110 protein-coding genes, 1 tRNA gene and 1 riboswitch (2 of these 112 cut by a window edge) are annotated in these 115,343 nt (G+C 37.3%); of the genes, 21 read left to right on the top strand and 90 right to left on the bottom strand.

Annotated features, from left to right (window positions below; translation table 11 throughout):
• Positions 1-208, bottom strand: the 5' end (the start) of a protein-coding gene (locus tag IGI87_RS06220; protein ID WP_002360463.1) for an ABC transporter ATP-binding protein. Its footprint begins 494 nt before the window's first position; 208 of the gene's 702 nt are visible here — the first part of the coding sequence; its start codon is at positions 206-208; its stop codon lies off the left edge, out of view.
• A 160-nt stretch (positions 209-368) separates the two neighbouring features.
• Between IGI87_RS06220 and IGI87_RS06215 the strand changes: the two genes are divergently transcribed.
• Together IGI87_RS06215 and IGI87_RS06210 are read left to right on the top strand one after the other, a co-directional pair.
• Positions 369-1,028, top strand: a complete 660-nt coding sequence (locus IGI87_RS06215; RefSeq protein ID WP_438736466.1) for a DNA/RNA non-specific endonuclease — start codon at positions 369-371, stop codon at positions 1,026-1,028.
• Positions 1,029-1,041: 13 nt separating this feature from the next.
• Entirely contained in the window at positions 1,042-1,428 is a 387-nt protein-coding gene (locus tag IGI87_RS06210; protein WP_002357813.1) for a hypothetical protein, read from the top strand.
• A gap of 41 nt (positions 1,429-1,469) precedes the next feature.
• Here IGI87_RS06210 and nagA read toward each other — a convergent pair whose 3' ends face one another.
• Together nagA and IGI87_RS06200 are read right to left on the bottom strand one after the other, a co-directional pair.
• Positions 1,470-2,618 (bottom strand): N-acetylglucosamine-6-phosphate deacetylase, encoded by a 1,149-nt coding sequence (gene nagA, locus IGI87_RS06205; RefSeq protein WP_002357814.1) that lies wholly within the window; start codon positions 2,616-2,618, stop codon positions 1,470-1,472.
• A gap of 100 nt (positions 2,619-2,718) precedes the next feature.
• Positions 2,719-3,546 (bottom strand): helix-turn-helix domain-containing protein, encoded by an 828-nt coding sequence (locus tag IGI87_RS06200; RefSeq protein WP_104854601.1) that lies wholly within the window; start codon positions 3,544-3,546, stop codon positions 2,719-2,721.
• 177 nt (positions 3,547-3,723) lie between these two features.
• On the opposite strand from IGI87_RS06200, the gene IGI87_RS06195 reads away from it, so the two are divergent.
• Complete coding sequence (locus IGI87_RS06195; RefSeq protein ID WP_002357816.1) at positions 3,724-3,900, top strand: hypothetical protein; 177 nt, start codon at positions 3,724-3,726, stop codon at positions 3,898-3,900.
• A 65-nt stretch (positions 3,901-3,965) separates the two neighbouring features.
• On the opposite strand, the gene IGI87_RS06190 is transcribed toward IGI87_RS06195, so the two are convergent.
• From IGI87_RS06190 to mgtA, 12 genes are all read right to left on the bottom strand, one after another.
• Positions 3,966-5,183, bottom strand: coding sequence for a pyridoxal phosphate-dependent aminotransferase (locus tag IGI87_RS06190; RefSeq protein WP_002357817.1), 1,218 nt, complete (start codon positions 5,181-5,183; stop codon positions 3,966-3,968).
• 162 nt (positions 5,184-5,345) lie between these two features.
• Positions 5,346-5,429: transfer RNA gene (locus IGI87_RS06185), tRNA-Leu, on the bottom strand.
• A 68-nt stretch (positions 5,430-5,497) separates the two neighbouring features.
• Positions 5,498-5,959 (bottom strand): SprT family protein, encoded by a 462-nt coding sequence (locus IGI87_RS06180; RefSeq protein WP_002365561.1) that lies wholly within the window; start codon positions 5,957-5,959, stop codon positions 5,498-5,500.
• A gap of 26 nt (positions 5,960-5,985) precedes the next feature.
• Positions 5,986-8,178: a Tex family protein gene (locus tag IGI87_RS06175; protein ID WP_438736465.1), complete on the bottom strand. Its 2,193-nt coding sequence runs from the start codon at positions 8,176-8,178 to the stop codon at positions 5,986-5,988.
• 97 nt (positions 8,179-8,275) lie between these two features.
• Positions 8,276-9,010 (bottom strand): metallophosphoesterase family protein, encoded by a 735-nt coding sequence (locus tag IGI87_RS06170; protein ID WP_438736464.1) that lies wholly within the window; start codon positions 9,008-9,010, stop codon positions 8,276-8,278.
• A gap of 260 nt (positions 9,011-9,270) precedes the next feature.
• Positions 9,271-10,440 (bottom strand): molecular chaperone DnaJ, encoded by a 1,170-nt coding sequence (gene dnaJ, locus IGI87_RS06165; RefSeq protein WP_002357822.1) that lies wholly within the window; start codon positions 10,438-10,440, stop codon positions 9,271-9,273.
• Between the two features lie 54 nt (positions 10,441-10,494).
• A complete protein-coding gene (locus IGI87_RS06160) occupies positions 10,495-10,617 on the bottom strand; it encodes a hypothetical protein (protein ID WP_104854604.1) in 123 nt (40 codons plus the stop codon).
• 114 nt (positions 10,618-10,731) lie between these two features.
• Positions 10,732-12,561 (bottom strand): molecular chaperone DnaK, encoded by a 1,830-nt coding sequence (dnaK, locus tag IGI87_RS06155; protein ID WP_104854605.1) that lies wholly within the window; start codon positions 12,559-12,561, stop codon positions 10,732-10,734.
• A 59-nt stretch (positions 12,562-12,620) separates the two neighbouring features.
• Entirely contained in the window at positions 12,621-13,160 is a 540-nt protein-coding gene (gene grpE, locus IGI87_RS06150; protein ID WP_113793896.1) for a nucleotide exchange factor GrpE, read from the bottom strand.
• Positions 13,161-13,214: 54 nt separating this feature from the next.
• Positions 13,215-14,258, bottom strand: a complete 1,044-nt coding sequence (gene hrcA / locus IGI87_RS06145; protein WP_002357828.1) for a heat-inducible transcriptional repressor HrcA — start codon at positions 14,256-14,258, stop codon at positions 13,215-13,217.
• Positions 14,259-14,481: 223 nt separating this feature from the next.
• Positions 14,482-15,630 carry a radical SAM family heme chaperone HemW gene (hemW, locus tag IGI87_RS06140; protein ID WP_162782578.1) on the bottom strand — a complete coding sequence of 383 codons (1,149 nt, stop codon included), beginning with the start codon at positions 15,628-15,630 and terminating at the stop codon, positions 14,482-14,484.
• Positions 15,631-15,872: 242 nt separating this feature from the next.
• A complete protein-coding gene (gene mgtA, locus IGI87_RS06135; protein ID WP_438736463.1) occupies positions 15,873-18,533 on the bottom strand; it encodes a magnesium-translocating P-type ATPase in 2,661 nt (886 codons plus the stop codon).
• A gap of 112 nt (positions 18,534-18,645) precedes the next feature.
• Positions 18,646-18,816: riboswitch (M-box (ykoK) riboswitch) on the bottom strand.
• A gap of 252 nt (positions 18,817-19,068) precedes the next feature.
• On the opposite strand from mgtA, the gene IGI87_RS06130 reads away from it, so the two are divergent.
• Both IGI87_RS06130 and IGI87_RS06125 read left to right on the top strand, forming a co-directional pair.
• Positions 19,069-19,944 carry a LysR family transcriptional regulator gene (locus tag IGI87_RS06130; RefSeq protein ID WP_002382245.1) on the top strand — a complete coding sequence of 292 codons (876 nt, stop codon included), beginning with the start codon at positions 19,069-19,071 and terminating at the stop codon, positions 19,942-19,944.
• A 23-nt stretch (positions 19,945-19,967) separates the two neighbouring features.
• Positions 19,968-20,855, top strand: coding sequence for a LysR family transcriptional regulator (locus IGI87_RS06125; protein WP_002357832.1), 888 nt, complete (start codon positions 19,968-19,970; stop codon positions 20,853-20,855).
• 61 nt (positions 20,856-20,916) lie between these two features.
• Here IGI87_RS06125 and IGI87_RS06120 read toward each other — a convergent pair whose 3' ends face one another.
• From IGI87_RS06120 to IGI87_RS06010, 23 genes are all read right to left on the bottom strand, one after another.
• Positions 20,917-22,065 (bottom strand): FtsW/RodA/SpoVE family cell cycle protein, encoded by a 1,149-nt coding sequence (locus tag IGI87_RS06120; RefSeq protein ID WP_104854610.1) that lies wholly within the window; start codon positions 22,063-22,065, stop codon positions 20,917-20,919.
• Positions 22,031-23,206, bottom strand: a complete 1,176-nt coding sequence (locus IGI87_RS06115; protein ID WP_438736462.1) for an FtsW/RodA/SpoVE family cell cycle protein — start codon at positions 23,204-23,206, stop codon at positions 22,031-22,033. The genes IGI87_RS06120 and IGI87_RS06115 overlap by 35 nt, the downstream gene beginning before the upstream one ends.
• A gap of 159 nt (positions 23,207-23,365) precedes the next feature.
• Positions 23,366-23,626 (bottom strand): DUF2087 domain-containing protein, encoded by a 261-nt coding sequence (locus IGI87_RS06110; protein WP_002360471.1) that lies wholly within the window; start codon positions 23,624-23,626, stop codon positions 23,366-23,368.
• A 24-nt stretch (positions 23,627-23,650) separates the two neighbouring features.
• Positions 23,651-23,992 (bottom strand): DUF1048 domain-containing protein, encoded by a 342-nt coding sequence (locus tag IGI87_RS06105; protein WP_280210314.1) that lies wholly within the window; start codon positions 23,990-23,992, stop codon positions 23,651-23,653.
• A 3-nt stretch (positions 23,993-23,995) separates the two neighbouring features.
• A complete protein-coding gene (locus tag IGI87_RS06100) occupies positions 23,996-24,319 on the bottom strand; it encodes a PadR family transcriptional regulator (RefSeq protein WP_280210313.1) in 324 nt (107 codons plus the stop codon).
• A gap of 149 nt (positions 24,320-24,468) precedes the next feature.
• Entirely contained in the window at positions 24,469-25,065 is a 597-nt protein-coding gene (locus IGI87_RS06095; RefSeq protein ID WP_438736461.1) for a GNAT family N-acetyltransferase, read from the bottom strand.
• Entirely contained in the window at positions 25,065-26,015 is a 951-nt protein-coding gene (gene ribF / locus IGI87_RS06090) for a riboflavin biosynthesis protein RibF (protein ID WP_438736460.1), read from the bottom strand. The genes IGI87_RS06095 and ribF overlap by 1 nt, the downstream gene beginning before the upstream one ends.
• A 25-nt stretch (positions 26,016-26,040) precedes the next feature.
• On the bottom strand, positions 26,041-26,961 hold the full coding sequence (gene truB / locus IGI87_RS06085) for a tRNA pseudouridine(55) synthase TruB (RefSeq protein WP_002357840.1): 921 nt from the start codon (positions 26,959-26,961) through the stop codon (positions 26,041-26,043).
• Positions 26,962-27,114: 153 nt separating this feature from the next.
• Positions 27,115-28,239, bottom strand: a complete 1,125-nt coding sequence (locus IGI87_RS06080; protein WP_438736459.1) for an SH3 domain-containing protein — start codon at positions 28,237-28,239, stop codon at positions 27,115-27,117.
• A gap of 118 nt (positions 28,240-28,357) precedes the next feature.
• A complete protein-coding gene (locus tag IGI87_RS06075; protein ID WP_280210307.1) occupies positions 28,358-28,753 on the bottom strand; it encodes a phage holin family protein in 396 nt (131 codons plus the stop codon).
• A gap of 23 nt (positions 28,754-28,776) precedes the next feature.
• Positions 28,777-30,546, bottom strand: coding sequence for a hypothetical protein (locus IGI87_RS06070; protein WP_438736458.1), 1,770 nt, complete (start codon positions 30,544-30,546; stop codon positions 28,777-28,779).
• 32 nt (positions 30,547-30,578) lie between these two features.
• Entirely contained in the window at positions 30,579-32,036 is a 1,458-nt protein-coding gene (locus tag IGI87_RS06065; RefSeq protein WP_438736457.1) for a phage tail protein, read from the bottom strand.
• A gap of 12 nt (positions 32,037-32,048) precedes the next feature.
• A complete protein-coding gene (locus IGI87_RS06060) occupies positions 32,049-32,975 on the bottom strand; it encodes a distal tail protein Dit (RefSeq protein ID WP_438736456.1) in 927 nt (308 codons plus the stop codon).
• Between the two features lies 1 nt (position 32,976).
• Positions 32,977-35,910 (bottom strand): phage tail protein, encoded by a 2,934-nt coding sequence (locus IGI87_RS06055; protein ID WP_438736455.1) that lies wholly within the window; start codon positions 35,908-35,910, stop codon positions 32,977-32,979.
• Complete coding sequence (locus IGI87_RS06050) at positions 35,900-36,268, bottom strand: hypothetical protein (protein WP_104854620.1); 369 nt, start codon at positions 36,266-36,268, stop codon at positions 35,900-35,902. Before IGI87_RS06050 ends, IGI87_RS06055 begins: the two co-directional genes overlap by 11 nt.
• 17 nt (positions 36,269-36,285) lie before the next feature.
• Entirely contained in the window at positions 36,286-36,645 is a 360-nt protein-coding gene (locus tag IGI87_RS06045) for a tail assembly chaperone (RefSeq protein ID WP_002357848.1), read from the bottom strand.
• Positions 36,646-36,677: 32 nt separating this feature from the next.
• Positions 36,678-37,190 (bottom strand): phage major tail protein, TP901-1 family, encoded by a 513-nt coding sequence (locus IGI87_RS06040; RefSeq protein WP_002381948.1) that lies wholly within the window; start codon positions 37,188-37,190, stop codon positions 36,678-36,680.
• 12 nt (positions 37,191-37,202) lie between these two features.
• Positions 37,203-37,619: a hypothetical protein gene (locus IGI87_RS06035; RefSeq protein ID WP_164982873.1), complete on the bottom strand. Its 417-nt coding sequence runs from the start codon at positions 37,617-37,619 to the stop codon at positions 37,203-37,205.
• A gap of 224 nt (positions 37,620-37,843) precedes the next feature.
• Positions 37,844-38,251 (bottom strand): RinA family phage transcriptional activator, encoded by a 408-nt coding sequence (locus IGI87_RS06030; protein ID WP_113793888.1) that lies wholly within the window; start codon positions 38,249-38,251, stop codon positions 37,844-37,846.
• 19 nt (positions 38,252-38,270) lie between these two features.
• On the bottom strand, positions 38,271-38,663 hold the full coding sequence (locus IGI87_RS06025; RefSeq protein WP_438737405.1) for a hypothetical protein: 393 nt from the start codon (positions 38,661-38,663) through the stop codon (positions 38,271-38,273).
• Between the two features lie 66 nt (positions 38,664-38,729).
• Complete coding sequence (locus IGI87_RS06020; RefSeq protein WP_113793887.1) at positions 38,730-39,572, bottom strand: ATP-binding protein; 843 nt, start codon at positions 39,570-39,572, stop codon at positions 38,730-38,732.
• 18 nt (positions 39,573-39,590) lie between these two features.
• Positions 39,591-40,346, bottom strand: a complete 756-nt coding sequence (locus IGI87_RS06015; protein WP_438737403.1) for a DnaD domain protein — start codon at positions 40,344-40,346, stop codon at positions 39,591-39,593.
• Positions 40,347-40,391: 45 nt separating this feature from the next.
• The gene (locus tag IGI87_RS06010; protein WP_438736454.1) at positions 40,392-40,574 is read right to left on the bottom strand and encodes a hypothetical protein; all 183 of its coding nucleotides are present in this window, start codon (positions 40,572-40,574) and stop codon (positions 40,392-40,394) included.
• Between the two features lie 169 nt (positions 40,575-40,743).
• On the opposite strand from IGI87_RS06010, the gene IGI87_RS06005 reads away from it, so the two are divergent.
• Together IGI87_RS06005 and IGI87_RS06000 are read left to right on the top strand one after the other, a co-directional pair.
• Positions 40,744-41,226, top strand: a complete 483-nt coding sequence (locus IGI87_RS06005; RefSeq protein WP_002357856.1) for a helix-turn-helix domain-containing protein — start codon at positions 40,744-40,746, stop codon at positions 41,224-41,226.
• A 35-nt stretch (positions 41,227-41,261) separates the two neighbouring features.
• The gene (locus tag IGI87_RS06000) at positions 41,262-41,747 is read left to right on the top strand and encodes a toxin (RefSeq protein WP_162782438.1); all 486 of its coding nucleotides are present in this window, start codon (positions 41,262-41,264) and stop codon (positions 41,745-41,747) included.
• 60 nt (positions 41,748-41,807) lie between these two features.
• Here IGI87_RS06000 and IGI87_RS05995 read toward each other — a convergent pair whose 3' ends face one another.
• From IGI87_RS05995 to IGI87_RS05955, 9 genes are all read right to left on the bottom strand, one after another.
• Complete coding sequence (locus IGI87_RS05995; protein WP_438736453.1) at positions 41,808-42,038, bottom strand: hypothetical protein; 231 nt, start codon at positions 42,036-42,038, stop codon at positions 41,808-41,810.
• An 82-nt stretch (positions 42,039-42,120) separates the two neighbouring features.
• On the bottom strand, positions 42,121-42,471 hold the full coding sequence (rbfA, locus tag IGI87_RS05990) for a 30S ribosome-binding factor RbfA (RefSeq protein ID WP_002360497.1): 351 nt from the start codon (positions 42,469-42,471) through the stop codon (positions 42,121-42,123).
• 24 nt (positions 42,472-42,495) lie between these two features.
• Positions 42,496-44,892, bottom strand: a complete 2,397-nt coding sequence (gene infB, locus IGI87_RS05985; RefSeq protein WP_016617896.1) for a translation initiation factor IF-2 — start codon at positions 44,890-44,892, stop codon at positions 42,496-42,498.
• A 12-nt stretch (positions 44,893-44,904) separates the two neighbouring features.
• Positions 44,905-45,210: a YlxQ-related RNA-binding protein gene (locus tag IGI87_RS05980; protein WP_002357860.1), complete on the bottom strand. Its 306-nt coding sequence runs from the start codon at positions 45,208-45,210 to the stop codon at positions 44,905-44,907.
• Positions 45,200-45,499, bottom strand: coding sequence for an RNase P modulator RnpM (gene rnpM / locus IGI87_RS05975; protein ID WP_002363794.1), 300 nt, complete (start codon positions 45,497-45,499; stop codon positions 45,200-45,202). Before rnpM ends, IGI87_RS05980 begins: the two co-directional genes overlap by 11 nt.
• A 20-nt stretch (positions 45,500-45,519) precedes the next feature.
• On the bottom strand, positions 45,520-46,719 hold the full coding sequence (gene nusA, locus IGI87_RS05970; protein ID WP_002357862.1) for a transcription termination factor NusA: 1,200 nt from the start codon (positions 46,717-46,719) through the stop codon (positions 45,520-45,522).
• A 143-nt stretch (positions 46,720-46,862) separates the two neighbouring features.
• A complete protein-coding gene (rimP, locus tag IGI87_RS05965) occupies positions 46,863-47,336 on the bottom strand; it encodes a ribosome maturation factor RimP (protein WP_002357863.1) in 474 nt (157 codons plus the stop codon).
• A 205-nt stretch (positions 47,337-47,541) separates the two neighbouring features.
• Complete coding sequence (locus tag IGI87_RS05960; RefSeq protein WP_438736452.1) at positions 47,542-49,434, bottom strand: Ig-like domain-containing protein; 1,893 nt, start codon at positions 49,432-49,434, stop codon at positions 47,542-47,544.
• Positions 49,435-49,575: 141 nt separating this feature from the next.
• A complete protein-coding gene (locus IGI87_RS05955; protein WP_421503597.1) occupies positions 49,576-51,996 on the bottom strand; it encodes a cation-translocating P-type ATPase in 2,421 nt (806 codons plus the stop codon).
• A 218-nt stretch (positions 51,997-52,214) separates the two neighbouring features.
• Between IGI87_RS05955 and rnhC the strand changes: the two genes are divergently transcribed.
• Positions 52,215-53,132, top strand: coding sequence for a ribonuclease HIII (gene rnhC, locus IGI87_RS05950; protein WP_438736451.1), 918 nt, complete (start codon positions 52,215-52,217; stop codon positions 53,130-53,132).
• A gap of 65 nt (positions 53,133-53,197) precedes the next feature.
• Here rnhC and IGI87_RS05945 read toward each other — a convergent pair whose 3' ends face one another.
• On the bottom strand, positions 53,198-54,370 hold the full coding sequence (locus IGI87_RS05945) for a class I SAM-dependent rRNA methyltransferase (protein ID WP_317095526.1): 1,173 nt from the start codon (positions 54,368-54,370) through the stop codon (positions 53,198-53,200).
• A gap of 257 nt (positions 54,371-54,627) precedes the next feature.
• Here IGI87_RS05945 and IGI87_RS05940 point away from each other — a divergent pair, with 257 nt between their 5' ends.
• From IGI87_RS05940 to IGI87_RS05930, 3 genes are all read left to right on the top strand, one after another.
• Positions 54,628-56,736: an LTA synthase family protein gene (locus IGI87_RS05940; protein WP_002357869.1), complete on the top strand. Its 2,109-nt coding sequence runs from the start codon at positions 54,628-54,630 to the stop codon at positions 56,734-56,736.
• 105 nt (positions 56,737-56,841) lie between these two features.
• Positions 56,842-57,543, top strand: a complete 702-nt coding sequence (locus IGI87_RS05935) for a hypothetical protein (protein ID WP_113793878.1) — start codon at positions 56,842-56,844, stop codon at positions 57,541-57,543.
• A gap of 14 nt (positions 57,544-57,557) precedes the next feature.
• Positions 57,558-58,109: a hypothetical protein gene (locus IGI87_RS05930; protein WP_010828727.1), complete on the top strand. Its 552-nt coding sequence runs from the start codon at positions 57,558-57,560 to the stop codon at positions 58,107-58,109.
• A 38-nt stretch (positions 58,110-58,147) separates the two neighbouring features.
• Here the strand turns inward: IGI87_RS05930 and IGI87_RS05925 are convergent, their stop codons facing one another.
• Together IGI87_RS05925 and IGI87_RS05920 are read right to left on the bottom strand one after the other, a co-directional pair.
• Positions 58,148-59,617: a sensor histidine kinase gene (locus tag IGI87_RS05925; protein ID WP_113793877.1), complete on the bottom strand. Its 1,470-nt coding sequence runs from the start codon at positions 59,615-59,617 to the stop codon at positions 58,148-58,150.
• Complete coding sequence (locus tag IGI87_RS05920; RefSeq protein WP_002381953.1) at positions 59,617-60,336, bottom strand: response regulator transcription factor; 720 nt, start codon at positions 60,334-60,336, stop codon at positions 59,617-59,619. Before IGI87_RS05920 ends, IGI87_RS05925 begins: the two co-directional genes overlap by 1 nt.
• 213 nt (positions 60,337-60,549) lie before the next feature.
• Between IGI87_RS05920 and IGI87_RS05915 the strand changes: the two genes are divergently transcribed.
• Positions 60,550-61,329, top strand: a complete 780-nt coding sequence (locus IGI87_RS05915; protein WP_438736450.1) for a Cof-type HAD-IIB family hydrolase — start codon at positions 60,550-60,552, stop codon at positions 61,327-61,329.
• A 17-nt stretch (positions 61,330-61,346) separates the two neighbouring features.
• Here IGI87_RS05915 and IGI87_RS05910 read toward each other — a convergent pair whose 3' ends face one another.
• Positions 61,347-61,553, bottom strand: coding sequence for a hypothetical protein (locus IGI87_RS05910; protein WP_113793875.1), 207 nt, complete (start codon positions 61,551-61,553; stop codon positions 61,347-61,349).
• 230 nt (positions 61,554-61,783) lie between these two features.
• Between IGI87_RS05910 and IGI87_RS05905 the strand changes: the two genes are divergently transcribed.
• Entirely contained in the window at positions 61,784-62,560 is a 777-nt protein-coding gene (locus tag IGI87_RS05905) for a threonine/serine exporter family protein (protein ID WP_104854974.1), read from the top strand.
• A gap of 11 nt (positions 62,561-62,571) precedes the next feature.
• Complete coding sequence (locus tag IGI87_RS05900) at positions 62,572-63,033, top strand: threonine/serine exporter family protein (protein WP_280210282.1); 462 nt, start codon at positions 62,572-62,574, stop codon at positions 63,031-63,033.
• Between the two features lie 32 nt (positions 63,034-63,065).
• Here the strand turns inward: IGI87_RS05900 and IGI87_RS05895 are convergent, their stop codons facing one another.
• The 4 genes from IGI87_RS05895 to IGI87_RS05880 all read right to left on the bottom strand — a co-directional run bounded on the left by IGI87_RS05895 (position 63,066) and on the right by IGI87_RS05880 (position 67,398).
• Positions 63,066-63,833 carry an ABC transporter ATP-binding protein gene (locus IGI87_RS05895; protein WP_438736449.1) on the bottom strand — a complete coding sequence of 256 codons (768 nt, stop codon included), beginning with the start codon at positions 63,831-63,833 and terminating at the stop codon, positions 63,066-63,068.
• The gene (locus IGI87_RS05890; RefSeq protein WP_104854972.1) at positions 63,830-64,717 is read right to left on the bottom strand and encodes an ABC transporter permease; all 888 of its coding nucleotides are present in this window, start codon (positions 64,715-64,717) and stop codon (positions 63,830-63,832) included. Before IGI87_RS05890 ends, IGI87_RS05895 begins: the two co-directional genes overlap by 4 nt.
• Positions 64,718-64,741: 24 nt before the next feature.
• Positions 64,742-65,731: a tryptophan ABC transporter substrate-binding protein gene (gene trpX, locus IGI87_RS05885; protein ID WP_104854971.1), complete on the bottom strand. Its 990-nt coding sequence runs from the start codon at positions 65,729-65,731 to the stop codon at positions 64,742-64,744.
• 1,007 nt (positions 65,732-66,738) lie between these two features.
• Positions 66,739-67,398, bottom strand: coding sequence for a hypothetical protein (locus IGI87_RS05880; protein WP_162782576.1), 660 nt, complete (start codon positions 67,396-67,398; stop codon positions 66,739-66,741).
• Positions 67,399-67,617: 219 nt separating this feature from the next.
• Between IGI87_RS05880 and efbA the strand changes: the two genes are divergently transcribed.
• From efbA to IGI87_RS05865, 3 genes are all read left to right on the top strand, one after another.
• Complete coding sequence (gene efbA, locus IGI87_RS05875; RefSeq protein ID WP_104854969.1) at positions 67,618-69,330, top strand: fibronectin-binding protein EfbA; 1,713 nt, start codon at positions 67,618-67,620, stop codon at positions 69,328-69,330.
• A gap of 154 nt (positions 69,331-69,484) precedes the next feature.
• Positions 69,485-69,748: a hypothetical protein gene (locus IGI87_RS05870; protein ID WP_104854968.1), complete on the top strand. Its 264-nt coding sequence runs from the start codon at positions 69,485-69,487 to the stop codon at positions 69,746-69,748.
• A 73-nt stretch (positions 69,749-69,821) separates the two neighbouring features.
• Positions 69,822-70,163 carry an iron-sulfur cluster biosynthesis family protein gene (locus IGI87_RS05865; RefSeq protein WP_002391631.1) on the top strand — a complete coding sequence of 114 codons (342 nt, stop codon included), beginning with the start codon at positions 69,822-69,824 and terminating at the stop codon, positions 70,161-70,163.
• A 38-nt stretch (positions 70,164-70,201) separates the two neighbouring features.
• On the opposite strand, the gene IGI87_RS05860 is transcribed toward IGI87_RS05865, so the two are convergent.
• The 3 genes from IGI87_RS05860 to IGI87_RS05850 form a co-directional block, all read right to left on the bottom strand.
• The gene (locus IGI87_RS05860; RefSeq protein WP_002357887.1) at positions 70,202-70,660 is read right to left on the bottom strand and encodes a DUF441 domain-containing protein; all 459 of its coding nucleotides are present in this window, start codon (positions 70,658-70,660) and stop codon (positions 70,202-70,204) included.
• A gap of 473 nt (positions 70,661-71,133) precedes the next feature.
• A complete protein-coding gene (locus IGI87_RS05855; RefSeq protein WP_317095523.1) occupies positions 71,134-72,183 on the bottom strand; it encodes an oxidoreductase in 1,050 nt (349 codons plus the stop codon).
• A 24-nt stretch (positions 72,184-72,207) separates the two neighbouring features.
• Entirely contained in the window at positions 72,208-73,641 is a 1,434-nt protein-coding gene (locus IGI87_RS05850; protein WP_317095522.1) for a glycoside hydrolase family 1 protein, read from the bottom strand.
• Positions 73,642-73,883: 242 nt separating this feature from the next.
• Between IGI87_RS05850 and IGI87_RS05845 the strand changes: the two genes are divergently transcribed.
• Positions 73,884-74,597, top strand: coding sequence for a GntR family transcriptional regulator (locus tag IGI87_RS05845; protein WP_002366529.1), 714 nt, complete (start codon positions 73,884-73,886; stop codon positions 74,595-74,597).
• 270 nt (positions 74,598-74,867) lie between these two features.
• Positions 74,868-75,398, top strand: a complete 531-nt coding sequence (locus tag IGI87_RS05840; RefSeq protein WP_317095572.1) for a DUF5067 domain-containing protein — start codon at positions 74,868-74,870, stop codon at positions 75,396-75,398.
• A 32-nt stretch (positions 75,399-75,430) separates the two neighbouring features.
• Here the strand turns inward: IGI87_RS05840 and IGI87_RS05835 are convergent, their stop codons facing one another.
• The 23 genes from IGI87_RS05835 to IGI87_RS05725 all read right to left on the bottom strand — a co-directional run bounded on the left by IGI87_RS05835 (position 75,431) and on the right by IGI87_RS05725 (position 103,158).
• A complete protein-coding gene (locus tag IGI87_RS05835) occupies positions 75,431-76,396 on the bottom strand; it encodes a LacI family DNA-binding transcriptional regulator (protein ID WP_317095521.1) in 966 nt (321 codons plus the stop codon).
• Between the two features lie 13 nt (positions 76,397-76,409).
• On the bottom strand, positions 76,410-79,685 hold the full coding sequence (locus tag IGI87_RS05830; RefSeq protein WP_438736448.1) for a GH36-type glycosyl hydrolase domain-containing protein: 3,276 nt from the start codon (positions 79,683-79,685) through the stop codon (positions 76,410-76,412).
• A 17-nt stretch (positions 79,686-79,702) separates the two neighbouring features.
• On the bottom strand, positions 79,703-81,853 hold the full coding sequence (locus IGI87_RS05825; protein ID WP_438736447.1) for a glycoside hydrolase family 3 N-terminal domain-containing protein: 2,151 nt from the start codon (positions 81,851-81,853) through the stop codon (positions 79,703-79,705).
• Between the two features lie 4 nt (positions 81,854-81,857).
• Complete coding sequence (locus IGI87_RS05820; RefSeq protein ID WP_438736446.1) at positions 81,858-82,622, bottom strand: endonuclease/exonuclease/phosphatase family protein; 765 nt, start codon at positions 82,620-82,622, stop codon at positions 81,858-81,860.
• On the bottom strand, positions 82,603-83,520 hold the full coding sequence (locus IGI87_RS05815; RefSeq protein ID WP_438736445.1) for an acetylxylan esterase: 918 nt from the start codon (positions 83,518-83,520) through the stop codon (positions 82,603-82,605). The genes IGI87_RS05820 and IGI87_RS05815 overlap by 20 nt, the downstream gene beginning before the upstream one ends.
• The gene (locus IGI87_RS05810) at positions 83,513-84,106 is read right to left on the bottom strand and encodes a DUF624 domain-containing protein (RefSeq protein ID WP_438736444.1); all 594 of its coding nucleotides are present in this window, start codon (positions 84,104-84,106) and stop codon (positions 83,513-83,515) included. The genes IGI87_RS05815 and IGI87_RS05810 overlap by 8 nt, the downstream gene beginning before the upstream one ends.
• Before the next feature lie 56 nt (positions 84,107-84,162).
• Complete coding sequence (locus IGI87_RS05805; protein WP_280210269.1) at positions 84,163-85,761, bottom strand: sugar ABC transporter substrate-binding protein; 1,599 nt, start codon at positions 85,759-85,761, stop codon at positions 84,163-84,165.
• Positions 85,762-85,778: 17 nt separating this feature from the next.
• A complete protein-coding gene (locus tag IGI87_RS05800) occupies positions 85,779-86,660 on the bottom strand; it encodes a carbohydrate ABC transporter permease (protein WP_002357901.1) in 882 nt (293 codons plus the stop codon).
• A gap of 14 nt (positions 86,661-86,674) precedes the next feature.
• Positions 86,675-87,586: an ABC transporter permease gene (locus tag IGI87_RS05795; protein WP_002382199.1), complete on the bottom strand. Its 912-nt coding sequence runs from the start codon at positions 87,584-87,586 to the stop codon at positions 86,675-86,677.
• 291 nt (positions 87,587-87,877) lie between these two features.
• The gene (locus tag IGI87_RS05790) at positions 87,878-88,768 is read right to left on the bottom strand and encodes a metallophosphoesterase (protein WP_280210267.1); all 891 of its coding nucleotides are present in this window, start codon (positions 88,766-88,768) and stop codon (positions 87,878-87,880) included.
• A gap of 284 nt (positions 88,769-89,052) precedes the next feature.
• On the bottom strand, positions 89,053-89,727 hold the full coding sequence (locus IGI87_RS05785) for a hypothetical protein (protein ID WP_438737401.1): 675 nt from the start codon (positions 89,725-89,727) through the stop codon (positions 89,053-89,055).
• On the bottom strand, positions 89,678-91,168 hold the full coding sequence (locus IGI87_RS05780) for a helix-turn-helix domain-containing protein (protein ID WP_438736443.1): 1,491 nt from the start codon (positions 91,166-91,168) through the stop codon (positions 89,678-89,680). The genes IGI87_RS05785 and IGI87_RS05780 overlap by 50 nt, the downstream gene beginning before the upstream one ends.
• A 411-nt stretch (positions 91,169-91,579) precedes the next feature.
• Positions 91,580-92,836 carry an NADPH-dependent oxidoreductase gene (locus IGI87_RS05775; protein ID WP_104853798.1) on the bottom strand — a complete coding sequence of 419 codons (1,257 nt, stop codon included), beginning with the start codon at positions 92,834-92,836 and terminating at the stop codon, positions 91,580-91,582.
• An 18-nt stretch (positions 92,837-92,854) separates the two neighbouring features.
• Positions 92,855-93,463: an NADPH-dependent FMN reductase gene (locus tag IGI87_RS05770; protein ID WP_104853797.1), complete on the bottom strand. Its 609-nt coding sequence runs from the start codon at positions 93,461-93,463 to the stop codon at positions 92,855-92,857.
• Positions 93,464-93,489: 26 nt separating this feature from the next.
• Entirely contained in the window at positions 93,490-94,425 is a 936-nt protein-coding gene (locus IGI87_RS05765; protein WP_438736442.1) for an FAD:protein FMN transferase, read from the bottom strand.
• Between the two features lie 219 nt (positions 94,426-94,644).
• The gene (locus tag IGI87_RS05760; RefSeq protein WP_002382193.1) at positions 94,645-95,535 is read right to left on the bottom strand and encodes a helix-turn-helix domain-containing protein; all 891 of its coding nucleotides are present in this window, start codon (positions 95,533-95,535) and stop codon (positions 94,645-94,647) included.
• A 184-nt stretch (positions 95,536-95,719) separates the two neighbouring features.
• A complete protein-coding gene (locus tag IGI87_RS05755; RefSeq protein ID WP_113793860.1) occupies positions 95,720-97,048 on the bottom strand; it encodes an amidohydrolase in 1,329 nt (442 codons plus the stop codon).
• The gene (locus tag IGI87_RS05750; RefSeq protein WP_438736441.1) at positions 97,032-98,816 is read right to left on the bottom strand and encodes an adenine deaminase; all 1,785 of its coding nucleotides are present in this window, start codon (positions 98,814-98,816) and stop codon (positions 97,032-97,034) included. Before IGI87_RS05750 ends, IGI87_RS05755 begins: the two co-directional genes overlap by 17 nt.
• Positions 98,792-99,856 (bottom strand): ABC transporter substrate-binding protein, encoded by a 1,065-nt coding sequence (locus IGI87_RS05745; protein WP_438736440.1) that lies wholly within the window; start codon positions 99,854-99,856, stop codon positions 98,792-98,794. The genes IGI87_RS05750 and IGI87_RS05745 overlap by 25 nt, the downstream gene beginning before the upstream one ends.
• A 26-nt stretch (positions 99,857-99,882) precedes the next feature.
• The gene (locus tag IGI87_RS05740) at positions 99,883-100,923 is read right to left on the bottom strand and encodes an ABC transporter ATP-binding protein (protein WP_010820769.1); all 1,041 of its coding nucleotides are present in this window, start codon (positions 100,921-100,923) and stop codon (positions 99,883-99,885) included.
• A gap of 38 nt (positions 100,924-100,961) precedes the next feature.
• On the bottom strand, positions 100,962-101,741 hold the full coding sequence (locus IGI87_RS05735; RefSeq protein ID WP_002357916.1) for an ABC transporter permease: 780 nt from the start codon (positions 101,739-101,741) through the stop codon (positions 100,962-100,964).
• Complete coding sequence (locus tag IGI87_RS05730; RefSeq protein ID WP_113793857.1) at positions 101,734-102,570, bottom strand: ABC transporter permease; 837 nt, start codon at positions 102,568-102,570, stop codon at positions 101,734-101,736. Before IGI87_RS05730 ends, IGI87_RS05735 begins: the two co-directional genes overlap by 8 nt.
• Before the next feature lie 207 nt (positions 102,571-102,777).
• Complete coding sequence (locus IGI87_RS05725) at positions 102,778-103,158, bottom strand: hypothetical protein (protein ID WP_280211085.1); 381 nt, start codon at positions 103,156-103,158, stop codon at positions 102,778-102,780.
• A 230-nt stretch (positions 103,159-103,388) separates the two neighbouring features.
• Between IGI87_RS05725 and IGI87_RS05720 the strand changes: the two genes are divergently transcribed.
• The gene (locus IGI87_RS05720) at positions 103,389-104,150 is read left to right on the top strand and encodes a WxL domain-containing protein (protein ID WP_317095518.1); all 762 of its coding nucleotides are present in this window, start codon (positions 103,389-103,391) and stop codon (positions 104,148-104,150) included.
• A 112-nt stretch (positions 104,151-104,262) separates the two neighbouring features.
• Here the strand turns inward: IGI87_RS05720 and IGI87_RS05715 are convergent, their stop codons facing one another.
• From IGI87_RS05715 to alsS, 3 genes are all read right to left on the bottom strand, one after another.
• A complete protein-coding gene (locus tag IGI87_RS05715; RefSeq protein WP_438736439.1) occupies positions 104,263-105,345 on the bottom strand; it encodes a PA2928 family protein in 1,083 nt (360 codons plus the stop codon).
• 157 nt (positions 105,346-105,502) lie between these two features.
• On the bottom strand, positions 105,503-106,207 hold the full coding sequence (budA, locus tag IGI87_RS05710; protein ID WP_104853787.1) for an acetolactate decarboxylase: 705 nt from the start codon (positions 106,205-106,207) through the stop codon (positions 105,503-105,505).
• 11 nt (positions 106,208-106,218) lie between these two features.
• A complete protein-coding gene (alsS, locus tag IGI87_RS05705; protein ID WP_002357923.1) occupies positions 106,219-107,871 on the bottom strand; it encodes an acetolactate synthase AlsS in 1,653 nt (550 codons plus the stop codon).
• Between the two features lie 276 nt (positions 107,872-108,147).
• Between alsS and IGI87_RS05700 the strand changes: the two genes are divergently transcribed.
• Positions 108,148-109,056, top strand: coding sequence for an LCP family glycopolymer transferase (locus tag IGI87_RS05700; RefSeq protein WP_104853786.1), 909 nt, complete (start codon positions 108,148-108,150; stop codon positions 109,054-109,056).
• A gap of 72 nt (positions 109,057-109,128) precedes the next feature.
• Here IGI87_RS05700 and IGI87_RS05695 read toward each other — a convergent pair whose 3' ends face one another.
• From IGI87_RS05695 to IGI87_RS05670, 6 genes are all read right to left on the bottom strand, one after another.
• Positions 109,129-109,830: a hypothetical protein gene (locus IGI87_RS05695; RefSeq protein ID WP_104853785.1), complete on the bottom strand. Its 702-nt coding sequence runs from the start codon at positions 109,828-109,830 to the stop codon at positions 109,129-109,131.
• A gap of 3 nt (positions 109,831-109,833) precedes the next feature.
• Positions 109,834-110,667 (bottom strand): ABC transporter ATP-binding protein, encoded by an 834-nt coding sequence (locus IGI87_RS05690; RefSeq protein WP_104853784.1) that lies wholly within the window; start codon positions 110,665-110,667, stop codon positions 109,834-109,836.
• A 351-nt stretch (positions 110,668-111,018) separates the two neighbouring features.
• Complete coding sequence (locus IGI87_RS05685) at positions 111,019-112,482, bottom strand: helix-turn-helix domain-containing protein (RefSeq protein ID WP_438736438.1); 1,464 nt, start codon at positions 112,480-112,482, stop codon at positions 111,019-111,021.
• A 185-nt stretch (positions 112,483-112,667) separates the two neighbouring features.
• On the bottom strand, positions 112,668-114,779 hold the full coding sequence (locus IGI87_RS05680; protein WP_438736437.1) for a MucBP domain-containing protein: 2,112 nt from the start codon (positions 114,777-114,779) through the stop codon (positions 112,668-112,670).
• A complete protein-coding gene (locus IGI87_RS05675; RefSeq protein ID WP_104853781.1) occupies positions 114,772-115,116 on the bottom strand; it encodes an LPXTG cell wall anchor domain-containing protein in 345 nt (114 codons plus the stop codon). The genes IGI87_RS05680 and IGI87_RS05675 overlap by 8 nt, the downstream gene beginning before the upstream one ends.
• A 16-nt stretch (positions 115,117-115,132) precedes the next feature.
• Positions 115,133-115,343: the 3' end of a DUF916 and DUF3324 domain-containing protein gene (locus IGI87_RS05670; protein ID WP_438736436.1), read on the bottom strand. Its footprint extends 818 nt past the window's final position; only the last 211 of its 1,029 coding nucleotides appear in the window; its start codon lies beyond the right edge, outside the window; its stop codon occupies positions 115,133-115,135.

Genomic DNA, 115,343 nt, shown 5'->3' with positions numbered 1-115,343 from the left:
CTGTGCCATCAATAATAATTTCCCCTTCATCACAACTGTCCATTCCACCAAGAATATTTAAAACAGTTGATTTTCCTGCACCACTGGGGCCTAAAATAACCGCTACTTCTCCTTTTTCCACTTCAAAAGAAATGCCATCATTCGCAGTAATAGTTGTCTCTCCCATTTGGTAACGCTTGTATTCATTTTTGACTTCAATATAGGCCATCCACTATCCCTTCCCTTCTACATTAAAATAGTAACATATCTGAGAAAACAAGTCTTTCAAAGAAAAGCCTTTTTTGATTTTTTAGCAAATTTACGTATAATAGAAAAGATGGTCCCCTTAAATTTGGACTATTGCAAGTATAAAATTAGAGGAGCACGTTATGGCAAATAGAAAGAAGAAACCACCATTTAATTCAACCATCATGCTGATGGGCGCATTAATCATTTTAATTTTAGGCGCAGTTGGCGTTAAAGTTCCTGATGCTTTACAAGATTTATTTAATGTTCAACCACAAACAACCACCCCCTCAAGCACACCAGCACCTAAAGGAGATAATCCTGGACCCCTTGAAAATGGTAAAGCCACATTTTCAGCAGAGGAATTAAAGGATAACTCAAACGGCTGGATTACTTATCATTCTCTAGATCGTCTAAAACGAGCGACAGGCGCTGATGCGCTATTAAAACCCGCAATGGTCAATACAGGAACTTCCGCTAATAAAGATATTCGACCAGCTGGTTTCATTTCAGGAAAAGCTAATCATTCGCGTGGCCACCTAATCGGCCGTCAAATGGGAGGCAGTGGTGATGATCCACGTAACTTAACCACCTTGTATCAGAATCCTGTCAACACTCCTTATATGACGAAATATGAAAATCAGATTCGGGCAGCTCTTGATCGCGGCGAAACCGTTCGCTATCGCGTGACACCTGTATATAACGGAAACGATTTGTTGGCTGAAAAAATCATCTTAGAAGCCAAAAGCCTTAAAACAAATTCACCCATTGATTTTTCAGTAACTATTTTAAACAAACAATAAGGAGGAACTTTCAGTGGATTTTGAACAGCTAAAAGAAACATTACCCGATGCAAAACCACAAACATTTTTGCAAGCAATCCTCTCTCAACCTCAAGAAGAGGATGCTGAATTAACTTTCAGTGAAGAAATTGATGAACAATTTGTCGAAAATTGTAAATTTTTAGCCTCTCCAGAAACCATTTCTGAAACAGATGTGGAACATTGGCGCGAACAAGAATTTTTAGTTGTCGCCCAAAGTTTAGATGGCGATTATCTAGCAGGTACCCTAGAGCAAACCTTTGTGATTCCTAGCTCCCTTTACAAAGAGGATATTGAGCAATTTGACAAGCAATTAATCGATTTTTTTATTGCCTACGAGAACAAAGAAATTACTTCTGCGATTTTACCAAAAGAATTATAAAAAAGCTTGCGGATAAATTTCCGCAAGCTTTTTCTTGTATCTTATGCTCGATAACGTTCAACGCCATCTAAATAAGTGGCTGCTAATTCCATGGTTGGTTCTAATACGATAAAGTCAGCATCGCGACCATTTGCAATCATGCCGCATTGATCATCGATTTTACAGCTAATCGCAGGAACTAATGAAGCCATCATAATTGCTTGTGCAGGTGTGGCAATACCCCAATCAACTACATTTTTAATTGCTTCTTTTAGTTTTAAAATACTTCCTGCTAAGTTTCCAGTATCCAAACGAGCCGTTCCTTCTGCTACCACAACAGGAAATTCACCTAAATTGTAGTTGCCATCTGGCATACCGCCAGCCATCATGCAGTCTGTAATCAACGCTACGTGATCATGGCCCGCTTTTTCCATCAATACTTCAGCTGCTTGCGGATGTACATGGTGTCCATCACAAATTAATTCAGAGAAAACGTGTTGTAACGTTAACAATGCACCAACCATCCCTGGTTCACGGTGATTTAAGCCGCGCATCCCATTATATGCATGAACAAAAACGCTAGCGCCTGCTTCAACTGCCACATCAGCTTCTTCTAAGGTCGCATTACTATGGCCTAAAGCAACAACGACACCTTCATCTGTAACGGTTTCAACAAATTCTTTCACACCATTACGTTCTGGTGCCAACGCAATTTTCTTAATAATTCCGCCTGAAGCTTCTTGCCATTCGTGGAATGTATCAAGGTCTGGATCTCCAAAATAACTTGGATTTTGTGCGCCTTTATGTTCTTCAGTAAAGAAAGGTCCTTCAAAGTAAATCCCTTGAATTTTTGCACCAGGTACTTCTTGGTAGACTTGACCAATCGTACGTGCAACGTCTGTTAAACGTTCTTTACTTGAAGTTAACGTTGTTGGTAAAAATGAAGTTACACCACAAGATAATAAGCCTTCAGACATCACTTTAATGCCTTCTGCATCGTTATCCATTACGTCATGATTCATGTAACCATGAATATGAGTATCGACTAAACCTGGGGCAATCCATTTGCCTTCCTCACGAATAATTTTTACGTCCCCTTGCGGTTCATCTTTTGTATAATTACCAAAGATACCATCCGTGATTTCTAAATAACCAGGTCCTTTAACATCGCTTTTTAAAAAGAACTTGTCTGCAAAGATAAATGTTTTCATCTTCATCCTTCTTTCTTTATTTTACTTACTTCAAAAGTACTCTTAATCAGTACAAAAGTCAAGAAATGGTGTAGACCTTTTAAGCAATTCTGAGGATTTTTTAAAGATTGCCACTTTCCACATTTTTCATTTGTTGTGCTAAGTTCAGATAACGTTCTGCTTCTTCGTGTTTATTCTTTCTCATTAAAACTAAATATTTTAGATTTAATAATTCACTTAAATAATAATAACTATTTTTTTTGCGGGCCCAAGTAATTCCTTGATCCACATAAATTTCGGCATCTTTTTCTGTATAATTTTTAAATAAGAAATCAGCATAATTAAAAAATATTTTCGTTAACTCTGCATTACTGCGTTCATTGGGCAATTGATTAAAGTAATGAATACTCAAACTTAAAAATCGTTCTGCCTCTACTTTATTGCCCATGTAACCATAAGTGGCACCTAAACAACTAATCAATTGAATCTCTAAATCAGAAACATTTAATTTATCCGCTTTATAGGTGAAAGATAACCCTTTGCGCAAACTAGCGATGGCTTTTTCGTAATCATTGAGAACAAACAATTCGCAACTACCTAAATAATAATAATATTTTTGCCAGTCCGTATCTAAATACAATTGTTCTTCAAGACGATTTTCCTTTAAATAATTTAATAATAATTGATATTTTTTATGACGAAAATATTCAGCCATTTTTTCAAATGAATACGTAACGACGTGCACATCACCAGATTTATAACGCATAATCTGATCGACAGTCACACCTAAACGATCACAGAGCTGTTGCATGACGAGGACGTTTGGCAACTCTTCATTGTTTTCAATGCGACTTAAAACACTTTGTGAACAGATGTCTTCTGATAACATTTTCTGTGTCAATTTTCTATTTTTTCTAATTTCTTTAATAACTGCACCTAAAGAATTCATCACAATAGCTCCTATTTATATCGGCCATTTTCCTTGCAAAATGGGGATTTTGTCAAAATATGCGAATTCGCATTATGCTTTTATTGTACTTTATTGCATAATATACTGCAAGAACATTATCTAAGGTTTTCTTAGAAAATAAATAGGTTCATTTTTATTAAAAAGGAGTGTTATTGTATGGCCGAAGAGAAAAAGGTTCACTTCATTTGGGAAAAAACAAATTATTCAGGCTTTGTGGAGAAGGAGTATGAAAATTCTTATCTCATCGTAGTAGCAAATCCTAGTCCTGATATGGAAGAAAAATATACCAACCGAATGATTATTAGTAAAAAAGCATGTGAAACCGCAGAATAGTATTGTTAATAAAACAAGAACTACCAAAAAATAGCTTCGTTAGAAGCTATTTTTTGGTAGTTCTTTTATTTTTGTTTGTAGGTACTTAAAAATTCACGCATTTTATCCGCCGTGGTTTTTAAGTCTTCCATCTTCGGTAAATAAACAATGCGGAAGTGATCTGGTTGTTGCCAGTTGAACCCACCGCCATGGACTAATAAAATATGATGTTTGTGTAAGAAATCTAAAACAAATTTTTCATCATCATAAATGTCAAATTTGGCCGTATCAATTTTCGGGAAAATATAGAAGGCTGCTTTAGGCTTCACGGCTGATAAACCAGGAATATCATTTATCGCATTATAAATAAATTCTCGTTGTTCATAAATTCTGCCACCTGGTAAAAGCAAGTCATCAACACTTTGATAGCCGCCTAATGCGGTTTGAATGATTTGTTGTGACAATACATTCGAGCATAACCGCATGGAAGCCAGCATATTTAGCCCTTCGATATACCCTTTTACTCGTGATTTATCGCCACTCAACACCATCCAACCGCATCGGAAGCCTGCCACTCGATGTGATTTTGACAAACCATTCAATGTTACGACAAATAAATCAGGTGCTAATGTAGCAATCGGTACATGAACCAAACCGTCCATGACCAAACGATCATAAATTTCATCGGAGTAAATAATTAAATCATTTTGACGTGCCACTTCAACAATTTCTAGCAATAACTCTTTCGGATATAAAGCACCAGTCGGATTATTCGGATTTATAATAACGATTGCTTTTGTATTCGAAGTTATTTTTGATTTTATATCATCAATGTCTGGATACCATTCTGCTTGCTCATCACAAATATAATGGACGGGTGTACCGCCCGCCAAAGAAACAGAAGCAGTCCATAAAGGATAGTCTGGCATTGGCACAAGTACTTCATCGCCGTTATTTAACAAGCCTTGCATACACATGGTAATTAGCTCACTCACGCCATTACCAGTGTAAATATCATTAATCGTTACATTAGGAAATTTTTTTAATTGGCAATATTGTTCAATTGCTTTTCTTGCAGAAAAAATACCTTTTGAATCGGAATAACCTTCTGAATCGCGAACATTCACAATCATGTCGCGTACAATTTCATTTGGGGCATCAAAACCAAATGGCGCTGGATTCCCTGTATTTAATTTCAAAATACGTATGCCCTCTTCTTGCATGCGTTCTGCTTCTTCTAAAACAGGACCACGGACATCGTAACTTACGTTATTTAATTTATCGGATTTTTTAAAATTTCTCACACGGACTCCCTCGCTTCACAAATTTATACTCTAAAGTTACGCCAACTATAATGAAAAAGCAATAATAAATATCAGAATTTAATAAAAAATTGATGGTTTTTCCGTAATAAACAAGCAAGGCAACCGTCTGCAGATAGTTGCCTTGCTTGTTATACTAGTTGATGCAGATGATGGGACTCGAACCCACACGGACATCTGTCCACATGACCCTCAATCATGCTTGTCTGCCAATTCCAACACATCTGCATTTTAAGAGCACTTATTTATCCTAAAATAATTACTGGTCTTTGTCAAGATAACAAAGACCAGAATCGTTAGATTTGTTCTTTTTTCGCTTGCCAGGACAAACGCCCATGACATTTTCCGCAGACATATCGGGTCGTATCAATACGCCGTTTTCTGAGGATGACTTCTCCACAAGACTGACATTGGTACTGATGAAAAACCGCTTTTTTCCGTTCTACCAGGGGCGGTGCATAACGGGCACCGCCAGTCTTAGCCAATAACTCTTTAAAGTCCTTATCTTTATGCTGATAGCCTTTGCCGGCCAAATGTAAATGATAGTGACATAATTCATGCTTAATGACTTTTTCCAATTCTTCTTGTCCATACTTTAAAAAGACAGTTGGATTAAAATCCAAGTGATGCGAAGCTAAATGATAGCGACCACCCGTAGTTTTTAACCGCCGATTAAATGTAGCTTGATGCAGAAAAGGTTTCTGAAAAAATACGATTGAAATTTTTTCCACTAGCGTTTGCAGCGCTTGATCTGTCATCAAGACTGGTTGAGGTTCCTTCATTGCTAGTCTTTTCTATCCGCACGAGGCAACATAGTTAAACTAATACGCCCCTTTTTCAAATCAACATCTTCTACCCAAACTGTGACTACATCACCGACCGCAACAACATCCGTTGGGTGCTTAACAAATTTAGTACTTAACTTAGAAATATGGACTAAGCCATCTTGCTTCACACCAATATCAACAAACGCACCAAAGTCAATTACGTTTCGAACAGTTCCTTGAATTTCCATTCCTGGTTTCAAATCTTCCATCGTCAACACGTCTTTACGTAAAAGTGGCGCTGACATCTCATCGCGCATATCACGTCCTGGTTGGATTAAACTAGCAATAATATCCGTGAGTGTTTCTGAACCTACTTCTAACTCAGTAGCTAATTGATTCACGGGTAACTGTTTCAATTTTTCGATAGCTTCTGATGTCCCTAATTCTTTAGAAGCAATCCCTGCTTTTTCTAAAATTGCTTGTGCTACTGGATAACTTTCTGGGTGAATTCCAGTATTATCTAACACATTTTTGCCATTAGGAATTCGTAAAAAGCCAATTGCTTGTTCAAATGCTTTTGGTCCTAAACGAGGTACTTTTTTGACTTGGTTTCGTGCTGTGAAGACACCATTTTCATCACGGTAAGTGACTAAATTTTGCGCCGTTGTTTTATTTAAGCCAGAAATATGTTGTAAAAGTTGAGCACTCGCTGTATTCACATCGACACCAACTTGGTTTACTGCAGTTTCCACAACAAAATCCAATTGTTCGGCAAGACGTTTTTGCGATACGTCATGCTGATATTGACCGACCCCGACTGCTTTGGGATCAATTTTTACTAATTCTGCCAACGGATCTTGTAAACGACGGGCAATGCTGACTGCACTTCGTTCTTCGACTTGCAAATCTGGAAATTCTTTACGAGCCACTTCACTCGCAGAGTAAACGGAAGCCCCTGCTTCATTAACAATCACGTAAAAGACGTCACGCTTCACCGCTTTTAATTGCTCCGCCACAAACAATTCAGATTCACGACTTGCCGTTCCGTTTCCAATAGCTACCATGTCCACTTGATAGTCTTCAATGATCTTTTTAAAGGCTGGACCAGCTGCTTCACGTTTTGCAGCAGTCGCTGGTTTATGTGGATAAATCACTTGAATTGCTAAAACTTTACCAGTTTCATCGACAACTGCTAATTTACAGCCTGTCCGATAGGCCGGGTCAAATCCTAGAACAACTTTTCCTTTAAGTGGTGACTGTAATAATAAATTACGTAAGTTTTCACCGAAAATCGCAATCGCTTGTTCATCTGCTTTTTCTGTTAATTCATTGCGAATCTCCCGTTCAATCGCTGGTCCAATGAATCGTTTATAGCTATCTAAATAAGCAGCCTCAATGTATGGAGCAGCTAAACTTGTTGCTTGTTTGCCGATTAGTTGACGTTGGAAATAATCATTAATTTTTGTTTCATCAGCGATAAGGGAAACCTTTAGAATATCTTCTTTTTCACCACGATTCGTTGCTAAGACGCGGTGTGGCACCATTTTGCTAACTGGTTCTGCAAAATCGTAATACATTTCATAGGTTCGCTTTTCATCTTTTTCTTCGTCCTTAACTATGCTCACGTATTGCGCATGCTTAACCATATAATCACGTAACCATGTTCGGTATTTTGGTTCATCGCTAATGCGTTCTGCTAAAATTTCATGAGCACCTTGCAAGGCTATCTCGGCGGTTGCAACTTCTTTTTCTTCATTAATAAAAGTAGCCGCTTTGGCTAAGATATCCGCATTTTCAGGTAAAGAGAGTAACCAATCTGCTAATGGTTCTAACCCTCTTTCTTTCGCGATAGTCGCTTTAGTCCGACGTTTTTGTTTATATGGTCGATACAAATCTTCCACTTGTTGCATTTTCACTGCTTTTTGAATATCTGTTTTGAGTTCTTTTGTTAGTTTTCCTTGATCTTCAATTAAACGGAGAACTTCTTCTTTCCGTTTTTTCAAGTTTTGTAAATAATGATAACGTTCTTCTATTTCACGGATTTGGACTTCATCTAAACTTCCGGTCATTTCTTTCCGGTAGCGGGCAATAAAAGGAACTGTATTTCCTTCATTTAATAAAGTTAAAACCGTTGTTATTTGTTTTGAACGATACGTTGTCAATTCTTTTTGAAGTAGCGCTACTACTTCTTCGTTATAAGCTTCTGCCATTAACTAGATACCTCTTTTCTTATGCATACTTATCTATTTTAGCATATTTTTGCTTCTAAATATAGAAGTGAGGTAACTGATTCGCACGATTAAGGCATCAAAATTCTGGTTGCCACGCGGGAGTGCGTTTTTGATATTCGATATCTTGGACAATCCCTTTTTCATTAAAAATCACACCATGAACCGAGCCACCAAAAATAGCACCACCATCTATCCCAATTTTTCCATCACTTTGCCAAAGGTCCGTAGTCTGCATATCACCATGCAACATTGGGGTAATGGTATGACCAAAAACAATGGTCTTGCCTGTATTATTTTTCCCTTGATGAAAGGGTTCGCGAATCCATAAAAAATCCTTAGGTGCTGTTTGCCGCCAATCTTTCATCGTTAAATCGACACCGGCATGAACAAATAGGTAATGCTGCCATTCAAAATAAAGCGGTCGTTTTGTTAAAAAATCAATTAACTCTGGATAGCGACTACGAATCATTAAAGCCATTTCTGTTGGTGAGTATTCTGCAGTAGCTCCTGGATGCAAGAGACTTTCAATTGTTTCCTTGCCACCATTGCGAACATATCCTGCAAACCAGTCCTCTGGATCTTGAAGAAACTGCAAAAAATATTCTTCATGATTGCCTCGTAAATAAACAGCGCCGTATTGCTCGACAAGTTCTTTTCCTTTGAGAAAACAGGCTTTAGAATGCGGACCACGGTCGTTTAAATCACCAATTAAAACTAGCTGATGCTCAACTGGGTCATAGTCTGTGAGTAAGGCATCAAACAAATCTGCTTGTCCATGAATATCACTGATTACATAAACATATGGTTTCATAAATAAGCCCTCCTAACTTGCTTATATTAAGTATACGCTAAATTTTAAAATATTCTCGTAAAATGTTTGGAAATAAAAAACGAAAATAGGACATAAGTCAAAACGACTTATGTCCTACTCTTTAAATCTTAAAATAATCAGCTGAACAAAAGCAACGCCTGCAATTACTCGTTACAATTTGGCCTTCAAGAGTGATAAACACTTTGAGCTAACAGCTTTTGTCTCTGATTCATTTAACCAAGCGCTAGCGCTCGTTTGGTCTATTTTTTCTTCTTACCGCCAAACGCATCTTTCATTTTATCAAAGAAGCCTTCTTCTTGTTGTTCAGTTACATTTTGTCCGCCAGCTTTTGCAAAAGCTCGTAGGGCATCCTTTTGTTCTTCATTAAGATTTTTTGGTGTTATTAATTTCACTTTCACGTGTTGATCACCATTGCCCCCACCACGTAAACGTGGCGCACCTTTGCCTCTTAAGCGGAAGTTTGTGCCAGTTTGTGTTCCAGCCGGAATTTTTAATTTCACGTCACCATGAACAGTTGGTACAGTTACTTCGTCACCTAGAGCCGCTTGAACAAAACTTACTGGTAAATCATAGTAGATTTCTGCGCCATCTCGATCGAAAATGTCACTATCTTCAACACGAAAGACTACATATAAATCACCATATGGTCCACCATTGGTACCCGCTTCTCCTTGGTTAGCTAAGCGCATTTGTTGGCCGTCTTCTACTCCAGCAGGCACATTTACTTTGACAGTATGTGCTTTTTTCTCATGACCTGTGCCATGACAAGTTGGACATGGTTCTTTAATTTCTTTTCCTGTTCCATGACACACATCACAAGTTTGACGACTCATCATACGACCTAATGGCGTTTGACGTTCAACATTGATTGTTCCAGAGCCATGACATTTATGACAAGTTTCTGGGTGTGTCCCTGGTTTGGCACCATTACCGCCACAGGTTGCACAAGTATCTTCTCGATTGTACTTAATTTCTTTTTCGACACCGAAAATAGCTTCTTCAAATTTCAATTGAATTGTATATTGTAAATCGGCGCCTTGTCTTGGTGCATTCGGATCAACAGAACGGCCACCACCGCCGCCAAAGAATGAATCGAAAATATCTTCGAATCCACCAAAACCACTACTGCTAAATCCGCCGCCACCGAAACCGCCAAAGCCACCAGCGCCGCCACCGTAATTAGGATCAGTTCCTGCATGGCCATATTGGTCATAGGCCGCTTTTTTCTGTGGATCACTTAATACTTCATACGCTTCAGAAACTTCTTTAAATTTTTCTTCCGCATCGGCTTCTTTGTTAATATCTGGATGGTACTTTTTGGAAAGTTTGCGGTATGCTTTTTTAATTTCATCATCTGAAGCACCTTTTGCTAATCCTAGCACTTCATAATAATCTCGTTTCGTCGCCATTGACTTCCCTCCAACTTTCTTCAAACTTTACAATGTGTTTAGAACCAGCCAAATTCATCGATTGATTTCGGTCTCTCTGGTTGGATTATCTATCACACCTTGAATCAGTGTTACTAGCTGCAAATAGGTATTTTCAGCTTGTTTAACATCGTTGTAATCATACCACAGTTCTTTCAAAACCTAAATAGTTTCTTGCTAACTTGATTGCGGTTGATTTTCTCACAAAAGACAAGGGACTGGGACATTAGTCATTGTACTAATGATCCAGTCCCTAAAATCAATTGTTATTGATTATTTGTCATCACCTTTTACTTCTTCAAAATCAGCATCAACAACATCATCAGCGCCACCTTTGGCAGCTTCAGGATTTTCTTGTGCTTGTTGTTGCGCAGCTTGTTCGTAAAGTTTTACTGTTAAGTTTTGGACGATTTCATTTAATGAATCACGTTTTGCTTTCATTTGTTCGATATCGTTTGCTTCGATGGCTGCTTTTAATTCATCACGCGCATCTTCTGCTTTTTTCACTTCTTCAGCATCAACTTTGCCTTCTAATTCTTTCAATGTTTTATCAACAGTGAACAATAGAGCATCTGCATCGTTACGTAAATCAACTTCTTCTTTACGTTGTTTATCTGCTTCAGCGTTTGCTTCAGCATCTTTCACCATACGTTCGATTTCATCATCAGATAAACCTGAAGAAGATTTAATCGTGATTGTTTGTTCTTTTTGAGTGCCTAAGTCTTTCGCACGAACATTTACAATCCCGTTTTTATCAATGTCAAAGCTTACTTCAATTTGTGGCACACCACGAGGAGCCGCAGGAATATCTGTTAATTGGAAACGACCTAATGTTTTATTATCAGCGGCCATTGGACGTTCACCTTGTAATACGTGAATATCAACAGCTGGTTGATTGTCAGCAGCAGTTGAGAAGACTTGTGATTTACTTGTTGGAATCGTAGTGTTACGATCAATTAATTTTGTAAATACGCCACCCATTGTTTCAATACCTAATGACAACGGTGTTACGTCTAATAAGACAACGTCTTTAACATCACCAGTGATTACGCCACCTTGGATTGCCGCACCCATTGCTACTACTTCGTCAGGGTTAACTGATTTGTTTGGTTCTTTGTTTGTTTCTTTGCGAACAGCTTCAACTACAGCTGGAATACGTGTTGAACCACCAACTAGGATAACTTCGTCGATTTCAGAAGGATTTAAACCAGCATCTTTCAAGGCTTGACGTACTGGTACTTTTGTACGTTCAACTAAATCACTTGTTAATTCATCAAATTTTGCACGAGTTAAGTTCATTTCTAAGTGCAATGGTCCTGCTTCGCCAGCAGTAATAAATGGCAAGCTGATTTGTGTGCTTGTTACACCTGATAAGTCTTTTTTCGCTTTTTCAGCAGCATCTTTCAAACGTTGTAATGCCATTTTATCGTTAGCTAAGTCAATGCCATTTTCTTTTTTGAATTCTGCAACCATGTAGTCAATGATCTTATTATCAAAGTCATCCCCACCTAGGTTGTTATCACCGGCTGTTGATAATACATCGAAAACGCCATCGCCTAATTCAAGGATTGACACGTCGAATGTACCACCACCAAGGTCAAAGACAAGAATTTTTTCATCTTTGTCTGTTTTATCTAAACCATAAGCTAAAGCTGCTGCTGTTGGTTCGTTAACGATCCGTTCTACTTCTAAGCCAGCAATTTTACCAGCATCTTTTGTTGCTTGACGTTGCGCATCGTTGAAATATGCAGGAACTGTAATAACTGCTTTTTCAACTTTTTCACCTAAATAGTCTTCAGCAAAACCTTTTAAATATTGTAAGATCATTGCAGAAACTTCTTGTGGTGTGTATGATTTTCCTTCAACATCAACTTTATAGCCAGCTTCACCCATGTGACGTTTAATAGATGAAATCGTGTTAGGATTTGTAACAGCTTGACGTTTTGCTACTTCGCCGACTTGAATTTCACCGTTTTTGAATGAAACGACTGAAGGAGTTGTGCGGTTACCTTCTGGGTTTGCAATAATTTTCGCTTCGCCGCCTTCTAGTACTGCGACAGCTGAGTTTGTTGTTCCTAAGTCAATACCAATAATTTTACTCATAGTGAATATCTCCAATCTGTATTAGTTTTCTATAATAATATATTTTTAATTAACGTTTGTTATTGTGCAACAATGACCATTGATGGTCGTAACACACGGTCTTGTAATTTGTACCCTTTTTGTAGAACTTCAACAATGGTATCTGCAGGGCTTTCTTCAGAAGCAGGGACTGTTTGAACGGCTTGATGTAAATTTGGGTCAAAGGTTTCACCCATTGCTGGGATTTCTTCGATGCCTTCTTCTTTTAAAGCCACAGTAATACTTTCTAGCACCATCGAAATACCTTTTTTCAAGCTTTCACCTTGTTCATCTGATACTTCAATAGCCATTGCTCGTTCTAAATTATCAATAGCTGGTAAAATCTTTTTACCTAAATCTTGTGAGCGGTAACGAACTAATAATTCTCGTTCGTTTTTATTTCGATTGCTCATATTAGCAATTTCGGCTCTTGCCCGCAAGAACTTGTCTTCCATTTCGGAAAGCTCTGCTTTAAGATTTTCGATTTCTGTTGCTTCAACTTCTACTTCAGAAACGCCAGCAGCATCAACAGCTTCCATTTCTTCTTGTAATTCTTCTTGCTTTTCTTCTTTTTTACTCACTTCAGCAACTTCCTTTCTCTTTATGCATCTACTTCTTATCCTAACAAGGTTTGCTTAATTACCTAAAAAACGGTAATAGTCACCTAGTTGTGAAGCTAGCTCATGTCGAAACGTGTCTACCAAACCGAATATTTTTGAATACGGCATACTGGTTGGTCCTAGCAGGGCAATTGTTCCTTTGCCATGTCCTGATACTTCATACGTAGCAGTAATCATGCTCATATCTTCTAAGAGATTGTTACCAATTTCTGAGCCGATACGAAAAACAATTGGATTTTCTGTTGTTGCAGAACCATTTAATAAATGCGTCAGCTCATCAGAATTTTGCATAAAGGAATAGACAGATTTCAATTGTTCAATATCTTGTTTGATGCCAAAATCTAACAAATTCATGCGACCACCGACAAAGACTTTTTCTTCAAAGGCATGTCCTAACATCTCATCGAATAAGTTCATCATTCCTTCTGGCGTTTGGAAATAGCGATGTAAAATCATCGGAATCTCCGTCCGCAAACGATGATAAACGGTCAACAAAGGTTGTCCAACCAACTTATCATTGATGATTTGTGTCATTTTTTCAAGATCTTGGCTAGAAACAGCGGCAGGAATGGCAAATACTTGGTTTTCAACATTGCCTTTATCTGTCACTATAATAGCAAGGACTTGCCGATCATTCAAAGGAACCATTCGAAAGCCGGTTAATTTCCGTTCTTTCACTTCAGGTCCTAATGAAAAAGCAGTATAACTTGTCAATTCTGATAGAATTTCAGCTGATTGTCGAATAATATCATTAATCTCGTGAAATTCTTTTCCAAAAGATTGACGGATTCTTCTAAGTTCGTTCTCTTCTACTTGTGTTGGTTGTAAAAGATGATCCACGTAGTAACGATAACCAGCCATTGAGGGGATTCGCCCCGAAGAAGAATGGGTCTTAGCTAATAAGCCGTATTCTTCTAATGCTTTCATATCATTACGAATTGTGGCAGAACTAGAGGCAATGCCATCCTCCATCAATTTCTTAGAACCGACAGGTAAGCCCGTGTTCGTGTAATTTTGGATGATAAGTCTCAAGATATTTTGTTGTCTTTCTGTAATCATCGTTATTACCACCCTTCATTAGCACTCTTAACACCTAAGTGCTAACTACATATACTAATATAACAAGTCCTTACCTTTTTGTCAAGGGAAATACGCAACTTTTTAGCACTCTTCAAACAAGAGTGCTAATTACTGCAAATCACCTTCAAAAACCATTAATACCAACTTTTTTAATAAAAAATCAGCGAAATGCTTTGTCACACTTCGCTGATTTTTTTATTTTTCACTCTTTTTCACTTAACAAAAATGCTTCAAAAACATTATTCCCCACAAATAGTCCTTTTTTCGTTAAACGTAAGATATCTGCTTCTTCAATTAATAATTCTTCTTCGATTAAGCGTTGAATGACCTCTCCATAAATTGCTTCAATTGGTTCCTGAAATTTTTGTTGGAATTTTTGTTTAGAAATGCCTACTTTTTTACGTAAGCCTAAAAACAACTCCTCTTCTATTTGATTTAAACGAGTTAATTCTTCGGTCTCTACAATTGGCAATTGATTTTCTCGCAAGGGTTTCAAATAATGCTGGATTGGGCCGTGATTTTTATAACGAGTTTGCCCAAGATAGCCGCTGGCACCTGCGCCAAATCCATAGTAGTGGTCATTATTCCAATAAGCCAGATTATGTTGACTTTCTTTTCCTGTTAAAGCAAAATTACTGACTTCATATTGATGACGTCCTTTTTTCTCCATTGCTTCAATCGTTTCGTCAAACATTTGTGCTTCGATTTCTTCTTCAGGCAGCTGTAACCGTCCTTGACGAACCCAGTTCATAAACATTGTTTTATTTTCAAGAATTAATGAATAAAGCGAATAGTGCGGCAAGTCCAATGCTAAGGCTCTTGTCAAAGTATCGCGAAAACTTTCCAATGTTTGTCCAGGTAAAGCATAAATTAAGTCAATACTGACATTGGTAAAATTTTCTTTCTCTAAAAATTTCATTGTTTCATAAACATCTGCGGCGGTGTGCTTGCGACCGATTTTTTTGAGCAAGCGATCATCAAATGTCTGAACGCCCATCGAAAGACGATTGACGCCATAGTTTTTCATGACTTGTAATTTTTCTTGGGTTAAATCACCAGGGTTTGCTTCCACCGTAAATTCATTTCGGTCATCAAACGTTAACTGTTCGCGAACCCCTTTTAGTAGCACATCTAACTGTTTCGCTGATAATGAAGTTGGTGTGCCTCCGCCAATATAGATGGTTTTCATTTCTTGTTCTGGATACAATGCTTGCGTAAGTTGAATTTCTTTTAATAAACTCTGAATATATTCATCAACTGGTTGTCCTTCTAAAAAGACCTTGTTAAAATCGCAATAATAACAAATATGCTCACAAAATGGAATATGAATATAGGCCGACCGATCGAACATCGGCGTTGAAGTTGAAATTTGGTTTGTTTTGGTCATTAGCTCGTTTTATCTCCTTAATACCAAAAAGCTCGTTCTTTTTGGAAAGTCTCTACTAGCCATACTAACTGTAAATGACAAATAAATCCATAAAAAAATTCTCACAGTCTCTTTAAACAATAACGAGGAGCTGTCATAAAAACCGACAACTCCTCAATCTTGGAAGAAAAGTAAAAATTTTTTCTATATATAATAGTACAAATCAGTTACAGTAATTGACCGTAACGTTTGACGTATAGAACTTTAATGAACGCAACCAGTGCCAAATAAGCAACAATTGTCGGGATTAAATACAAGAAATAGCTTGGTGATAAACCGACAAATCCTAGTTCTGCACCGAAAGCGGTAAAAGGTAAAACAGTGCCAAAAACAATCCCTGCTGTAGTGACTAACGTCATAATTCCAGAAGCACTACTTTGAAGGAAAGGTATTTTTTCTGTTCGTAGGAAATGCAAGACGAGCATTTGGGACCACAAGGACTCGATGAACCAGCCTGCATGGAAAATACCAATAAAGAGCAATTGATCTGCTCCACTTAATTCAAAAAATGAGCCACCTAGAATAGCAGGACACACAATGAAATACATAAATAAATAGGTAACAATATCAAAAATAGAACTCGTCGGACCAAACCAACGCATAAAATTACCAATTGATTTTGGTTCCCATTTTTTTGGTTTTTCTACGTATTCTTCATCTACTTTGTCCCAAGGAACTGACATACACGAAGTATCGTAAATTAGGTTTAATAATAGCGATTGAATCGGAGCGATCGGTAAAAATGGTAAAAAGATACTTGCTGGGATCACGGAAAAAACATTGCCAAAATTAGAACTTGCTGTTAATTTGACGTACTTCATCGTGTTCGTAAACACGCGCCGTCCAGATAAAATTCCTTTTTCCAAAACCATTAAATCTTTTCTCAATAAAATTACATCCGCCGATTCTTTCGCCACATCGACAGCAGTATCAACAGAGATTCCTACGTCAGCAGCGCGCATTGCTCCAGCATCATTTATTCCATCACCTAAAAAGCCAACAGTTTGACCATTTTCAGTTAATGCATTTACAATGCGAACTTTTTGGTCCGGCGTAATTTTGGCGAAAATATTATACGCTTGAACGGTTTCTCTTAATTCTTCTTGGTTTAATTGTTGAAGTTCATTACCTGTAATAATTTTTTCACCAGCCAGACCAACTTCTTTACAAACAGAATGCGTCACATACTGATTATCACCCGTTAATACTTTCACAGCTACATTATGTTGGTGCAAGGCTTGAATAGCTGCCGCCGCTGTTTCTTTCGGCGGATCTAAGAAAGCAAGATAGCCTTGTAAAATCAACTCTGATTCATCTTTAGTTGTATACTCCCATTCAGCCGCTTCGACTTTTTTATCGGCAATTGCTAGAACGCGCAAACCATCCCGATTCAAAGCTTCAACGTCTTTGGTAATTTTTTGACGCAGCGTCTCTGTTAAGGGCACAATTTCGCCATCTAAAAGTACCTGTGTGCAGACCAAGAGCATTTCTTCAACCGCACCTTTGGTAATTAGGCGTGTTTCTCGCGTTTTAAATTCTTTGATAATCACACTCATTCGACGTCGATTGAAATCGAAAGGAATTTCATCTACTTTATAAAAATCATCTGACTGTATATCACTTTCTTGTGTCGCCGCTTGAATAACGGCGTTATCCATTAAATTACGTAAGCCCGTTTGAAAATAACTGTTTAGAAATGCTAAATCCAAGACTTTTTGATCTTCTTGGCAACCAATATTATAATGGTATTCTAAAATTACTTTATCTTGTGTCAAGGTGCCTGTTTTATCCGTACAAAGTACATCCATCCCGCCAAAATTTTGAATGGCATTGACATTTTTCATAATCGTGCCTTCTTTAGCCATTTCTCGAGAACCTTTGACTAAATTGGTTGTTACAATCATGGGTAACATTTCTGGTGTCAAGCCGACAGCTGTGGCAATCGCAAACATTAACGCTTCCACCCAATCGCCTTTTGTTAACCCATTAATTAGAAAAACAGTTGGCGTAATGACCAGCATAAAGCGAATCAGCACCCACGTTGTTTTATTAATTCCTGTTTCAAAACTCGTCTGCTGCTGCTCTTCTCCGTTATCAGAAGCCATCCGTCCGAATAATGTTTGATTACCAACTTTAATGACAATGCCTAAACCAGTGCCACTAATGACATTTGTTCCTAAAAACAAAAGATTGTCGTATTCTGTATCAATTTGATCACTATCTTTTTGATGAGTCGCGTGTTTTTCAATGGGAAAACTCTCTCCAGTCAAGGATGATTGGGACACAAATAAGTCCTTAGATTGGATTAATCGTAAATCGGCTGGAATCATATCGCCAGCGGATAGTTGGACTAAGTCGCCACACACAACATCCTCAATAGGAATTTCCATTTGCTTCTTGTCACGAATGACTGTCGCTGTAACTTTAATCATATTTTGTAATTTTTCAACTGCATTGCTTGATTTGACTGATTGGACAAAACTCATCGTGCCGCTTAATATGACCATCGCTAACATAATTAACACACCAGTAACATCTTTTTCCTCTGGCGCAGCATAGACATATTCTGTAAAAAATGAAATCGTTGCTAGTGCTAATAACACCAAAGTAAACGGCGTGATATACGATTTTATAAAAAGTCGCAGCCGTGAAGCTTTTTTTTCATTCATAATTTTATTACGGCCATAACGTTCTTGTAATTCTTCAATATCTTGGTGCTTAATTCCATCCCAAGTTGAACCAAAACGTTGTAAAACTTTTTCTACTTCTGCGTGGGCAAACTTTTTGTAACTGTAGTCATGGCCCAAGTGACGCATTTTCTTTTCCATTTTCTTTCACCTCATTTATCTGCTGTTGACTTGAATTGACGTTCGGTTCATCTTCCATTTCCCTCACCCTTTCCACAAAAAAGACACGCTGAAAACTCAACGTGTCAAAGAATAATCGTTCTTATCGTTGAGCTTTAGCACTATACAACGTAAAAAGCGATTGCTTTTAGCTACCTTAAGAAAAGCCTTCATTCGACAGTTCCTGTTCTACCCATTGGCGTCTCTCGACATTTTTGGGCAGTAGCCTATGTTTGTATAGGAGCCTCACCTAACAAATCTTATTTAATTACAACAGCAAGTATAATTCTTCCCTAAAAAAATAACGATATAGAAAAAGTTTTTAGCAGATAACTTTTTGTCCATTCTGTAACAAAAAGAAAAACAATCCGCTTGTTTACTATGGTTTTCTGGTATGATTCGTATTTATTCATAGAATCATAACTGGTTAAATTAATCTAAAGACCGTCAGATAGCCTTGTCGAGAAGCTTTTCTTCTGCTATTTTTTGTATAGTTAAAGAAACGGCGGTGAGGAAAATGAAATTACAACAACTAGAATATTTTATGGCAGTTTCAAAGTATGCGAGCTTTACTTTAGCTTCTCAAAAGCTCCATACGAGTCAACCTTATTTAAGTACCCAGCTCAAGGAGTTGGAACGTGAATTAGGTGCTTCATTAATTTTAAGAGACAAGAAACATTGTCGGCTTTCTCCAGCAGGCGAAGTCGTCGCCAAACGAACAGAAATGATTTTTGCACTCATTAAGGAAGCGCAAGAAGAGATTAATGAATTAGTTACCCAAGGATCGACAACGACCATTCGGATTGGAACAAACTTAATTGATATAGATAAAGCATTTGGAGAAGTCTTGTTGTTATTTAATCAATCCTATCCGTATGTAAGTATTGATTTTAAGTATTATTACGATCTTGAAACAGCCCTGGAAACAGATTTAATTGACATCGGGATTGGGATATTTTTGGATACCTCGATTCCATTAGAGAAAGAATTAATTTATACAGAAAGCTATCTCCTTTGTGTCAATAAAAATCATCCTTTAGCCCATGCCGATAGCGTGACGATTGACGAAATTCGTTCTTTACCTTTTGCTGCATATTCCGATCAAGTATATGAAAAAAAAGTGTTTAAACGTTGGGAACGTAAAATCAATTGGGAAAATCGGCAAATCGTCATCGAACTCCCTTCTCTTCATTTAGTCTTAGACATGGTCCAACGAGAAAAAGCCTGTAGCATCCTTCCTTATTCACTCACTGATGAACTAAACAGACGTAACTTAGTTGGTATTCCTCTGGAAGATAGTCCAGAACGAGCCATCTATTTAGTTCAGAATAATCATCACGGACATTGTGAAGCACACCGTTATTTATTCGAACAATTACGTTATTTATTCTAGGAATAGAAAAAGGAGGAATTCCCATGGAACTATTTCGTTTACATTATTTTTTAGAGTTATGCAAAGTGAAACAATTTACTAAAGCAGCCGAAAATTTAGCAATTTCTCAAGCTGCATTAAGTAAGCAAATAAAAATTCTTGAAGCAACGTTAGGCGCGGAACTTTTTAATCGCCAAGGCCAAACTACTACCTTAACACCAGCTGGATTAATTTTAGAAAAATATTGTTGGCGCATCACCAATGAGTTGGTCTCAATTGAAGAAGAGCTAAAAGAAATTAATCATTCTTCCAACCATATTTATGTAGCCACTTATCTCTGTGATTTAGAATATAAATTGAATGACTTACTGATGACAACATTAACGGATCGTTCATCCAACTTACAAGTCCACACTATTATTACAGAAAATATTCTTCAATCCTTGGAAACAATGGACGCAGATTTTGGTATTTCCTTTGCTGACTTACCATTGCCTGAGCATATTGGTAAAATTGATTTATTTACAGCAAACTATCAATTCATTTTAAGAAACGATCATCCAGCTTTGGCAAAAGCTACGACGGAAGAAATTTTAAAGGAACTAACAATGTACCCCTTCGTCCGTTTAAATACCGAATTTTCCGAGCAAAACAAATTAACCAATTGGCTAGATACTACATTTTCTAATTTTTCTCCAGAGAAAGTCATTCAAGTGGATACTCTTTCACTTATTACTCACTTGGTGTCTCATTCCGATAGTTTCGCTATTGTCCCCGAATACACAAATATTCAACTTTTAGACAATTCGATCCATACACTGACTTACCAAGAACTACCTAAACGAAACATGGCGGTGTATTATTTAAAGGAACGTTACATGAGTCGACAACTTCAACAACTTTTGGCTGAATGCCAAAAACAATTTCAATAGTAAAAACCAAGACTAGAGCTTGTCGGCAAGCGAGTTCCAGTCTTGGTTTTTATTTGTGTTTTCAGATAGCGGCTTCTCTTCCTTTGACAAAGCCTAAAGAAGTGATAGCCATCACTAACGAAGTGCCTCCTTGACTTAAAAACGGAAGCGGAATCCCTTTTAACGGTAACAGTCCAATTACCGCACCGATATTCTCAACCGTTTGAAAAACCAGCGAAAAGATGAGGGCGACACAGATGTACATACAAAAACGCGAATTGCTTCGCAAACCAGCTACTAAAACTTGATAGAACAAGTAAAAGTAGAGAAAAACAACGGTGGCACTGCCCACAAAGCCCCAGGCTTCCCCGATAAAAGTAAAAACCATATCAGACTCACGAACAGGAACATACACTTCAATCCCATGCACACCCTTGCCAAATAAACCACCCGAACCGATTGCTAATAAGCCCTGTACTTGTTGGTAGGAGATTTTATCGACATAATCATAGGGATGAATCCATGCTAAAATTCGATCCAATTGATATTGTTTAAAATGTAAAAAGAAAAGTACTTTGTGCCCCCACTCTGTAAAGACTAACAGAATCAAGACCACGCCTAACGTTGCTAAAGCACTGAAAATAATAATTAAAATTTTGCGATCAATTCCTGAAATAACTAAAAGAGATAAAATAATCGTTACGAAAACAAGGGATGTCCCAAAATCTTTTTGTACCGCCATCAAGAAAAAAACAGGCACACTAACCGCAACGATTTTTTTTAGAAGTTGCTTGTCTGAACGCCATTTATCGGTCCAGTCTTGTTGCTCATGTTGGACAATAATTTTTGCCAACATTAAAATAAACGCAATTTTCGCAATTTCTGATGGCTGAAATTTAATAAACCCTAAATCTAACCAGCGCTTTGTGCCCGTCAATAAATACATTCCTTGATCATAGGAAAAATACAAAGCGCTCATCAAGATTAATGAAAATCCATAGAAAAAAGGAGCTACTTTCCAAATAAATTTCTGTGACAGCCGACTAGCTAAAAACATGCCTGCATAGCCAACAAAAATAAAGAAGAGTTGTTTTAATGCTGGCACAGTTCCGTCTTTTCCTTCATTAACGGCAATCCAATATTGCACACCAGAAGATAAAAGTGTAAGTAAAAAAATGGGCAATAATAAATCATAATTAAGATGTAAGTTGAATTTTTTTGTATTGACCATTTAACTGCCGCCTTTCGTTTGCAATAATTTTAATGACGATTCCTAATGCCACTGAAAAGATTAAATAACTTGTCCCGCCGTAACTAACAAACGGTAAGGGAATGCCCGTCATTGGAATCAAACCCAAAACGCCACCAATATTGATTGCCGTTTGAGCTAAAATCAAGGTCCCGACCCCTAACAAAAACAAGCCGTAACAATGATTTTTTATTGCACAACTACTCCGCAAAATCGAGGCCGCTAAAAATAACAAAAGAAATAACAATAGTAAGCCGCCAATCAAACCGAGTTCTTCCACAATTACCGCAAAGATAAAATCTGTTTGACCTTCTGGTAAGCCACCTTTTTTTACCATACCATTGGCTAGTCCGGTACCCCAAAACCCACCGTTATACATCGCTAAATAGGCCATTGAAGGCTGAAATCCGCGATCATGAAAGGATAAAAAAGGATTTTTCAAAACAACTAAGCGGTCATACACATGCGCAAAAAAATGCGGTAAGTAGCGGTGATCGCCTAGAAAAATAATTATTTTAGAAAGAAGCGCCGCGCTAGCAACGACAATCCCTGCAGCAATTACACTAAATTTTGCATGAATACTTGCTGAGAAAATTAAGACACTGCCAATAACTAAAATAAGAATGGCCCCGCCAACTTTGGGTTGAATTAAAACTAAAAATGCAACGACCAAAACAAACAGCCATTGTTTCCTTAACTGCTTCGTTGTTAAGCCATTTTCTTTTTCACCTAAATAACAGCTCAAGTAATAAATAATCGCAAAATTACAAAGTTCTGATGGCTGAAATTGAATCCCAAAGAGAGAAATCCAACGCTGTGCGCCGTTCGCTGCTACACCAAAAAAGGGTAGTCGAACCATTAGCAGTAATAGTACCGAAACTAAAAGCAGTCCAATCGCAATTTTTTTGTTAAATAACACTTCTAATCGAACTTTGTAGATCACGAACATTAGCACCCAGCTCAGACACATAATAATGCCTTGTTTAATAAACACAGCAGTGGGCTTCACGCCTTGCATCAGCAAGTCATAGCTACTGGCGCTATAAATCATTAACGCGCCAATAATACTCAATATAATAAAGGTCAAAAGAACTTTTGTTAGACCTAAAGTACGTAGATTCATTCTCTCACCTCTATCTTTTTTCTAATTAAATCAATCTTACCAGTCTGAGTTAGAAAACAAATAGAGAGTTTTTTATAGAACTATTACTAAGATTACATAACAAAAAGTAGCTAGACTTGGTTCATTTCACCTAGTTTCGCTACTTATAAAAAAAATCATTTATATAATTTTTGTGTGTTGCTCACATTTCTGATAAATTTTTCCAAACTTATCTCTTTCTAAATACTGATAATCTACTAAATACCGTCTCAAAAGTGCATAATCTTCATAGATTTCTCTAAGTCGCTGATTGACTTCTTTTTCCGTATATTCTTTCCCAAATTCAAATTGGTTGGCCACACGTTGAAACACTTGGACTTTTTTCGCATTTTTCTTGGGAATAACCAGCAACTTTCCTTCTTTAAAAAAATTTTCAACCATGTTTATTCTCCTTTTTTGTTTTGACTATTGTTTAGAAAATTGATGATTCAGTTTTTCTTTCTGTTTATCGGTCCATTTGCCAGCGACTTCATTGACAATTGTTTCAGCAAAATCGCCTACTTTTTCTCCTGTAATATTTTTGATAGGTGTTCCATTAGCAGCTCCTTCTTCAAACAAATCAAGTAAATTAGTCAATGCATTGAACATATTGGTTCCGCTATGATCTGAAAAATGCCACGCATATTTTTCAATTTCTTGGAATACTTGTTGATACTCTTCTGGTAATGCTGCAATCCGTCGTTTATATTCTTTGTACTCTTTTTTGTCCCCAACAACTTTTTTGATTAACGCTTTAAAATTTGACATGCTTTATCCCTCCATTTTTTTCATCTTGTTTACTTGTTTTGAAAGCAACGTCCACCGCTGCCAAAAATCAGCGAGTTCTGCTTCTCCTAATGAGGTTAAGCGATAGAACTTGCGCATTGGCCCTTTTTCTGAAGGCTTTTTTTCAGCTATAACCCATTGATTTTTTTCTAAACGGAGTAAAATCGTATAAACGGTTCCTTCAACAATTTCAGTAAAACCTTGGTCATTTAAAATTTTTGTAATTTCATAACCATATGTTTCTTTCCTTTGGATGATGGCTAAAACTAAACCTTCTAAAATGCCTTTTAGCAACTCTGTCTGCTTCACTGCTTTTCCTCCCTACACTACTTTTTAGTACTATGTACCACTACATAATAATACTGAGTACCGGTTCTGTCAACTACTTTGTAATAAAAAGTAGTAAAGACACGACAACCACCGGTACTTAACTAGTAGTTGTCGCGTCTTATTATTCTTTATTCATTTATTCCGAGGCCTGCTTCAAAGGTTTCTAATTCTGCAGGGTGTGTTTCTGGATAAGCAAAGCATGTTGAAAAGTGCCACTCCCCACCACTTATGCCAAAATAACCTGGCAGTAATTCCAAAGCCAATAGTGCTTCTGACGTTTCTTTTTCTGGTAACGTAATCTGAAAAGTAGTCGCTGGAACAAAACCGAACTTCATATAATAAGTTGGATGACCCAGAATAATCAATCCGCCGATGCCTAATTCTTTGGCCTTCTGAACAGAACGCTTAATTAACGCTGAGCCCACGCCCATGTTCTGCGCTTCTGGATGGACACTTACCGGCCCAACGGTCAAAACGGTCTTTTCTGTATAATCAGGTAATCGTAGTTTAGCTTTTGAAGATATAATATGGCCCGTTAATTTCCCTTGATCAGTTTCTGAAACTAAGGACAGCTCCGGAATAAAGTCAGCACTTTCTCTTAATAAATGCACGATAAAATGCTCTGTGGGACGCCAGTTTTCGGTCAAGTTTAATTCCTTAAACGCTTGATACGTTAAACGTTCTACAGCTTGATACTCTGTAGGTTTTTCTTGACGAATCTTCATTATTTGTCCTCAAATTGTTGAAAATAGGCAGCCGTGTCTCGTTCATCTTGTTTTAATTGGTCGATTAAGGCTTCAGCCCCATTGAATTTCACTTGATCACGTAAATAATGATTCCAACGAACCACCACTTGCTCACCATAGATATCTTGATGGAAGTCCAAAATATAGACTTCCACGGTTAAATCGCGCCCTTCTCCAAAGGTGTCATTATGACCGATTGAGCCCATGCCAACATACCATTTGCCACCAACTTCGATTTGCACAGCATAGACGCCAATTCTTGGTAAGCGCACGGTGCTTTTCACTTTGACATTAGCGGTTGGGAAACCCAATAACCGACCACGAGCATCGCCATGGACAACTGTTCCTTCTGTTTCATAAATATATCCTAACAATTCCGTAACCTCTTCCATCTCGCCGGCTTCCATTTTTTCGCGAATTCTTGTTGAGCTAATTTTGGCACCAGTCATTTCTTCTTTCGGTACTGTCACCACTTCAAAACGGCCTTGCGCATAAGTTGGTAACTGTTTGACTCCAGCGATTTCTTTAGGACCATACGTATAATCAAACCCAGAAACGGCCACTGCACTATTTAAATTAACGATATACTGATCGACAAAATCTTGCGGTTTTAATTGAGCAAACGCTGAAGTAAATTCGACGATATATAAAATATCAACGCCCAAGTTGGCCATTAGGCGTTCTTTTTGTTCCAAGCTAGTTAAATATTTCATATTTTCTGGTAAAACTTTTTGAAAAACGATTGATGGGTGTTGGTTAAAGGTCATCACAGCTAACTTCAAGCCTTTTTCCTCAGCAATCTTTTTGCCTGTTTCAATTACTTTTTGGTGGCCTTTGTGAACACCGTCAAAAAAGCCTAGGACCATCACGACTTCGTCATTAGGAATTTGATTGGGTTCATAGGGATGATGTAGTTGAATTACTTGCATGTGCAAAAACTTCCTTCTTTTTTATTTAATTGTTCCGTAGAACTTTACTTGGTTTCAATAATTTATCATGCGTTGGGTGTGGCATGTATAAACTAACCACTTGATTTTGGTAAAATAAAGCAACTAGGGATTCTGGCATTGCCTTTATTCCTAATTCTTTTTTGTGCAAACGCATGCCATTTTTTACTTTTTGATATAATTCATCTGATAGATCAATTCGTGGAAATTGTTCTACTGCTGTCTCAATGGGCAACAGGCATTGATCGATTGTTTCAGCAGCCATTTGTTTAGCTACTTCTTCTAACGTTAAGCATTGCGCAGCTTGCAAACCGCCACTTGCCGTTCTAGTTAAATCCGACATATGGGCAGGATAGCCTAATTTTTTGCCAGTATCCACGGATAGTGTCCGCACATAGGTTCCTTTGCCGCAAACCACTTTAAACCGCCAACTTTGTGTTTGAGCGGATTCGTTAAAAATTGGTTCACTAGTGCGTTCAAATGAATAAATCATTGCTTTTCGTTGCGGCCGTTCAACTTCTTCCCCGTTCCGGGCATATTCATATAAACGTTTACCATTGACTTTCACCGCAGAAAACATCGGTGGAATTTGTGTGATTTCACCCGTCATTTCGGCCATTGCTTGATCAATTTGTTCAGTTGACAGAGGTGTTGTAACTGGTTTTTTTTCAACAATTTCGCCACTAACGTCTTCGGTTGTCGTAGCAAATCCAAGTGTAATTTCACCTTCATAGGTTTTGCCAGAATCTACCATGTATTCGATCACTTTCGTTCCTTTGCCAACGCAAATGGGTAAGACCCCTTCGACATCTGGATCTAACGTCCCACCATGACCAATTTTTTTGGTATGTAAAATTTTTCTCAATTTAAATACGCAGTCATGACTTGTCATGCCACGTTCCTTCCATAACGGTAAAATGCCGTCCATTATAGTTCCTCCAGTTCCGATAATACTAACTTTGTCATTATAGCATAAAAGTGCCCAGCTACGCAGTCTCCGTTGCTCATTCCCTTTAGCAAAATCTCTCCTAAATGCAAAAAAAGCCACAAACTCTGCTTTTATCAGAGTTTGTGGCTTTTTTTAGCTAGTAAATGCTCCCCATGTATTCTGTGCGTTGCCATCGTTTGGTCCGATTGGCAAATAAATTCTCGTGCCTGTCGTATCTGTTCCACCAATAAAAACATACCCATCTGCAATATAGAACGCATCGTAATAAAAGCGAGTATTTTTGGGCCAAATACCATAAATGGGTGCTGACAGACTAGGTTGTCCCGCTCTTAAAACAATGCCTTCGTCCACACCAATTAGAAATGATTTCTTCGTTTGCGGGCGCCAAAGTTCAGCAATGTCACCGTCGTTCACATAGCCTAACAAATGTCCGCTATTTTCAATACGGTAAAGGTTTTGTCGGTCGGGTAATTTCGCTGTAATTGTTCCTACTTGTGTCCAAAGTGCCTCTGCTGATCGATGTTCATTGATTAAAGCATCTGGTGTTGGATAGATTGAAGTGAAACGAATTGCTTGTCCTACTTGATATTTTGGCGCATTAGGTTTACCAGGCTGAATAATGACAGTCTCGCCTGTTTCAGAAACGCCCGTTTGTAAATCTTGTGCCAACTGCGCTTTACTAATCCCCCAACGCGCTAAATAACCATAAGGATCTGTATGATCTCCCCACCAATTTTTTGTAATCCAATCATGAGTGACTATTCCATAACCTGTTCCATCGTCCAGCGAAAAATCAGCATCAATGTTCTGAGCCAAATCACGAGCCAAATTAACATAGGCAGCATAATCTTTTTTAAACGTCGCCGCATTATTCGTTCGAGCCAATTCGATTTGCGCATAGGCTTTTTGGTTAGCTAAAGCACCTGCGCCATATTGAATTTGACCAGCAGGAGCTAATTGTTTCACTCGTCCACCAGATCCGACAAAATATGAGACATAAGCATTTGACCAATTTCGTTTCATATAGGCCACTTCATTGTCTAAACTGTGTGGTCCTAGGTTCCGCTCGTTTCCTGATTCATGTAAAACAATTAATTCATTGCTTGCAGAGCCGGGAAAATAAGCAAAGTTGATTGGATCCGCTTCGATAGTGTAAGCGCAAGTCGTCATCGGAATCGTTAAACTTAAGACAATCACTAAAGCAAGTTGAATCATTAATTTTTTAAACATAGCATACTCCTTTCTAAAAAAAGCCATGGAAGGAAAATCAAAATGACTTCCCTTCCACGGCTTAAACCTGCAGATAAATAGCGAGACATAAGTAATTTCTTCGGCAATCAGCCGAAAGTTCTACGTTTGTCCCGACCACTTCTACTTAATCATCTTTATTTTTTAACTGAATAAATAACTCTTTTAACTTTTTCGGCATAGGAATAAAGGTCGCAATGTTTTCAAAAAAAGAAAGTCCTTCGTTCGCAATGTAAAAAATCAGAACCATTTCTCGAATTGGCAAATTGTTCCCCACAACTTTTTCAACACGAACCGCTACGGCAACCACAAATAACATCGTCACTTTTTTCGCAATTCCGAGCATACCAATCCGACTGGACAATTCTTTTGTGGCGATTGCCTTAATCCAACCTGTGATGAAATCGACAATCATTAAAAAGAGGAAGACATCCAACAATTGATCTAATCCACCTAATAAACGTATGACAATCCCACCGAAAATGCTTAAAAGCATTGTTATTGTGTTGAGATAACGTTCCATAAAAAGTCTCCTAAACTAGCTTGTTATTTTGTCGGAAACGGATCGTCCGTGTACCAACTTCCTTGTAGGTAAATATTTCCACCACGGTTAGCACAAAATATAATTCCCTTATTATCCATCTCATACAAGGCTGTACAAATTGGTTGAGGAAAATTATATTGAACTGCTGTTAAAGGAATATTCCAAGTATTTCTTTTGATAACAGAGTTTATACTATAACCTGTGGGAACATTAAAAACTTTGACTACCTGGTTATTCAATTTCGTCGGATCACTCAAATTACATCTTACAAATGCATCAACACGATTTCCTACCCTAATTAATACAAATTTCATATTATCCTTATTAAAGGCCGCCTGATATTTTGTCTCGACTTCACCAACTCCACTAGCTTCATAAATAGCCATTTTAGAGGATTCCAAAGGTGCGCCATTGACGGTTGGCATAGTTACGAAATTCTTCACCCCAGCAATCTCTTGATCACCTGTTTGTGTCACAGCTTGACCTTTAATCGCTTCCGCAACGTTTTTCGGGTGCATATATTTACTCGTTAAAGTTCCCGCGACTGCTTCGCTGTCTGATGCGAAGCCATAATTTTCTACATTGCCCAGCCCCACTTGTTCAGCGGTTACTTGGTGCGGATTATCCTGATTTTCCACATGGGTATTGAGTTGCGCTGCTTGAACAAAACCACTCTTCGCTAAAACCGCTTGGGCATCAACAGACAGACCAATATGAAGTCCTACGTAATCAACTTCTAAGCTGGCTGGTGTCACACCATTCGATGAATCAGTATAGCTCATTAAATAAATGAAACCTTCATCTGTGATAAAATTCTGATCATTGATTTGAATTGAAAAATCGCTGAACTCTTTTGCTGATTCTTGGATTTGAGTGACCCAATTATCCGTAGTTGGTAAATACGCAGCGATTTTAATCGTTTGATTATTGGACGCAGCGGCTTTCACACGTTGATTAATCGTAAAAAATTGCACGTTCTGGCGAATAAATGTCACCGCCTCGTCAGTTGTGAATGTTTCAAACATTTGTGGAATTAATTTTTTTGCGGCTTCAACGAGATTGAAGGCTGCTAATTGTTGTGGAATCACACCGCTTTGGGTAGAACCTGTTTTCACACCCTCATCATCACGGCTGGCCATTTTATTGTAGTCCACTTGGGAAACTTCCTCCCAAACATCTGTTGGCTTCTTAAGAATTTTAGCCGTAAAATCAGTGGAATAACTGTTTGCATTGGTGGCTATATTGCCGGCCGTTTTACCGTTAAAGTCTAACTTCATTTTGACAGTAGTTGGCTTAGCCAATAAAGAAATGCCATCTGCTTTTGTCATGCGGTCATTCAAATCAATTTGAAGACGATTCGCTAAGGTAGCTTGTTTGATGCCTTGTGTATCTGTGCGTGCTTGGACAATTTCTGGATTACTATCACCTGCTTCTGCAACTAATTGATCGAAATCATTTCGTAAAGTATCAAATTCTTGTTTATTATTATTTGCCGTTGAAACTGCGTTTCCTGCAATCGTGATGGCTGTTTTGGCATTGTTCATCGCTTGGTTCGCTGTATCATTTGCTTGATTGCCTGCATCGGTAGCAATTTGTACAGCTTCTTTGCCAGCTTCATCGGCGATGTTTTTCGCTTCAGAAATTCCATTCGTTAACTGGACTTGGTAAGCATCAACTTTCTCAGCCGACGCATTTGACTGATCCAAGATTGCATTGATTTTAAGGCGACCTTGATTCAGGGTATCTAATTCTTCAATATGTTCTACTGACATTTCGTCACACTCCTCTAATTTTCATTATTTTATTAAAACTGGCCACCCAATTGGGATTGAATATACACACGACAGATGACCGAAGCATCCAACCATAGTGGCTGGTGAGAGAAAAATTGAAGCGTGTGATTGCCGCGTTCTATTTTTCCATCTGTTGTTTTTCGTAAATAACTCAAAATGTTGAGCCGTTGTTGTTGCAATGATAGTTGGGGTAATTTTTTGCCATCCACTACCACATCAATGTTCGTTACAGAATGCGAAGGTCCTTTAGTAGTTGCCTTGAACGTTAATTCTGCGGTGTTTACGTAAAGAATGTCCTCGTCAAAGTATAAATTCAGCTCCACTGGCTGTGTCTTGCTAAGTTCTCCTTGTACTGAACGATTTAAAAGCGTCGTCGCCCCTTGTGCGTAAGTTTCGCTAATCTCTTGTTTCCGACTGAAAGCTGTCATGGTACTATGAATTGTTTCTTGCAGATTTCCCAACTCTAGCTGAATGTCTTGGGGGGCACCAAAGACATCTTTTTTACTTTCTTTTTTGATACGAAGGTTGACACTCCCAAACTCATTCGTATTAATCATGACAACCGTACCCAACCGCAAACGATCAATTGCCAAAGGTTGATCTGTTAATTTAATCAAATCAGCTGCAGTCACTAGCCAAGAAATTTGCGGTTTAGTCCATTCTGCTAACATTCGCAGAGCATTTTCCTTTAATGCCTTGGGATCAGAAAAACGCTGTTCCACCCAAATTGCCTCCAATAAACCATAGCGGTCAATTGCGGCCTTATTCTCTAAATACGGAACCCCTTGATTGACCGAGCGAATATTGACTTTGTTAACACCTTCGCCTGAACCTAATGGATAAATCCGATTGATTAGCATCTTGGGGTTACGTTCTATTTCAAATCCTTGCATATTGTAACCTTCTTGAATTCGCGCAACTGGTTCTGTTGGTGGTTTGACTAATGAAAGTTCAAAAGGATAGACCTCTGTATTCCATTGCCAAAGATATTCCTCTTCGAAATCGGCTGGGATGCTAAATAAAGGCTCGACTAGCCCATTTTCATTCTCCCATTTATAGGTTAATTTCCTTGAAAAATCACATTTTTTTAGGACCCAATGCTTTGTTTTTTGTTTATTTAATAGAAATTGAATGGCCTCTTTCGTTGTTTTGTTTTTAATTTCGTGACAACCAAAAAGGACAGTATCACCTAAGGTACATAATGCTTCTGTGGCAGAGTAGTGAATTTGATTATTGTTCGCATCTTTCTTAATTGTGGTTGGCATCACGCGATATAAACCAATATATTCATTCTCATTGTCGGTCAGTTCCACCCATTGCATTTCTGCAATAAATTCATTCTTCGGATCATCTAACGGCATGGTAAAATCTAAACTGCCAATTTTGTTCTCTATTTTTTCATAACTGACTTGATAGGCATTATCCAAGATTGCCGTATATGTTCTTTTCAAATCCAGCGCCATTAACATTTAATCACCCTCCTACACAAATCGGTTAGGATAGCGAATCGTCAAGCGGAAGTCGCTATCTTTGGCTTGAATATACAGCGGTTCATTGGGATATAGATAAAAATCGTTCATTGGTCGAATCATCGGTGCACCATTTTTTGTCAGATAAAAATTTTCAGTATCAATGATAATTTCCGAACGATCAAAGTCTCTTAAGTTAATTGTATCGTTCCGTGTTTTAATCCAAACACCACGTCCGGTTCCTGTTAAAATAATGGTCGGTTTGACTTTTAATCCTTCGACCGTAGGATAAATTTCAATTGGCCGAACTTCTTTGCCTAAATCCCCCATCGTGTAAGCCCGATTTTGAAACGTAATCATGGTTGATCCCCAATAGGCCCCGCCTTCAATTAAAATTGGAAAATCAACTGCACCTGAGCCTGTATTCCCCATTAAGTAATTCGCTTGAAATGTAATGGTTGGCGAACCCCACATCACACTAGTCGCATCACTCCGTGTGTATTTATACGGATCAGAAAGCAATAAAGTAAAGGTGCCTGTTACTTGGTTAACGCCTTCGGGTACATCACTCACTGAAGACTTACTGCCAAACCACAGCATTTCCGGTTCATCGTTAAACCAAATAGAAACGTCTTTTTCCGTAAATAAAGCAACGTTTAAATGATTAAATGCATCTCGAAATGCTTCATTATTCACAGCTGAAAGGCGATATTTAACTGTTAATTCTCGTTCTGGAATCCGCGCATAAACGTGACGTTTGCCATCACGAATCCCTAATTGATAGCTTTCAATTTCGCTTGGAACTAATTCTCGTCCTGAAACTGATAATGTTTGATAGCCAGGGATGACTTTTTCTAAAAATTGGCCATTAAAGTTCAACGCTTCTGAAGGAAGAGGCGTTGAACGAGTTGTTTGATTGGTATCAACAAATTTATACATGTTATCCTCTCCTTCCTAAGCGGTTATTTTGTTTCACTTGTTGTCGTTGTAACTCTGTTGCTAAATAAGGTGCCGTAGTTGCTGCGACAACTTTTCCATCTAACGTTGACTCTACTGTCACAAATAATGGTCGATTGTATGCATCATTTTCTAAACGATGGTCAATCGTTGCCGTGAAGTTTCCTCGACCAGCTAAGTCCAAGGCAAAATCATTTAACAGCGGTAAATCTAAAATAGCAGCCATTGCTCTACTAACGGCTGTTTCTCCTGCATAAATCCCCGTGGCAATCGTGCCGCCGAAATTCAATTTATGCAAATCAGATAAGGGACCTTCTTTTGCTGGTGAAAATGGTAAAAAGTTACGAATTTTACTGACGACCCCATCGATTGCTTCTTTGGCTTTTCCAATTGCGCCTGTAATTCCATCAGCAATCATGCCGACAATATTCGCACCGGCATCAGTGAATTTTGAAAACCAACCTTGGATTGCTTGCCAAGCACCTTCAATTACAGAACCAATGGCATTTTTTACCTGATCGGCTGCATTGATAACGCCATTTTTGATATTTTCAACTAACTGTCCTCCTGAAGCTAACAGTTGACCAAAATAAGAACCAATCTTCGTGATCATTTGTGAGATTAATGTTCCTGCTGCGGACAACAAGGCACCCAATAGACTGAGTACACCATTAATTAAGGCTTGAATCAGTTGAATCCCAGCACTTAACAACTGTGGCAACGCATTGATTAACGCACCCATTAAAGCGGTAATTAGCGTAATTGCTGCAGTAACCAGTTGCGGTAAAATTGAAATAATCCCTTGGATCAAAGCCATTAGCAATTTGACACCTGCGCTGATGATTTGTGGTAAGGCACCAATTAAGGCATTTACCAATGTCAAAATTAAGGTAATAGCTGCCGCAACTAAGGTTGGTAAAATCGAAATAATTCCTTGAATTAACGCCATTAACAATTTGACACCGGCGCTGATAATCTGTGGTAAGGCACCTATCAACGCTGTCACTAACGCTAGAATAATTGTCAACGCTGATTGAATTAACTGAGGTAAAATTGTCATAATCCCAGTGATTAATGCCATCAAAATTTGTAAACCAGCAGTCAAAATCAACGGTAACATCGTAACAAATGCATTGACTAAGGCCGTGATAATTGAAACACCTGCTGTAACTAGCATCGGTAACGCTGTGACAAAAGCTGCTACTAATGTAGTGATGATATTAATCGCTGCAGTTGTAATTGTTGGCAAGGCGGTGACAATCGCATTAACTAAAGTCATTAATAAGCTCAAACCAACTTCTATCAACATTGGTAAGACTGTTGTAATCCCCTGAATCAACGTAGTAATAATTTGTGTTGCCGCTTCAACTAAAAGTGGCAAATTGGCAACGATCGCACCAACAATTAACGTAATTAAACTAGATAACGCTGTGACGATACTTGGAATAGCTTCTGTTATTTTCCCGAGAATACTGGTTAAGACGGTTGTAAAAAGTTGGATAACTTTCGGTAGATTGGCCGCAAGCATTGTTGTAACCGATGTAATCGTGTTACCTAAATTATCAAAGACTTGGGTAATACCACCCGCACTCAAATCACCGGTTTTCATCCAGGCCGTCACGAATGAAACAATCAAGGAAATAATTAGACCAAACGGCCCAGAAATTCCTAATGCAGCCAGTGCAACTTTTGTCAGAACTTTTACCAAAAGACCAACCGCTAAACCAGCTTTGTCAAAGGTGCCACCAAATTGCCCTAATAAGTTACTACCTAATTGCAAACCGCTGGCAAAAACGCCTGCTAGCACACGACCAATTGTTGAAAAAATAGTCGCCATTTTCTCTAAGCCTACTGCAAAAAATTGTTTAAAAACTGCCATTACTTGTTGAAAGGCCGGCTGGATCTGTTGTAGCAGTCCTACCAATTTGCCAAACGCCGCTGAAACAGCTCCTTGAATAGCACTAGCTAAGCGATTGATACTATTTCTAAATGTTTCATTGGTTTTATAGAAATAAATAAACGCTGCTACAGCTGCTAAAACGGCTGCGACAATTAAAATTAATGGTCCTCCACTTAAGGCACTAAAACTAGCACTTAGTTTTGATAAGCCGCCACCTAACTTCCCAATGTTTCCTTGTACAAGAGCCAAACCAGCACTAAATTGTTGAAATTTTTGCTGAGCCATCGTTACCATAATCAGCATGGGCCCAATGGCGGCCAAAATGCCCATAATGGCAACAATTAAAACTTGGACGGGTTTTGGTAATTTGATAAATAAATTCACCAAAGCTGTAATGCCTTTGACGACTGTGATAACCACTTGAACCAAAATTTCCATTCCTGGAGCCAGCACGCTTTGAATCACTTGTGCCGCCGCTTCAAATGATTGATTCATCTGATTCAATGCCCCTTGCAACTCGCCTTGCAATGAATCAGAAATTCCTCCTGCACTGGCCATAATCAGTCCTTGCATTCCCTGAAATTCGCCACTGACCCCAGCACCGACGCCCATAGCTGTTTTTAAAACGTTCAGCATAGGTAAGGAAACGGCACTAGTCATGGCCGTCCCAAAGCTCAGCATATTATTTTGTGCATTAGTAAAGCCATCAGAGGTTTCTTTCCCCGCTTTTTTAGCTGCTTCACCGGCTTGTTCAGCAGAATCTGTTAACGCTGTGTTCATTTGATCTGCTGCCTTTGCTGTTTCGTCTCCTGTTTTTTTCACTGTTTCTCCAGATTGTTGCATGACGGTTTTAAATGTGTTCATGACCGTGGCTGACTGATTGACACCCGCACTAATTTTCCCTAAATATCCACTTAATAAGGCATACTCACCGCTCATACTTTTTAATGCTTGTTGGACGCCTGCAAGGCTTTTCTTTGCCTCCGATAACGGCGTTTTTTCTTTGTCATTCTCCATCTACTCTCCTCCCTTCTCGATAGCGGCGTAGACGCTCTGCCACAGTGGCAAGTTGCGTTTTTTTCCGCTCATTTAATTTTGTTCGTTGTGGCTGGTTAACTGCCAGAACTTCAGCAACTCGTTTTTCATAATCATAAAAACTTTTAAAGCTTTCAAAAACGGGTTTTCCTTTTTTGTTTGTCGCTTGCGCTTTAACATTTAAGTAGGCAAGCTCGTGCCTTTTCCGCTCTTCATCTACTTCTGCTAAATTAAAAGCAATCATTCGTAATTCAAATTCAGACATGGTCATCTGATCCACTTCTTCAAATGAACGACAGCCTAAGTAGCGAAAAGCAGAAAGAGCGATGTCGTGATACACGTCATCGCTCGTTTTAATTAGTTGGTTGCTTGCGCTTCTGCTTTCTTCGCTTCTTTGCTGAACTGATCGATCATTGGTTTTGTAAGAGGTTGCTTTCCCATTTCTTTAAGCAAATCATCTGAAAGTTTTTTGACATCTTGGGTCATTAACCATGCTTCAATTTCCGACTTACCTATTTTTAATTGCCCACTTTGTAAGGCTTCCATGATGTCAACTAAGATTACTGGATTGTATTGGCGTAAATAAATCATTGCTGAACTGATGCCCATGCCGAATTTGGCAGCGCCATTCTCAATTTGGTAACGTTTATCTAATTCGCGAATCGCGCCAATCGTAAATTTCACTTCAATTGTTTTTCCGTTAATCTCTAAATTCATTTTTTATCCTCCTAAAATTCAACACTTTTTGATTATGCGCCAGGTTGTGGTGCTTTATCTGGCACGGTATCTTGGAACGCATATTGTGCTTCCGCAATAATATCTGCTTCTACTGTTGCAAAGCCATCTTGTGGTTTGCCATTAATAGAGGCTTCTGTTTCGATTTCTACTAATTCTTCTACATTGGCTGGTAAACTCCATGAATTTACATAACCTTGGGCATAAATTGCTGGATATTTACCTTCCGCATTTTTTTCACCTTTTAAATCAACATCCCAAAATTCCATTAAGATGCCATCTTCAACTGCGTCTTTCATGTATAAATTTTCATCATCTCGAGAGGCTAAACCGCTTAACGATAACGTAACTTCTAAACCAGAAACAGCATTCGCAACGCCATCTTTTGTTTGCGTACCGCTCGATTCACGTGAGAATTCCCATTCATGTTCAATTTGAAATAAGGGTTTCATTGCTTTCTTTGTCGCTGCTTCATCCAAGCGACGGACTAATAAAATACGGTCTTTTCCTTGCATAACTTCTCCCATTGATAATTCCTCCTAATAAAATTGCATGTGTAATGGTAGTACAGCATGCCAAATTGTTTTTTTCATTTGTTTGGTATCTTTTACCATTTGTGCTTTGACTTCTTGATGTTTGATACCCCAATTAAAATGAGCCGTTCGTTTTAAGTTACTGGTTGCCTGCCGTAAAATCGTTCCTTTAATTGTAGAAATTTGTTGACGTTCAGATAACGCACCATAAACATGAATCATTAATTCAATTTCTCCCAAAATAGCTGATTTAGTTGATTTAGGTAATTCTTTACTATCGCCTAAGCAAACAAATGGCTGATCTGGTAAATCTGTCGGCAGTTCCTCTAGCAACAAAAATCCTGACGTCTGGCAGATTGCAACAAGTGCTTCATATAACTCTTGTTCCGCTTCATTCATTTTTAGCGCCACCTTTCCATTCAAAAGATTCAGGATTGGTTAACAAATTGGCTCTCTTCTAGTCAAAATGAAGGATCTTGAAAGTAGCCGGCATTTTCTGCTCCTTCATAACTGACACAAGAAAGCAGTCAAAATCATAGAATTTCGTGTCTTCATTTCTTTTTGAGTTGCCTCACGTTTATCTATCTCTTTCGACACTATTAATTTACCATGTTGACACCTGAAAAAATTCCACGCTTTTTCCATGTTTACATCCCTAGTTCATCTGCCACTGCTTCAAAGAAATGATTTCTTAATTTATAGGCTTGGCTTTTACTAATAAATAATTGCTGGGCAAGTCCAATTAATGTTAAAGAGGGCCGTTTTTTCATATATAGTTCTTCAATAATCACGCGCGTTTGTTCATCCGCTTCAGCTAAACAACTTTTGATAATGTCTCGATTTCTCTCTAAATTCCACAGACGACGATCCATAGCTATCGTAATCGCCATTCGTTCGGTCACTACAGAGTGAAGTCCTTGTCCTTTAATACCAGCATTTAAATCCGCTTCTTGATAAGGGTGCCGTAATTCTTCTTCCCGTTGACGGATATACTCATCTGTTTTATAAAAGTCTGCTAAAATATCTTTGATATAGTTAAATGTTGACGTACGCATTGGTTAGTCTCCTTTACTTTTATTCATTTAAAAGTGTTAATCGATAAATAAAATAACACTCTTTCGACATGTCTAAGCCGTGACGAATCGCTTCATCTGAATAACCGAGCCAAATTAAATAGAGATACTCGCTTTTTGTAAACGATGCGGCCTTGATGGATTGGATGGGTCTTGATTGATCCATCGACCAATCACCGATTGCTTGTCCTAATTCTTGAATTTTCTGCATAATAGGTTTATTTTTCTGACTTGTCCAATCGGGATATTGATTCATTAGTTGTAAGAGTCGTTTTCTTTTTTGTGCTTTTTCGCTTTGTTGCTTTGAAATATCTTTAAATACAACGCTTTTCATTTCAAATAAATCTTTTTTACGTTTTATTAAATTACTCATGTTTACGGCCTTCTCTTTCACCAATTAGATAACCTAACATCAGTGTCATTGTCCAAAAGATAAACCCAATAATAATTGTTAACATATTTATTTCACACTCCTCATTCGTTTGTCTGTTGTGTCTTTATATTGGAAAACATAGCCACTGGCGTGCTTCATTAGACGAGAAATAATACGTGTTCCATAGGCCGCCACTAGTTGTTTTCCAGAAAAATTAGTAGTAAAAATAGTTGCTTTATTCTGTCTAGCTTCTAAAATTCGATTTAAGATATCATTATTAAAATCCGTACTAACTTTATTTTTAATTCCTAATTCAGCACCTAAATCATCTAAGACCAAAACATCTGCTTTCTTCATTCTAGTAATATACGCTTGAGCCTTTGCTTGGCTTTTGGCCGACTCATTCATGGACATTTTTAGTTTTTCTAATAACTCAGAGTAGCTGACAAATAAACAATACTTTTGATATGCAGAGCGTTCTAAGACTTCATGTAAAATACTGATAGCCAAATGACTTTTACCGACACCCGGTTTCCCTGAAAAAATAACGTGGATTGGCTTTCCTTCAACAATCGCTGAAACTGCTGCTAAGGCCCGTTCTTTTGCTTGTCTTGTTTCTAATTCAGTGGTTTGGTAATTGGTTAAGCGACATTGCCGTAGCGCATCATCAGCAATTAAGGACCCTTGATGAAAAAATTTTTGTGTACGCGCTATAAAACTCTCTTGAGAACGTTGTTGAGTGGCTTCTTGTTCATGTTTTTTTAGCATTTTATACCCACACGACCAACAAGTTGGGGCACAACGTTCTGTGCCATCTTTATTTTTCTGTTGCCAAACATATTGTTCACTGCCACATTCAGGACAACGGTCTTCAACTTTTTCTAACAATTGACTCAATAGTACTTGAAAAGTTTGATCTGTCGCATGCATATTGATTTCCTCCTTTCTTTAAAAACCTAACTCTTGATATTCTTCTGTCATTTGTGGCGCATGCTCCAACACTTGTTTTTTATCATTTACTAGAACTGCATGTACGGATAAATAATTTTGTTGTTCCCAACTTTTCAAAATAGCATTTACATAGCCATAATTCCGTTTATTTCGATCAACGGCAATCCCTAAAGCATGCAAGATTAATTGGCATGCTTCCTCTTGGCTAGCCCCTTTTTGAATAAAATCTTGCAACCAATACTTAAAATCTTGGCTTGTTTTTGAAGCTAGAGTGCCAAAGCCGTTCTCCTCGTAAAAGTGATAAATCATCTTTAAACAGTCGTTTTCTGAACTACTACCTTGACTCTGACCTAATTTAGACTGGACTAAGCTTTCCTGTGGTAACCGTTGGTAGTCAGCTGGTTGACCACTAATAGACGATTCTGTTTGAAACGTATAAGCTTTGCTATTTTTTTCAACAATCTGATTTTTTTCTTCTTGATACAAGGTTGGTTTGTAACGATCACTGCGAATATAATTATGAATTTTCCAATGTTTGATAACGATCACGCCACTTTCAAATACTAGAATAAATTTTTTAACCATTAGCAATTTTAGATCGTCTTCCCCACAACCAACCATTCGCTGCAATTTTTTGGGATTATTGATAAATCCATCATCATCGGCACGCATCGATAAATGAAAATACAGGGCCTGACTTGATAAGGGCATATCTAAAAACGCATCACTATCAATAATCGTTTTTGCAAACATGCGTCGTTCTGCCAATCCGCTTCTCTCCTTTTGACTAAATTATTGTTATTCTGTTAGTAATTCCATGAAGCCAATCATACCAATCACGATGGCCCCAATTTTTATTGAGACACTGCTTATTAATAAAATAATTGCTAAAAGTAACATATCCGACAACGTTTTTTTATAGTTCCGACTCATTTCTTCACCCTTTCCACCAAAATACGGTTTTCCGAACAAGATGCTCAAAAAAATTTGTTCAGTTAACCGAACATCTGAATGGCTCTATCTTAGCACCAAATATTTTCACTGTCAACTCATAAGTTCGGTTTTATGAACAGGTGATTTTAATTGAGATTGTTACTTGCCTTCTCTAAACAGATATAGTATACTTTGAGGCAATAGGAGGTTCGGAAATATGAACATTTTTGCTATCCGTTTAAAAGAGGCTTTAACAGCCAAGAACATCAAACCTAGTGAATTAGCGAAAAAAACTGGCATCGGTAAATCTTCGATCAGCGATTGGCTAGCTGGTCGTTACGAAGCGAAACAAGACAAAGTTTATCGCATTGCAGATGCATTAGACATTAATGAGGCCTGGTTGATGGGACAAGAGGTTCCCATGGAAAAAAATGCCTCAACTATTGACCGCATTTATAAAAAATTAGAGCCCCAACGACAAGCCATCGTTTATCAATTTGCCGAACAACAATTACACGAACAACAAACGCAAGCAGAAATTCTCTCATTCCCTCGCCGTGACGAAATGACACTGGCTGCCCACGCTGGGGATCCAGAAAAGATATTTTCAAAAGAAGAAATCGAGAAAATTCACGATTACTTGGATGAAATTGATGCCAAATATCAACAATCGATTTCTTCTGACAAAAAAGAGGATTAACTTCCCATCTACTCTTTTTTATTAAGTAATGGCAGGTGAATGGTAAAGTGAATGATTATGAAAAACTCGTCAGTTCCATTCAAAAGGATGTGACAGTTTTGGAGATTGATTTATACAATCAAACAGGTTGTTATGGGTTGTATCGAAATGGTAAAATTTATATTGAAAAAACATTAAGTACTCGTCAAAAGAAGCATATTTTAGCCGAAGAATACGGACATTATCAAACATCCGTTGGCACTATTTTAAATCAAAATTGTACAGAAAATCGGAAGCAAGAGTTGAAAGCCCGCAATGTGGCCTTAGAGCAATTAGTTACGTTAGACGATTTAATTCGTTGCTCTGAAGCTGGCTTAAGTAACCATTATTCTTGTGCTGAATTTTTGGAAATCGATGTTGAAACATTAAAAAATGTGATTACGTACTATCGACAAAAGTATGGCGCCACTTATCTTTATAAAGGACGAATTTTTGAATTTAAGGATTATTCTGTGATGGTGTTAAATACTGGGTTAACTTAAAAAGCATGGAACAAAATCCTTATTGATTTTGTTCCATGCTTTTTAAGTATTCTCGAAATTTCAAGAGCGGTTTTTGTACCAATGGTTAATATGTCCAACGCCAAGCATAAGATTGGGAACAAGTATAAGGACGAATATAAATGACGGACAAAATCCGATGAACTGAATAATGCGTTCCCGCATACTATGTAGTACAAAGAAGAAAAGAAAAAAGTACAGGAAACTATTGCCTGAACCCATTTCTTTTAAATAACGATCTCCATTTTTATAGAAAGCAATAATCCTTTTCATCTTTGCACCTCCATGACTATTTTATCAAGAAATCATGAAAAGAAAAAGCACACCATTCGTCTGGTGTGCTTTTTCTTTTTAATTATTCACCTTGATTCAACTTACGAATCAACTCATCAATGTGATTTCCGTATTGGACAGATTCGTCTCTTTCAAAAATCAACTCTGGTGTTTTATACAAGGTTAACCGTTGTCCTAATTCTTTACGAATCAGTCCTTTGGCTTTGTCTAAGCCTTGTTGAGCTTTTTGTTGTTCGGAAGCTAAATCAGATAACAAGCTGTAATAAATCGTTGCTTGTTGTAAATCACCGGTCACACGAACATCTGTAATAGTGATGCCTTGGACGCGTGGATCTCTGATGCGTTTGTTCAAGATATCATTCACTTCACGCATGATTTCTTGGCCTACACGACGGTCACGATAATTTGCCATAGTGTCTTCCTCCAATTACTAAAATTATTGTTTGATTTCTTCCATAATGAAGCCTTCAATCGCATCATCTACACGTAAATCATTGAAGTTTTCAATCATAGCACCACATTCAAAACCAAGTTTGACTTCTTTCACGTCATCTTTAAAGCGTTTCAAGCTTGCTAATTTACCTTCATAAATAACAATACCATCACGAATGACACGCACGCCACTATCGCGGCGAATAAAGCCTTCTGTAACATAACAGCCAGCGATTGTGCCAACTTTAGATACTTTGTATAATTCACGAACCGTCATTTGACCCGTAATTTTTTCTTCAAATTCTGGATCTAATAACCCTTTCATCGCTGTTTCGATTTCTTCTAGGGCTTTATAGATAATGCGGTGTAAACGAATATCAACTTCTTCTTGTTCTGCTTGTTGTTTCGCTTGTGGTGTTGGTCGAACGTTAAAGCCGATAATAATCGCATTACTTGCTGCGGCTAAAGTTACGTCGCTTTCATTGATGGCCCCAACTGCCGCGTGAACAATTTTCACACGAACGCCTTCTACATCAATTTTTTGTAAACTTGCTGAAACGGCTTCGGCAGATCCTTGTACGTCTGCTTTGACAATGATATTAACTTCTTTTAATTCGCCTTCTTTTAGGCTTTCAAATAAGTTATCCAATGTCACACGGCTACTTGCTGAACGTTGTTCAAGTAACGCACGTTTAGCCCGTTCTTCCCCTGCTTGACGTGCTGTTTTTTCATCTTCAAAGACCACAAAACGATCACCCGCTTGAGGGACATCATTTAATCCGGTAATTTCCACAGGAGTTGCGGGTCCTGCTTCTTTGTCACGGCGGCCCATGTCATTGGTCATCACACGAACACGTCCGTAAGTATTACCAACCACGATTGGATCACCAACATGTAAAGTTCCTTGTTGAACGAGTAATGTCGCAACCGGACCTTTCCCTTTATCCAAGCGCGCTTCAATCACTGTTCCAATTGCTTTTTGCGTTGGATCAGCTTTTAAGTCTTCTACTTCAGCAATCAATAAAATATTTTCCAATAGCTCATCAATGTTTTGATTGAATTTCGCTGAAATATTGACGAAAATCGTATCTCCGCCCCATTCTTCAGGAATTAATTCATGTTCGCTTAATTCTTGTTTCACATGATCAGGATTCGCACCAGGCTTATCAATTTTGTTAACTGCTACAATAATTGGCACTTTTGCCGCTTTGGCATGGTTAATCGCTTCAATTGTTTGTGGCATTACTCCATCGTCCGCTGCCACAACTAAGATGGTAATATCAGTGATGCTGGCACCGCGCGCACGCATACTAGTAAAGGCCGCATGTCCTGGTGTATCTAAGAATGTAATTGGTTTGCCATCAATATCTAACTGATAAGCACCAATATGCTGCGTGATTCCGCCCGCTTCACCTGAAGTCACACGAGAATGACGCAATGTATCTAATAATGTTGTTTTCCCGTGGTCTACGTGTCCCATGATTGTGACAACAGGGGGACGTGTAGTTAAGTTTTCTTCAACAACTGCTTCTGGTTCGAAGAATTTATCAATGTCCGCAATATCAACTTGAACTTTTTCTTGCGGTTCCATGCCATAGTCCACAGCTAATAATTCAATTGTATCTTTATCTAAGGCTTGGTTTTGGTTAACCATGACACCCATCATAAATAATTTTTTGATGATTTCCGCTGGTTCGCGGTGGATTTTTTTCGCAATATCCGCCACGTTCATACCTTCTGTATATTCTAAAACATCTGGTAATTCACGGAATTTACGTGCTGGTACTGCTGGCTTCGCTGATTCTTGTTGATGTTTGCCTTTTTTCCCTTTTTTATTGAAACGATTGCGGTTTTGGTTATTAAAGTTATTCCGGTTATTACGATTTTGACCGCCACCAAAATTGTTGTTACGGTTTTGGCCGCCACGGTTTTGGTTGTTCCCGCCATTGTTATTTTGGCTGGTCCGATTTTGATTAGTTGTAGAACCGTTATTGTTTTGGGTATTGCGGTTTTGATTGTTTGTATTTGTTTGATTGCTACGGTTTTGTGTGTTGCTTTGGCCGTGACGATTTTGGTTGTTGTTGTTTCTTTGTTGTCCATTCGTTGATTGATTGTTTGGACGATTTTGGTTATTTCTTTGTTCACCAGGTTTATTGTTCATTGGTTTCTTATTGGCTGGTTTATTTTGTGTTGTTTGTGGCTTTTGGTTGTTTGTTGCTTTTGATTGAGTATTTACGGTACTTCCTCCTCCGAATGCTTGACGAAGCTTTGTTTCTTGCTCGGAACTAATTGCGCCCATATGGTTTTTAACATCCATACCTAATTGATGCGCTTTATCGACAACGTCTTTGCTTGCTTTATTCATTTCTTTTGCTAGTTCATAAATTCTTTTTTTTCCCATGCAATCACCTTCCTAACCTTTTAGTAATTCCTTGATTTTGGTGGCAAATCCTGCATCAGTTACTCCGATAACCATTCGTGGTCGCCCAATCGCTTGGCTGAGCTCGAATTGACTGAACAGTTCGCTAACAGGAACATTATAATAAGAACTTTTGTCCTTGATTTTCTTTCTAGTATTCTCACTGGCATCTTGCGCAACAAACACAAATTTCGCTTTGTTGGCACGAATATCTTTAAGGGTTAATTCCTCGCCTGTGACTAATTTACCGGCGCGCATTGCTAAACCTAAAAGGTTCAAAATTTTAGTTTTATTTTCCATCGCCAAACAACTCTTTGCGGGCTTTTTGATGCGTTACATAATCCAATAGTTCTTGATAAAATTCATCACTTAATTTTGTTTCTAAGACACGATCAAGAATTTTTTTATCCCAAGCTTTTTGGACTTCCGCAGGATCCAAATCAACGTAAGCGCCACGTCCAGGTAATTTACCAGTTGGATCTAAGGCCACTTCTCCTTCTTTGGAGCGAGTAATTCTGACTAATTCTTTTTTCGGTTTCATTTCGCCTGAAACAACCGATTTACGCATTGGAATTTTTCTCTTTTTCATTTTTTCACCCTCCAAAAACGTTATTCTTGTTCAGGTAATTCTTCTGTAATTTCTGCTTCAACAACTGCTTCTTCCGCAGCCAAGTTTTCGTAATCATCTGCCGTCATATCTGAATGGATAATTGCTTCATCCATTTCTTCTGCCACTTCGGCAACTTCTTGGTTGGCTTGTTGTTCATAAAATTCAGCCATATCAGATTCTGATTTGATATCGATTTTATGGCCCGTTAATTTAGCAGCTAAGCGCGCATTTTGACCACGTTTACCAATTGCTAATGACAATTGATAATCAGGTACAACGACTGTACATGCTTTGCTATTTTCTGGATCAAAAATAACATCTAATACTTGAGCTGGATTCAAGGCATTACTAATATAAATAGCTGGATCTTCGTTCCATTCCACAATATCCATATTTTCGCCTTTTAATTCATTCACAATCGCTTGGACACGTTGGCCTTTTGGACCGACACAGGTACCCACTGGGTCAATATTAGGATCTGTTGAACGAACAGCTACTTTTGAACGATCGCCAGCTTCACGAGCGACGCTTACGATTTCAACAATTCCATCATAAACTTCTGGAATTTCTTGTTCAAAAAGACGTTTTAATAAATCTGGATGACTACGGCTTACAAAAACTTGTGGGCCTTTTGATGTGTTTTCAACACGTGATACGTAAACTTTAATCCGATCATGCGGTTGGTAAAATTCATTTGGCATTTGATCTTGTTTTGATAAGACTGCTTCGATTTTACCTAAGTTTACATAAATATAACGACGATCTTGACGTTCAACAATTCCTTGCATGATGTCATTTTCGTATTCGCTAAATTCATTATAAATAATTGTTCTTTCTGCTTCACGGACACGTTGTAAAATTACTTGCTTTGCTGTTTGGGCAGCAATGCGGCCAAAGTCTTTTGGCGTAACTTCAAAACGAATTTTGTCGCCGATTTCATATGCACCATTTAATGCAACGGCATCTTTTAATGAAACTTCCAATTGTGAATCAAATACTTCTTCTGTTACTTCTTTGACAGCATACACGTGAATATTGCCTTTTTTTGGTTCAAATTCAACTTCGACGTTGCTTGCTTGTCCATAATGTCTTTTATATGCAGAAACTAAAGCTGCTTGTAACGCTTCAATCACCGTATCTTTAGGAATCCCTTTTTCAGCTTCTAATACGTCTAATGCATTTAACATTTCTTTGCTCATTGTTTTTCTTTTCCTCCTATGGATTCGTTAAAGCTGAACGAGTGGTTCTTCTTCCAAGGGAAAAACTTCTCGTTAAAACTTGTCACAGGCCCGGCTAAAAGTAAAACTTTTAGTGGACCCTTTTTTACATTCGAGTCTGTTGATTAAAATTGAATGGCTAAACGAGCTTTTGCGATATTTTTACGTTCAAAAGTCATTTCCTTCACTCTGGTTTTAATTTTTACACTTAATGTTAATTGTTCTGAATCAAGATGAACTAAGGTACCTTCAATCTGTTTTTCTCCATCAACTGCTTGATAAAGAGAAATATGAATGTACTTACCTACCGCTTGTTCATAATCGCTTTCTTTCTTTAACGGACGTTCTGCTCCCGGAGAAGAAACTTCCAGAAAGTACGCTTGCGGAATTGGATCTGGATCCATTGCATCTAGTTTTTCACTTAATTTTTCGCTGACAAAGGCACATTCCTCAATATCAATGCCACCTTCTTTATCGATAAATACTCGTAAAAACCAATTTTTTCCTTCCTTAACAAACTCTACTTCCACAAGTTCAAAATTTTGTTCTTCTAAGATTGGTGTGACTAACTTTGTTACAGTTTCCACAGCACTACTCAAAATTTTCGCCTCCTTCGAGATTGATGTAACGAACCGTGTTCTGATGACTTTTCCATCAAAAAGAGTGAGCAGAAATCCGCTCACTCCCAACTAGTATCATTACGCTAAAGATAGTATAGCACAGAACCACTCCAAACTCAAATGAACAAGCTAAATCTCTCGAAATTTGCACATTTTGTCTCGATTACTGAAACTATCTAAGCGATTATTTTTTCGTTTTAAAATAGATAAATACTCCTTGAATCAAAAGAAGGCTACCTAAGAAAAGAAATGCGTTTTCTTTTGTTTCTCCTGTTTTTGGCAATTCTTTATTACGAATCGCCTGTTTTTCATGGTTTTTTGAAGTAATGACTGTTTCTGTGGTTGAATTTGTGGTAGTATCTGTTGTCCCACTCGTTGGTGGTGTGGTACTTTCTATAGGTTTTTCTGGCGTATAGTGATTAGTAAATACTTGACCTCCATCATACTGAATAGTTGCCACGAGATTTCCTAAAAGTGCCTCGACGGTTACTTGAACTTGAAGATTATGCGTATCGTAGGAAACACCTGCCTGTTGCGTGTTTACTTCCCGAATGGTGTATTGATAGTTTCCAGGAGTTTCAAAGGTTAATGGTGAAAATTGAATTTTCCCTAAAGTATCGTTACTAACCGTTTCTAGTACTGTACCTTTCTCATCTAACAATTCAAATTGAAATTCAGCATCCTTCAGTGGTTTTCCTAAAAGAACTTTTCCAGCTAAAAATGAAGCAGCGACTGGTTGATATGAAATCTTATGATTCACAACAGTTTTCAGTGCAACTAAGTTTTTACCAAAGTCTTCAGGTGTTATTGAAATCTTGTTTTGCGAAAGTTGGTAACCGATAGGTGCTTTGGTTTCTACTAAAGTATAGTTATCTTTTAACAAGCCTTTAACAATCGCTGTTCCGTTTTGATCTGTTGTGATTTTGGCCACTGTTTGATTGGTTGAGTTACGAATGAGTTCAAACTCTGCACCTGCTAAACGCTGGCCTGCTTCATCTTCTTTATGAATTTCAACAACATATTGTTCACCATTGGCTTCTCCACCACCCGTTTGTGAGACACGACTCACTTCGACTTCTTCCACCACCGTTTGATTTTCTGTTAATTTTGCATAATTTGTGAAGGTTTCACCTTTTTCGGGAAGATGATCGATTTTGGTTTTATAGGTGATACGATATTCATTAGTCCCAATATTGCCAAAATGCACCGAAAAATTGCGGTCACCAGGACCATACTGTACAGCCAACTGACCAGTTATATCTTCCTCTGGCGTGAACTGCCAAATAGCATTTCCATCCAGTGCCCATTGTCCTCGTTCAATTTTCATAGTGTCTTTCATATAACTTAAACTTGCTGTTTTTAGCACATCTTCCACTTCTAAATCAGTATACGTTTGCCCTGTTGGATTAATCCGTAGTACATTGTAAATTTCGGTTGGATCGTCTTCGATAAACCACGAATACTTGCTAAATTTTTCGTTAACATCATCGCCTTCACCTTGGTAATCAAGATCGCCAGCAAATATTTTTTCCCCTTCAACCGTGACGTAAATAGGAATCTTGGATTCATTTTCCACATTTTCGAAATCAATCAAACTTGTAAAATATAAAGACCCACTAATATTGGCATGGTTTTCTACGTAATCTGTATACGTTAACGTGACCGTTTTATTCGCTACATCGGTCTGTGCGATTGCAACCACAGCACCTGTATCATCTACTACATTAAAGGTCATATTTTTATCGAGACGTAGCTCTTCGGGCAAAGTAATCACACTCGTATCCCCACTATTAACGGTATTATCCGGTAAGTTGAAATTAATCCGGAGGTAGATGTCTGTATATTGATTAATGGTCCCAAGTGGGTTTCCTTCTTTGTCCGTTAGCTGAATCGCTGTCACAATGTTGCCCACTTGTTTACGCGGCACTACGTTTGGCGTAGCAGAAATTTGATTGGTTTCACTGGTACTAGTTGGTTCCGTTTGCGCATATCCTGTTTCAAGTTTCAGAAAAGGCGTTATCAGTGCCGACAAAAGAATGAAAAACATTCCCCAATAGACAAAACTTCTTTTTTTCATTTTTATTCAATCCTTCCTATCTAAAATAATTGGTTAGGTTTATACTATCAAGGATTAACTAGGTGCAAGTGTTTTTATTTTTCCCAACAATAAAAAACAAAAAACACCGAACCAAAATAATTTTGGCTTGGTGTTTTGCTCCTAATGTCTTTTCTTATAAAACCATAATTGAACTTTTTCAGAAATGGTTGATAAATGTTGGAAAGTTGAGTCTGCTGCAAAGAAAAGAATGGCTAAAAGTAACAAGGCTGTTGGCGATACCGAAGTTAACGAGAACAAGTTTTTCATGGAAATACTTGTAATAACCATTCCGATTAAACAGCCAATCATTACGCGCTTGCGGTAACGATTCATTGGTGAACTAATTTTATAAAGAACCATAAAACCGACTGAAACTAGTAACAATGTTGCAGTTGTTGAAATGTCCGTTTTTTGAAGTGCAAGAATATCACCACAAATTAGTAAGGCACCGACTACTAACATATCCGTTAACCCACCAGGAATTGCTTTTGATAACACATTGAAAAGAAATTTCCCTTCAATGCGGCGATGATTTGGTTCCAAAGCTAGAAATGTCGAAGGAATACCAATTGTAAATAAACTAATCAATGTGACTTGTGTCGGTTGTAAAGGATATGTCACGGCAAAAATCATAGCAAAGACAGACATCAGCAAGGAGAAAATATTTTTTACAAGGAATAAACTTGAAGAGCGTTCAATGTTATTAACTACTTGGCGGCCTTCAAAGACAACCTCCGGCATCGTTGAAAAATCAGAATCTAACAACACAACTTGCGAGGCTTGTGCTGTAGCTTGATTTCCTGAAGCCATGGCAATACTACAATCTGCTTCTTTCATGGCTAAAATATCATTGACTCCATCCCCTGTCATCGCCACTGTATGATCTAATTTTTTCAACAATAGCACAAATTGTTTCTTTTGTTCTGGCGTGACACGACCAAAAACGGTGTATTTTTCTAAAGCTTCTGTCTGGGCTTCCATTGTAGTTAATGTTCGCGCGTCCACATAATTTTCAGCACCAATAATGCCTGCCGCTTGTGCTACATTGGATACTGTTAAAGGATTATCACCAGAAATGACCTTAATGGCCACATTTTGTTCAGCAAAATATTCAAAAGTTGCTTTGGCTTCTTTACGAATCGGATTCCAAAGAAGAATGTAGCCTAGAGGTTGAACCTCTGCTGCCAACGTTTCCTGAAATTCTCCTAAATACTTTCCGAACACCAATAAGCGATAGCCTTGACTTGTATAATGTTCCACTTCAGATTGATACATTTCATAATTGTCTCTCAAAATCATCTCTGGCGCCCCAAGAATATACGTCGCTTCTGGGAAAGTCACGCTACTAAATTTTTCGACAGACGAAAACGAGGTATAGCTAACGGCTTCCCTCTGATTATTAGTAACAAAAAATTCTTTCATCGCTTTCATCGTATCATTGTCAGCTGACATTGTTCGGCAAAAATCGCCAATTAATTTTTCGATATTGGTTAAGTCTGTACCCTCATTTTCGATACTCACCACAGGAACCAACTCTTGGACTTCCATCGTGTTTTCAGTAATTGTTCCTGTTTTATCTACACATAACACATCAACACGTGCTAAGGATTCGATACTTTTCATGTTGTGCAATAAAACGCCGCGCTTTGCTAAGCGCATTGTGCTGGCAGCTAATGCAACGGTTGTTAAAAGGTACAACCCTTCCGGAATCATCCCAATCAAGGCAGCTTCCATGGAGACAATGCTATCATGAAGCCCTTGATGATTGATGAAATAACTTTGGAAAAATAGAACACAGCCAATTGGGATAATAATAATCCCTACCCATTTCACCAAACGGTTAATGGAACCGACCATCTCTGATTGTTCCCCTTTTTTAATTGACTTCGCTTCAAGCGTTAATTGATGAACATAGGCCTCAGCGCCAATTTTATCAATTCTTGCATAACAAGAACCTGACACAATAAAGCTACCTGACAAAAGTTGGCTATCTGCTACTTTGGTAATCTCATCAGATTCCCCAGTTAACAAGGATTCATTCACACGGACTTCACCAGATAAGACAATCGCATCTCCAGAAATCTGTTCACCCGATTTAAAGAGCACCACATCGTCCAAAACCAGTTCATCTGGCGAAATTTCTTGCTCTTGGCCATCCCTCACAACGGTTACTTTTGTAGCGTTTAGAATATTTAAGCTATCTAATACTTTCTTCGACTTAATTTCTTGGTAAATTCCAATGACCGTATTAATGATTACTACTGGCAAAAAGGTCATATTTTTATAAGATTGTACCAGCATTAATAACACGCCTAGTACCACAAAAATTAAGTTGAAATACGTAAATACGTTATTAATAACAATCTGTTTCGTCGTGATAAACTCAGTATCGACGGCGGCGTTGACCAAGCCTTTTCGCTGTCTTTCTTCCACTTGTGCGGCAGTCAAGCCTTGTTTATCTTCTGGATAATAGCGTTCCGCATTAGCAGTCGCTACTATTGTTTCATTTTCTTGCATTTCTTTTTTCCTTCTCAAACACATCACCTCTTGTTCTAGTCGACTCTTTCATCGTCTCCTTCTATCTCACAGTATAGCACTGAATAAAAATTTAGATAACAACTAGCGTCCAACTATAGAAAAAAATTATACATTTCCTAAACATTGTCATTTTCCGGAACAAGCTAACGCAAAACCTTTTCATTTACTTGTTTTTCCTTTACTATAGTAGAGAAGAAATATCAAGAAATGAGGAACAATTGATGGCACAGAATCACGTAATTAAAGTTAGTAAAAAAACATTAGCAGAGATGACCACTGTTTATCAACCCAATCGTTTAAATAAAACGGTCCCTTATACAGTCTTTGTGGCCAAGGTTGGCACCACTACCATCACCGCCTATCAATCAGGTAAAGTCATGTTTCAGGGACCTCAAGCTGAAAAAGAGGCCGCTCGTTGGGAAGGAACGAGTACCATACCAGAGAAAAAAGTTTCCTCCCAGACTACAGTGCTGCCTGCTGATTTTAGCAACTGGTCAGTGATAGGTTCCGATGAAGTCGGTAACGGTAGCTATTTTGGTCCAGTAACTGTCTGTGCTGCATATGTTGACAAAAGCATGATTAGCAAACTAAAAGCATTAGGTGTTCGTGATTCCAAAGAATTAACCGACCCACAAATCATTCAATTGTCACATGTCATTAAAGAACTGATTCCTTACAAGTTATTAATCGTTGAACCAAAAAAATACAATGAGATCCAACCAAACTACAATGCTGTACACATGAAAGTCGCTTTGCATAACCAAGCGATTTATCTGTTGCTACAAGAATTGGCTCCCACAAAGCCAGAAGGGATTTTGATTGACCAATTCACGCCTGAAAATAATTATCAGAAATATGTTCGTAATGAAAAAAATCAAGTCACTGAAAAATTGTTCTTCGTCACTAAAGGAGAGCAATATCATGTTGCCGTTGCTGCCGCCTCTATTATTAGCCGCGCTGCTTTTTTAGAAGAGTTAGACAAAGAATCTGCAGAATTGGGTTTCTCTGTGCCCTCTGGTGCTGGCAGCAAATCAGATCAAGTAGCCGCCCGTATTCTGAAAAAAGGTGGCCTAGACTTATTAGCGAACTATGCGAAACTGCATTTTGCAAACACCCAAAAAGCCCAAAAGCTACTATAAATAAACAACAAGCAAAAGTCCCAGCGCTGATTAGTGACGCTGGGACTTTTGCTTGTTGTAAAAAATTATTTTTCAATTTCGATAAATAGGACTTTTAAGTAATTCCCTTCTGGAAAATTAGGATTCACTTGAAAGTCTACCGGTAATTGATACGTGTCCGTAATCTTGTAACGGACATTTTTCTCTTGTAAGGCCGTGATCACCATTTTTTGGTATTTGGCTAAGGACAAATTTGCCGCATTGGTTGAGGCAATAAGCGTTCCCTTATCCGTTAAAATATCAATAGAATCTTTCACTAGGTCCCCATAATTTTTAGCAACGGAAAAAACTTTCTTTTTGTTGCGAGCAAAACTTGGCGGATCCAAAATGATCATGTCATAACGCAAGTCTTTACGGGAAGCATATTTAAAGTAGTCAAAAACATCCATGACAATAATCTTTTGTGCGGCAAGATTTAAATGATTAACTTCAAATTGCTCAGTCGTTTTCGGTAAGCTTCGTTTAGCTAAATCCACACTAGTGGTGGCTACGGCGCCACCCATAGCGGCAGCTACTGAAAAAGCACCTGTATAACTAAACATATTTAAGACTGTTTTACCTACTGCAAAGCCATCAACTAGTCGACCACGAACTTCTTTTTGATCTAAAAAGATGCCTGTCATTAATCCTTCGTTTAAATAGGTAGCAAATTGAACGCCATTTTCAGTAACAAGTAATGGCTCGGGTGCTTGTTCGCCATATAAAAACTGTGATTCTGGTAAATCTTTTGTGGAAAAGCGAATCTTTTCGTAGGCACCAATAATGTCAGGGTAAACTGTGCGAAACGCCGTCAAAAGTTCTGCTTTTTTCTGATAAAGGGTTTCATTATACCATGAAAAAACGGCGTAATCTGCATAGCGATCGATGATTAGACCCCCAATGCCATCCCCTTCTCCATTAAATAATCGATAAGCGGTTGTCAGCGAATCCTTTTCAAAAGACGTCCGCTTCTCACGACTTATTTCAAAGAGTTGTTGAAAAAAAGATTGATTAATTGGTCCATGCCATGACAGCAACCAACCAATTCCTTTATTTTGTTCGCCTAAATATCCTTCGGCTAAACGCTGGCCTTTACTATCAATCAAAGTAAGCCAATCTGTTGGCAACGGCGCCGGCACTTGTTGCAAATCTTCTTTCTGAATTAAAGGATATCCTTTTTTAAATTTATGTTCTGCTTTTTTAGTTACTTGAAGTTTCATTCTGTACACCTACTTTTCAAAGTCCTATCTAGTATAGCAAAAAAAAGGCCGTCTGTCTTTAAAGGAATCAAGCTTCACGTTATTTAACGAACTAAAAAGATTAAGGAAATAGTAAGTTTTCTTTAACATCGCTTTCCCTCACTTCGGTAAGAATTGACATAAAATTTGTGAAAGAGTAAAATTAAAGCGATATTGTAAAATACGAAATTTACCTAATTTTACTTTTATAGAATCATCGTTTAGAAAGGACGTTTAATTTGAAAAAATTATTTAAAACAAATATTTTGAACACGCGACTGGGGTTATTCTCGCTAATCGCCATCTTACTGTGGCTAAAAAACCTCTTTGCGTACGCCGTTGATTTCCATTTACGTTTGGAAAATATTAACGAGTACTTCATACTCTTAATTAATCCAATTGCCACAACGGTCTTTTTATTAGCCATCGCTTTGTATGTTCGCCGTAAAAAAGCTTCTTATATTACAATGATGATTATTTACTTCTTGATGAGTTTACTACTCTTCTCAAATGTTGTGTATTATCGAGAATTTACTGACTTCATCACAGTTAATACGATGCTTGGTGCTGGCAAAGTAGCTAGCGGTCTTGGCGAAAGTGCCTTACGTCTCTTTAGACCTTATGACGTCATTTATTTCTTAGACTTCATTATTATTGGCGTATTATTATTAACGAAAAAAATTAAAACAGATGCGCGTCCAGTCCGTGCACGTGTAGCAGTCTCTGTCACACTCCTTTCTGTTGTCTTTTTCTTATTCAATCTATTCATGGCTGAAACAGAACGTCCTCAATTATTAGGGCGCCAATTCTCTCGTGACTATATCGTGAAATTCCTAGGCTTAAATGCCTTTACCGTATACGACGGCATTACAACTTACCAAACAAACCAAGTTCGTGCCGAAGCTAGTGCTAACGATATGAAACAAGTTGAAGATTACGTGAAACAACAATATGCGGCACCCGATGATAGTAAGTTTGGTATTGCAAAAGGCAAAAATGTAATTTATATCCATTTAGAAAGTTTCCAACAATTTTTAGTTAATTACAAATTAAAAGATGAAAATGGCGTAGAACACGAAGTCACACCATTTATCAATAGTCTTTACAATAGTAAAAGTACCTTTAGCTTTGATAACTTCTTCCACCAAGTCGGTCAAGGAAAAACAAGTGATGCCGAAACGTTACTTGAAAATTCACTATTTGGTTTAGATCAAGGTTCACTCTTTACACAAGTTGGTGGGAAAAATACGTTTGAAGCAGCACCCGATATTTTAAAACAAACGCAAGGTTACACTAGCGCTGCTTTCCACGGAAATGCCGGTAACTTCTGGAATCGGAATGAAACTTATAAACGTTTAGGCTATGACTATTTCTTTGATGCTAGTTATTATGATGTTAATTCAGATAACTCATTCCAATATGGGTTACACGATAAACCATTCTTTAATCAATCCGTTCAATATTTAGAGCATTTACAACAACCGTTCTATTCTAAATTTATTGCTGTATCCAATCATTATCCTTATTCTCAATTTACAAACGATGAAGCAGGATTCCCAATTGCGAAAACCTCTGACGAAACAATTAATGGCTATTTCGCAACAGCGAATTATTTAGATAAAGCGGTCGAAGAATTCTTTAACTACTTGAAATCTTCAGGTCTCTATGAAAACTCAGTCATTGTTCTTTATGGCGATCACTATGGGGTTTCTAATTCAAGAAACCAAAACTTAGCAGAATTAGTAGGTAAAACCAAAGCAGATTGGAACGATTTTGACAATGCCAATATGCAACGTGTTCCTTATATGATTCACGTTCCTGGTCAAGAAAATGGCGGTGTGAACCATACGTATGGCGGCCAAGTTGATGCCTTACCAACCCTTCTACACTTGCTTGGTGTCGATACGAAAAACTACATTCAGCTAGGCCAAGATTTATTCTCTAAGCAACATAATCAAATCGTTGCTTTCCGCAACGGCAATGTTGTAACACCTAAATATACTATTTTAGGTTCTAGCATTTACGATACTAAAACAGGCACTTTAATTACAGAGCCAACCGAAGAAGTTAAGAAAGAAGTCGCTGATTTAAAAGCCAAAGCGACGAAACAATTAGAAACGTCTGACCAAATTACTAACGGTGACTTGCTTCGTTTCTATACTAATAGCGGCTTAAAACCAGTTAACCCAGAAGACTATGATTACAAGAACCAATTGCAACAACTGGAAGCAATTGAAAAAGAAAAAGGTGAAAAATCAACAAGTGTTTACAGTAAAAACAATAATAAATCAACCGTTGATGAATATCACACTGACAGTTATCAAGGCTATCAAAAAACGGGTAAATAAATCTTCAAAAAGCTTGAGCAATTTGCTCAAGCTTTTTTGCTACTTTTTCATAATTAATTCATATTATTTCACTATACTAAAGATAGTTTAGAGAGGTGAAAGTTGATGAGAAGTGTTCGTTACGCTACAGCCAGTAGTTTTTATCATAAAAAAATCACATTAATCACTGCACTCTTCTTCTTCCTGTTCTCTTTCTTATTGACCGGGCTGTTTAACTTAATTGATTTTGAAAAAGAGTTTTTACGAACGATGCCAGACTTTGTCGATATTGAAAAACAAACTAGTTACCATTACCAACTGATTCAATACTATTGGCACCTCTATCTAGGTAGTGTCATTTTCTTTGGTGTCACTTTTCTTCTGTTGATGTATGTGACATTACGCATAAAAAAGGAAGAAATACATACATGGTATCACATGCACTTTTCAAATATGTATGTCACCAAACAGCTCTTACTAGAGTTGTGTTTACCGGCTCTATTAGGAATTTTCAGTTTTTTACTTTTCACTTTAATGTTTCAAGAAACGTACAATACCGTTCTTTGGGCCGTTCGTGACGCCATTTTACAGTGGTCACATTTGGAAACTCCAGCATTTTTAGCTAAAAGTACCGACCAAGATGTCACAATTACAAATATCCAGCATTTAGGGATTCAAACGATCCAAGCGTTTTCTTTTGATTTCAAAAGTATGCAGTCGCTTTATACGATCCGTAACTGCTTTGTCAATTGCTTAGTCTTGCTTGGCATTCCTCTTGTTTGCGGGACTCCTTTCACGTTGATTTATTTACGCACACATAAGAAATAAGGGAGGGATTTTCTATGAATGTCACACCATCATTCAAAAAAACAACCGAAAAAAAATCCTCATTCGACGCGTTAGCTTTGCGAGAAGTTTATGGAATCATTTATTCTGCTCCAGAACAAGAACTCGCATTGGCCGATTTTTTCCAAACAAACCAACTAACCATTACTAGGCTTTCTTCTAGTGAAACCTTTCTGCCCTACTTGCCATTAGAAGAAAATTTATTTATCGCTAGTACGATCAAAGAACGGGATCGAAAAATAGTTCTAGCCGAAGCTTTCCAGGTGTTCCAATTAGAACCTGCCTTACTTGGTCGTTCTTTTACTTCTTTTACGACTTTTGAAAAAATTAAAATGCGCATAATACAACTTTTATTTTCAAAAACAAGTACGTTAGTGATCGATGATATCTTTTCTTCATTAACGATTGGACAACGTCAAGAAATTTTACCTCAATTAAAAATAGCAGTTCAAAAAAGAAACAAGCGCTTGCTATTTCTGACAAAGGATCCACAAATTATTGATAGTCCCTATGTGCACCCCCTGTCTCTACATGCGTTATTAAACTAAAAAAAACGTCTGGCACTGATTGTGACCAGACGTTTTCTTTAGTTTTCAGTGATTTCAACATCAGGAAATGAAATAATAAAGGTGGTGCCTTTACCAGGTTCACTCTCAACATTGATTTTCCCTTTATGCAAGCGGACCAATTGTTGAACGATTGGTAAGCCTAATCCTGATTCTCCATATTTCGTATTTTTACGGGATGGATCTACTTTGTAATAACGATCCCAGATATTCAGAATTTGTTCTTCCGTCATGCCGATTCCTGTATCAGAAATGCGGACAATGGTTTCTAAATAGCCTTTTTCTAAAGCAATATGAATTTCACCATTTTCAGTAAATTGGATGGCATTTTGAACAATATTGACAACTACTTGAACAAAACGATCATAATCGGCATACACATCAATTGGTTCGGTGGTATCTAAATACAATCGATTACCGGCGGCTTCAGCTTTTGCCGTTAGTTGCGTCACAATATTTTCTAAAGCTTCTGTTCCGTTGAACTTCTTCACAACAATTTGAATCTGGTTGGTCCGAATTTTTTCATAATCAAGATTTTCATTGACTAAGCGAATCAAGCGAGCGGTCTCATTTTGCATCAGTTTAATCGCATTCTCTTTTTGATTTTCAGGAATAGCATTATACTGCAATCCCTCTAACAAGCCATTAATAGTTGTTAAAGGCGTCCGCATTTCATGAGAGGCATCCGCCATAAATTGACGACGACGCTCTTCTTGCCGATTGATTTCTTCTTGTGATTCTTTTAAAGATGCGGCCATTTTATTAAAATCTTCTGCTAGGTCATCAAATTCATCTTTGTCATGAACCGGTAATTGAATATCAAAATTTCCACTAGTAATTTCTTTGGTGGCTTTACGCATCCGATTAATTCGTTTCACTTGGAAAGTCGCAAATAGATAACTTAGTAACAAGGCAATCACACTAGAAAAAATAAAGCCTTTAATCAAGTTTTGTGTCACGGACTGAACGCTTCGGTCAACGTTTTTGGCAGGTTGTGTAATAACTAGCGAGCCAATAATCACTTTTTTATCAGAAGATTGATTTGATGCATACACAGGTAACATTACATAGGACGAAGTATTTCGGGCACCGTAAATATCAATGTTTTCCGTTGCATAAACACGATTGCCTTTCATGATTTGATCCCAATTTTTATCGATTAACGAAAAGTCTAATTTTTTCGTGCTATCAACTGGTGGATACTGCACTTCACGGTCCTTGTTAATAAACACAAATTGCACATCTTGCTTCTGGAGTACGCGCTCAGTCAACTGAAATGAATAGGATAAAACATCTCGATCCGAAACGCCTGCAACATTAATAAAAAAGTCACGTGTTTCTAAAGCCGATTCTGCATAACCATACAACTGTTCATAGTTATTTTCTTGCATTGTGCGCTTGGTCAGCTGCGTGAAAGACGTTCCGACAATGAGAATAATCAGAGCAATCACACCTATAAAAGCAAGTAATTGTTGATATAAATATTTCATTAAGCAACACCTGAATCGTCGAATTTATACCCTACGCCCCAAACCGTTTGGATGACTTGAGGACCCACTTTTTCAATTTTTTGTCGTAATTTTTTGATATGGGCATCAACTGTCCGCTCATCGCCAAAGTATTGATAGTCCCAAACCAATTCTAGTAGTTGTTCGCGTGAAAAGACTTGGCGTGGTTTTTTTGCTAAGGTGTATAGCAAATCAAATTCTTTTGGTGTTAAGCCTTCAATTAATTGATTATCTAAATATGTTTCTCGTGTTTTCGTATTCATTTTAAAATGATCCGTAATCACATCAAAAGTTTCATCTGTATTCTCAGACGTATCATGCGCAGCCTCTGCCACCTCGGCACGACGATGTAAAGCTTTCATTCGTGCAATCAAAGTTAGTGGACTAAATGGTTTTGTCACATAATCATCCGCACCCATTTCAAGGCCAATTACTTGGTCACTTTCAGAATCACGAGCGGTCAACATAATAATGGGAACATTGGCTGAAACTTTGCGAATTTCACGACAAACAGCCATCCCATCCATACTAGGTAAGTTTAAATCTAATGTAATCATGTCCCATTTTTCTGGCGAAGCAAGAAAAGTCGCCAATCCTTCTTTGCCATCATCTTTAAAGGTAGCTTCCCACCCTTCATTTAAGAAAAACATTTGCATCATTTCTGAGACAGATTCATTGTCTTCAATCATTAATATATTCATTTCATTCACTCCTTATTCACTTTTCATAAGACTGCTCTATTGTAGTATACTCTAAAATTGAATTTGTACCAACCGATTCTATATTTCTTCAAAAATCCTTTACAGAACCATCAAAAATCACTTTTTTCCTGCTCTTTTAAAGAAAACGAAGTGAACCCATTGTCTTTTCAGAAAAGTTTGTTAAAATAACAAGCGTAGAGAGGATGTTAAGGTATGGATAAAATGAAAGCTATTACTTTTTTTGATTTAGATGGAACTTTGTTAGATGGAACCTCACAAATTACTCCTGAGATTACTGCAGCGGTGGCGGCCTTGAAAGACAATCAAATTTTACCTTTAATTGCGACTGGTCGGACCTTGTGTGAGATTCAGCCAATTATGAAAGCCAGTGGCATTGACTCAGCGATTGTAATGAACGGACAATTTATTCATTATGAAGGAAAAACGATTTATTCAGATGAATTTACAACAGAGGAATGTGTTTCACTGCATGAGCACGTCAGACAGCGTGGTCATGAATTAGCTTTTTATAATGAGCGCCGTATTTTTTGTACAGGGCATACTGGCACAGTGAAACAAGCCTATGATTATATTCATTCAGCTGTTCCAGAAATTGATCCCACAGGTTATGAGAATGATGCCGTCAACATGATGTTGGTCTTAAGTCAACATGGCGATGATGATGAATATTACTATGAGCGGTTTCCTGAATTGACCTTTTATCGCAATGGTCCTTTTTCAATTGATATTGTTCGTAAAGGGGTCTCTAAAGGCTCTGGTGTCAAAAATCTTTTTAACACCTTGGGATTAAACGGCATTCCCACTTATGCCTTTGGTGATGGCATCAATGATTTGGCGCTGTTTGAGGCCTGTGATTATGGAATTGCCATGGGTAATGCGCGAGAAGAACTAAAAGAAAAAGCCACCTTTATTTCAACTAAAAATACTGAGAATGGCATTGTTAATGGCTTGAAAAAATTTGATTTACTATAAAAGAAAACTACCTTCTTCTATTGATGTACTTTAGAAGAAGGTAGTTCTTTTGTATGTTCATTTTTCTTTTTCTGTTGTGCACAGAGAGCTACTCCCACTACTTGAATCAGCAAAATCGCTCCCAACAAACAACTTAATGCGATGTTCCCTGATAGGATGGTTCTTCTGATTAAAATAATTAATACGACACTGCTAATTCCGTAGAGTAACCATTGGTTGTCCATTTTTAATGACCCCTTTGTTTTTCTATGTTTAGGATAGGATGTTTCCTACAAAAATGCAAGGAAAGATCCTAGATTCTTACAACTAACCCATAATTTTTACTAATTCCTTATTTGTTTTCATTTATTCTTAAGATTCGTTTCATTTTTGTTAAAAATCAGATTTTTTTCTATCTCTGTTTTAAATTGCGTACAGTTCTTAAAAAAAATGATACACTAAACGTGAACTCAAAATGAAAGGAGCCATTCCTTTGGTTAATAGCGAAAAAAGAAAACAATTAATTATTGATACGTGCATTTTAGCTGGAAAAATTATGCTGGAAAGCGGATCTGAAGTATATAGAACCGAAGATACGATTACTCGGATTGCAGCAAACGCTGGCGAATCAGAGAGTGTTTGTTATACGACGGCTACAGGGATTTTCGTAGGCTTTCGTTCCAGTAATTATACGCAATTAGAAAACATCCCCCAACGCTCGATTAATTTGGAAAAAGTTAGTCTTGTCAATCAATTATCAAGAGAATTTGCACAAAAAGAGATTACTTTACCAGAGCTTTATCAGCGCTTAACTCTATTAGAAACAGATACCCCCACTTTTTCAATTTCGTTACGCTTGTTAGCAGCCGGCATTGTTAGTTGTACGTTAATGTACATTTTTGGTGGCACTTGGCAAGATTTTATTGCAACTTTTTTTGTTGGCGTGATTGGGTATGCCAGTTATCTTTTTACCCAAAAGTTATTCCAAGTTCCTTACCTCGATTCCTTCGCAGCCGCTTTTGTCATTGGCTTGTTCGCCTATTTGGCTGTGCATTTTCACTTAGCGATCAATATCGATAATATTATTATTGGTGCGGTGATGCCGTTAGTTCCAGGTGTGGCGATTACGAACTCTTTTCGCGACATTTTAGCGGGCCACCTCATCAGTGGGACGGCGCGAGGGACAGAAGCTATTTTTATTGCTGGGTCTGTTGGCCTGGGAATTGCCTTGATTTTTAAATTATTTATGTAAGGAGTGTTCAAATGGAACTAATTTTTCATCTTCTCTTTAGTTTTTTAGCGACTGTGACATTTGGCATTATTACGAACATTCCTCGTAAAGCACTGGTGGCTTGTGGCATTACTGGTATGACAGGCTGGATGATTTATTATCTCTTAACGCAAACTTTTGATGCTAGTCAAACCTTTGCAAACTTTTTAGGAACGGTCGGATTAGGAATCGCTAGTATCTTTTTTTCTCGTTACAAAAAAATGCCGATGATTATTTTTTATATTCCGAGTTTGGTTCCTTTAGTGCCAGGAGGCCCTGCTTATCAAGCGGTTCGGAGCATTTTGTTAGGAAATATTGATGACGGTTTGCAGTTGATTTTAAAAGTTGTCTTTACTGCTGCAGCCATCGCAGCGGGCTTTATGGTGACATCGCTATTGGAACGAATTGTCAAACGTTTTTTCCCCAAGCAACTCTTCCGATTGGTCAAAAAATAAAAAACAAGCTCAGAAAACGAGCTTGTTTTTTTTTATTCTGCTTCTTCAAAGAACAGCAACAAATCTTGTAGCGTTAATTGTGCTTTTTCAGCAGCGTTTAAATCTTGAACAATTTTACCTTTTTGTAAAACAATTAAACGATTGCCATATCGTAAGGCATCTTCCATTCGATGAGTAATCATCAAACAAGTTAAGTTCCCTTCTTCAATCCGTTGTTCTGTTAAGCGCATCAACTGCTTGGACGTTTTGGGATCTAAGGCAGCGGTATGTTCATCTAAAAGTAATAGTTCTGGTTTTGTGATAGTGGCCATTAATAAACTTAAGGCTTGGCGTTGACCGCCAGAAAGGTTACCTGTCGGTGTATCCAGATGATTTTCCAAGCCATTGCCAACTTCTTGACAGATTTTTGTAAACAAGGCGCGTTGTTCATTTATCTTCCGTAATTTTAAGGGACGTTTTTGTCCGCGTTTCATGGCAAGCAATAAATTTTCTGCCACAGTCATTCTTGGTGCTGTCCCCATTTTAGGATCTTGAAAAACACGCGCTAGAGATTTGGCTCGTTTGACTTCAGAAAGATTGGTGCGATTGACTCCTTCAATTAAAAATTGCCCTTCTGTTAGTGACAAAGTTCCTGCTAAACTATTGAACAGCGTACTCTTGCCTGCGCCATTTCCACCTAAAACAGTAATGAAGTCCCCGGGATAAATTGCTAAGTTCACATGATCCAAAATCACTTTTTTTTCGTTCATCCCATTATCAATGATTTTTGTCGCATTTTTTAATTCAACAACTGGTTTCATTTCGTTCCCCCCTTATCAGAAAAGCCGTGTAGTCGTAATGCTTTTTTCAATTGCGGGATCATTAAACAGATTGCTAAAATCACTGCTGAGAAGATTTTCAAATACGTCGTATCAAAGCCTAATTTAATCACTAACAAAATTAATAATTGATAAATAATACTCCCTACAACAATCGCCAACAGCCGTTCACCAAACGTTAATTCTCCAAACAGTACTTCACCAATAATGAGTGAAGCCAAGCCAATCACAATGACACCTGTTCCTTTACTTACATCCGCATATCCATCATTTTGGGCAATCAAAGCGCCAGATAAGCCAATCAAGCCATTCGATAAAACCAATCCTAAAATTTTCATGCGATCCGTTTGAATGCCAATCGAGCGAGCCATTTCCTCATTGTCGCCTGTCGCAATATAGGCTTGTCCTAAACTAGTATTAAAGAAAAATAACAGTAAAATCATTACCACAGCCAAAACACTAATCCCTAAAAAAATGGTATCATAATAATCTGGTAAGGCCATTTTTTGAAAAACATCTTGAATCTTCGGTTGGTTTAATAAAGACTTATTTGGCGATTTCATCACAAATAAAATCACGGAATTTAAACCAGACATCACTAAAATTCCTGCTAAAATAATTGGAATTTTTCCTTTTGTAAATAGTAAACCAGTCACTAAACCAGCAAGCATTCCTGCCCCAACCCCTAAAAGAGTCGCTACAAATGGTGAAACCCCTGTTGTAATGGCAGTTACACAAACCGCCCCACCTAACGGAAATGAACCCTCCGTGGTCATATCTGGAAAATTTAAAATACGATAAGTCATAAAAATACCTAGTCCTAACAAGGCCCATAACATTCCTTGTCCAATTGCTGAAACAATCATCGCTTCTCCTACTTTCTTTGATAATTAGTTAATCAATTTCGATTTTTTTGCTAACTCTGCGGGAATCGTAATTCCTAACTTTTGAGCTTGTTTTTCATTGATAATTGTGTCGCCTGTATTAAAGGTATAAATGGGTGTAGTTGCTGGTTGACTTTTTCCAGACAGAACCTCTGCTGCCATTTTACCGGCTTGTACGCCCAACGCATGTTGATTAATCCCAACAGTTGCTAAACCGCCTTGTTCTACCATTGTATCCACTGAAGGAATAATTGGCGTCTTGGTTCGATTTGCTTCTCCGACTACCGTTTGCATAGCATTAGCAATCGTATTATCAGTTGGTATATAAATCACATCTGTTTCCTTAGTCATCACTTGAACCGTTTGTGCAATTTCATTACTTGATGGCACAGCATACGTTTTCACTGTCAATCCTTTAGCTTCAGCTGCTTTCTGCGCTTCAGCCACTTGGTATCGAGAGTTTTCTTCTGAGGAAGCATAGAGAATACCCATTTTTTTGGCAGCTGGTATCAATTCTTTTAGTAAATCCATCTGGGCTGACAAAGGTGATTGATCACTAACACCAGTGATATTACCGCCTGGCTTTTGATTGTCTTTTACCAATCCAGCACTAACAGGGTCTGTAATGGCGCCTAAAATGATCGGAATTTCTTGGGTAGTGTTTGCTAAGGCTTGCGCAGCGGGCGTGGCGATGCCAATTAAAACGTCCGCCTTTTTTTGTACTAATTGTTGGCTCATGATTGCTAACTTACTCTGGTCAGCTTGACCATTTTGAAAAATAATTTCTAAATTTTTGCCTTTGTTATAGCCATTTTCCTTTAAACCTTCCTCAACACCTTTATAAATTTCATCCAATGCGGGGTGACTGACAAACTGCAAAACCCCTACAGTAACAGTTTCTTTCTTTGAATTCGTCACTTTTTGATTCACAAAAAAAGCACCGATTAAATAAATAGCTAATAAAGACACGACAAACGTTAAACGTTTATTTTTCATTTTGCATTCTCCTAACTGCCCGTTTGTTTGGCAACTTTTTCTTTTTAACAATGAAACCATTATCTATAGGGCATTTCTTCCGTTGAAAGTGAACCTGAGATTCGTAATCCTCTGCTTAGTCAAAATCCGAGGAACACTTTTTTACAAATATCAGGATTTAACTGTGACGAGGATCGCAACTTTGGTGAGAATCGCAGGAGCACTTTTTCTACGATTGTGACAACGTTCTCTTCGTTCACCTTGTACTACTCATCACTCTTAAAGGCCAAACTGCGACGAGGATCGCAACTTCGGTGAGAATCGCAGGAGCACTTTTTCTACGAATGTGACAACGTTCTCTTCGTTCACCTTGTACTACTCATCACTCTTAAAGGCCAAACTGCGGCGAGTAAGCGCAGCCTGCATCTACTCTGTCACTTTGTGCCAATCGTAGTGATTCGTAGCAAAAAAACAACGACTTATCCTAAGTGTTTAGGAGTGGTCGTTGTTTTTATGCAAAACAAAAACCACATAGATGGGTCCTCTATGTGGTCGTTTTTCTTCTTGAATATAACCAGCATAGATACACTTTTTAGAATAAGTCTTCTAAAGCTGTATCTATGAAAGAATCATACATACAACTATCTACGCCAGTTTTGCCATGATTGGTGCATTTCTTTTACGTTAGATAATTGTGTCATGTATTTTCCCTCCTAGTTATGTTGTTAAAGGTAGTCTACACTATATTGATTTTGTTCGTCAAGAAAAAGTTTTTATTTTCTTGCATTTCTTTTACTTCAAAAAAACGAGCCACTCTTATGAGAGGCTCGTTTTCTTTATTTCAGCATATTTACCACTTAATTGTTTCGGTTTCTTTCAATTTTCACGGGAACTTTAACTGCTTGTTTTTGCGATTGAATCAGCCATAAACTCACTAAAATCGTCATTGAAATTACTAATGCCATCGAAAATCCCCTCTTTCTAATTCCTTAAAACTTTCTACAATCTAAGTTTAACATAGCTAGCTATTATTCACCAGTTTCTGGTACTGTAGCAGTGCTTTCTGTCGTCGTTTCAGTAGATTGGGCAACGCCAGTCGTGCTAGTCGTCGTCTGTGTTTCAGCGGTCTTTGCTGCTTCTTTTTCAGCTTCTTGCGCCGCTTTTTGCTGGTCTTTCAAAACGCCAGCCATTGGTAATCGATTTAATTCTGGTATTAATTGTGTTTTTAAATCCATAGATTTTTCGACAACTGTCCGCGTCTTTTCTTTACCGTTTTCAAAGAAAACAAGCGTAATCTCATCGCCGCTAACATTGTATTGCTCTTGTGCTTTGCCAGCATTATAAATTAACGGATAGATATACAGCGAACGATGAAATTCATTCATTTTATCTGAATTAAACAGCTTCACCATTTGATCATATTGCTTGCCAGATGGTTTAGCAAACATGACTGACATGGCTCCTGTTTCTTGGATTTTCTTATCTGCTGTTTTGTAATCTAAGACACTGACTTTCTCTGACTTGATGGGTCCTGCGACTAACGATTCAACTTGAGCAGCTCGAATATTTTTTTGCATCGTTGGAATAAAAATGATTGAGCCAATTATTAATACTAATGCTACAATAGCGGTAATCATTAACAGTTTTCTTTGTTTTAATTCATAAAGTGCCTCTTTTAGTTCTTCCATAAAATTATTCAACTTCTAATCGCTCCTCGCTTTTAGTTCTTATCTATTATACTAATCATTTTCTTTCTTGCCTACCCTTGCGCTTTAATTACTAAAAAAACCAGCAAACTCCTCCCTCTTTCTAAGGAAAACCCAACTCCTTTTTAACAAGCTTCTTTCTTAAATTCAAAAACTCCGCTATAATGAAGCTATTAGTCGGAAAGAAACGAGGGATTTATTATGTCATTTGATGGCGTATTTACTCATAGCATGGTTCATGAGTTGACAGAAACACTCGTAAGTGGCCGGATTTCAAAAATCCATCAACCTTATGAAAACGAAGTCGTTTTAGTCATTCGTGCGAAAGGTAAAAACCATAAATTATTATTATCAGCACATCCTAGTTATGCGCGCATACAACTATCTACAATTACCTATAGCAATCCAGAAACACCTCCTAATTTTGTGATGATGTTACGAAAATTTCTGGACGGTGCCATTTTAGAAACGATTCAACAAATAGAAAATGATCGCGTGATTCACTTCACCTTTTCAAAAAGAGATGAACTAGGTGACTTACAAAATATTGTTTTGATTGTTGAATTAATGGGACGTCACAGTACAATCGTTTTAGTCAATCAATCTTCTGGAAAAATCTTGGATGCGATAAAACACATTGGAATGAGCCAAAATAGTTATCGTTCGTTGCTTCCTGGAGCAACTTATATTGAACCGCCAAAACCAATGGGCCTTAATCCGCTCACGGCTTCAAAAGAAGAAGTCTTTGCGCTTCTTTCTACAGCTCCTGAATTAAACGGACGCTATTTACAACAGCATTTCCAAGGTCTAGGCAAGGATACAGCAGACGAATTAAGTACCCGTTTACTTGCACAACCAAATGAAAAAATGGCCATCTGGACGGAATTTTGGTCCTCAGTTACTGAAGCTGTTGTACCGACATTAACCGTCACTGAAAAAAAAGAATATTTTACGCCCATTCCTTATCAATCATTAGTTGGTGAACAGACAACATATGCGACACTCAGTGAATTACTAGATGCCTTTTATTCTGGTAAAGCAGAAAAAGACCGTGTCAAACAACAAGGCGGCGAACTAATTCGCAAAATTGAAAATGAACTAAAAAGAAATCAAAAGAAACTTAAAAAATTACAGCAAACCTTAGCCGATACAGAAAACGCTGAAAATTACCGTCGCGACGGAGAACTATTAACAACCTTCATGGCACAAGTCCCCAAAGGAGCCACCGAGGTGGAATTACCAAATTATTATGAAGAAAATGCACCCTTGCGTATCTCGCTAAATCCTGCACTTTCACCTAATCAAAATGCACAAAAATACTTTCAAAAATACCAAAAATTGAAAAATGCTGTCCGAGTTGTTAAGACACAAATTCAACAAACGCAACAAGAAATTTCTTATTTAGAGTCAGTTGTGGCACAACTTGAAATTGCGACACCAATGGACATTGAAGTGATTCGTGAAGAACTGATTGAGCAAGGCTATTTAAAACGTAAAAAAAATAAAAAACAAAAACAGCCGAAAAAAAGCCAACCCGATCTTTTTTATGCCACAGATGGCACACCTATTCTCGTTGGAAAAAACAATTTGCAAAATGATCAATTGACTTTACGAACCGCTAAAAAAACTGATTATTGGCTCCATGCCAAAGATATTCCTGGATCTCATGTAATTATTCGTGACGCACATCCTAGCGAAGAAACCCTTACTGAAGCCGCACTTCTAGCCGCTTATTTTTCAAAATATCGACTTTCTTCACAAGTGCCTGTTGATTATGTCCAAGTAAAACATGTGCATAAACCCAATGGAGCAAAACCAGGTTATGTAATTTATGAAAACCAACGAACGTTATATGTGACCCCAACAGAAGAATCGATCAAAAAACTCCAGCAAAATAAGGATTCTGCTTCCTAATTATATTAAACTAAAAAACAACGTACTGCCGATTGATCGTACGTTGTTTTTTGCTTTGACAAACACATTTATCAAGTGATAAATAACACAAACAAGCTCAATTAGTTTACAAACTAGCTATTTCTCTCTATACTGACTGTTGGAGGTGAAATTCATGGTCTTTTTACACATTATTTTTGGGATGTTTGCCTTTATTGGCGCTTTAGGTTTAGGTGTCGCCTTCCGCGATAGCTTTACAGAACTTTCAACACCAAAGAAAGCAGCGATTATTTTATCTTACGTAGGTGCGATTGGTTCAACAGTCCTAGGGTTTACATCAGCAACAAAAAATCCATTTGTTTTAGCTGCAACAATTGTCTTAGTTGTCGCCTTTTCTATTGCTCTTTTCAAAAAAAGCAGTAAAGAAACAAGCAAATAACAAAATCTTTGAAGAGCGGCATAGCGACAAGCTACCCTCTTCCTTTTACATACTATTTAAAGGAGTGAGGCAAATGTCTCTGACTATTTCTGAAGAAGTAAAACAACGTTTAGCCCCTTTCTTAACTGAAACGAATACCTTCTTGTTGGTAGCAAATGACGGCTCTAATCCTTATTCTTCCGCAGAAGGTTGTTGTATGATTGGCGATCGTTTTATTATCGTTCCTGTTGATCAAGCAGAAGCGCCTTACACCGAAACGATTGCTAATGATTCTTTTCACGTCTATACTTCGACGTATGACCAAATGTTTTTAACGGGGCATTTACAGCTAGTGATTCATCCGAATGCGGGGACCATTACTTTAAAAAATGAAAGTGGCATTTTAGATAGTAATGTGGACATTTATCAACACTAAAAAAGCAAACAAAACGTTTACGCGTTTTGTTTGCTTTTTTAGTGTTGAAAGGCTTGAAAGGTAGTAATGATTACGTACATCATCCCCGATGCAATAATCGGACCAGCTGCAATTCCTTTTAAAAAAACGACGCCAAGAATTGTTCCAAAAACTAAGGCCACCGTAATCTCTGGCGATTGATTAATTAAACCTACTCCTTTTGAGGATAAAACAGCCACCAGAATTCCACAAAGTATTCCTAGCCATCCCATCGGCGTTTTGAATGATTGGATTAAATCCTTTAAGCCAATTTGTCCTGTAGCAATAGGGACTAAAATGGTAATTGAAATAATTGTGACGCCTAAATTAATACCTTTATCTGACAACCACGACATGATTTTCGCACTATTTGGTAAAGCTTTTAAAGCAAGCACAACAACTGACGCAATTAATAAACTTTGATTTTTTGCAACAAACGCAATCAAGGCAATCAGCAGTAAAAAAAGCCAACTTTCCACTGGGTGTCCTCCTTTCTGATTTGGTTCTTTGGTTAACCAAACTTTCTTGTCTTTCCTATTTTAGCAAAGAACCTCTTTAATTACCATTCAGCTTCAGTAATTATTGTCTTTTTCACACGAATCTTGCTTAGAAAAAACGAATTAAAAATTAATTTTTTCTCATAACAAGCCTTTTTCTCTTTGAAAAATTATTTTATGAAGTATACTAATATTAACTATAAAGTAGTTTACTTGCATTTATACTGGATATTCGATATCCTATTTAAGGCTCTTCAATTGAGCAAGCATCACAAAAGACATTTTAGTAGCAATTCTTGGGGAAGTAGTGCTACTAAGATGTCTTTCCTTTTTTTATTTTTACTAACAATATACGTTTCTTATATTAAAATTTGCAACTCTTTATAAATAAAAGCGTCTGCCCCGCAGTTATCTGGACTGTGGGGCAGGCGCTTTTCAAGTCATTTAAATATGCTTTAGTTTTCTTTCAAGCGATAAACACTTGGACTTGGATTAAGAAAACCTGCTTCTAAAATTTCGATGTTAGTTAATGCTTGCTCTTCAGTTACGAGTTGCGGTGCACCATTTTTCAGCGTTTCATAGACGGCATCATAATAACGACCGTAATCACCTACAGGCGTTTTAATTTGTTTTTTTATCCAGTCGCCATTGCCATTACGGTAGGTCACTTTTCCATAATACATCGGTGAATCTTCTCCAAAGCCTGGTGCATCTGGCATGATTCCGGCTTTTAGATCATTTTCTTGTTGATCTTCGCCATATTTGATGAACGAGCCATTGCTGCCATGAACAATAAAACGTGGATACGGACTAGCAACAGAATGATTCGTTTTGACTTTTACTTTTAATTTTGAACCATAATGTAAATCGACGTCAAAATAATTATCGACTGCCTCACTCACTTCATTATTACGAATATCATAAGTGACTTGATCTGGACGCCCGAAAAGAGCAATCATGCGATCCATTAAATGAATGCCTAGTCCGTAAAACGAACCATTTTCTTTAGGCCCTTGTTCCGTGATACTTCCTGGTCGATAATAATCAATATGCGTTTCCACTTCATTGATTTCTCCTAAAAAGCCTTGCTCTACTACTTGCTTCATCGCTAGGTAATCGCCGTCGAAACGTCGATTTTGATAAGGCATCACTACTACCCCTTTTTCTTTCCCTAAAGCAAATAATTCCTCTGCGTGTTCTAACGTATCACAAAATGGTTTTTCCACAATTACTGATTTACCAGCCAAAATGGCTTGTTTGGCTAAATCATAATGTGTATGCGCAGGCGTACAGATTGTGATCAATTCAATTTCTGGATCCGTCAATAATTCATTGAGATCAGTGGTAAAATTTACGCCTTTTTCTTTAAAGGGCGCTGCTGCTTTTTCATTAACATGTAAATCGAAAATCGTTTTCACTTCTAGTGTTTCTCGAATCATTACATAAGGTAAATGGTAACGATTGGCACTTTTACCAAATCCAATAAACCCCATTTTTACTGTCATATTTTCCACACTCTTTTCTTATAATTAGATAAGTCCATTTGTTTCAATGACTTTTTGATACCAATAATAACTGTCTTTCGGGATTCTTGCTAAGGAACCTTTTTGTGTTTCATCTTGATCCACATAGACAAAACCATAACGCTTTTGATAGCCGTTGAGCCACGACAGTAAATCGGTGTAACTCCATGTACAATAACCAATAACTGAAACGCCATCCGTAATCGCCTCTTGAATCGCTTGGATATGGCTTCGCAAATAATCAATGCGATACGTATCATGAATTTGTTTATCTTCTGTTAAGGTATCATATTCGCCTAACCCATTTTCAGTAATTAAAATAGGGACTTGATAGCGACTAGCTAAGCGTCGTAAGGCAATTCTCAAACCTTGCGGGTCAATGGCCCAATCCCAGTTCGTTCGTTCAACATATGGATTATTTACTTTTTTAAATAAACCCGGTACCCCAGATTCCGTTTCAGAACCCTTTTCACCCGTTGTATTCATCTTCCCTATTCCAACGCCATCTAATGGATTAGCAGCAACCGTATCCGTCCGATAATAATTAATACCTAGAAAATCAGGTTTGGCTGAACGTAGTAACGCTAAATCGCCCTCTTTTATCGTTGGGGCCACACCTTGCTCCTGTAAGTAATTTAATGCGGCAATTGGGTATTCTCCCCAAAGATAGACATCTAACCAAAAATGCGACAGCAAATCTTCTGCATTTTCAGCCGCTAAAACATTGGCAGGATGCGCATCAACGGCATAAACAGGCGTATAAGCAAAGCTAGGGCCAACTTTGCCAGGCATTTCTAATTCATGAAACGCATTAATCACTGCTGCATTGGCTAAATTCGCAATATGATTGGCCTCATACATCCGTTTATTATCTGTTACGCCGGGAGGATGCACGGCTAATTGATAACCTAACGAAGTAAACACATTTTGTTCATTTAAACTAATCCAATAGCGAACTTTGCCACGGAAAGCGTCAAATAAAATTTTCGCATAGGCCACAAAATCAGCAATAATTTTTCTTGATTCCCAGCCACCATATTCTTTTTGCAAAACAGCTGGCAAATCCCAATGATACAAAGTTACCATGGGTTCAATTCCTGCAGCTAATAACTCATCAATTAAATCTGAATAAAATTTCAGTCCCGCTTGATTTACTTGACCACGCCCTTCAGGTAAAATTCGTGTCCATGCAATCGAGAAACGATATGCTTTTAAACCTTGTTGTTTCATTAAAGCCACATCTTCTTTGAAACGATGATAATGATCGACGGCTAAATCGCCAGTTGTCTCTTTGAACGTTTTTCCTGGTAGCCGAACAAATTCATCCCAAACAGATGCGCCTTTGCCGTCTTCATTCCAAGCACCTTCTACTTGATAAGCTGCCGAAGCAGAGCCCCATAAAAAATCTTGTGGAAATGCTTTTAGTTGGTGATGTTCCATTGTCATACCTCCCTCTTTTCTGTGATGCCCTTTTATTGTAAAAGGTTTTCACAAAAAGTACCAATCAGATCAATAAGTTCTTCTGTTTACTTTTAAAACTATATAGTTTTAAAAAGAATAAGTCAACTACTTTTATTTAAGTACTTGATTATTAAGTGGTTAAGTTAAAAATAAATATATAGTTTTAACATGTTAAATTCATGGTATAATGAGAGAACTACTGGTGATAAAGGAAGACTCTGATGCGGACAAATACACGTTATAAAGAAATTTATGCAGCTATAAAACAGGATATCGAAGCAGGTGTTTATCCAATTAATCAAAAGTTACCCCAAGGTCGTCTTCTTGCAGAAAAATATCAGGTCAGCGAACTAACCATTACAAAAGCCTTACATCTGCTTGTGCAAGAAGGTTATGTTGTCAGACGACGTGGCTCGGGCAGCTTTGTTCAAGACTTTCAAAATCGAACCATTACTAAATTTTCTCCGTTAACTGGCACTTACTCAACCTACGATGGAAAAGTTGAATCCGTGGTTTTAGGCTTTGCAACAGAAGTACCTGAGCCTTGGGTGACTGAAAAATTAAGTATTACAGAAGAAGAGTTAGTCTACAAAATTATTCGTTTACGGATTATCGAAGATGTGCCCTCAATTATTGAATACACTTGGATGCCCGTTGCTTTAATTCCGAACTTGACAATGAAAGAATTGAAAGTCTCCATTTATCAATATATTTCGGAACAATTGCATCAAAAAATTCAAAGTGCGCGGGTCAGCATTTCTGGGATTCGTCCTTCTGCGTTGGAAAAAAAATATTTAAACTTAACCGATAATGATTTCCTGATGCGTGCAGAACAAATTGCTTACTTAGGCAATGGCCATATTTTTGAATACTCAATTGCGAATCATATTCCTAGTGAATTCACTTTTGAAACTGTCTTAATTGCAGAAAAATAGGAAACTTTTATGTTGCCATTTCTCATTTCTAACAAAACGATCTCTTTACTTTGAGCCAATACTTTTTGTTAAAAATGTTTTTCTACTCGTTAAAAATATTTTTCAAATTATATTTATAAACTTGAATTTTGATAAAAGTATTGCTATTTACTAGAACTACGATTAAAATATTGCTTGTAGCACTCTTTTTAAGAGTGCTACAAGCAATTTGTTTTTTACATAGTCAATCAACCAAAGTGAGGACTTTATATGAGGAAACCCTACATTTTAATGAGCTTACTCGTTCTAAGTACCTTATTAAGTGCTTGTTCAACTGTAAGTGGCAGCCCACAAAGTCAAAGTGCGCCCGCACCTGATGAAGTGTTGGCGACAAGTATTGGGACGTATGAAAATCGAACATTGTTGGTTCCAGATGGGCGTTTATCCTTGACTGCCTTGCATAAAGGAAAAGATTATCAAGGCAAACCAATGTTTTATGTCCTGTTTGAATTAACTAATACAACCGAAAAAACACAAAATATTCAGCTAATGATTCAAAGTTTTATGGAAGTTAGTCAAACTGTCCACGGAAAAGCCCAAAATTTACAATATGCGGTCCTAACAGATTCACCTTTCCAAGACAAATTAGATCGTTTAGCAGATGAAATCCATCCTGGCGAAACAATCCAAGGCGCTTACCCATATGAATTTATTAATGAGAACAAGCCGGTCCATTTTAAATTTAGAGATCACCTACTCAGTCTGGATGAACCCATTGCATCCGAAGAAATTACCATTACAGAAAAAAGTTTGGTCCGCTAGCTAAGCTAGCATTGGACCAAACTTTTTATTTATTATTTAGACGGAAAAGATGCTCCTTCTATAAAACGTGTGTAAATGTGTTCGCTCTCAGCAGCTTCCCCCCGCATCAAGTGAATAATTTTTTCTGCGGCCACCATACCCCATCGATGTTTAGAATAGGCAATTGTTGCTAATCGCGGTTGTACAAACGCACCTAGTTCAGAATTATCAAAACCAATCATCCGAATGTCTTTCCCCATTTGGTAATTTGTTTCTGCAACATATTTATAGACACCGATCGCCATTTCATCATTAAAAGCAAAAACATCGACTGGTTCTGTCTGTGGTTGACTCAAAATTTTTTTAGCAGCCGCATAACCAGAAGGTTCGGTAAAATCGCCTTGGATAATTTCATAAGGTATCCCAAAACGAGTTAATTCTCTTGTACTAACAGCCAATCGTTCTTGGCTATCATAACCTTTTTCTGGTCCAGAAAGCAGAAGAACTTTTTTTGAACCCACATTGACAAATTGCTCAATTGCCTGCGTGGCACCGCCACGATTATCCAAGAGAACTTGCCGAATATTCCTATGCTCGGTGGTTCGATCAAGGACAACGATCGAATGGCCTCGTTCAGCAAACTTTTCAATTTCTTTTGTTGGAAATGTCCAATCTAGAATAATTGCCCCGTCGACCATTTTTTCAGGAATGAAAAGATGTGACTTTTTACCGCTGCAGACAATCATCTCATAATCAAACAGTGCTAAGCCTTTCTTAATTCCCTCCAACAATTCACCATAAAAACTACCGCCATAATCGGCCAAATAGACACCAATAATATTGGTTTGACGACGTTTTAATGTGCGAGCGGCCATGTTAGGAACATAGTTTAGCTCTTCAGCAATTGCTTGGATGCGCATTCGTGTTTCTTCAGTTACCTTTGAACTACCATTTAATGCGTAAGAAACGGTCGAGATTGATACGCCTGCTTTTTTTGCAATATCTTTAATTCCTACCATGGACTACTCCTTTCTAACGGTAAATTTCAATAACACTTGCTTCATTTAATAATGAAAGCACCTCGTCTTTTTGAACTTCCATTCCCCCTTCGCGATAAGGGTTTTCTTCAAACTTAAACGGAACCTCTTGACCATCGATAACTATTTTCGCTGACTGATTTGGATAAAATTTATATGTGACAGGTTTATCAAACAATTGGTAAGTTAGTGTTAAACCAGATAATTTTTCTGGTAACACGGGATCGAAAACCACACTTTGGGCCTTTTGCCGAATCCCTAAAACAGCTGTAATTAATTGATTTAAATAAATTCCTGGCCCACTTGAATAAATTCGCCAGCCACCTTTTACCCCAATACTTCCATCTTTTAGTTTACCAAAATTTTCTTGTGATTCATACCTTGTTTTAAAATCGCCATCGGAACTACTAAAATAGGCATTGGCTTGACGTAACTCTGCATTGTGAACCACTTCTTTTAATTGAACTGGATTGATCTGCATTAACGCTTGCCAAGTTTTGTCTCGCTGTCCAATTTTCGCCATCGCTTCTGTATAGCGAATGTGCGCATGTACATACTGTAAACCAATTTCACGCCCAAAATTAGCCGCCTGTTCTGCTCGTTTAAAATTAGTGCTGACACCGCCTCGATAGTTCGCCGGTTTGTTCATTAAGCGCACGCCATCAGGAAACGTTAATTCTTTTTCAATAATTTCTAGATGATGACTTACTTGTTCCGGTGTTAATAATTCAGCTAACATACTACGAGTCATTGGCAATAATCGATATTGAATCCCTGTTTTTTGGTCATTTGGGTGAATCATTTGTTCAAAAGTTTCTGGCGTTTCCATATAAATAAACCCTGGAATCGTTTCATTCGCCAACATATATTTTTGAAAATCGTTCTTTATTCCTGCAACTAAAATTGCTAAGTGCTGACTATAAGTAGCATCGATTTCCGTAATTAAAGCCGCAAATTTTTTCAACACTTGATACGTTAAGGCAACGGTCCAACTACTAGCCATTTGCTCTTTAAGACGATTATCATAAGGTTGTAACGTGTCATCCCAATCGCCATCGCCATAACAGGATAGAAAAGTTTCTGGTAAAAAATGTTGTTCAATATAATTTATTTCTTTTTTCAAATGTTCAAATAAAGATGCTGTTTCTTTTGTTTTGTGATTATCTTTGCGACTTGTATAAGGGATTTCCGTAGCTAAGATTGAATAATCTGCGGTTTGTTCCAAATAATCAGTCACTACTTTCAATGGCCAGACGATAATATCACCATGGCTTTCACTGGCTTTTTGTTCTTCGTATCGGTCAAACATAAACCATTGCGGCCAGTTGCCATCGTCCTCAAATTGATTTTCAAATAGATGCTGAATAATGGAGGCCACAATCTTAGGCTGTTGCGTCGCAAAGAAAAATTCTGTCGGTCCTTGCGACACATCTCGTGTGCCCCAAGCTGCTCCGCCATACTGTTCTAAGCCATGTGGCGATAAATAATGAACGAGCATATTATGAGTATACCAACGGGTTAATTGATTCATTTGCTGCACACTTGAGTCTGTGTGTGTTAACTCAAAATGGTGCAACAAGCCATTAATGAATGCTAAATATTGACTTTCTGCTTTTTCAAAATCTAATGGTGTATTGACTAATGCTTGGTCCTCTATACTGCCCGTAATAAGTAGTGAAAATTTTTGGGTCTTTTCGATGGCCAAGACTAATAAGTCCGCTTCAGCTCCACCAAATAATGTGCTATCGGTTACTTGAAATGATTTATCAACTGTCAATGCATAGGTTAGTTCTGGGTAATAATTTTCTGTAGCAGAATGATTTCCCGTCACTCGAAGCGTTTTGCCATTTTTTTCTAATTGATAGGTTGGTACTTCTTCCGGTCCTAATAACAAATGGTTAGAAACAGCCCACATATATGCATCCTTTTGACTGGTCACTTCCAATTGAATCACTCTTGAATCAGGCGAAGTGAAGGTGCGTACACGAATTGTGTCCTTTGGCAACTTATAATACCACGTAGCAGAGTTCAACCCCATTTCAAAAGCAGAAGGCATTGTTAGTAAGCGCCATAAGCCATTCTCTAAAATGTAGATTCGTTGACCAGAGCGTTTCATAACGTTTAAAGCGTTTCGGCTATTACTCATTAATTTGTTCATGGTCGTATTTCCTAAAACTACTTGTGAATTGAAAATGCCATACATATACACTGTCGTACTAAGCAAAGGTTCGCCAACCGTTAAGCCTTTACCACTTAATAAAATGTGGCCATGCGCTCTTTCCATGGCAATTTCTTTTTCTTGAAGAACAACGTGATGGTAATTTTCCGTGAAAAAGGAATACGTCTGACCTGCTACTTTTTCAATTTGTGTCTGAAGGGGATAAAGTGCGGCCAACTCTTCTTCTGTTAATGGATTTCCTGTGATAGGTTCTCCTAAAAGTTTCGTAGGATAGTCCTGTGTTTCTTCTAATGAATCGAATGTCACAGTTTCATAAATAGCTTGTAAGGCTTCTTTCGATAAAAAAGGTTCAGCTAATGCTTGCGGATGTGTTTCTGTTACCGCACCATAAAAAATAAATTCCTTACTTTCATTCGTTAATTGGACGGCTTCCGTTTGTAAAGCGGTGTAAGCAAATTCATATTGATAGACTTCATTTGCTAAATATCTTTTCCTCAATGCTTCTGGTGTGTTCGTTTGTTTAAATGAACGTCCGAAAAATTGATAGCCATCCGTTGAGTAGCCTGCTAATTTTTGAAAACTCCCTTGAATAAGGGCTGGAAACTTCTCATTTTGCGGTTGATTTTGTCTTGATAAAACAACAAGCTCTTCGCCCTCTTGCCAAATGTGATGATCAAGATACTGCGACACATACGCTTCATTTGACTGAACGGCTCCGTTTGTCGCTAAGCCAATATCTTGACCATAAACAATATCTACTAAGCCAGTTCCAGTGACATTAACCCGCCAGAACCATTGATTGCTTGGCCCCAAACGAAAGTCAACTTGGTAAAGAACCGCTTCAAATTCGCCCCGCCATGTCAATTGGTTATCTGAAAGATAAAAATCACTTTGACTGTTGGAACCAATCATTGGTCGATAATTAATTGTGTCACCTGTAATTATCCGCAAATAGAGTTGATTCATACTGCCGTCTAAAGGATTGCCTTCTAATTGATTAATCATCATGCCACAGCTATTCAATTCTTTTAAATCACCTGTCTCTAGAAATGTAGCGACTGTGTCTGCTTGCTTAAGCTTCTTTATCTGCATAACTTATCCTTCCCATCTTATTCATTTAACGTGACTGTTGCGGTTTGTACATCGCGACTATTTCCACCAATCATCACGATAAATTCACCTGCATCACTGGTTACCTGATTGTCTGAATGAACATAGCGCACCATATCTTCTGAAAGAAGAAACTGAACTTCTTTTTCTTCCTTTGGTTCCAGCCAAACTTTTTGGAAATCTTTTAACTCTTTAATCGGGCGAACCACTTGTCCCACCAAATCACGTACATAAAATTGCACGGTTTCCTCTCCAGCGATTGGACTGTCATTTTTTACTAAAACAGAGACCGTGACTGGATCTTCTTTGGTAAATGTTAATGCACTTAGTTGAATTGGTTGATAAGAGAAATGACTATAACTTAAGCCAAAACCAAAGGGATATTTAGCGTAATTGGAAACATCTAAATATTTAGAAACATATTTTTCTTCTGGCGCTGACTCATAAGGACGCCCAGTATTGTCGACATTGTAAAAAATTGGCACTTGACCAACCGTTTCTGGAAACGACATACTTAAACGACCACTTGGATTGTACTGTCCCCACAAAATTTCTGCTAGCGCATTGCCCCCTTCTGTTCCAGGTTGCCAAGCTTGCACAATTCCTTTTGCAACATCTATACCTTGTAAATCTAAGGGCCGGCCACTGTAGACCGTGATAACAACATTGGGATTTTTCTCAATAATTTGGGCAACTACTGCTAATTGTTTTTCGGGTAGACGAATATCACTGCGACTGGCAGCTTCCCCACTCATCCAATCTGTTTCGCCTAGTGCCACTACTACTTTATCTGCTTGACTAGCTAACGTTAAAGCCTCTTCAATGGCCGCCACGGTCGGTTCAAAGTAATCAAAGTGTTCTTGGGCAACTAGAAGATTTGTGGTTAATTTTTGGGCCCCAGCCTCGAGGGAAATGGCTTCTTCTTTCTTTCCTTGCCATGACCAAGCCCCTAAAATATCTTGTGATTGGGCCCCTGGGCCGACAAGCGCGATTTTTTCTTGCGGTGTAAAAGGCAAAATATTTTCATTTTTTAAAAGAACCATTGATTTTTGAGCAATCTTTTTAGCTATTTCTCGATGTTCTTTGCTTAAAATCACTTCTGCTTCCGCTTGTTCATCCGCACCACGATAGGGATTTTCAAATAAGCCTAGCTCATTTTTTAGTTTTAAAATTCGCATAACTGCTTCATCAATAAGTGTTTCAGCAATCCGTCCTTCTTCAAGTAATTCTTTTAAATAATCTGGATAACACGTGGTCATCATTTCAATATCTACACCAGCTTTGATAGCCAATTCTGCTGCCTGTTTTTCATCTTTGGCAACGCCATGAGGAATTAATTCTTTAATCGCTCCCCAGTCTGAAATCACAACCCCTTCAAAGCCAAATTCATTTCGTAATACGTCTCTAAACAGCCATTGGTTGCCTGTAGCAGGAATCCCATCCACTGTATTGAAGGACGTCATAACAAGTTTTGCACCCGCATCTAATCCAGCTTTATAGCCAGGTAAATACATTTCTCTTAGCTGCCGCTCAGACATATCTACCGTATTATAATCCCGACCAGCTAAGGCACCACCATATGCCGCAAAGTGCTTCACGCACGCGGCTACTCGCCAATTGTCTTCTTTTAAATTTTCTCCTTGGTAACCTCTAACCATTGCAGCAGCTAAGCGGCTGTTGAGTAATGGATCTTCACCTGTTGACTCCATGACACGTCCCCAACGTGGATCGCGCACTAAATCAATCATTGGCGAAAAGGTTACATGTAACCCTGAAACAGCGGCTTCTTTTGCTGAAATCTCCGCCATTTTTTCAACCGCTGCTTCATCCCAAGTGCTTCCTAAAGCCAAAGGAATCGGAAAGATGGTTCTGAAACCATGAATAATATCCGCCATTAAAAGTGTTGGAATATTTAATCGATGATTTTGCATATATTCTTTTTGAACACGTTTTGCTTCGTTTGCACCGGAAACACCCAGTGTTGTCCCAGCCGTATCAATCGTTTCTTGACTTAGTCCTAGCTCTGACATGGGACCGGTCTTTTCTTCTGCTTTATCTGAATAAAAAGCTGCTGCTAATTGTAATAATTGATTAATTTTCTCATCAATTGTCATTTCTTCGACTAATTGAATCAGTTGATTTTCTTTCATACTCTCACCTTTCTTCAATAAATACTTCTGCTTCTAAAGGAAAATGATCGGAGGGAAAACGTCCATCAATACTATCTGTTAAACTTGCGGTTTGCTGTACTTGCCAACCTTTTACATAAATATAATCAATTTCTTCTAATTCCGCCCAAGGTTTTGTGTAAGCAAAATTTTGAAATGTTCCTCTTGGTCCATAATGAGTAACTAAATTTTTGCTATCTTGAAATTTTTTTTGAACAAGTTGATGAACCGCTTCCCCCGATTCTGCATTAAAATCGCCCATTAATAAAGTTGGATACTGTGCAATTTTGTCATGTAACTCCTCTAAGATAACGGTCATTCCTGCTAAACGAGCAGGAGCTGAAATATGATCCAAATGAACATTGATGACTAAAAAAGGCGTATTTTGAGTCGTTTCCTTAAATAGTCCCCACAAAGCAATTCTTGGACAGCCAGCTTCAGGATGGATACTTGGCTGCTGAGGTGTTTCAGATAACCAAAAATACCCTGTATCAATAGCCTGAACTTTTTGTTCGTTATAGAGAATCACTAGTCCTTCTCCTTGACCATCCCCTTCTCTTTCCGCAGAAAGACAGGTGAATGTTGTATACGCCTTTAAATCCCTGACTTGATTCGGTCGTACTTCTTGAATACAACAAAGGCTCCAATCATGAAAATTGATTAACTGACAAACAGCCTCTTTACGAAAAGACCATTGCCAATCTTGGTCATACTCTGTATCTACCCGGACATTATACGTAGCTATTTTCATTTTTAACCTCCTGCAATAGTTGTTGAATTTGACGCATCTCACGACGGATCTGGGTTGTTTCACCGCCACCATGGCCTTTTTTCCAATACACTCTGACTGCTTTTCTTGCCTTTAACTGATGATAAGAAGGGAAAAAATCTTTCATTGGACATATCGGATCGTGACTCCCAACAGAAGCAAAGACTGGATTTTTAATTTGCGAAACAAAGTGACGACTATCAAAATAAGGAAGAACCGCGGCAATTTTTTCATGCGCTTGAGGATGCTCCTGTAAGTACTGATGAATAATTTGATACGAACCCGTTCCTTCTGCTACTCGATTTTCTAAACAAGAATGACTTGGAACATCTGCAAAAGTCGCTAAAATCGGGAAGTCAACTAAACTGTTCACCATTAACACTACGCCACCCCCTTGGGAACCACCACGAAGAATGATTTGGTCCTGATTAATTTCAGTAAAGGTCCGCACCACTTCTACGCTACGTAAATGGTCGGCAAACAAGCGGCGTTGGTACCAATCTTCTTTGTCTAGAAATCCTCGTCCCATTGGTGCTTCATGCCAAATTGTTTGATATGGCACACGATCTTTGGTTAATCCCCCTTGACCTCGATTATCAATGACAAAACAAGCACAACTAATTTGTGTCCAATGAGCAAATTGCCGAGGTTCTTGAATATGATTCATATAGCCTAAACAATCAATCACTATTGGCTGTTTCCCCGCCGTTTTAGGAAGTAACAAATAGCCAAAGATGCGCTCGCCTAGGAGACTTAGAAAGTCGACCTGTTCCACTTGAACATTTTCCAATGGATAGTCAATGACCCGCCGATGGATATCTAGCGGTATTTTTTGAAGTTCTTCCTTGGTCTTTTGCCAAAACTCAAAATACTCATTCATGTTCCACACCTAACACTTTCTGAAAAAACGCAACTTGAAGAAAAGCCGTTGTCCCGAATCCTAACGCAATATATAAAAACAAATTAAGCTTATAGAAAAAAACAAACGTTAAAAGAGGTAAAATAAACAAAATAATCGCATTTGCACTATTACTTAAGACCACATAAACCGTCTCACCTAGTGTCTTTTTAACGGACCAATTAAAAACGGAAAAGAGAAAAAGAAAACTCGTCAAAAATAATGCAACAAAACTTAATAGAAAAATAGCTAAGAAACCTAAACTAGTGGCTATTTTAAATAAACTTGTTACGACAATACCGCCCAGTAAAAAAGCAACGAACAAGACACCTGTTAAAATAAAACCTCGCATGATGTTATTTTTTAATGCTGTCCAAAACGTTCGCAAAACAGGAATATCTTTTTCACGATACAAACGATAGATCGTTCGATACAACGCAATTAAGCCGGCACCACTAAAGATGCCTGTTATACAGGTAATTAAAAAGAGAAAATTAATAATGATCAGGTTGGCAATAAAAGAAAAAAGCCGATAATACCAACCTTCATATGCAAATAGCTTATTCATAATAAAAGAGAAAAGCGGATTCCTCGTTGCTTTATCCGCTTTTCTCTCCTCCTCTCTTACTTAAGTTTGTCTCTGTTTTCTGCCATTTTCTCAGATTTTATTTTTTCAATTGCATCCCATTTATTTGATTTTAAGAATGCTTTGTAGTCTTCTAAAGATTTGTCAAAGGCTTTATCATCTTTCGCACGAATCATTGAAATAACGGTTGTATTTAGTTTGGTTTCAATCGCTTCATTCGCCCGAGCTTCCGGCGTTCCCGCATCTGGATTAATATTTTCAATTACGAAATGTGGGACCAATTTTCCTTTGCCCCATTCTTGCATTTGCGTTAAAGCACTTTCCATAGGCACTTTTAGTTTATTAACACGGTCGTTGTTAAAATATAGGAAACGACTAATGCCATATTTTTTGTTGTAGGCATCATTGTCTGTTTGTTCTAATTTTTTCACTTCTGGTAAATAATCAATTTTCCCTTGATCATTGTACGCATAAGTAACTCCTTCAACGCCATATTTTGTTAAAATTTGTCCTGGTTCATCAATTAAATATGTGAACAGTTGAGTGACTTTCGCAGGATCTTTCGCATCTTTCGTAATGTAATTACTTAACCAACCTGAAATGCCGGTTTGATTTAATGTTGGTTTTCTGCCAGAAGTGCTACTTGGTCCATCAATGGCTATATAACGTGTGCCAGATTTTTTCATAAATTCTGTGAAGTTCCCACCTTGACCACTGGTTCCAGCAACGAGCATGGTTGCATAATTTCCTTGTTTCACTTTTTCATCAAACGTTGCCCCATCATCTGTGAAGCTATCATCACTAATATTGCCTGCTCGGTAAACATCATTAAATGTTTTTAACCATTCTAAATATTCTTTATCTAAATTTCGATCATAGTATTTACCATTTTTATCCTCTAAAGGAACACCTAAGAAGTCTTGTAATTTGTCTAAAAATGGTCCTGCCCCCTCGCCCACTGTGGTGAAGCCCATTGGGGTCATCTCAGGATATTTTTCTTTAATCTGTTGCATGACTTTTTCAAAATTTTCTGGTGTTGAAACGTCTGGCTTGCCTAATGCATTATAGACATCTTCACGAATAACAAAATTATCATTTACTGGGATATTTCCACTTTCATAATCCGCTTTTGTATTAGAGTAATTAGGGTAACCATATGTTTTTCCATCCTCTAAGGCATACCATTTAAACGTATCTTGGTTAACAACTTTCATTAAATAGGGGTCATATTTTTTAGCTAAATCGTTTAAAGAGTAGGCCCAAGAATCTGCTTTCAATGCTGCTTGTCCAGTTTTTTCAGTTAATGTCACGATATCAGGCATATCTCCACTTGAAATCATGGCATTTAATTTTGAATCATCGCCGGAAATAAATTCAATATCCACATTTAAATCTTTTTTTATCTGCGCAGTGGTCACATCTTTCCCAAAAGGTAGCGCCGTCCAATCTGAGTTAATATACCATTTAATCTTGGTCGGTTCTTTCTTCTTATCTAACTTCCAAGCAGGTGTCTTTTCATCTAATTCATACCGATCCTTAATCGAGACATCTGAACTAGCTTTCTTTTCTCCACCGCTACATGCCGCTAAACTAACGACCGCCGTTGCCACCAATAAACCGCCTAAAACTTTTTTCATATCGTTCCCTACTTTCTTTATTCTTTTACTGCACCGGCCATCATACCGCCGATAAAGTGTTTTTGTAGTAATGGATAAATGATTAAAATTGGTATCGTTGTAATGACAATTGTTGCCAGTTGAACACCACGTGTCGTTGCCTGCACCACCATATCTGTACTGCCACTCTCTGTCATGGTACTCAAGTTGGATTGAACAATAATTTCATAAATTTTCATCTGCAATGGATACAAATATTCTTTGGTAATGTATAATTTCGTGGTCATAAAGTCATTCCATTGACCTACCCCATTAAATAAAATAATGGTGGCTAATGCCGGTTTTGTTAAAGGTAAAAAGATTTTATAAAAAATTTGAAATTCACTGGCGCCGTCTATTTTGGCGGATTCTTCTAAAGATGGTGGAATTTCTCGGAAAAAGTTCATTAAGATAACTACATCATAATAGCTAAATAAAGCTGGAATGATATATACCCAGAAGGTATCTAAGAGTCCTAATGACTTAATCAAAAGATACGTGGGAATCATGCCCCCACCAAAGTACATTGTAATAACACCCATCGTTGTATAAATGTTACGCCCGACTAGTCTAGATTTACTAAGTCCATAGGCAACAATCGCACAGAACAGTGTATGCGTCGACGCACCGATGACTGTTTTTAAAACAGAAATCAAAAACGCTCGCGGAATGCTACTATCCGAAAAAACTTTCCGATAATTTTCTAGCGTAAATCCTTTCGGCCATAAAACCAAGCCTTTACCAGCTAAACCCGAACTTGACGAAACTGAGGAAACTAAAATATTCCAAATTGGTACGATAATTAATAAAGAAAACAACACAAGAATTAACGTATTGAAAAAGTAAAACCATTTGTTTTCTTTTGATTTTCTTTTAATCACAGCTGTTGCCTCCTTTATAAAATAACCGACCGACCATTGTTCATTTTTCTAGTAATGCGATCTGTAATGACTAATAAAACAATTGAAATAACAGAAATCCCTAAACCAACTGCCGTCGCATAAGAAAAGTCCCCTTGCGTTAGCCCCATACGATAAACAAATGAATTAATTACTTCTGATTTGTTTTGGTTTTGAGCATTCATTAAAACCAACGTTTGATCTAAGTTCGATCCCAATAAACCGCTAACATTTAGAATTAAGTTCAACGAAATAATCGGCGCTAATAAGGGCAAAGTAATCGTTCGGATTTGTGTTAATTTTGAAGCACCATCAATTCTCGCCGCTTCATAAAACGTTGGATCAATGCGAGACATGCCAGCAAGGTAGAGAATCGTGCCCCAACCTACTTCTTTCCACAAATCAGAAAGAACAGCAATCCACCAATACTTATCAGGATCTAACAAATGATTGACACCCTGATTCATTAAGCCCAACGACATCATGACTTGGTTGATAAAGCCATTTGTTGAAAGCCACGAAATCAACATCCCGCCTAAAACGATCCAAGAAAAAAAGTGGGGAATATAAGAAATCGTCTGAATCACTTTTTTTAAATGTCCATCTCTCATTTCAAAAATCATTACTGCTAAGATAATCGGAATAGCGAATCCTAAAAAAAGTTTCATTAAACTAATCGCTAAGGTATTACGAACTGCTTCCCAAAAAAAACTATCTTCCATAATGATTCGAAAATTTTCAAGTCCAACCCATGGTGCAGAAGAAACCGTGTCAACAATCGTATAATTTTTAAAAGCAATGATAATTCCATAAATTGGAATGTAGTTAAAGACAATCATGAATGCTACACCCGGAAGTACCATCCAATGCAATTGCCGCTGATCATAAAACTTTTTTAGTTTTTTCATAAGCAGGGTTCCTTTCTTTTTAGTGAAACGTTTCTACAAACAGATTATACCTTCAGTCTAAATAGTTGTAAACCCTTACATTATGGTTTTATTTAAAAATAACAGCATTAAAAAACGCTATAGACCATTTATAAAGAAATTATTTCCCCTGCTTCTTTTTCCACAAAAATACTCTTTTCTAGATCTTTTAAAGCATTTTATAGAAACGTTTCACCAAAATATGAACATCTTTTTCTTAAAAATAATTCTGTTAAATAACAGAAAAAAGTCTGGTCGGATTGACCAGACTTTTTAAAGATAGATAGTAAAATGTGTAATTTCAGGGATCACCCCAAAACGGGCATGAATGGCGGTCGTTCCTAAGCCTGTATTAACATATAGTTGCGTTTCTTGGTCCAACTGATACAATCCTCTGGTATACTTTTCTGCTAAAACATTTGTGATTGGATAAAAAGGAATCCAAATTTGTCCGCCATGGCTATGTCCTGCTAAAACTAACTGTGTACCCGTGCCAACAAATGCATCCGCGACATCTGGTTCATGGGTCATTAATAACGCATAGTCATACGTTTCTCGATAGGATAATGTTTCTGAAACGGAAGGATTTCCTAATAACGAGTCATCTAAACCACCAATAAAAAGACGGCGTCCATCTGTTAAGGTTATTGTTTCTCCTTGGTTTTTCATAACGGTAAAGCCACTGGCCTCCATGACTTCATCATACACCGCAGAAGCACCGCCACCATAATCATGATTTCCCCAAACTGCATATTTTCCAATTGTCGCTTGCAACTGTTTTAATTTTTCAATCATCGGTTCTTTTTGTTGCGGATTTTTGGCATAGTTGTCAAATAAATCACCTGTAAAAACGATAATATCTGGTTTTTCACGATTGACTTTTTTTATGACTTTATCTAACCGCTTCGTCTCATAAAATTCTGAAACTTGTATATCCGAAAGTTGAATAACATTCAATGGTTCTCGTTGATTTTTCTTTCCCAAAGTCACCTGATTAACGTGAACTAAATTCGGCTCAATCTTCCACGCATAGATTGGGAGTGCGATAATTAAGAAAAAAAATAAGAGCATTATACTTAAACCAATTTTTTTAACCACATCACTCGCTCCTTTCTTTTCTTTGATTTCCGAAGACTTAGTATAGAGAAAAATCTTCTTAACCACAATCTAAAACAAAGGAAATTAAGGCTTTGTTAAACAACCTAAAGAATTTCCACAATCTCTTATCCTTTTCTTAGCTTTTTTATAAAAAAAGCTAGAGCCTGGGACAAAAATCACTTTGGATTTTTGTTCCAGGCTCAAAAGCTGATAAACGGTGGGAACATTCTTCTCTTAATGATGATGTTTTCGAAACGTTTGATAACCAATTAAGCAAAATAAAATCCCCAATAAAATCATTCCAGTTACTGAAAATAAACCTGCTAACATCTTTCGCATCCTCTCTGCTGCTAAACTTCTTTATTTGTAGTCACTATTTCTTGTTGTAAAATTGGTTGAAATAGACGACGTTCTGCTAATTTCCTTGCTAAAATTGCTTCACTTTTTTCTGTAAATATACCTAAGTTATGGCGCTTGCCCTTCAAGGAGATATAAGCCAGCCATTTCCCAGAAGCGGTCTGGCTCACTCCTTTGTATCCGCTGCTATTATTTTTAGGGCGTTTACTTTGTAACTTTCCTGGAATTACACCAGCAACTCTTTGTCGGTAATCCTTCTTTTTACGATGCCCGCAACTTTTGGTATGACCATTCAACAAATTTTCACAGCGAACCCAGCAAGCTTGTCCGCACGTACACAGACAATACGCTTTCATTGTCTGTTGAATACTTTCAATCCGTACCACGACTAATTCATGATAGTTTTTTTTCAACATTGTTTGATAGCGATGGTGCGCACATTTGGTTCGATACCCACGAATTAGTTGTCTTCTTGAAGCTTCTGCATAGCTCCCGCAAGAACAGCGACAGGCCCAAACAATTAGCCCTTCTTTTCTTTTTGCTGTTGGTGCTACTACTGTCAACTCACCAAACTTTTGACCAGTTAAGTCTTTATAGTTAACTGCTTGTCTCACTTGACTATCCTTCATATTCTTGTTCTCGCCACATCTCGATTGCATCTCTGCCATAGTACTCATTTTTCTGAGTCTCTCCCTTTCTTAGTTCTCTGACCACCTCAGCAAATACTTGCCAATCTTTTGTTTCCGGCAAATGACGCCATGTCAATTGACGACACCGTACTTTCGAACTATAAAAATCGGACAAATACAAATCGGTTTCTAAGGTTAATTTGTGATCAATCAGAACATCCATATAGTTGAAAGAAGCAATAATTTTTGCAATAAAGCGGTTATAATCCTCCCCACCAGAAAAATCAACAAATACATGAATCGTTTTTTCAATTGCGCAAAAAGAACGATCATTTAACAAACAAAACATAAAATCATAGTATAGATGCACGCGCTCATACATTAAAAATCGTTTTTGATACAGCGACTCTGTCTTTTGTATAAAACCATCTAAGGCGCGATGAATTTGAGGAAACCGCTCTTCAAAGAAACTGCTCTGCTTGGCGGGAATAAATGCAGCCACCGAAAAGTATAGACGGTCCCAGCGATAACAAATCAACTTTAATTTTTCTTTTGTTTCCACCGTAATTCGCTTTTCAAAGAAAGGAATAACACTATTCATATGATTAATAAATTCGTCTAACATGGTTAACTTATCTGGAAAAACAATCGGACTATCAATGTATTCATTTAAACTTAAAAAAAGAAAAATATATGAAGTTTCTTTGCCAAAATCCTCTTTAAAAAGAGGTGTTTCACTTGTATAAATTTTTTCAAACGCATGCTGTAAACAGCTAGGCACATGAACTTCCGTAAAAGAGTCCACTACATGATCAGAAAAGACACGAAAACGTTGGATCGTTAAAAGAATATATAGTTGTGCGCTTTGATTAAGACTAAACGTTCTTTGATACATCAGTTGTAGATCGTTTATAAATCGTTTAATGCCATGACTATTTTCCAGCAAAATGTTAGGCAGCCTTTCTTGATTACTGCCATAAAAATAATACAAGCATTGAAAACAAAAACTTCGGATATTTTTCTCTTCTCCAACCAAGCCGGTTGACTTTAATTTAATACGCCAATTAGCTAAAATCAGATTTAGTTTATACGAGAAAGCATATATTTTACTTTTGCTCATAAAATGAATTTGCGAAAATTCTTGAATCGTGTGCTTTTGATAGAGACCCACATCAAGAAGCAACTTGGCCATTAGTGATTGATCAAAATAATATTTTCTTAACGCTTGATAATCAATTTGCGATAATTTTTGCGCACTAATCAGTCCTTTAGCTGGAAAAAGAATTTGACTCCTTGAAGAAATTTGTGTACATTCATAATTTATTTGACGGCACAACGATTCTAACTTTTGAGTGGATAAATCAAAATATCCATAAAATTCTTCTTTTAATAATGGACCTTCACTATTCATAAAAGTTTGATAAATAAGTAATTTATCTCGGAATTCTTGGTCTAATAATTCATCTAACAAAGTAGTCACATTTTCAACTCCAAACTATCACGCCTTAAGTATCTATTTTTTTAACAAGACGTGAGTGTCAATCTTGCTTATTTTTTCCACAAATTTAAAAATGATTCTTTCAATATTTAGGAATCTTCATAGAAAAGTATTATTTTAACCAAAAAAAGCCACCTTGCGTCACCAAGGAGGCTTTTTTTGTTATTTTTTTACTTTAGATTTAAAGAAAAGCTGATTTGTTTGACTAATTTTCTGTTTCTTTTCTAGCCTATTCGTCAAAAATGATTGAAACTTTTGGTTCGTCTTCTATACCATCTTCCTATAAAGTTCTTGCTCTTTTAAGTATCAGCTTCTGTCAATAAAAGTCCTCATTTGGCATTGCTAATCTGAATACAGTATGACTACTTGTTGCCACTATTTTTTGCTGTTATTTTACTCTTTAATCGAAGCGCTAGAAACGCTGTCAACTGCTGGCTTTTCGGTCGCTGACTCTTCTTCATGGACTGACGCACTTGATACACTATCTGCCGTTTCTGGCGCTTCTTTTTTGGAAGCACCACTGACTGCATCGACGTTTTTTCCACCGACTAATTCTTGCCCAGTTTGTTTTAAATACCAATCAACAATTGGTTTAAAGTCTAAAATATACTCATTAATTCCCGCGTAATTTCCATTATCATCATACATCGCTTGATAATTATGCACTACATAGGTATCTGGTCCGTGCATTGGAACATGAACGCGAATAGCATCTGTTTTTCCTGACCGTAATTGTTGAATCACCCATTCTACATTTTTCAATGCTTTTGGTGGATGACAATTCGCTAATGGATTACCAACCTGTCCTGGTTGCCGTTTAGCAAACATTTCTTCAGCAGCCATTTTTTTATTGTAATATAAAAATTGATTGTTACTGTCTGCGTAAGTCAATTCCATTGGCATTGATTTTAAGAAATAATTTAGCTGATCTACGGTTAAAATGCCTCGATCTAATTTTACGTATGTGTCGCCTTCAACAGCCTGAACCGCTTCTGCTGCTTGTTCTACCCAATCATCTGCTGCCATATCAACCCCTTCGATCGTTGTTTCAATGGTTCCTTTTGCATGTAAATCTTCAGGTAAGTCTTTTGGCTTAGCCCCTTCTAATTTTGAAATCACATCAATGAATTCCACGAATTTTTGTAATGTGCTTTCTAAAAATTGACGTGTTCCCTCCGCAATTAAGTTGCCGTTTTCATCAAATGCTTCTTTAGCTTTTCCTAATAAAAACTCGTTTCCAGGCATGACGATCGCATTGACACCAGGTGCATCAAGAATTTGACGGAGATGTAATTGCGCACGCGAGGTTCCTTGATCATAATAAGAGCAACCAACAATCATTACTGGTTTGTTTTCCAGCGGATGAATTTTGAAAGATAACCATTCTAACACACTTTTCAAACCGGCAGGAATGGTATGGTTATGTTCGGGCGTCGCAATAATTACGCCGTCTGCTTGTAAAATTTTGCGATTCATATTCTGAATTAAGACACTGTTCGTTTGATCCTTACTTTGATTAAACATTGGAATATCTTTAATTTCTAAAATTTCCAAGTCGAACATTTTATAAAACTCTTTGCCAATATATTGCAATAGTAACCGATTATAAGAAGAATCAGCGTTTGATCCGACGATCCCAATTAATTTCATTTTATTCACTCCATTTCGTTAAATCGTTTCCCATGAGAAATTTTCTGCTTCTTTTTTGTTTTGCGCATGCGCATGTTTCAACTGTTCTGTAATTTCAATAAATACACAAAAATCTGCAAACAAGCCAGCTAGTTTATCAATTTGTTCTGAATCTTTTAACGCATTGCTTTCATCAAAAGCTTGTAAGGAATGCGCTAATAGAAACTCAGAGCTTGGCATAATTCGTGCTTTCAATTCAGGAGCATCTAAAATTTGGCGCAGATGCGCTTGTGCTCTAGACGAACCTAACGTGCCATAGGATGCACCAGTAATCATAACTGGTTTATCAACAAACGGAAAAATCCCGTAAGATAACCAACTTAGGGCGTTCATCAAAGAAGCCGGCACCGCATGGTCATATTCAGGTGTACTAATAATGACACCATCTGCTGCTTCAATTTTTTCAGCAACCGTTTTTACTATTTCTGGCAAAACTTTGTCTTCTGGCTTGTTAAACATAGGAAAGTCAATAATTTCAACTAGTTCAATGTCAGCCTCCTGCGCAAAATAGTGTTGCATAAATTGCAAAAGTTGACGATTGGTTGATTGCTCTGAGTTCGTTCCTACTAAGCCGATAATTTTTTTCATAATGAGCTGTCCTTTCTTTTTCGGTTCTATGAATGGATAATGTGAAGAGTATCTGCTAACCCACTGGTATATAAAATTTGCTGATCTTGTGTAATGATGATTCCTTCAATCCCAGCTAGTTGATTGAGGATTTCAAGCGCTTCTGGAATTGGATAACCAAATAAACGCGTCGTCCAAATCTCACCATCCACTGAAGCATCCGAGATAATTGTGATGCTGGCCATTTCAGTTTCCAATGGGTAACCGGTTGTCGGATCCAACAAATGGTGATAGACTCGCCCAGCTTCGATTAAACTTCTTTCATAAATACCTGACGTCACAACCGATTGATTAGCCACTTCGACAAGTAAGCTGATTGTTTCTCTGGATTCTTGCGGATTGCGAATACCAATTCGCCATTTTTTGTTTTGATGCGTAGAGGGCCCCAACGTCACAATATTGCCGCCCAGGTTAATCAAAGCAGACGTCACATGGACTTCTTTCAAATAGGCAATCAGTAAATCAGCGATATAGCCTTTTGCTAAAGCCCCCAAATCTAATTTCATTCCTTCTTCTTCCAAAAAAACCGTTTGTTTTAAGGGATTTAAGTGAATCTTTTCTGGATTAATTATTTTCAAACAGGCTTTAATTTCCTCATCTGACGGGACACGGGCATCTTTAAAACCGATTCGCCACGTTTGAACTAACGGGCCAATGGTCACATTCAAATGACTGGTTGGATCACAACTATGTTTTTTCCCTAATGCAATTAATTGATACAACTCTGGATGAACGCTGACTGGTTTTTGCCCAGCTTGTTGATTGACAGCCATCAGTTCCGAAGTTGAATCATTTGCACTAAAGCGTTGTTCATAAGTGATCAATCGTTGATGCACTTCTTCTAGAATTTTTTCAGGTTCTTCATGGTCTACAAATACATCTATTACTGTGCCCATCAAATAAATAGTTTGACTTTGTTGCACCTCAAGACTTCCTCTCCACGAAAGATTGTGTTTTATTTCACATTTATTCACAAATGAATCATACGCCTTTATTTGATACCAGTCAAGTCGATTATATATTTTTTTATATAAAATAACGACCTTAAAATTTTCATTTAAGGCCGTAACGTGTCTTGAACTCTTTTAAAAAACGCTTTTTTTATTATATTTTGAAAATAAATATATAATTTTCTATATAACCTAATTATTCTTAGATAAAATTGTTTCTTTCAATGTTTGAATTGCTTCCAACAAGATGCGATTTTTATTGATTTTTGCATACGCGCGGGCATCTTGTAGTAGTTCTAAAATTTGCTCTTGCGGCTTTTCTTCAGCTAAGGCATTTTTCGCAAGCTGGAAAGCTGCTCTTGCCAAGTAATACGTGACGTGATTATCAGAACAGATGGAAATCGCATACTCTAACAAAGCATCACTTGTTTCTAAATCGCCTTTTTCTGCATAAAAAACACCACAGTGAAAGACAACATTTAATACTCGCCAAGTATCTTCCATTGATTGAATAGTATAAAGATAAATTTCCTTGAAGACCTTATTGAAATAAAATTCTGCTTTCTCAATTTCGCCTTCTTTGGCATAGGCCATGCCAATTCCAGTAAAAGCTAACAAACGGTAAATATCGCTCGTGTATTTTTGCTCTTCAAACAGAAGTTTTTCAAAGGTAAATAAGCAATCCATCAACGAAGCATTTTGAAAAATCATGACAAAGCCTTGTAAATAATAATATTCTAATAACAGTTGGGAATCTTTGATTTCATCAAAAGGAATATTTTTTAAAATTGTTTGCAATTGGTCATGTTCGCTGGTAATCAAGAAGAATTCTGCTTCTTCCATTTTTTCAAGAATTTCAGGTTGTTTAATCCCTACGCGCGGGAAGAGTTCCCCCAAAGGTAGCTCTAAACGATTACATAGTTGGATCAATATTTTTAAAGTTGGGACTTGACCATTCTTTTCAAAGCGACTAACCGTAACTTGCGTACAAATCCCTTTAGCCAATTCACTTTGCGACAAACCACGTGCTTTGCGTTTTTCTATAAACCGTTGTATATTCATTGCTTTTCCTCTCATTCTCATCTTCTCAAACTTACTATAATACAACTTACCTTAAAAATATATATAGAAAAAGAAAAATGTTTATAACAAAAAAGAACACAGACAACTCTTTCATTAAAAGTTTGTCTGCGCTCTATTAGAACCTGAATCACTAAAGGTAAATCCAGCGTTATTTAATCACTCCGATACGTCCTACTTGCTCTGTTTAGAGAGCAGCTCTTTTTTTAGCTTCTTTCACAAACGTATTCATGGCCTGATATAATTTTTCCTTGATTTCTTTGAGATTAGCTTGTTGTAATTCTTTATTGGCAACTAACTGTTGACCGTTCACCCAAACGGCTTCAACATTGCTAGCATTTGCTGAATAAACCAACGCTGAATAGGCATCAAAAATCGGAAACATATTAACTGATTGTGTTTCAATTAATGTTATATCCGCTTTTTTGCCCACTTCCAATGAACCGACTTGCTCCGCCAAGCCTAACGTTTTAGCGCCCCCCATCGTTGCCAGATAAACAATTTCTTTCGCAGGAAACAAGGAGCGATCTTGGTGTGCTGTCTTATGAAAATTCGCTACCATGCGCATTTGAGTGAATAAATCTAGAGTATTCCCACTACTAGGTCCATCCGTGCCTAAACCGACAATAATCCCTTGATCAAGCATTTGCTTAATCGGCGCTACGCCTTTGGCTGATTTAGTATTCGCACCGATACAATGAGCGACACGCGCTTTTCCATTAGTAGCAGCTAAACTCGCAAGATCTTCATCTGTTGCCAAAATACAATGCGCTAAAATAAACGGCTCGCTCAAATAACCCAGTTCTTCTAAGAAAGCAATTGGTGTTTTTTGATAGGCTTTTTCAAACTCAGCCATTTCATAAGTCATTTCAGCAACGTGCATGGTCACAGGAACTTGGTATCGCCGACTAAGTTCAATAATTTTTGCTAACACTTCTGGTGAGTTGGTATTCGGTGCATGCGGCGCAAGCATAGGCGTAATCAGCGGATGTCCTTGCCAGTTACGAATAAAGGTTTCCGCGTAAAAAAGACCGCCTGAAGGTTCCGGACTATCACAAGTGGGCATATCAATGATCGTCTCTCCGAGCAAAGCACGAACACTCATTTTTTCACAACTTTTAGCAATTTCATCTTCAAAATAATACATATCACAAAAGCTCGTAATACCACTCAGTAACATTTCAGCAATTGCATAATCACTACTGCATCCTACTAATTCTTTTGTCATGAATTGTTCTAATGGAAAAAGAAAACGCCGGAGTCGATCTGGCACATCGTCTCCTAACGAACGAAACGGAATCATGCCTACATGGGTATGCGTGTTAATCATCCCAGGCATTAAAATTCCATTTTGACCATCGGTTACTTGATTTGCAGCAATTTGTTTTTCATCAAGTGTGGTCATTGGTGCTAATTCCACAATTGTGTCTTCTTCAATCACTAAATAGCCGGCTTTGATTTCTGAAAATTGCTCATCCATTGTTAGTATATGCACATTTTTAATGAGTGTTTTCATGCAAAAAGACTCCATCCTCTGGAAAAACTAATGGATAGAAACGTTGTGACTTCGTATCCATCATCCCAAAATCTGTCACTTTAATGGCTGGCGAGACAGGCAACGATAGTGTGGAAAAGGACATGATTTCATTCATATTTTGATAGCCCAACGTTTGCATAGCGTGTCGGACTTTTTGCAAAGCAGCGCCTAATTGTTCAATCGGTGCTTGCGATAAAATCCCACCAATTGGTAAAGGACAAGTTGCCATCACTTGCTGATCCGAAGCAACCAAATAGCCGCCTTGCATCGCTAATAATTCATTTTGCGCTAACAAAATATCCTCAATCGTATTGCCCATTACCATTAAATTATGATGATCATGGGCCCAGGTTGTCGCAATGGCTCCTTTCTCGGAAAGGGTTTGATCCATTAAAGAAAAAGAAATATTGCCGTTTTTTCCGTAACGTTCCATCACAATTAATAAGGCACAGTTGGCTTTTTGCCATTGCAACAATCCATTTTCAACAGGAATTTCTTTTGTAATTCGCTCTGTAAATGTGCCAATTTCTTGTTTTTGAATCACATTACAACGAACTGTATCCTTTGTTGTAGCCACTTTTAAAAGTAAATCTTCTTTTGTTAACTTTTTACATTGGATAGTTTGTTGGTATGCGGCTGGAAACTCTTCAATTTTTTCTGGATAATGAAAGGGCTCGCCTTTTTCAAAAACGACCTTCCCAGATTTATAAACTGTATCAATATCAAAATTTTCTAAGTCATTTAATAACAAAAAGTCAGCTTTTTTACCAGGTGCAATTTCACCACGATCATGGAGACCCATTCGTTTGGCCGGCGTATAAGTTGTCATATAAATGGCTTTTTCGATAGGCAACCCTGCTTGAACGGCTTTTTTGACATTTTCATTTAGATGACCTTTTAGCAAATCATCGGCCATCACATCATCCGTGATAATACTTGCATAATTGTAGAAGTCGTTGTCTACTATTACCTGAATATTTTCAGGAGTGATTGATTTATTTTGAAATTGAATAAAGACGCCCGCTTCAATTTTTTCTTTTAACATTTTAGGAAATTGATGGGTATGATCTGAAGTGATACCGCTATATAGAAAATCTGCTAACTCTTGATCTTCGATTTTAGGACAGTGGCCTTCTAAAGGCATGGTTGGTCGTTGTTTTTGGCACAAATCGATAATTTGACGAATTAAAGAATCTGGCTCATAGGAAATCCCTTTAAAATTCATGGCTTCCCCTAAACAAATCACTTTTGGCTCTTTGAGTAATTCTGCTACTTCTGCTAAGCCGATCATCCCACCAGTTGTTTCTAATTCTGGGGTTGTTGAAGGAACCGAGGAAGGAATTGCGTGAAAGATATCCAGTTCTGTTTCAGCGGCCATAAAAGCTTTTAAGCCTTCTAAGCCAAATACGTTAGCCATTTCATGGGCATCGGCAATCACCGTTGTCACACCGTAACGTACTACTGCTTTGGAAAAAATAGTAGGTGTCGTCATGGAACTTTCAATATGCATGTGTGCATCAATTAAGCCGGGAATCATCCATTGATTCTCGGCATTAATTGTTTTTTGGGGCTGCAAATTGACGTTCTCTTCTTCATAAATGTAATAAAATTTATCATTTTTAATCGCAACATTTCGTTGAACGAATGTTTGAGTGACTGTTTGATACAGCCATACATTTTTTAGTAATACATCGACGTTCATTTTGTCCCTCTTTTCTAAAACTATTGATTCATCGTCCGATTCCATTGATCAATCCAATCCGCTAGTTGACTATTAATAAAATTAAAATCGACTGTTTTGGCACGTTCGGCAATGGCACCGTATGTTTTATTTTTCGCTTCTTTTTCGCTTAGCGTTACTTGTTGATTTGTAGGTCCTTCATTTAATGAAATCGCTTTGGCCTTTTGTGATTCTTCACTAATCCGTGCGTTAACAAATTTAAAGGCGGTTTCTTTGTTTTGTGCTTTTTTAGGAATATTGACTGTATTATAGTTGGCATACGTGCCGCTTTCTGGAACGACATACGTCACGTTTTCTGCTGCGCCTTGAATAATATCAACCGCAAAATCAGCAACCACAGCTGCTTCAATTTCACCAGATTGGAACATATTAGCTAAATCTGACGATTTTGAATACGTTTTAACAACGTTTGGTTTTAATTCTTTCATCGCTTCAAAAGCGGCCTTCCCGTTATCTTTTGTAATATCTTGACCAGCATGTTCACTAGCAACGTATAACATTAAAGGACCTGCCGTCGTGGAAACGTCTGGAACAGAAATTTTACCTTTCAAATCAGCTGACCATAAGTCATCCCAGTTCTTAATTTCTTTGCCTAATTTTTCTTTGTTGTAAACAATCCCGATACTGTTTACAGCGATTGGTACGCCAGCACCACTTTCAAAAACCTCTTTTGCTCCCGGCGTTAACTGACTTAAATTAGGTACTTCTTTTTCTGTAATTTTTTCAAATAACCCTTCTTTTCCACCTTGTGCTGCATTTGCTTGTGCTAATTCAATGACATCAATTCCCGCATTGGGATTATTTTTTAATTTCGTAAAGCGGTCTGCGCTATTGCCTACTTCTAAGGTAACTTTCGCTTCATTCTCTTTTTCAAATGGAGCGATAATGTCTTTTTTGACAATATCTTCACTTAATCCGAAAGTTGAAATGACTAAAGCATTACTTCCACCTTTGCTCTCGCTTTTCGTAGTTGCTTCGCTGTTTCCACAAGCAGTCATTAATAACGTTGCAGCGACTAATGTCCCTAAAATTACGCGTTTTTTCATTTTTAAATCTTCCTCCAAAATGGTTTTTATTTTTCTAAAATAACTAATTTCTCAGCTGGAAAAGCCAAGTGAATGGTTTCGTTTGTTTCATATAACTGTTCACTTGTTCCGTTAACCAGCAATGTACCTAACGCTGTTTCCACTTCATATTGATAGCTTTTCCCTAAAAATGTTCGGACAGCGACAGTCCCTGCGACAGTATTAGTAGCAGGTTCTGAAACAATCTCAATGTCCTCTGGACGAATCGTTGCCACCGTCGTTGTAACATTTGGTTCAGGATTAGTCGTTTTCACTATTTGATTTGTTTGTGTCCGATAATGACCAGCTTCCATTTTTTCGACAGAGAAAAAGTTTTCAAAACCGATAAATTCAGCGACAAACTTAGTACGAGGCAAACGATAGATCGTTTCTGGTGAATCATATTGTTCAATCACGCCATTATTCATAATGGCCACTTTATCTGAAATAGAAAAACATTCTTCTTGGTCATGTGTGACAAAAACTGTCGTAATGCCTAATTGTTGTTGAATCCGTTTGATTTCAATCCGCATTGCCACTCGTAATTTTGCATCTAAATTACTTAACGGTTCATCTAATAATAATAGTTTAGGTTCAATAATCAGAGCACGTGCTAGCGCAACCCGCTGTCTTTGGCCACCAGATAATTGTTTTGGATAACGGTCACCCAAGCTTTCTAAACCACATACTTTTAGCATTTCCGTGACTTTTTGGTCCATGGTTTGTTTGCTTTCTTTGCGTAATTTCAACCCAAAAGCGACATTTTCTGCAATCGTTAAATGAGGGAATAGCGCATAGCTTTGAAAAACCATTCCGAAGTTTCTTTTATGGACAGGAACCTTTGTTAGTTCTTCTTGGTCAACGAAAAACTGTCCGTCGTTTGGCTTAATTAATCCAGCAATCACTCTTAGCGTGGTCGTTTTACCACAACCACTCGGTCCTAATAAAGAAACTAACTCTCCTTTTTCCATTGAAATATTTAAATCTTTTAAAATATCTTGTTTTCCGTCATAGCTGACGCGAATATCTTTTAAATCCACAAAAGTCAAAATTTTCTCCTCTTTCTATCTCGTGCTTCTTCCATGTTTTAGGCAATGGAAGCTAGTCCCAACGTTTTTTCAATTAAAAACATTAAGCCCATTGTTAGTAGCATCAACAATACAGAAATTGCTGAAACAGTTGGATCATAATTGTATTCCATATAACTTAATAAAGAAGTAGGCAGCATCGTCACACCGGGACCTGATAAAAACATCGATACAGGAACATTGTTAAACGAATTGACAAATGCTAACATAAAGGCTGCAAAAATTCCTGAAGACACATTGGGTAAAACAATTTGAATAAAGGCTCGTAATCTTGTACAACCTAATGTCCAAGCCACTTCTTCCATTGAATAATCCAGTTGTTCCATACTTGACCCAACCACTCGAATAATATAAGGCAAACTAATTAAAAAATGCCCCATTAATAATCCTTGAAAAACAGGCAAACCTAATTTAATAACAATATATTGAAATAACGTATACCCGACCACAATTCCTGGAATCACAGTTGGGGATAAGAAAAAGCTTTTAATAAAGTTGCGCCCACGAACGGAATAACGTGCCAGCGCATAGGAAGCCGGAATCCCTACTATTAATGCTAAAACAGTCGCTAATACCCCAATCAACAAGCTTAACTTAAAACTGTCCATAAACGTTTCTGATTGTAAGGCTTTGGCATACCAATCTAAAGTAAATCCTTTAATCGGAAATTGAATCGCTGCGGCTGTTCCAAAAGAAGTCACCACAATCAAACATAATGGTAAAAATAAAAACAGAAAAACTAGAATTGCAATAACAGATAGTCCTTTTTGCTTACGCATGATTTGCTTCTCTCCGATCTACTTTCTTAGCGACCATGTCTAGGCCTTTCATCACAATTAATGTTGTTAAAATCATAATAAATGCAAGAACACTCGCCGATTGCCAATCACCTAAAGTATTAGCCTTTTGATATAAGAAGGTCGACATCATCATTTTTTGGTTACCACCTAACAGCTGTGGCGTCGTATAAGCCGTTAAGGTTCCTGTAAACACTAATATACTTCCTACGATGGTGCCTGGAATTGATAAAGGTAAAACAATTTTCCGAAAAGCCGTCATTGGATTGGCGCCTAGCGTCTCAGCCGCTTCTAGCATTTCTCCTTCAATGTTTTCCATAACCCCAACTAAGGTCATAATCATTGTTGGTAAAAATAAATACACTGAACCGATAATAATTGCAAATTCTGTATACAATAAATTCAGCGGTTGCTCAATTAAGCCTGTTTTTAATAACAACGTATTCACTACACCATTTTTTCCTAAAATGTTAATCCAAGCAAAACTTCGAATAACTGAGTTAGTCAATAGTGGAAACAAGGTCATAGCCATTAAAAAGCCACGCCATTTTTTGGAAACTCCAGCAATAAAGTACGCCGTTGGAATGCCCAACACAATTGAAATACCTGTCACAATTAACGAAACTCTTATCGTTCGCCAGAAAATTGAAACATTATAGTCATCTTTAAAAAAAGTAACATACTGATTTAGCGTCAAGCCATGATCAGTAAAAATGGTTGGCAAAATGCTAGTAATTAATGGAATCATTAAGAAAAATAATAATAGTACTAGCCCTGGTGCCACAATTAAATAAGGAACATTTTTGTTCATTCGTACACTCCTCGTTCGTTTTTTCACTTCATCAGTATACGCAAGGAAAACGTATATTTCAACACATTTTCATCTTTTTGTTCGTTTTTAAACCCGAACGTTCGTATGTTTTTTCAAAAAAGGCTATCAAAAAATAAAACACGAACATTAAACAAAAAAACACAAACAAGGCTGTTTGTGTTTTTTGTCAACTTTTTTATTTATCACTTAATTTTCTTGGAACGTTTGGTCCTTTTCCACCATTTTCACTATAATACCATCTTGATATACCTGATAATATCCGAACAATTCGTTGTCTTTCGAAACACTATTCTTTTCAGATATAATTTGAACAACATAACTTCCTTTATTTGACTGCTTAAACGTATAATGAAACGCCGAGTCATTCGTTGGTATCCCTAAACCATTTTGTAAAAATTCAATCGCTTCCTGTTTAGTATAAGATTCTGCTTCTAATTGCGTGCCTAAATGCGGATTTTTTTGATCAACAAATTGTCTTACTTTGTCATTATTAGCAGACTTTTCTATAACGACTTCCTGTTGCGAATTCCTACTTCCTGAACAGCCAGATAATACAAATAAAATCATCAACAACCCCAAACACTTACTCAAAATTTTCTCCCCCTCTCCATTTTGATTAGTGATACGTGATGATTTCTTTTATATTTTAGCATGCTTGATATAACGAATTGTGCTCAAAAAAGACAGGATCAACAAGTAAAAATTGTCGACTCATCTTTCTCTACTAATATTGAACACTATCTGTCTCAATATTTTCGAATTCCCTGTAAATTACTGATAAATAAAAACAGCTCCTTTTGCGTATACTTATATTATCAGCACCTAAAGGAGGAACTCTCTTGAAGCAAAAAAATCTACTCACTTATCAATCACTTGCAGCCTTGTTGCTAGTATTCAGTCTCTTTAGTTTTGACCCATCGGTTTCTTTTGCCACCCGTTCTGGAAAAACGCCTGTTTCAGTTGAACTAGAACTTGGAGGGCTGCCTGGCGATGAATCGGTTGACGATGCCATTGATCCTGATTTAGAAAATCCTAACACTAGTTTTGACTTGCTCTTCATTCCGAAAGAATTTACTTTTGAAACCCAAGCGATTTCTGGTGATTTAACCGCAGTTCCTATCCGGCCTTCTGCAGGCAATACTCATACAATGAGACACTTTGGGATGGGGGATGTTCGCGGAGCCTTAACTGGTTGGCATGTCACTGCTGAAATCCCACACATGCGAAACGAAGCTCATTCTTTACTAGGCATCATTACGTTTCAATTAACAGGCGGCTATGCCCGCTATGACAAAACGTTACGGCGTTTCTTTATGACAAATACAATGTACGGACTGGATTTTTCAGAAGATCCTGCCGCACCCGACTTCCCGACCAACCCAATTATTATCGGCAACGGTGCGACTTTAATGAGTAACGCTGGTGATAGAAAAGGACAAGGAATGTGGAGCGGCCGCATGACCGATATTTCTCTTGCAATTCAAACCCCTGTTTCACAATTATTTCCTGGCGCATATACAGGTTCGATTATCTGGAATTTAATCTCTGGACCTGCATAAAATAAAAAAACGCTTAGAAAACTAGCGGAATCACTACTCTTCTAAGCGTTTTTTATATCATAAGAACTATTTGCTCCTTCTATTTGTCTAAGCATGCTTTACCGCTTTTCATTTAACGAATCACTTGACCCCAGCGGTAATCAAACTGATACTCTTGATCGCCATTATTCAGGTTAATTTTGTATAAATAACGCGGGACTTTAATGAATAACGCATCCGCTACTTGAAAAGCTACAATAGGTACATTTTCTTTAGTTAAAAGCAACGGTGTTTGCCACTCGTATGTTTTTTTCTGCCAATTGTATAAGCCAACTATGGCTTGATTACTTTGTCTTTTCTTGTATGACAGGACATAATAATTTGCTTCATCTTTCTTGCCTAATAAGACTGGTGCTATTAGTTGCTCTTCTAGTTTTCCTTGCACAGTTGCACGTTCTTCCGATGACAGATCTTGACCAATTTGACTCTCATTTGAATCTACCGTCCATTTAGGCGCTTCTTGTGTTTGAAAGACTTTTTTGAAGGTTGGGTCTTGTTTTAACTGCCAATTTTCCAAATCTAATTGATAATATCGATTGTTTAATCCATAAATATAGAGATAGCGATTATCCATAAAACGATAATCAACGAAATCAGAGCTCAAATAGTCTTTTAATTCAGGGAATTTCTTCACTAAATCCGCTTCGGAAAACTGTTTTTTCCCTGTTTTTGTATCTAGTAAATAAATGGCCTCGTCATCAGCATTATTCAAGACCACATATTGATCTGTTTGACCAATTAAATAATCACGCCAACCTATACGTTTACTCCACATTCGTTTGCCCGTCTTACTATTAACAGAAATCACTTGGAACAATGAATTACTGGTGCTAATGCCATTTGTTCGTCCATTTGGAATAATCATTCGCTCAATTGAAGTTAAGCCTTTCGTTTTTTCAGAATAAAACGTCGCGCTTTTCTCTTCAATCGTTACTGAACGAAACATTCCGAAAAAGATTAAACCAGCAAAATGTACCACTGCAAGATAAACCAACAAAATTAACACATATGGAACCAGTCTCCTTGTACTCCGCCTTCTTATTAAGGAAATAATCAAAATACCACTAATTACTATAAAAATAATTGCTACAATGATGACAAAAATGTCATGATAGAGCCAACCAGATAATTGCCAACTTCTATAAAGTATGTCCATTACGCCTTCCTTTCCAAAAGTTATTTACTTATTATAAAAAGGATACTATTTATTATTGAAAAATAACAACAAAAAGCGACGAACAGCAATAAACCCATCCAAGTTGACTCACTGGGTCAACTTGGATGGGCGAGGATAAATCTGCCTTGTTATTCAGTTATTCCGCTTCTTCAATTGCGGACAAAGCTTTTGCAATATCAATTTCTTTATTCCGATAATCAGCATCATGAACTGGAAAATGCTGCCGCAATTCTGCTGTTTCCATCCACGAAACAGTCCCTTGTTTAATGCCAAAATCAAGAATGTGCCCACCAAATTGGTGATCCTCACTGATAAAGTGCAAATGAAACCCTGCGGCAGAGGCACCATGAAATAATTTAGGTGTAAAGAACCCTACAACTGTTCCCTGAATATTCTCCGCTGTAAATTCAGGTTGATTGCGTGCTGCTTCTACAAATGGTGGATACGGTTTTTCTTGTTTAGGTGCCACACGGACATGCATATTCGCAAAAAGACCGCTAATTTTAATTGCCGCAAAAAAATTAGGACTAATTTTTTCTAAAATTTGTGCTTTAATATTTTCATCGGTTTCCGTTGATACAGGGAATGCGCCATCTTCTTGAAAACGAGTAACTGCGGCATATGGCGTTAATTCTTCGCCTTCTAGAATAGTAATTTCGCCAGTTTGATTCGCATGATACAATGTACCGTCCAATAAAATAATTTCGCCATTTGAGCCTTCTAATGTCCCAATTCCAAAATCACCTTGCTTGAGTAACGTGCCAATTTCTGCCGTTCCTGCCATCAAACTTTCCATTAAACCGCCTAGCGTACCATGTTGATAAACATATTGTTCGCTCATTTTTCCATCTCCTAATAAAGTTGATCTGGTAACAATGTTTTACCTAATTCTTGATTATCTGAATAATCCACAGGAACATCAATAATCACGGGACCTTCTGTTTGCATTCCTTCTTCTAAAGCTGCGGCAAATTCTGCTTGTGAATGAACTCGAACCCCTTTGGCTCCAAAAGCTTCAGCATATTTCACAAAATCAACTGGACCAAAATCTACGCCAGAGGATCGATTATATTTCATTTCTTCTTGGAATTTAACCATATCATAACTACCATCATTCCAAATAATATGCACAATATTTTGCTTTAAACGAACCGCTGTTTCTAATTCTTGCGCTGAAAATAGGAAACCGCCGTCCCCAGAAACAGAGATAATTTGAGTATTCGGACGAACCAGCGCGGCCGAGATTGCCCAAGGCAAAGCGACACCTAATGTTTGCATGCCATTACTAAATAATAAATGACGCGGTTCATAACTTCTAAAGTGGCGAGCCATCCAAATGTAGTGACTCCCTACATCAACAGTAACTGTCATTTCATTCGTGGTTTTTTCTTGAAGCGTTTGAACAATTTCTAATGGATGTAATCGATTTTCAATTGTACTGGTTTTTACTTCTTTAATCGTTAATTTTTCTTGAAGCGTTTCTAAATAATCTTGAGCATCTTCTGTTAATATTGGCTCACTAAATGCTTCTGATAATTTCAAAATATTTTTAGACATATCACCAATTAGCTCTTCTTCAGGTTGCATATATTGGTCAATTTCCATTTGAACTTCATCAATGACAATAACGCGTGCATCTTTTTCTGCGTTCCAATTACGTGCTTCATATTCAATTGGATCATAACCAATCGCAATCACTAAATCACTTCTTTTTAACAAACGGTCCCCAGGTTGGTTTCGAAATAAACCAACACGCCCAAAGAAATGTTCTTCTAATTCTTTTGAAATAATTCCTGCTCCTTGGAACGTTTCCACGACTGGCAAACCAGTTATAGCAACCAATTCACGAATGGCTGCGGTAACTTTTCGTGCAGAAGCCCGCATTCCTAAAAGTAAAACAGGTAACTTCGCTTGCTTGATTCGTTCAGCTAAAGCTGCGATCGTTTCTGCTGATGCATGGCCCAGTTTCGGAGCCGACAAAGGCTTAATTGCTTCGCCTGTCACCGGACTATCGGTGACATCTTGTGGAATCGATAAGAATGTTGCACCTTTTTTCGCTGTTTTGGCGATGCGGTAAGCATTGGCAATATTTTCAGATAATGTTTCTGGATCTTGAATTTCTGTACTGAATTTTGTTATTGGACTAAATAATGCAGCATTATTCATGCTTTGGTGAGTTAATTTTGACAAATCGGACCGTTTCACCTGTCCAGCCAATGCTAAAACAGGGTCCCCTTCTGCAGTCGCAGTTACTAAGCCAGTTGCTAAATTGCTGGCACCAGGTCCACTAGTTGCAATAACTAAGCCAGGCTCTCCCGTCAAACGACCAATCCCCTGTGCCATAAAGGCTGCGTTTTGTTCATGTCGAGCTAAAATTAATTCTGGGCCTTTGTCAACTAATGCATCAAAAACCCCATCAATTTTTGCACCGGGAATCCCAAAAATATAGGGAACTTCGTGATTGATTAAACTTTCTACTATGATATCTGATCCTTTTTTACTCACTGTTATACCTCCAATTAAATTCTGTACTAATTACAAATACAAAAATACCACTAAAATTCTAATTAATCAACAATGAAACACCTCGAAAACGTGTAATATACTAATTCGCATATTTTAATAGAATTGGGATATTTCAAAAAATTAAGCCAAAATAATCCAAAATATCTTAAAGTTTTATAGTCTTTCAACAATTATTATATACTTCTTCACTAAAAATTAGTAAGATTAACCTATAAGAAAAAATCACAATCTGTGATAAATTATTGGAGGAAAAATATGTCAAAAGGGAAGAAAATTTTTGCCATTATCTTTGGAATTATTTTGGTTCTGTTTCTTGCAGTTGTTGGAATGGGGGCAAAACTTTATTGGGATGTTTCTAAGTCAATGGATAAAACCTATGAAACAGTGGAACGATCTAAAAAAAGTCAGGTCAATTTAAACAATAAGGAGCCTTTTTCTGTTTTATTATTAGGGATTGATACAGGCGATGATGGGCGTGTCGAGCAAGGTCGTTCGGATACAACAATTGTTGCAACGGTTAATCCTCGTGACAAGCAAACAACCTTAGTCAGTCTTGCTCGCGATACCTATGTGGATATTCCAGGTCAAGGAAAACAAGATAAATTGAATCACGCCTATGCTTTTGGTGGTGCATCATTAGCGATGGATACAGTTGAAAACTATTTAAACATCCCTATCAATCATTATGTTTCAATTAATATGGCTGGTTTAAAAGAATTAGTCAATGCGGTTGGCGGAATTGAAGTGAATAATAATCTGACTTTTTCTCAAGACGGATATGATTTTACGATTGGTAAAATTTCATTAGATGGTGAACAAGCACTCTCCTATTCAAGAATGCGTTACGAAGACCCTAATGGTGACTACGGCCGCCAAGAACGTCAAAGAAAAGTGATTGAAGGCATTGTCCAAAAAATCTTAAGTCTTAATAGCGTGAGCAACTATCAAGAAATTTTAACAGCTGTTTCTGATAATATGAAGACAGATTTAAGTTTTGATGACATGAAAAAAATTGCCTTAGATTATCGCAGTGCCTTTGGTAAAGTGAAACAAGACCAACTTCAAGGGACTGGTTTTATGCAAGACGGTGTTTCCTACCAACGTGTGGATGAACAAGAATTAAATCGTGTTCAACAAGAATTAAAAAATCAATTGAATAACTAAGTAAAAGCATGTACCAGACAATAAAATACGTCTGATACATGCTTTTAAAATCTTAAATCCAACTATCCTTACTCAAAAATCAATTCGTTGTATTTTCCAATGATTTATTCCATATAACACTAGTATGCTTACTAAACAATAAAATAATTCATTCATCGTTCCTGAACCCATTCCTAAAAATGTTAAAATGTAAAAAGGAGACTGCAAAAGAATGCCCAATCCGATGGTTGATGCTCCAATATTTATTAATATAGGAACAATCATCATCAAAACTAAATTAAAGGTCGTTAAAGCCACTCCCTGTATATGAAAGAAAAAATACACCGTTATAGCTAAAACTAAGTAGAACAACGGCAACAATACATAAGAAGCTAATAGAACAGTCAACACTTTCCATGAAATAGCTACTGAAAGAACCATACTTAAAAGAGCACAAACACCGATTAATAAAAATCCTGCTAACAAGCCCAAACATAGTCCACAAATCAACAGCGAGAACAAATAAAGATGGCGACCTTGCCTCGTTTTAAAATAATAATCACTAATTCGTGAGCCTTGATCGTCAACAGCAAAGGACACTACTAAAATTGGTAATAGCAAACTGTTAATAAAATTCATCGAACTAATATAATCATTTACATCAAATGTATCGCCAAAAAAATAATTTAAAAATGGTGGGACTAACCCTAAAATGGCAAACATCATGAGATAGCTAACAGAAAATCGAAAAATTCTGCGCCGAATATCTTGTTTTAAAACAGCTGTTACTTTCATCTCTTACTCCCCTTCTGCTAATGAAAAATAAACGTCCTCTAAATTTAGCGCATGCTTTTTCATTTCTAGTGGAATGACGTCGTTTAAAACCAACTCTTTTAGGAATAATGGATAATCTGCTTCCGAAATTAACCAACGATGATTTCTTTGTTCTACCCCCTCAAAAAGAGCGCTAATTTCACTTACTTTGTCTTCGTTTTCTTCATTAAAGGTAAATTGATAGACTGATGCTTCTTTTCCTAAAGTGACGTCTTGAATAATTGCTCCATTTTTAATAAAATACGCTCGATCGCACAACTTATCTAGATCTCCTAAAATATGACTGGAAATAATAATCCCGATATGTAACTCTTTTGCTAAGTACTTTAGTGTCTGAATGGTCGCTTGTACGCCATCTGGATCTAAACCATTCATTGGTTCATCTAAAATAAGCAACTCATTTTTGTTAATTAAAGCTAGCGCCATTCCCAAGCGCTGTTTCATGCCTAAAGAAAAATCTTTGACTTTCTTTTTCCCGTAACTTTTCATATCAAATAGTGATTCTACGTAATCAACTGAATAACTCTCTTTTGAAAGAGCACGAAAATAATTAAGATTCTCTCTTGCTGTTCTATTGGGAAAATATTTAGGTCCATCAATTAAAACACCAATCCGTTCTTGAGCAATGACTTTACCTTGAAAATTAACAATTAACCCACTCATAATTTTCATTGTAGTTGTTTTGCCTGCACCATTTGGACCAATTAAACCTACAATTTCACCTGGTTCTACAGTAATTGAAATATCTGTTAGAATTTCTTTTTTATTAATGGTTTTTGAAATATTTTCTAATTGCATTAGCAACACTCCTTAACTACAATTTTTTTCAGCCTTTAGTTCGTAATAGCAAAACAAGCCAATCCCTATTAATTTAACACTAATTACTACCATACCAAATGCAACCATTACTATCCGCTCCTTTCTATGCTTTCAATTACTAGCATAGCAAGAAAAGTAGTCATTTTTTAGTGTAAAAAAATCCGCTATTTGGAAAAAAAATAAAAGAAACAACGCCGTCAATTATTTTTCAGCGCTGTTTCTAAACCTCCTAAGATTGTCTGTTAGCCAATGGCGCTTTTGCAAGTAAACAAAATTAATCGTAGTCAATATGTTATTAAGTTAAAAAGTAACGCTCGCTAAAGAGAGGCTTTATTTATCATTACAATGAGTTATTTTATAAAGAATTTTCTCTAAATTTCGCCAGTTGCGTTCTGTTGGGATATTTTTCATTAATAGTAAAGCCGTTCCTTTTGTATCAAAATAATAGTTAGAAATCACTAAATCGACTTCTGATGCATCTGCTTCATAATCATAAAAAGCCATGGGATAAGCTTTGCCAAAATAATTTTTTATTTTATTCATCAACCATAATCGATGAGTATGATGTAAATCGTCTGCAATTAAAATCTTAATGGGCGTCAGTTTCTTTAGTAGCAAATCATAATAATCTAAAACATAGTAATAGTTTAAGAAAAGTTGTTCCCAATTTTTTAAAATCTCTTGTAGCTCTTTTGTTGCTTGTTCTTGTAAGTCTTGGCGAAATGTCTCCATCAGTTGGGCTATTTCCATATTTTGTCTTTTAATTTCATTAATATAAGACTGATTGAAAAACAAATCCGTATTACCGAAAAAGAATTGACTTCGCTCATGGAAGGCCACAAAGTTAAAAATCAATTCAGAATCTGACAAATCCAATTGAAATTGATAGTCTTTTCGCGTAACATTATTTAGTAGCAATACGGCTTGGTATGACACAGTATGATGCAACTTATGTGCTAATGCATGACTAACTTCATAACGAGGATTGCCATCAATTACCCCAAACGAACAGATGATTCGATATAAAAAATAAATTTCTTCTTCAGGTAACGATAAATTACAATTTTGCAGCCACATTTTTACTAACGGAAAGGCTTTATCCGAATCCGCTACCTGTTTAATTTCATCTAAAAATTCCACTCTTTTTTGTGGTGCACGTTCTAATACAATTGCTAGCCAATAAGAAAAAATTCGTTTGGGTAAACGTAACAACTTAATATCGTATACCTCTTCAAATTGTTCAATATATCGTTCAATTAAGTTTTCAGAAATCATAAATGGCCAGTCACCTGTGTGTGAAGATTGCCAATAAAAATAATAGTAAAAAGAACGAATCACACTTTCTTCATTCTCTAGTTCTAATGAGAATGTATGGAAGGTCATTTGATATCTTTTGAAATATTTTACTAATAATTTAGCGTAACGAAAAACAGTTGAGACACTTGTAAATTGTGCCTCTGCATAGTCCTCTAAATTTCTCTCTGGGTATTTGTACATATAATCAATCAAATTGAAGTTATAAGATTGACGATAGTAATGCAAGTAAATATTATAGATAGGAAAATTAGCATCTTTATACATATAAAATCGTTGATTATTTTCATTTTTCAGTACGATTTCCCCATTAAATTGTTTGAAAATTTCAGATAATTCTTCTACATATAACAGTATAGATTTGGAAGAAACATTTAATAAGTCTTTTAAATCCGTAATAGTTCGCCACTTATTTTTTTCTAAGAGATAATTAAATAGGCGAATTTTCTTTTGAGAAGATTTAGTTAAAAATGTATGCACTCTATTAACCTCCTGTATTCTTAAATTTTAATAAATAACTTAGTCATAATAATTATACGACTTTCTTTTTATAAGAGGTAAATTTTTGCCCAAAAAAACAGGTGCTAAAGAAATTCCTTAGCACCTGTGCTTGATTTCAATTGATTTAATTATTAAGTCATGTTTAATGGAAATTTTTTCTAGCTTTAAATAGGGGCATCTTCTAAGTTCCAAACTAATTGACCTTGATAGCTACCCGCGACATCGCTTGGAACTAAAGTTAATTCAAGTGTATTTTCTAAATTCAACATTTGACTTCCACTGCCACTAGCAATAGTTTGTTCGACGTCATTAATCGGTGTCCGTTTGCCCTCTTTAATAAAGCTTAAACCTTTTGACAATGTTTGATTATTTTGATTTTTCATCATTTGTTGCATTTTAACTTTGACTTTCCATTGACTTTTATCTAACTGGCTTTCATCAGTGATAATCAGTTCCGTTTTCTGTGGTAACTTGACATAACTATCTTTTACAGGGATTTCTTGTTGTCCAAAAGAAAGAACGTCAGGTAATTTTAATTGCGGCCCCTTTTCCAGAGTGAGTATCTTTTTTTCATTATTTGAAACTTGTCCAGTTTCATTCATTGCATAAAATTCAACTTCTTGTTCAAGCCAATTATCTGGTATCTTCATTTTCACTTGATCGTCAACAGTCTCTGGTGCAGTTGGATACTCTTTTACTAATTGTTCCTCTCCACCGAAACGTGCCATTACGCGAACCGTTTTTCCTGCTTCGTGTTTTAAAGAATACGCCACCTCAGCTTCTTTAGTAAAGCGAGAAACCGGTATTGCCTCTCCTGAATTTTTCAATTGAAATTCCAAATTTTTACGATACCGATGAACGATTGTTTGTTCTTCTTGTTGAAACGTTCCTTGATCTTGTTCCACTGGATTTTTCACTGGATAATATCCAGGTATTTCTGGATACTCAGATGATACATCAAATGCTTGTGTTAAAATACCCGGCTGAGTCATTGGCTCTTTCAATGGTTGATCATTTTCGTCGACAAAAAGAAGATTCACCTTGCTGTTATAATTCACTTTCAACATGCCTTCGGTCGCTTGATTAAACGCTTTATCTCTGTTGGTGGCCTTTGTTTGGATTGTATAAGGTAATGCCAGATTTCCTTCTGTGTCAATAAAACGATTATCGACTGCTGGAGCACCTTCACGCCATTTCACGGCTACTGTATAAAGTAAAGTCGTGGCATTTAATCGGCTATCTTGTGGTTGTAAGGCAGTCAACACTAATTCCTCACCTTGCATCTCTTGTGAGAACAAAGCCGTGACATCTTCACCATTAAAGTTTTGAATGTTGATACCACCTAGCTCGTATTGCTGTGATTGTAAGAGATTTGTTAAGTTAAAACGTACTTCTAAATTGCTTAATTTACGATCATCTGCAACATTCGGCATGATTTGTTGGGCCTTTAGTTCACTAACAGGTTGCGGTTTCTCTAACATTAAAGAATTTGCCAGAGCCCCGCCAAACTCAGGTTTTGCCACAAAGTCTGTACGATAAGGAATTTCTAATGGCTGATTATTATTCCAATTTCGATAAATAAACGTTAATTTTTCTTTTGGTCGAGTTAAAATTTGTAGCTGTTGCTTTTGACTGTTGATGGCATCGGTTTCTGTTTCATTATGATAAGTTACCCAATAACCACCACTTTCATCATTCCATGTTCTAGAAAAAATATTGGTTGGATTGTATGCATAAAGCAAGTCCAATGGGAAAAATATACCAAAATAGTATTTTTTGCTTAAATCATAGGTATTGAAAGAGGTTTTTATTTGTATCGGTTGATTTTCTTCATCAAAAAATTCATACGTCACTTTCACATCTCCAAGAAGAGATAATGTTAAGAAACGCTCTTTTTCAAAAAAGATTGTTCCCCCTGCACGACTTGACAAATTTTTCAACATTGAAACTTTAACGCTGACTTTTTTGCCTTGATACCACCCCACATTACGAATCATGGCACTACCTGCAGGAGAATTTTCATCAACTGTCAATTGACTACTGTTCGCATTGCCTTCAAGTGGAATAACTTCTGTTTCTGCTCCTGATTGCATGACAAAAGTATGGGAAGTCGGTGTATAGACACCTGGCAAGGCCTTAAAGTAACCATAATCAGACAATTTTGTATTATTTGAAATTTTCTTGACTAACTCAGTTGCTTCACCGATTTGCGGTCCTAAAGCTAACCCAATCAACGTGATTATAAAAACAAATGAGGTTTTAGCGATCTTATTCATCTGCTTTCCATCCTTTCTTTCGTCTTCGGGCCACTACAAACAGGATGATACTTATAAGAAGTAAACCGATAGTTAGTAACTCCAATTGCTGTTTTTCTCCCGTATTGGGTAAAAGTTGATTGATTAATCCCTTATCAGAGTTAATCGTTTCTTGCTTGGGTTGTTTGGCTTCATTAACTGGCGTTATTTTTTCAAAAGGCACTACCTGATCTTTATAATTTTTTTGATAAAACGTAATGCCTACTTCTGAATCTACTTGCTGCGCATGTACATTATTAGGACTTGCTAAAAAAACGAATACTAGCATAAACACAAGATACCCACTTCTTTTTTTCATTTTAAAGCCTCCCTATTTATGATTTATTTTGGCGTAGTTTTAAAATATAAATGATTAACGCCAGAATAATTAAGATACAGCTGCCTATCACAAGATACAGAAGGATATTCGAAGCAGGACGTGTGACTTTGACTGCCTCATCATTCAATTTTTCATCTTCACCTTTAATTTCAAATGCTTTTTTCAATGTCCACTTTTTACCGTTTTGATCTTCCAACTGAATCGTC

The sequence above is a fragment of the Enterococcus sp. DIV1444a genome (genome assembly GCF_051712125.1).
In the GTDB taxonomy this organism is placed as follows: domain Bacteria; phylum Bacillota; class Bacilli; order Lactobacillales; family Enterococcaceae; genus Enterococcus; species Enterococcus faecalis.
Note: the sequence above shows the minus strand (reverse complement) of the source record. Positions and strands in the feature narration are given on the sequence as shown.

Bases quoted from the DNA above. Each gene is read 5' to 3' on its own strand.
- IGI87_RS05770 (WP_104853797.1), bottom strand. From the start codon at position 93,463: ATGAAAAAAATTATCGGCTTAGTAGGAACGAACTCAGAGCAATCAACC.
- IGI87_RS05680 (WP_438736437.1), bottom strand. From the start codon at position 114,779: ATGAATAAGATCGCTAAAACCTCATTTGTTTTTATAATCACGTTGATT.
- IGI87_RS06110 (WP_002360471.1), bottom strand. From the start codon at position 23,626: ATGGTTGAAAATTTTTTTAAAGAAGGAAAGTTGCTGGTTATTCCCAAG.
- rnhC (WP_438736451.1), top strand. From the start codon at position 52,215: ATGGCACAGAATCACGTAATTAAAGTTAGTAAAAAAACATTAGCAGAG.
- IGI87_RS05835 (WP_317095521.1), bottom strand. From the start codon at position 76,396: ATGGTAGGAATTAAAGATATTGCAAAAAAAGCAGGCGTATCAATCTCG.
- IGI87_RS05925 (WP_113793877.1), bottom strand. From the start codon at position 59,617: ATGAAATATTTATATCAACAATTACTTGCTTTTATAGGTGTGATTGCT.
- IGI87_RS05845 (WP_002366529.1), top strand. From the start codon at position 73,884: ATGCGGACAAATACACGTTATAAAGAAATTTATGCAGCTATAAAACAG.
- IGI87_RS05785 (WP_438737401.1), bottom strand. From the start codon at position 89,727: ATGGCAGAGATGCAATCGAGATGTGGCGAGAACAAGAATATGAAGGAT.
- nagA (WP_002357814.1), bottom strand. From the start codon at position 2,618: ATGAAAACATTTATCTTTGCAGACAAGTTCTTTTTAAAAAGCGATGTT.
- IGI87_RS05915 (WP_438736450.1), top strand. From the start codon at position 60,550: ATGGATAAAATGAAAGCTATTACTTTTTTTGATTTAGATGGAACTTTG.
- IGI87_RS06075 (WP_280210307.1), bottom strand. From the start codon at position 28,753: ATGGAACGTTATCTCAACACAATAACAATGCTTTTAAGCATTTTCGGT.
- IGI87_RS06080 (WP_438736459.1), bottom strand. From the start codon at position 28,239: ATGGCTTTTTTTAGAAAGGAGTATGCTATGTTTAAAAAATTAATGATT.
- IGI87_RS06120 (WP_104854610.1), bottom strand. From the start codon at position 22,065: ATGGTCAATACAAAAAAATTCAACTTACATCTTAATTATGATTTATTA.
- IGI87_RS06125 (WP_002357832.1), top strand. From the start codon at position 19,968: ATGGAACTATTTCGTTTACATTATTTTTTAGAGTTATGCAAAGTGAAA.
- dnaJ (WP_002357822.1), bottom strand. From the start codon at position 10,440: ATGGCGACGAAACGAGATTATTATGAAGTGCTAGGATTAGCAAAAGGT.
- IGI87_RS05890 (WP_104854972.1), bottom strand. From the start codon at position 64,717: ATGATTGTTTCAGCAATTGGACAAGGAATGTTATGGGCCTTGTTAGGA.
- rnpM (WP_002363794.1), bottom strand. From the start codon at position 45,499: ATGAAAAAGAGAAAAATTCCAATGCGTAAATCGGTTGTTTCAGGCGAA.
- IGI87_RS05920 (WP_002381953.1), bottom strand. From the start codon at position 60,336: ATGAATATATTAATGATTGAAGACAATGAATCTGTCTCAGAAATGATG.
- IGI87_RS06215 (WP_438736466.1), top strand. From the start codon at position 369: ATGGCAAATAGAAAGAAGAAACCACCATTTAATTCAACCATCATGCTG.
- IGI87_RS05830 (WP_438736448.1), bottom strand. From the start codon at position 79,685: ATGCAGATAAAGAAGCTTAAGCAAGCAGACACAGTCGCTACATTTCTA.
- IGI87_RS05745 (WP_438736440.1), bottom strand. From the start codon at position 99,856: ATGAAAAAACGCGTAATTTTAGGGACATTAGTCGCTGCAACGTTATTA.
- IGI87_RS05730 (WP_113793857.1), bottom strand. From the start codon at position 102,570: ATGAACAAAAATGTTCCTTATTTAATTGTGGCACCAGGGCTAGTACTA.
- efbA (WP_104854969.1), top strand. From the start codon at position 67,618: ATGTCATTTGATGGCGTATTTACTCATAGCATGGTTCATGAGTTGACA.
- IGI87_RS05750 (WP_438736441.1), bottom strand. From the start codon at position 98,816: ATGGAATCGGACGATGAATCAATAGTTTTAGAAAAGAGGGACAAAATG.
- IGI87_RS06200 (WP_104854601.1), bottom strand. From the start codon at position 3,546: ATGAATTCTTTAGGTGCAGTTATTAAAGAAATTAGAAAAAATAGAAAA.
- IGI87_RS05930 (WP_010828727.1), top strand. From the start codon at position 57,558: ATGAATGTCACACCATCATTCAAAAAAACAACCGAAAAAAAATCCTCA.
- IGI87_RS06115 (WP_438736462.1), bottom strand. From the start codon at position 23,206: ATGAATCTACGTACTTTAGGTCTAACAAAAGTTCTTTTGACCTTTATT.
- IGI87_RS06055 (WP_438736455.1), bottom strand. From the start codon at position 35,910: ATGGAGAATGACAAAGAAAAAACGCCGTTATCGGAGGCAAAGAAAAGC.
- ribF (WP_438736460.1), bottom strand. From the start codon at position 26,015: ATGCAAGTAATTCAACTACATCATCCCTATGAACCCAATCAAATTCCT.
- IGI87_RS06130 (WP_002382245.1), top strand. From the start codon at position 19,069: ATGAAATTACAACAACTAGAATATTTTATGGCAGTTTCAAAGTATGCG.
- IGI87_RS05805 (WP_280210269.1), bottom strand. From the start codon at position 85,761: ATGAAAAAAGTTTTAGGCGGTTTATTGGTGGCAACGGCGGTCGTTAGT.
- IGI87_RS06065 (WP_438736457.1), bottom strand. From the start codon at position 32,036: ATGTTAATGGCGCTGGATTTGAAAAGAACATATACGGCAATCTTGGAT.
- IGI87_RS05955 (WP_421503597.1), bottom strand. From the start codon at position 51,996: ATGTGTTTGAGAAGGAAAAAAGAAATGCAAGAAAATGAAACAATAGTA.
- budA (WP_104853787.1), bottom strand. From the start codon at position 106,207: ATGAGCGAACAATATGTTTATCAACATGGTACGCTAGGCGGTTTAATG.
- IGI87_RS05945 (WP_317095526.1), bottom strand. From the start codon at position 54,370: ATGAAACTTCAAGTAACTAAAAAAGCAGAACATAAATTTAAAAAAGGA.
- IGI87_RS05690 (WP_104853784.1), bottom strand. From the start codon at position 110,667: ATGCAATTAGAAAATATTTCAAAAACCATTAATAAAAAAGAAATTCTA.
- IGI87_RS05820 (WP_438736446.1), bottom strand. From the start codon at position 82,622: ATGAAAATAGCTACGTATAATGTCCGGGTAGATACAGAGTATGACCAA.
- IGI87_RS05675 (WP_104853781.1), bottom strand. From the start codon at position 115,116: ATGAAAAAAAGAAGTGGGTATCTTGTGTTTATGCTAGTATTCGTTTTT.
- IGI87_RS06180 (WP_002365561.1), bottom strand. From the start codon at position 5,959: ATGACAGATCAAGCGCTGCAAACGCTAGTGGAAAAAATTTCAATCGTA.
- IGI87_RS06195 (WP_002357816.1), top strand. From the start codon at position 3,724: ATGGCCGAAGAGAAAAAGGTTCACTTCATTTGGGAAAAAACAAATTAT.
- mgtA (WP_438736463.1), bottom strand. From the start codon at position 18,533: ATGGAAAAGAAAATGCGTCACTTGGGCCATGACTACAGTTACAAAAAG.
- IGI87_RS06020 (WP_113793887.1), bottom strand. From the start codon at position 39,572: ATGCATGCGACAGATCAAACTTTTCAAGTACTATTGAGTCAATTGTTA.
- IGI87_RS06175 (WP_438736465.1), bottom strand. From the start codon at position 8,178: ATGGCAGAAGCTTATAACGAAGAAGTAGTAGCGCTACTTCAAAAAGAA.
- IGI87_RS05880 (WP_162782576.1), bottom strand. From the start codon at position 67,398: ATGGAAGAACTAAAAGAGGCACTTTATGAATTAAAACAAAGAAAACTG.
- IGI87_RS05905 (WP_104854974.1), top strand. From the start codon at position 61,784: ATGAAAGGAGCCATTCCTTTGGTTAATAGCGAAAAAAGAAAACAATTA.
- IGI87_RS05700 (WP_104853786.1), top strand. From the start codon at position 108,148: ATGTCAAAAGGGAAGAAAATTTTTGCCATTATCTTTGGAATTATTTTG.
- IGI87_RS05855 (WP_317095523.1), bottom strand. From the start codon at position 72,183: ATGACAGTAAAAATGGGGTTTATTGGATTTGGTAAAAGTGCCAATCGT.
- IGI87_RS06005 (WP_002357856.1), top strand. From the start codon at position 40,744: ATGAACATTTTTGCTATCCGTTTAAAAGAGGCTTTAACAGCCAAGAAC.
- IGI87_RS06095 (WP_438736461.1), bottom strand. From the start codon at position 25,065: ATGAAGATTCGTCAAGAAAAACCTACAGAGTATCAAGCTGTAGAACGT.
- IGI87_RS06105 (WP_280210314.1), bottom strand. From the start codon at position 23,992: ATGTCAAATTTTAAAGCGTTAATCAAAAAAGTTGTTGGGGACAAAAAA.
- IGI87_RS05900 (WP_280210282.1), top strand. From the start codon at position 62,572: ATGGAACTAATTTTTCATCTTCTCTTTAGTTTTTTAGCGACTGTGACA.
- truB (WP_002357840.1), bottom strand. From the start codon at position 26,961: ATGGACGGCATTTTACCGTTATGGAAGGAACGTGGCATGACAAGTCAT.
- IGI87_RS06060 (WP_438736456.1), bottom strand. From the start codon at position 32,975: ATGTATAAATTTGTTGATACCAATCAAACAACTCGTTCAACGCCTCTT.
- IGI87_RS06170 (WP_438736464.1), bottom strand. From the start codon at position 9,010: ATGAAACCATATGTTTATGTAATCAGTGATATTCATGGACAAGCAGAT.
- IGI87_RS05870 (WP_104854968.1), top strand. From the start codon at position 69,485: ATGGTCTTTTTACACATTATTTTTGGGATGTTTGCCTTTATTGGCGCT.
- trpX (WP_104854971.1), bottom strand. From the start codon at position 65,731: ATGAAAAATAAACGTTTAACGTTTGTCGTGTCTTTATTAGCTATTTAT.
- IGI87_RS05775 (WP_104853798.1), bottom strand. From the start codon at position 92,836: ATGAAATTAATTGGGATCGTCGGATCAAACGCTGATTCTTCTTATAAT.
- IGI87_RS05755 (WP_113793860.1), bottom strand. From the start codon at position 97,048: ATGAAAACACTCATTAAAAATGTGCATATACTAACAATGGATGAGCAA.
- IGI87_RS05760 (WP_002382193.1), bottom strand. From the start codon at position 95,535: ATGAGAATGAGAGGAAAAGCAATGAATATACAACGGTTTATAGAAAAA.
- IGI87_RS05795 (WP_002382199.1), bottom strand. From the start codon at position 87,586: ATGAAAAAACTAAAAAAGTTTTATGATCAGCGGCAATTGCATTGGATG.
- IGI87_RS05895 (WP_438736449.1), bottom strand. From the start codon at position 63,833: ATGAAACCAGTTGTTGAATTAAAAAATGCGACAAAAATCATTGATAAT.
- IGI87_RS05840 (WP_317095572.1), top strand. From the start codon at position 74,868: ATGAGCTTACTCGTTCTAAGTACCTTATTAAGTGCTTGTTCAACTGTA.
- IGI87_RS05995 (WP_438736453.1), bottom strand. From the start codon at position 42,038: ATGAAAAGGATTATTGCTTTCTATAAAAATGGAGATCGTTATTTAAAA.
- IGI87_RS05695 (WP_104853785.1), bottom strand. From the start codon at position 109,830: ATGAAAGTAACAGCTGTTTTAAAACAAGATATTCGGCGCAGAATTTTT.
- IGI87_RS06045 (WP_002357848.1), bottom strand. From the start codon at position 36,645: ATGAATTTAGAGATTAACGGAAAAACAATTGAAGTGAAATTTACGATT.
- dnaK (WP_104854605.1), bottom strand. From the start codon at position 12,561: ATGAGTAAAATTATTGGTATTGACTTAGGAACAACAAACTCAGCTGTC.
- hrcA (WP_002357828.1), bottom strand. From the start codon at position 14,258: ATGATTACAGAAAGACAACAAAATATCTTGAGACTTATCATCCAAAAT.
- IGI87_RS05810 (WP_438736444.1), bottom strand. From the start codon at position 84,106: ATGAATAAGCTATTTGCATATGAAGGTTGGTATTATCGGCTTTTTTCT.
- IGI87_RS05850 (WP_317095522.1), bottom strand. From the start codon at position 73,641: ATGGAACATCACCAACTAAAAGCATTTCCACAAGATTTTTTATGGGGC.
- IGI87_RS05825 (WP_438736447.1), bottom strand. From the start codon at position 81,853: ATGAAAGAAAATCAACTGATTCAATTAGTCGAAGAAATGACAATTGAT.
- IGI87_RS05935 (WP_113793878.1), top strand. From the start codon at position 56,842: ATGAGAAGTGTTCGTTACGCTACAGCCAGTAGTTTTTATCATAAAAAA.
- IGI87_RS05910 (WP_113793875.1), bottom strand. From the start codon at position 61,553: ATGGACAACCAATGGTTACTCTACGGAATTAGCAGTGTCGTATTAATT.
- IGI87_RS05980 (WP_002357860.1), bottom strand. From the start codon at position 45,210: ATGGAAAATAAAACTAAAATTTTGAACCTTTTAGGTTTAGCAATGCGC.
- nusA (WP_002357862.1), bottom strand. From the start codon at position 46,719: ATGAGCAAAGAAATGTTAAATGCATTAGACGTATTAGAAGCTGAAAAA.
- infB (WP_016617896.1), bottom strand. From the start codon at position 44,892: ATGGGAAAAAAAAGAATTTATGAACTAGCAAAAGAAATGAATAAAGCA.
- IGI87_RS06030 (WP_113793888.1), bottom strand. From the start codon at position 38,251: ATGCGTACGTCAACATTTAACTATATCAAAGATATTTTAGCAGACTTT.
- IGI87_RS06040 (WP_002381948.1), bottom strand. From the start codon at position 37,190: ATGGGAGAAGTTATGCAAGGAAAAGACCGTATTTTATTAGTCCGTCGC.
- IGI87_RS06015 (WP_438737403.1), bottom strand. From the start codon at position 40,346: ATGTTTGCAAAAACGATTATTGATAGTGATGCGTTTTTAGATATGCCC.
- hemW (WP_162782578.1), bottom strand. From the start codon at position 15,630: ATGTTCGATCGGTCGGCCTATATTCATATTCCATTTTGTGAGCATATT.
- IGI87_RS05960 (WP_438736452.1), bottom strand. From the start codon at position 49,434: ATGAAAAAAAGAAGTTTTGTCTATTGGGGAATGTTTTTCATTCTTTTG.
- IGI87_RS05865 (WP_002391631.1), top strand. From the start codon at position 69,822: ATGTCTCTGACTATTTCTGAAGAAGTAAAACAACGTTTAGCCCCTTTC.
- rbfA (WP_002360497.1), bottom strand. From the start codon at position 42,471: ATGGCAAATTATCGTGACCGTCGTGTAGGCCAAGAAATCATGCGTGAA.
- IGI87_RS06070 (WP_438736458.1), bottom strand. From the start codon at position 30,546: ATGTCAGTAGAACATATTGAAGAATTAGATACCCTGAATCAAGGTCGC.
- IGI87_RS05735 (WP_002357916.1), bottom strand. From the start codon at position 101,741: ATGCGTAAGCAAAAAGGACTATCTGTTATTGCAATTCTAGTTTTTCTG.
- IGI87_RS05715 (WP_438736439.1), bottom strand. From the start codon at position 105,345: ATGGACATACTTTATAGAAGTTGGCAATTATCTGGTTGGCTCTATCAT.
- IGI87_RS05815 (WP_438736445.1), bottom strand. From the start codon at position 83,520: ATGAATGAGTATTTTGAGTTTTGGCAAAAGACCAAGGAAGAACTTCAA.
- IGI87_RS05725 (WP_280211085.1), bottom strand. From the start codon at position 103,158: ATGATTTTATTTGTATTATCTGGCTGTTCAGGAAGTAGGAATTCGCAA.